The 115,343-nt window shown below is 41.1% G+C and carries 98 protein-coding genes and 1 tRNA gene (2 of these 99 cut by a window edge); 50 read left to right on the plus strand and 49 right to left on the minus strand.

The features are described 5' to 3' along the window. On the minus strand, nt 1-1,099 hold the 5' portion of the coding sequence (locus tag BUE31_RS07560; RefSeq protein WP_073401949.1) for an alpha/beta hydrolase-fold protein. It extends 104 nt beyond the left edge of the window; only the first 1,099 of its 1,203 coding nucleotides appear in the window; it begins with the start codon at nt 1,097-1,099; its stop codon lies beyond the left edge, outside the window. Nucleotides 1,100-1,401: 302 nt separating this feature from the next. Here BUE31_RS07560 and BUE31_RS07565 point away from each other — a divergent pair, with 302 nt between their 5' ends. From BUE31_RS07565 to BUE31_RS07575, 3 genes are read left to right on the plus strand one after another with little or no spacing between them, the layout of a single operon-like run. Then, nucleotides 1,402-1,935, plus strand: a complete 534-nt coding sequence (locus BUE31_RS07565; protein WP_200801904.1) for an RNA polymerase sigma factor — start codon at nt 1,402-1,404, stop codon at nt 1,933-1,935. After that, on the plus strand, nt 1,916-2,188 hold the full coding sequence (locus BUE31_RS07570) for a hypothetical protein (protein WP_073401952.1): 273 nt from the start codon (nt 1,916-1,918) through the stop codon (nt 2,186-2,188). The genes BUE31_RS07565 and BUE31_RS07570 overlap by 20 nt, the downstream gene beginning before the upstream one ends. A gap of 11 nt (nt 2,189-2,199) precedes the next feature. Further along, nucleotides 2,200-2,895 carry an ATP-dependent Clp protease proteolytic subunit gene (locus tag BUE31_RS07575; protein WP_073401954.1) on the plus strand — a complete coding sequence of 232 codons (696 nt, stop codon included), beginning with the start codon at nt 2,200-2,202 and terminating at the stop codon, nt 2,893-2,895. Between the two features lie 192 nt (nt 2,896-3,087). Here the strand turns inward: BUE31_RS07575 and BUE31_RS07580 are convergent, their stop codons facing one another. Beyond that, nucleotides 3,088-4,308 (minus strand): multidrug effflux MFS transporter, encoded by a 1,221-nt coding sequence (locus BUE31_RS07580; protein ID WP_073401956.1) that lies wholly within the window; start codon nt 4,306-4,308, stop codon nt 3,088-3,090. Nucleotides 4,309-4,529: 221 nt separating this feature from the next. Beyond that, nucleotides 4,530-4,928 (minus strand): VOC family protein, encoded by a 399-nt coding sequence (locus BUE31_RS07585; protein WP_073401958.1) that lies wholly within the window; start codon nt 4,926-4,928, stop codon nt 4,530-4,532. A gap of 143 nt (nt 4,929-5,071) precedes the next feature. On the opposite strand from BUE31_RS07585, the gene BUE31_RS07590 reads away from it, so the two are divergent. After that, nucleotides 5,072-6,388: a gluconate:H+ symporter gene (locus BUE31_RS07590; protein ID WP_073401960.1), complete on the plus strand. Its 1,317-nt coding sequence runs from the start codon at nt 5,072-5,074 to the stop codon at nt 6,386-6,388. 84 nt (nt 6,389-6,472) lie between these two features. Here BUE31_RS07590 and BUE31_RS07595 read toward each other — a convergent pair whose 3' ends face one another. Both BUE31_RS07595 and BUE31_RS07600 read right to left on the minus strand, forming a co-directional pair. Further along, nucleotides 6,473-7,507 (minus strand): sterol desaturase family protein, encoded by a 1,035-nt coding sequence (locus BUE31_RS07595; RefSeq protein ID WP_073401963.1) that lies wholly within the window; start codon nt 7,505-7,507, stop codon nt 6,473-6,475. A 69-nt stretch (nt 7,508-7,576) separates the two neighbouring features. Next, entirely contained in the window at nt 7,577-9,385 is a 1,809-nt protein-coding gene (locus BUE31_RS07600; protein WP_073401966.1) for a DNA polymerase III subunit gamma/tau, read from the minus strand. Nucleotides 9,386-9,500: 115 nt separating this feature from the next. Here BUE31_RS07600 and BUE31_RS07605 point away from each other — a divergent pair, with 115 nt between their 5' ends. The 3 genes from BUE31_RS07605 to BUE31_RS07615 all read left to right on the plus strand — a co-directional run bounded on the left by BUE31_RS07605 (nt 9,501) and on the right by BUE31_RS07615 (nt 15,648). Then, nucleotides 9,501-10,085, plus strand: coding sequence for a Uma2 family endonuclease (locus BUE31_RS07605; protein WP_073401968.1), 585 nt, complete (start codon nt 9,501-9,503; stop codon nt 10,083-10,085). 272 nt (nt 10,086-10,357) lie between these two features. Further along, nucleotides 10,358-12,901, plus strand: a complete 2,544-nt coding sequence (locus BUE31_RS07610) for an alpha-L-rhamnosidase (RefSeq protein ID WP_234997772.1) — start codon at nt 10,358-10,360, stop codon at nt 12,899-12,901. Between the two features lie 401 nt (nt 12,902-13,302). Then, on the plus strand, nt 13,303-15,648 hold the full coding sequence (locus BUE31_RS07615; RefSeq protein WP_073401973.1) for a S9 family peptidase: 2,346 nt from the start codon (nt 13,303-13,305) through the stop codon (nt 15,646-15,648). A 199-nt stretch (nt 15,649-15,847) separates the two neighbouring features. Here BUE31_RS07615 and BUE31_RS07620 read toward each other — a convergent pair whose 3' ends face one another. Both BUE31_RS07620 and BUE31_RS07625 read right to left on the minus strand, forming a co-directional pair. Beyond that, nucleotides 15,848-17,338, minus strand: coding sequence for a SusD/RagB family nutrient-binding outer membrane lipoprotein (locus BUE31_RS07620; RefSeq protein ID WP_073401976.1), 1,491 nt, complete (start codon nt 17,336-17,338; stop codon nt 15,848-15,850). Between the two features lie 24 nt (nt 17,339-17,362). Continuing rightward, a complete protein-coding gene (locus BUE31_RS07625) occupies nt 17,363-20,641 on the minus strand; it encodes a SusC/RagA family TonB-linked outer membrane protein (protein ID WP_073401979.1) in 3,279 nt (1,092 codons plus the stop codon). Between the two features lie 625 nt (nt 20,642-21,266). Here BUE31_RS07625 and BUE31_RS07630 point away from each other — a divergent pair. The 5 genes from BUE31_RS07630 to BUE31_RS07650 all read left to right on the plus strand — a co-directional run bounded on the left by BUE31_RS07630 (nt 21,267) and on the right by BUE31_RS07650 (nt 30,309). Continuing rightward, entirely contained in the window at nt 21,267-22,892 is a 1,626-nt protein-coding gene (locus tag BUE31_RS07630) for a DUF6377 domain-containing protein (RefSeq protein ID WP_073401982.1), read from the plus strand. Between the two features lie 212 nt (nt 22,893-23,104). After that, a complete protein-coding gene (locus tag BUE31_RS07635) occupies nt 23,105-26,092 on the plus strand; it encodes a SusC/RagA family TonB-linked outer membrane protein (RefSeq protein WP_073401985.1) in 2,988 nt (995 codons plus the stop codon). Nucleotides 26,093-26,102: 10 nt separating this feature from the next. Further along, nucleotides 26,103-27,698 carry a RagB/SusD family nutrient uptake outer membrane protein gene (locus BUE31_RS07640; protein ID WP_073401988.1) on the plus strand — a complete coding sequence of 532 codons (1,596 nt, stop codon included), beginning with the start codon at nt 26,103-26,105 and terminating at the stop codon, nt 27,696-27,698. A 10-nt stretch (nt 27,699-27,708) separates the two neighbouring features. Further along, a complete protein-coding gene (locus BUE31_RS07645; RefSeq protein ID WP_073401990.1) occupies nt 27,709-28,758 on the plus strand; it encodes a SusE domain-containing protein in 1,050 nt (349 codons plus the stop codon). Between the two features lie 60 nt (nt 28,759-28,818). After that, the gene (locus tag BUE31_RS07650; protein WP_143167052.1) at nt 28,819-30,309 is read left to right on the plus strand and encodes an alpha-amylase family glycosyl hydrolase; all 1,491 of its coding nucleotides are present in this window, start codon (nt 28,819-28,821) and stop codon (nt 30,307-30,309) included. A gap of 271 nt (nt 30,310-30,580) precedes the next feature. On the opposite strand, the gene BUE31_RS07655 is transcribed toward BUE31_RS07650, so the two are convergent. From BUE31_RS07655 to BUE31_RS07665, 3 genes are all read right to left on the minus strand, one after another. Continuing rightward, a complete protein-coding gene (locus BUE31_RS07655) occupies nt 30,581-32,482 on the minus strand; it encodes an AAA domain-containing protein (RefSeq protein WP_073401992.1) in 1,902 nt (633 codons plus the stop codon). 368 nt (nt 32,483-32,850) lie between these two features. Beyond that, the gene (locus BUE31_RS07660; RefSeq protein ID WP_073401995.1) at nt 32,851-33,567 is read right to left on the minus strand and encodes a DUF2490 domain-containing protein; all 717 of its coding nucleotides are present in this window, start codon (nt 33,565-33,567) and stop codon (nt 32,851-32,853) included. A 353-nt stretch (nt 33,568-33,920) separates the two neighbouring features. After that, entirely contained in the window at nt 33,921-35,657 is a 1,737-nt protein-coding gene (locus BUE31_RS07665) for a phospho-sugar mutase (RefSeq protein ID WP_073401998.1), read from the minus strand. A gap of 368 nt (nt 35,658-36,025) precedes the next feature. Between BUE31_RS07665 and BUE31_RS07670 the strand changes: the two genes are divergently transcribed. Further along, the gene (locus tag BUE31_RS07670) at nt 36,026-38,227 is read left to right on the plus strand and encodes a TonB-dependent receptor family protein (protein ID WP_073402000.1); all 2,202 of its coding nucleotides are present in this window, start codon (nt 36,026-36,028) and stop codon (nt 38,225-38,227) included. 79 nt (nt 38,228-38,306) lie between these two features. Here BUE31_RS07670 and BUE31_RS07675 read toward each other — a convergent pair whose 3' ends face one another. Together BUE31_RS07675 and BUE31_RS07680 are read right to left on the minus strand one after the other, a co-directional pair. Further along, nucleotides 38,307-39,578 (minus strand): sensor histidine kinase, encoded by a 1,272-nt coding sequence (locus BUE31_RS07675; protein ID WP_073402002.1) that lies wholly within the window; start codon nt 39,576-39,578, stop codon nt 38,307-38,309. Next, nucleotides 39,575-40,252, minus strand: a complete 678-nt coding sequence (locus tag BUE31_RS07680) for a response regulator transcription factor (RefSeq protein WP_073402005.1) — start codon at nt 40,250-40,252, stop codon at nt 39,575-39,577. The genes BUE31_RS07675 and BUE31_RS07680 overlap by 4 nt, the downstream gene beginning before the upstream one ends. A gap of 128 nt (nt 40,253-40,380) precedes the next feature. Here BUE31_RS07680 and BUE31_RS07685 point away from each other — a divergent pair, with 128 nt between their 5' ends. Continuing rightward, nucleotides 40,381-41,055 (plus strand): cytochrome b/b6 domain-containing protein, encoded by a 675-nt coding sequence (locus BUE31_RS07685; RefSeq protein WP_073402008.1) that lies wholly within the window; start codon nt 40,381-40,383, stop codon nt 41,053-41,055. Next, on the plus strand, nt 41,045-41,824 hold the full coding sequence (locus BUE31_RS07690) for a hypothetical protein (protein WP_073402011.1): 780 nt from the start codon (nt 41,045-41,047) through the stop codon (nt 41,822-41,824). Before BUE31_RS07685 ends, BUE31_RS07690 begins: the two co-directional genes overlap by 11 nt. Here BUE31_RS07690 and BUE31_RS07695 read toward each other — a convergent pair. The 9 genes from BUE31_RS07695 to BUE31_RS07735 form a co-directional block, all read right to left on the minus strand. Next, nucleotides 41,821-44,556: a S8 family peptidase gene (locus BUE31_RS07695; RefSeq protein WP_234997773.1), complete on the minus strand. Its 2,736-nt coding sequence runs from the start codon at nt 44,554-44,556 to the stop codon at nt 41,821-41,823. The two genes, BUE31_RS07690 and BUE31_RS07695, sit on opposite strands and share 4 nt — an antisense overlap. Nucleotides 44,557-44,713: 157 nt before the next feature. Beyond that, the gene (locus tag BUE31_RS07700; RefSeq protein ID WP_073403046.1) at nt 44,714-45,550 is read right to left on the minus strand and encodes a M57 family metalloprotease; all 837 of its coding nucleotides are present in this window, start codon (nt 45,548-45,550) and stop codon (nt 44,714-44,716) included. A 917-nt stretch (nt 45,551-46,467) separates the two neighbouring features. Then, a complete protein-coding gene (locus BUE31_RS07705; protein ID WP_073402015.1) occupies nt 46,468-47,157 on the minus strand; it encodes a VIT1/CCC1 transporter family protein in 690 nt (229 codons plus the stop codon). Nucleotides 47,158-47,212: 55 nt separating this feature from the next. Further along, nucleotides 47,213-48,433 (minus strand): DUF3570 domain-containing protein, encoded by a 1,221-nt coding sequence (locus BUE31_RS07710; protein WP_073402018.1) that lies wholly within the window; start codon nt 48,431-48,433, stop codon nt 47,213-47,215. A gap of 19 nt (nt 48,434-48,452) precedes the next feature. Beyond that, nucleotides 48,453-48,674 carry a DUF4266 domain-containing protein gene (locus BUE31_RS07715; protein ID WP_073402021.1) on the minus strand — a complete coding sequence of 74 codons (222 nt, stop codon included), beginning with the start codon at nt 48,672-48,674 and terminating at the stop codon, nt 48,453-48,455. A 4-nt stretch (nt 48,675-48,678) separates the two neighbouring features. Continuing rightward, nucleotides 48,679-49,647 (minus strand): FAD:protein FMN transferase, encoded by a 969-nt coding sequence (locus BUE31_RS07720; RefSeq protein ID WP_234997774.1) that lies wholly within the window; start codon nt 49,645-49,647, stop codon nt 48,679-48,681. Further along, nucleotides 49,622-50,059 (minus strand): thioredoxin family protein, encoded by a 438-nt coding sequence (locus BUE31_RS07725; RefSeq protein WP_073402023.1) that lies wholly within the window; start codon nt 50,057-50,059, stop codon nt 49,622-49,624. The genes BUE31_RS07720 and BUE31_RS07725 overlap by 26 nt, the downstream gene beginning before the upstream one ends. Nucleotides 50,060-50,074: 15 nt before the next feature. Further along, on the minus strand, nt 50,075-50,506 hold the full coding sequence (locus BUE31_RS07730) for a QcrA and Rieske domain-containing protein (protein ID WP_073402026.1): 432 nt from the start codon (nt 50,504-50,506) through the stop codon (nt 50,075-50,077). 409 nt (nt 50,507-50,915) lie between these two features. Further along, complete coding sequence (locus BUE31_RS07735) at nt 50,916-51,623, minus strand: Crp/Fnr family transcriptional regulator (protein WP_073402028.1); 708 nt, start codon at nt 51,621-51,623, stop codon at nt 50,916-50,918. A 97-nt stretch (nt 51,624-51,720) separates the two neighbouring features. On the opposite strand from BUE31_RS07735, the gene BUE31_RS07740 reads away from it, so the two are divergent. From BUE31_RS07740 to BUE31_RS07750, 3 genes are read left to right on the plus strand one after another with little or no spacing between them, the layout of a single operon-like run. Beyond that, the gene (locus tag BUE31_RS07740) at nt 51,721-52,383 is read left to right on the plus strand and encodes a methyltransferase domain-containing protein (RefSeq protein ID WP_083619480.1); all 663 of its coding nucleotides are present in this window, start codon (nt 51,721-51,723) and stop codon (nt 52,381-52,383) included. Between the two features lie 4 nt (nt 52,384-52,387). Then, a complete protein-coding gene (locus BUE31_RS07745; protein WP_083619483.1) occupies nt 52,388-53,047 on the plus strand; it encodes a methyltransferase domain-containing protein in 660 nt (219 codons plus the stop codon). Nucleotides 53,048-53,102: 55 nt separating this feature from the next. Beyond that, complete coding sequence (locus BUE31_RS07750; protein ID WP_073402030.1) at nt 53,103-54,776, plus strand: SulP family inorganic anion transporter; 1,674 nt, start codon at nt 53,103-53,105, stop codon at nt 54,774-54,776. A gap of 61 nt (nt 54,777-54,837) precedes the next feature. On the opposite strand, the gene BUE31_RS07755 is transcribed toward BUE31_RS07750, so the two are convergent. The 6 genes from BUE31_RS07755 to BUE31_RS07780 form a co-directional block, all read right to left on the minus strand. Beyond that, nucleotides 54,838-55,260: a hypothetical protein gene (locus tag BUE31_RS07755; RefSeq protein WP_073402033.1), complete on the minus strand. Its 423-nt coding sequence runs from the start codon at nt 55,258-55,260 to the stop codon at nt 54,838-54,840. A 190-nt stretch (nt 55,261-55,450) separates the two neighbouring features. Continuing rightward, on the minus strand, nt 55,451-56,503 hold the full coding sequence (locus tag BUE31_RS07760) for an alpha/beta fold hydrolase (protein ID WP_073402036.1): 1,053 nt from the start codon (nt 56,501-56,503) through the stop codon (nt 55,451-55,453). A 73-nt stretch (nt 56,504-56,576) separates the two neighbouring features. After that, entirely contained in the window at nt 56,577-57,047 is a 471-nt protein-coding gene (locus tag BUE31_RS07765) for an organic hydroperoxide resistance protein (protein WP_073402039.1), read from the minus strand. Between the two features lie 143 nt (nt 57,048-57,190). Then, a complete protein-coding gene (locus BUE31_RS07770) occupies nt 57,191-58,480 on the minus strand; it encodes an epoxide hydrolase family protein (RefSeq protein WP_073402042.1) in 1,290 nt (429 codons plus the stop codon). A gap of 50 nt (nt 58,481-58,530) precedes the next feature. Next, nucleotides 58,531-58,947, minus strand: a complete 417-nt coding sequence (locus BUE31_RS07775) for a DoxX family protein (protein WP_073402045.1) — start codon at nt 58,945-58,947, stop codon at nt 58,531-58,533. A gap of 51 nt (nt 58,948-58,998) precedes the next feature. Continuing rightward, nucleotides 58,999-59,787 carry a DUF1223 domain-containing protein gene (locus BUE31_RS07780; protein ID WP_073402048.1) on the minus strand — a complete coding sequence of 263 codons (789 nt, stop codon included), beginning with the start codon at nt 59,785-59,787 and terminating at the stop codon, nt 58,999-59,001. Nucleotides 59,788-60,349: 562 nt separating this feature from the next. Here BUE31_RS07780 and BUE31_RS07785 point away from each other — a divergent pair. From BUE31_RS07785 to BUE31_RS07820, 9 genes are all read left to right on the plus strand, one after another. Beyond that, nucleotides 60,350-61,369 carry a sensor histidine kinase gene (locus tag BUE31_RS07785; protein WP_073402051.1) on the plus strand — a complete coding sequence of 340 codons (1,020 nt, stop codon included), beginning with the start codon at nt 60,350-60,352 and terminating at the stop codon, nt 61,367-61,369. After that, nucleotides 61,350-62,111: a LytR/AlgR family response regulator transcription factor gene (locus tag BUE31_RS07790; RefSeq protein ID WP_073402054.1), complete on the plus strand. Its 762-nt coding sequence runs from the start codon at nt 61,350-61,352 to the stop codon at nt 62,109-62,111. The genes BUE31_RS07785 and BUE31_RS07790 overlap by 20 nt, the downstream gene beginning before the upstream one ends. A 693-nt stretch (nt 62,112-62,804) precedes the next feature. Further along, entirely contained in the window at nt 62,805-65,867 is a 3,063-nt protein-coding gene (locus BUE31_RS07795) for a SusC/RagA family TonB-linked outer membrane protein (RefSeq protein WP_083619486.1), read from the plus strand. Between the two features lie 36 nt (nt 65,868-65,903). Continuing rightward, nucleotides 65,904-67,430 (plus strand): RagB/SusD family nutrient uptake outer membrane protein, encoded by a 1,527-nt coding sequence (locus BUE31_RS07800; RefSeq protein WP_073402060.1) that lies wholly within the window; start codon nt 65,904-65,906, stop codon nt 67,428-67,430. A 46-nt stretch (nt 67,431-67,476) separates the two neighbouring features. Then, the gene (locus BUE31_RS07805) at nt 67,477-69,522 is read left to right on the plus strand and encodes a GSCFA domain-containing protein (RefSeq protein ID WP_073402063.1); all 2,046 of its coding nucleotides are present in this window, start codon (nt 67,477-67,479) and stop codon (nt 69,520-69,522) included. Between the two features lie 4 nt (nt 69,523-69,526). Continuing rightward, nucleotides 69,527-69,925, plus strand: coding sequence for a hypothetical protein (locus tag BUE31_RS07810; RefSeq protein ID WP_073402066.1), 399 nt, complete (start codon nt 69,527-69,529; stop codon nt 69,923-69,925). Nucleotides 69,926-69,929: 4 nt separating this feature from the next. Then, nucleotides 69,930-70,079: a DUF5989 family protein gene (locus BUE31_RS31390; protein ID WP_234997775.1), complete on the plus strand. Its 150-nt coding sequence runs from the start codon at nt 69,930-69,932 to the stop codon at nt 70,077-70,079. A gap of 2 nt (nt 70,080-70,081) precedes the next feature. Then, nucleotides 70,082-71,944, plus strand: a complete 1,863-nt coding sequence (locus BUE31_RS07815; protein WP_073402069.1) for a carbamoyltransferase family protein — start codon at nt 70,082-70,084, stop codon at nt 71,942-71,944. Between the two features lie 507 nt (nt 71,945-72,451). Further along, the gene (locus BUE31_RS07820; protein WP_200801890.1) at nt 72,452-73,717 is read left to right on the plus strand and encodes a hypothetical protein; all 1,266 of its coding nucleotides are present in this window, start codon (nt 72,452-72,454) and stop codon (nt 73,715-73,717) included. 134 nt (nt 73,718-73,851) lie between these two features. Here BUE31_RS07820 and BUE31_RS07825 read toward each other — a convergent pair. Next, nucleotides 73,852-73,924, minus strand: a tRNA-Phe gene (locus BUE31_RS07825). 229 nt (nt 73,925-74,153) lie between these two features. On the opposite strand from BUE31_RS07825, the gene BUE31_RS07830 reads away from it, so the two are divergent. The 3 genes from BUE31_RS07830 to BUE31_RS07840 are packed head-to-tail and all read left to right on the plus strand — an operon-like array spanning nt 74,154 to nt 76,719. Beyond that, complete coding sequence (locus BUE31_RS07830) at nt 74,154-75,464, plus strand: 4Fe-4S dicluster domain-containing protein (RefSeq protein WP_073402072.1); 1,311 nt, start codon at nt 74,154-74,156, stop codon at nt 75,462-75,464. Nucleotides 75,465-75,476: 12 nt separating this feature from the next. Continuing rightward, the gene (locus tag BUE31_RS07835) at nt 75,477-75,908 is read left to right on the plus strand and encodes a DUF2750 domain-containing protein (protein ID WP_073402075.1); all 432 of its coding nucleotides are present in this window, start codon (nt 75,477-75,479) and stop codon (nt 75,906-75,908) included. A 22-nt stretch (nt 75,909-75,930) separates the two neighbouring features. Continuing rightward, nucleotides 75,931-76,719 (plus strand): (Fe-S)-binding protein, encoded by a 789-nt coding sequence (locus BUE31_RS07840; protein WP_073402078.1) that lies wholly within the window; start codon nt 75,931-75,933, stop codon nt 76,717-76,719. On the opposite strand, the gene BUE31_RS07845 is transcribed toward BUE31_RS07840, so the two are convergent. After that, the gene (locus BUE31_RS07845) at nt 76,714-77,196 is read right to left on the minus strand and encodes a hypothetical protein (RefSeq protein WP_073402080.1); all 483 of its coding nucleotides are present in this window, start codon (nt 77,194-77,196) and stop codon (nt 76,714-76,716) included. The two genes, BUE31_RS07840 and BUE31_RS07845, sit on opposite strands and share 6 nt — an antisense overlap. A gap of 46 nt (nt 77,197-77,242) precedes the next feature. Here BUE31_RS07845 and BUE31_RS07850 point away from each other — a divergent pair, with 46 nt between their 5' ends. The 4 genes from BUE31_RS07850 to BUE31_RS07865 all read left to right on the plus strand — a co-directional run bounded on the left by BUE31_RS07850 (nt 77,243) and on the right by BUE31_RS07865 (nt 79,280). Then, a complete protein-coding gene (locus tag BUE31_RS07850; protein ID WP_073403056.1) occupies nt 77,243-77,728 on the plus strand; it encodes an ABC transporter ATPase in 486 nt (161 codons plus the stop codon). Between the two features lie 89 nt (nt 77,729-77,817). Then, nucleotides 77,818-78,105, plus strand: a complete 288-nt coding sequence (locus BUE31_RS07855; protein ID WP_073403058.1) for a YciI family protein — start codon at nt 77,818-77,820, stop codon at nt 78,103-78,105. A gap of 21 nt (nt 78,106-78,126) precedes the next feature. Continuing rightward, nucleotides 78,127-78,738, plus strand: coding sequence for a DUF1801 domain-containing protein (locus BUE31_RS07860; protein WP_073402082.1), 612 nt, complete (start codon nt 78,127-78,129; stop codon nt 78,736-78,738). Nucleotides 78,739-78,854: 116 nt separating this feature from the next. Continuing rightward, entirely contained in the window at nt 78,855-79,280 is a 426-nt protein-coding gene (locus BUE31_RS07865; protein WP_143167054.1) for a hypothetical protein, read from the plus strand. A 529-nt stretch (nt 79,281-79,809) separates the two neighbouring features. On the opposite strand, the gene mtgA is transcribed toward BUE31_RS07865, so the two are convergent. The 4 genes from mtgA to rpsF all read right to left on the minus strand — a co-directional run bounded on the left by mtgA (nt 79,810) and on the right by rpsF (nt 81,945). Then, nucleotides 79,810-80,571, minus strand: coding sequence for a monofunctional biosynthetic peptidoglycan transglycosylase (gene mtgA / locus BUE31_RS07870; RefSeq protein WP_083619494.1), 762 nt, complete (start codon nt 80,569-80,571; stop codon nt 79,810-79,812). Between the two features lie 289 nt (nt 80,572-80,860). After that, entirely contained in the window at nt 80,861-81,304 is a 444-nt protein-coding gene (gene rplI / locus BUE31_RS07875; protein WP_073402088.1) for a 50S ribosomal protein L9, read from the minus strand. Nucleotides 81,305-81,319: 15 nt separating this feature from the next. Then, nucleotides 81,320-81,583, minus strand: coding sequence for a 30S ribosomal protein S18 (gene rpsR, locus BUE31_RS07880; RefSeq protein WP_073402091.1), 264 nt, complete (start codon nt 81,581-81,583; stop codon nt 81,320-81,322). Further along, nucleotides 81,583-81,945 (minus strand): 30S ribosomal protein S6, encoded by a 363-nt coding sequence (gene rpsF / locus BUE31_RS07885; RefSeq protein ID WP_073402094.1) that lies wholly within the window; start codon nt 81,943-81,945, stop codon nt 81,583-81,585. The genes rpsR and rpsF overlap by 1 nt, the downstream gene beginning before the upstream one ends. Nucleotides 81,946-82,124: 179 nt before the next feature. Here rpsF and BUE31_RS07890 point away from each other — a divergent pair, with 179 nt between their 5' ends. Then, nucleotides 82,125-82,361, plus strand: a complete 237-nt coding sequence (locus BUE31_RS07890) for a hypothetical protein (RefSeq protein WP_073402097.1) — start codon at nt 82,125-82,127, stop codon at nt 82,359-82,361. Here the strand turns inward: BUE31_RS07890 and BUE31_RS07895 are convergent. Then, on the minus strand, nt 82,358-82,672 hold the full coding sequence (locus BUE31_RS07895) for a hypothetical protein (protein WP_073402099.1): 315 nt from the start codon (nt 82,670-82,672) through the stop codon (nt 82,358-82,360). The two genes, BUE31_RS07890 and BUE31_RS07895, sit on opposite strands and share 4 nt — an antisense overlap. Before the next feature lie 1,696 nt (nt 82,673-84,368). Here BUE31_RS07895 and BUE31_RS31305 point away from each other — a divergent pair. Next, complete coding sequence (locus tag BUE31_RS31305) at nt 84,369-85,730, plus strand: glycosyltransferase family 25 protein (RefSeq protein ID WP_083619497.1); 1,362 nt, start codon at nt 84,369-84,371, stop codon at nt 85,728-85,730. 53 nt (nt 85,731-85,783) lie between these two features. On the opposite strand, the gene BUE31_RS07915 is transcribed toward BUE31_RS31305, so the two are convergent. After that, nucleotides 85,784-86,557, minus strand: coding sequence for a helix-turn-helix transcriptional regulator (locus tag BUE31_RS07915; protein WP_073402108.1), 774 nt, complete (start codon nt 86,555-86,557; stop codon nt 85,784-85,786). Between the two features lie 436 nt (nt 86,558-86,993). Between BUE31_RS07915 and BUE31_RS07920 the strand changes: the two genes are divergently transcribed. Next, nucleotides 86,994-87,278 (plus strand): helix-turn-helix domain-containing protein, encoded by a 285-nt coding sequence (locus BUE31_RS07920; protein WP_073402111.1) that lies wholly within the window; start codon nt 86,994-86,996, stop codon nt 87,276-87,278. On the opposite strand, the gene BUE31_RS07925 is transcribed toward BUE31_RS07920, so the two are convergent. Both BUE31_RS07925 and BUE31_RS07930 read right to left on the minus strand, forming a co-directional pair. Continuing rightward, a complete protein-coding gene (locus BUE31_RS07925) occupies nt 87,273-88,109 on the minus strand; it encodes an aminotransferase class IV (protein WP_073402114.1) in 837 nt (278 codons plus the stop codon). The two genes, BUE31_RS07920 and BUE31_RS07925, sit on opposite strands and share 6 nt — an antisense overlap. A 132-nt stretch (nt 88,110-88,241) precedes the next feature. Then, entirely contained in the window at nt 88,242-89,294 is a 1,053-nt protein-coding gene (locus BUE31_RS07930; RefSeq protein ID WP_073402117.1) for an RluA family pseudouridine synthase, read from the minus strand. A gap of 65 nt (nt 89,295-89,359) precedes the next feature. Here BUE31_RS07930 and BUE31_RS07935 point away from each other — a divergent pair, with 65 nt between their 5' ends. The 3 genes from BUE31_RS07935 to BUE31_RS07945 all read left to right on the plus strand — a co-directional run bounded on the left by BUE31_RS07935 (nt 89,360) and on the right by BUE31_RS07945 (nt 95,250). Beyond that, nucleotides 89,360-90,247, plus strand: coding sequence for a 1-aminocyclopropane-1-carboxylate deaminase/D-cysteine desulfhydrase (locus BUE31_RS07935; protein WP_073402120.1), 888 nt, complete (start codon nt 89,360-89,362; stop codon nt 90,245-90,247). A gap of 872 nt (nt 90,248-91,119) precedes the next feature. Beyond that, nucleotides 91,120-93,090 carry an amidohydrolase family protein gene (locus BUE31_RS07940; RefSeq protein ID WP_083619500.1) on the plus strand — a complete coding sequence of 657 codons (1,971 nt, stop codon included), beginning with the start codon at nt 91,120-91,122 and terminating at the stop codon, nt 93,088-93,090. 252 nt (nt 93,091-93,342) lie between these two features. After that, the gene (locus tag BUE31_RS07945; RefSeq protein ID WP_073402123.1) at nt 93,343-95,250 is read left to right on the plus strand and encodes an amidophosphoribosyltransferase; all 1,908 of its coding nucleotides are present in this window, start codon (nt 93,343-93,345) and stop codon (nt 95,248-95,250) included. 148 nt (nt 95,251-95,398) lie between these two features. Here the strand turns inward: BUE31_RS07945 and BUE31_RS07950 are convergent, their stop codons facing one another. The 4 genes from BUE31_RS07950 to BUE31_RS07960 form a co-directional block, all read right to left on the minus strand. Next, nucleotides 95,399-95,722, minus strand: coding sequence for a hypothetical protein (locus tag BUE31_RS07950; protein ID WP_073402126.1), 324 nt, complete (start codon nt 95,720-95,722; stop codon nt 95,399-95,401). Nucleotides 95,723-95,728: 6 nt separating this feature from the next. After that, the gene (locus tag BUE31_RS31540) at nt 95,729-95,851 is read right to left on the minus strand and encodes a hypothetical protein (protein WP_255376652.1); all 123 of its coding nucleotides are present in this window, start codon (nt 95,849-95,851) and stop codon (nt 95,729-95,731) included. A 302-nt stretch (nt 95,852-96,153) separates the two neighbouring features. Continuing rightward, nucleotides 96,154-96,600 carry a DUF1569 domain-containing protein gene (locus tag BUE31_RS07955; RefSeq protein ID WP_073402129.1) on the minus strand — a complete coding sequence of 149 codons (447 nt, stop codon included), beginning with the start codon at nt 96,598-96,600 and terminating at the stop codon, nt 96,154-96,156. 117 nt (nt 96,601-96,717) lie between these two features. After that, nucleotides 96,718-97,371 carry a LysE family translocator gene (locus BUE31_RS07960; protein ID WP_073402132.1) on the minus strand — a complete coding sequence of 218 codons (654 nt, stop codon included), beginning with the start codon at nt 97,369-97,371 and terminating at the stop codon, nt 96,718-96,720. 175 nt (nt 97,372-97,546) lie between these two features. Here BUE31_RS07960 and BUE31_RS07965 point away from each other — a divergent pair, with 175 nt between their 5' ends. Together BUE31_RS07965 and BUE31_RS07970 are read left to right on the plus strand one after the other, a co-directional pair. Then, entirely contained in the window at nt 97,547-99,316 is a 1,770-nt protein-coding gene (locus BUE31_RS07965) for an MFS transporter (RefSeq protein ID WP_073402134.1), read from the plus strand. 112 nt (nt 99,317-99,428) lie between these two features. Continuing rightward, nucleotides 99,429-99,890: a deoxycytidylate deaminase gene (locus BUE31_RS07970; RefSeq protein WP_073402137.1), complete on the plus strand. Its 462-nt coding sequence runs from the start codon at nt 99,429-99,431 to the stop codon at nt 99,888-99,890. A gap of 97 nt (nt 99,891-99,987) precedes the next feature. On the opposite strand, the gene cmk is transcribed toward BUE31_RS07970, so the two are convergent. After that, nucleotides 99,988-100,665: a (d)CMP kinase gene (gene cmk, locus BUE31_RS07975; protein WP_073402140.1), complete on the minus strand. Its 678-nt coding sequence runs from the start codon at nt 100,663-100,665 to the stop codon at nt 99,988-99,990. A 112-nt stretch (nt 100,666-100,777) separates the two neighbouring features. Here cmk and arfB point away from each other — a divergent pair, with 112 nt between their 5' ends. Continuing rightward, a complete protein-coding gene (arfB, locus tag BUE31_RS07980) occupies nt 100,778-101,188 on the plus strand; it encodes an alternative ribosome rescue aminoacyl-tRNA hydrolase ArfB (protein WP_073402143.1) in 411 nt (136 codons plus the stop codon). A gap of 70 nt (nt 101,189-101,258) precedes the next feature. Here arfB and BUE31_RS07985 read toward each other — a convergent pair whose 3' ends face one another. The 3 genes from BUE31_RS07985 to lon all read right to left on the minus strand — a co-directional run bounded on the left by BUE31_RS07985 (nt 101,259) and on the right by lon (nt 105,534). Then, nucleotides 101,259-102,236 carry a lipid A deacylase LpxR family protein gene (locus tag BUE31_RS07985; protein WP_073402147.1) on the minus strand — a complete coding sequence of 326 codons (978 nt, stop codon included), beginning with the start codon at nt 102,234-102,236 and terminating at the stop codon, nt 101,259-101,261. 81 nt (nt 102,237-102,317) lie between these two features. Then, nucleotides 102,318-102,869, minus strand: a complete 552-nt coding sequence (locus tag BUE31_RS07990; RefSeq protein WP_143167056.1) for a hypothetical protein — start codon at nt 102,867-102,869, stop codon at nt 102,318-102,320. A 190-nt stretch (nt 102,870-103,059) separates the two neighbouring features. Next, on the minus strand, nt 103,060-105,534 hold the full coding sequence (gene lon, locus BUE31_RS07995; protein ID WP_073402152.1) for an endopeptidase La: 2,475 nt from the start codon (nt 105,532-105,534) through the stop codon (nt 103,060-103,062). 368 nt (nt 105,535-105,902) lie between these two features. On the opposite strand from lon, the gene BUE31_RS08000 reads away from it, so the two are divergent. The 3 genes from BUE31_RS08000 (at nt 105,903) to BUE31_RS08005 (ending at nt 108,261) form a co-directional block, all read left to right on the plus strand. After that, a complete protein-coding gene (locus BUE31_RS08000; RefSeq protein ID WP_073402154.1) occupies nt 105,903-106,532 on the plus strand; it encodes a tetratricopeptide repeat protein in 630 nt (209 codons plus the stop codon). 473 nt (nt 106,533-107,005) lie between these two features. Continuing rightward, nucleotides 107,006-107,236 carry a hypothetical protein gene (locus tag BUE31_RS30655; protein ID WP_143167057.1) on the plus strand — a complete coding sequence of 77 codons (231 nt, stop codon included), beginning with the start codon at nt 107,006-107,008 and terminating at the stop codon, nt 107,234-107,236. A gap of 245 nt (nt 107,237-107,481) precedes the next feature. Further along, entirely contained in the window at nt 107,482-108,261 is a 780-nt protein-coding gene (locus BUE31_RS08005) for a TlpA family protein disulfide reductase (RefSeq protein WP_073402157.1), read from the plus strand. 72 nt (nt 108,262-108,333) lie between these two features. Here BUE31_RS08005 and BUE31_RS08010 read toward each other — a convergent pair whose 3' ends face one another. Together BUE31_RS08010 and gpmI are read right to left on the minus strand one after the other, a co-directional pair. Continuing rightward, on the minus strand, nt 108,334-108,888 hold the full coding sequence (locus BUE31_RS08010) for a hypothetical protein (protein WP_073402160.1): 555 nt from the start codon (nt 108,886-108,888) through the stop codon (nt 108,334-108,336). Next, on the minus strand, nt 108,875-110,398 hold the full coding sequence (gene gpmI, locus BUE31_RS08015; RefSeq protein WP_073402163.1) for a 2,3-bisphosphoglycerate-independent phosphoglycerate mutase: 1,524 nt from the start codon (nt 110,396-110,398) through the stop codon (nt 108,875-108,877). The genes BUE31_RS08010 and gpmI overlap by 14 nt, the downstream gene beginning before the upstream one ends. 209 nt (nt 110,399-110,607) lie before the next feature. Here gpmI and BUE31_RS08020 point away from each other — a divergent pair, with 209 nt between their 5' ends. From BUE31_RS08020 to BUE31_RS08035, 4 genes are all read left to right on the plus strand, one after another. Further along, entirely contained in the window at nt 110,608-111,003 is a 396-nt protein-coding gene (locus BUE31_RS08020; protein WP_073402166.1) for a DUF4783 domain-containing protein, read from the plus strand. A 227-nt stretch (nt 111,004-111,230) separates the two neighbouring features. Beyond that, nucleotides 111,231-112,076: a carboxylating nicotinate-nucleotide diphosphorylase gene (gene nadC / locus BUE31_RS08025; protein ID WP_073402168.1), complete on the plus strand. Its 846-nt coding sequence runs from the start codon at nt 111,231-111,233 to the stop codon at nt 112,074-112,076. Nucleotides 112,077-112,230: 154 nt separating this feature from the next. Then, complete coding sequence (gene plsY, locus BUE31_RS08030) at nt 112,231-112,881, plus strand: glycerol-3-phosphate 1-O-acyltransferase PlsY (RefSeq protein ID WP_073402171.1); 651 nt, start codon at nt 112,231-112,233, stop codon at nt 112,879-112,881. Next, nucleotides 112,878-113,675 (plus strand): M48 family metallopeptidase, encoded by a 798-nt coding sequence (locus BUE31_RS08035; RefSeq protein WP_073402174.1) that lies wholly within the window; start codon nt 112,878-112,880, stop codon nt 113,673-113,675. Before plsY ends, BUE31_RS08035 begins: the two co-directional genes overlap by 4 nt. A 273-nt stretch (nt 113,676-113,948) precedes the next feature. Here BUE31_RS08035 and BUE31_RS08040 read toward each other — a convergent pair whose 3' ends face one another. Together BUE31_RS08040 and BUE31_RS08045 are read right to left on the minus strand one after the other, a co-directional pair. Beyond that, nucleotides 113,949-115,223: an anthranilate synthase component I family protein gene (locus tag BUE31_RS08040; protein ID WP_234997776.1), complete on the minus strand. Its 1,275-nt coding sequence runs from the start codon at nt 115,221-115,223 to the stop codon at nt 113,949-113,951. Nucleotides 115,224-115,300: 77 nt separating this feature from the next. Next, nucleotides 115,301-115,343, minus strand: partial view of an adenylosuccinate synthase gene (locus tag BUE31_RS08045; RefSeq protein ID WP_073402177.1) — the 3' portion only. The gene runs 1,235 nt beyond the window's last position; only the last 43 of its 1,278 coding nucleotides appear in the window; its start codon lies off the right edge, out of view; the stop codon is at nt 115,301-115,303.

Genomic DNA, 115,343 nt, shown 5'->3' on the forward strand with positions numbered 1-115,343 from the left:
CCTTTTTTACATAAGCATCACCCAGGCTATCGTAAGTATTGTATGATGAAGGGTACTCGGATACTGCCAGTTTAAACATCTCAATGGCATCATCAATCTTTTTCGGATTTTCAAGCAGGTCATATGCCCTGTTAATCAATAGGTCTTCCGATGGTTTGATAGTATATTGATATCTGTCAGATAATCGTTTATAAAATTGCATAGTAAGGTTCGCTGTTGAATCCTGGTTATTATCTATCCAAACAGGATACAAAAATTTCAGCGCATCGTATATGGCTTTTGCCGGACCACTCCCATGTGATTCATCTTTATAATAATTATATTTATAAGTTAACCCCGATGAATTATCCTGCTGCAACAGGGTATGAAAGTTTTGCAAGTCCTGGTAAAATTGCCCACCCTCCCCTGAAATACTCATGACCAAATATTTGGTTTTTAATGTCTCCGATTTTAACTTATCAGCAGCATGCTGGATCAAATATTCATCATCCCACCATAAAGATGGACTGATTGCAAAATACGCATTAAACATATCAGGATGGTTCAATAAACAATGAACAGTAAGCAAGCCTCCAAGTGAATGCCCTGAAAATATTTTAAAAGGAGCTGTTTTGTAATGCTGCTCAACATAAGGCATTACTTCATCATTAATAAACTGCAAAAACTTCTCCCCGCCTCCTGAGGTCCTTGTAAAGGCCGTTGCACTTGTATCCGGCTTGCTTACAGGATCAGCCTTATCAGAATGCGTGGGTGTAAGGTCCCTTTCGCGGTCGTAGTGATTATTGTCAATACCCACAACTATCATTCCCGGCATCATTGCCTGTGCTTTGGAAAGATAATCAATCAGTCCGGCGGTCATCGTCAGTTGGTATTCAGCATCCAGCATGTACATTACAGGGCATGCTACTTTTGCATTTTCAGACCCCTTGTTGAGGTAAGGTGTGTATATGTAAATTTTCCGGTTTTCATTTAGTATTTTAGAGTGGATGGTTACAACGTCCGCTATTTTAACATAAGAGCTATCCGCCTGCTGTGCCCGGGAACTTAGCACAAAAATTCCGTTAATAATAATTATCAATATGAAACGGGTAGTTGTCATCACTTGCATTTTATTTACTTTGTAATAGCAATTGTATATCCATTATTATTCCAAACATATAAAAATCTTATTATCAAATAATTAATGTTAAAAAGGCAGCAATAAATGTATCAAAATCGCACATTTCACCGTTCGCTTTTATTAAGGCCGGTGCAAGTTATATTTCAGGTTTGATTGGTAGAGACCCGGTGTTTTCTAAATCAGCAAAAGCAAAAATTGATAATCTCTATAAAAACAACAAAAAATGGTGATACATTATTAATAATTTGCACTTATCATTAAACAACAAAATTATGCCGGAGATGAATATTTTGATTCGGACTGCAGCAGAAAGGGAAACTCTTTTTATAGCCTTATATAAAAGCGTGTTTCCGTCTGTAGCACGATACATCAACAAAATGGGCGGCTCTTTTGATGAGGCGAAGGACATTTTCCAGGATGCATTGGTGATCTATTATGAAAAAACGGCAGCTTCTGCTGTTTCGGTTAACAGTAATGAGAAAGTATATTTAATAGGCATCAGCAAACATTTATGGCTCAGGAAGTTTAAGGATAATAACCACACGACCCCAATTGATGGTTTTGATATCACAATTGCTGCCGATGAAGATCAGCCATCAGAATCAAAGCTGATGCATTTTTTAGAAACTGCCGGTAAAAAGTGTATGGAACTGCTCCGCTCTTTTTATTACGACCAGCTTCCGCTTGCAGATGCGGCTAAACTGTTTGGCTTTTCGGGAGTACGATCAGCCACCGTACAGAAATACAAGTGTTTGGAAAAAGTAAGAGAAACCATTAAAGAAAGATCATTGACCTATGAGGACTTCCTTAATTGAGACCGAACAGATAGAAGCACACCTGCTGCAGCTTTCGAATCCCGGCGATGCGCTGGTATTTGAAGCAAAGCTATTGCTTGACGATGAACTGAGCGATAAGCTGTACTGGCAAAAGTCAACCTATAACATGGTGAAGTTATATGGCCGCAACCAGCTAAAAAAAGAAATCGAAGCCGTACATCAAACGCTTTTCAGGGAAACAGCACATAAAAGCTTTAGTGAAAAAATAAGGCAGATCTTTTCGAAACGATAACCCAATAAATTATGAATATCGATAAAAATGAATTCCGCAAATTTGCGGCAGGGCATTGCCATGTCAAAACCCAGCCGCTTGATAATTACATTGCCGCAGTTTCAAGCAGCGGTCCGTTAATGGCCCAAACCCCCTATATTACCGAAGAGCGTGAGCTGCGTGTTGCCCAAATGGATGTTTTTTCGCGCCTGATGATGGACAGGATCATATTTTTAGGCAATGCAGTGGATGATAATGTAGCCAATATCATCCAGGCGCAGTTGCTGTTCCTGCAATCAACAGATCCTAAAAAAGATATCCAGATGTATATCAACTCGCCCGGCGGATCGGTTTATGCCGGATATGGGATTTATGATACCATGCAATTGATCAGCCCTGATGTTGCCACCATTTGTACAGGCCTTGCGGCATCAATGGCATCGGTGTTACTATGCGCAGGTGCGAAAGGTAAACGCGCAGCCCTGAATCACTCAAGAGTGATGCTTCACCAGCCGCTTGGCGGCGTGCAGGGCCCGGCATCTGATATTGAAATAACCGCCCGCGAAGTACTAAAGGTTAAAAAAGAGCTGTACACCATCCTCGCCAAACACAGCGGCCAGGAATACCAAAAGATCCACGACGTATCAGACCGCGACTTCTGGATGGACGGCGCCGAAGCAAAAGAGTTTGGATTAATTGATGAGGTACTGGGGGGAGTTCATAGTTGACGAACGTTCATAGCTGATGGTTCATGGTTCATAGCCGGAAAAGAGTAGCAGCAATGGCAAGGAGCAGTAAAGATAAATGGAACTACTCGCCGCATTGCAATTACTATGCCCCATTAACCAATTGCAGCTACCATGAACTATGAACCATCAGCTATGAACTTTTTCCATGATCTATGAACCATCAACTATGAACTAATGAGCGCCAACCTGATCAATCGCTTCAACCGGTTGTTTAATATTTCTTCTGCCTATTATCAACAATAACAACGCTAATACTGCCGCAGTTGCCATTAACCCGGCCATAGGGATGGTGCTGCGGCTTTTAAACATACTTACTACTATAGATGTAAGCGTACCCATTGCCATTTGGAGCGCACCCATCAAGGCTGCAGCAGTACCAGCATTTTTTGCAAATGGCGCAAGCGACAATGCCGCCGTGTTTGGATAAGTAATGCCTACACAGCATAAAAAGGCAAATACAGTAACGATAGTTCCATAAATCCCCAGCCAGTTGCCGGTTGATCCGATTACGAAGATAATACCGATAATTACCATCGCAGGCAGGGTTACATTTACTATTTGCTCACTTTTATATCTGTTGGTCAGCATGCCATTGAGTTGGCTGGAGCCGATAAAGCCAATTGAAAGCAATGCAAAGATCCACCCATAAACTTTACTGCTAACCCCATAAACGTCCATAAAAACAAATGGCGATGCAGCCAGGTAAGCAAACAAACCTGAGAAACCTATTGCCCCGCAAACCGCATAAGTATAAAATTGCGGATGTTTCATTACCGACCAAAAACTGGTAATAATTGGAACTGGCCTTAGTGAATACGAAGGATCAGGCTGGTAGCTTTCTGGTAAAATAAAAATCACTGCTAAAAGAATAAAAAAGGCAATCCCAGCCAGTATTAAAAATATCAATTGCCAGCCAAATGCCGCAGTAATATAGCCGCCAACTGTTGGTGCAAGCATGGGCGATACGCCTAATATCAGTATCAGCAGGGCAAATACTTTGGCATTGTCTTCTACCGGAAAAATGTCGCGTACCATGGCCATTGCGGCTACTGTTGCCGCACAGCTGCCTATTGCCTGGATAAAGCGCAACACGATCAATTGTTCTATCGACCCAACAAAAAAACAACCGATAGATGCCACAATGTAAAGCACCATACCGATATACAAGGGCTTCTTGCGGCCAAACCTGTCAAGCAGCGGACCATACAACAGTTGCCCCGCCGAGATCCCGATAAAGAAACCGGATAATGACAGTGAAACCTGGGCAGTGGTAGTATGTAATGATTTTGCTATAGCGGGAAAACCCGGTAAATACATATCAATTGAAAAAGGCGCAATTGCTGTAAGCGCGCCTAATATAAGCACGAGTAAAAAATAACGTTTTGAAGTCATAGAAAATCATGTTACCCAACCATACTTGTTTGGGCTTACGAAGATAGAAATGCTTTTTCATGATGGTGTTCATATTGCAATATGAACCACTAAACATGACCTGGAAATTACTTTGTCCGCGCACCGGCCATTTTATCATAGCTGACTGTGAAGACACAGCTTTTAGAAAGATTGATATTTGTAGCTACCATGAACCATAAACTATGAACCATAAACTTAACTCACAACTCACAATTAATCATCCAGCTCACACCGTAGCTATCGGTAACCTGCCCGAATAATGCGCCCCAAAACTGTTTTTCCAGCGGCATGGTGACTTTCCCGCCCGCGCTCAACTGATCAAATATGGAACGCGCCTGTGCTTCATCTGTGAGGCCTATACTCAGGTAAATGCCGTTGCCATGATCCACGGGCTGGCCGGGCATCCCGTCGGAGAACATCAGCATGTTATCACCAAATTCCAGGCGGGCATGCATAATTTTATCCTGGTAGTTGGCCTCTGCAGGAAACATTTCGCCAAAACGGTTCAGATCACTGATGGCGCCATTGAAAATTTTCTGGTAATAGTTCAGTGCTTCCTCAGTATTACCGGGGAAGTTTAAATATGGAATTAGTTTCATTGTAGGTTTGTTTTTACTAAAGTACAAAGATTTTTATCTCCAAAAATTTCAAACCCGAATAATGTTATTATTTTAGACCTCAACAGGTAAGGGATCTTTTCCCATTATTTAAAAACACCTATTAAACCCATCATTAACAAACAATGACGCTATTAATTATCCTCTTTTGCATTATCCTGCTCATCTTATTAGTAAGCTGGGCCAAAGTAAATCCATTTGTAGCATTCCTCTTAGTTTCAATAACAGCAGGGTTGCTATTGGGTATTCCTTTAGAGAAGGTTACCAAATCAGTACAACATGGATTGGGGGATACCCTGGGGGCTATCTCAATAATTATTTGTTTGGGCGCAATGATAGGTAAACTGGTTGCTACCAGTGGTGCCGCCCAAAAAATTGCCGAAGTTTTGGTTAATGCCTTCGGGATAAAATATATCCAATGGGCGCTGGTATTGGCAGGATTTATTATCGGCATCCCCTTGTTTTATGAAACCGGCTTCGTATTAATGGTGCCGCTTATTTTTTCTGTAGTATATAAGTATAAGCTGCACCCTGTATTTATAGGCTTGCCTATGCTGGCTGCCTTATCAGTAACCCATGGCTTTTTGCCTCCTCACCCCTCGCCTTCTGCCCTGGTTATAACATTCCATGCTGATATGGGTAAAACGTTAAAATACGGGCTTATCCTGGCTATCCCGGCCATTATTTTAGCCGGACCGGTATTTGCACGAACCCTAAAAAAGATCCAATCAAACCCGTTAAAAACCTTTATGGCCGATGAAATACCATCTAACCAGTTGCCAAGTGCCTTTATAAGTTTTTTTACCGCCTTATTACCGGTGATACTGATAATGAGTACTACGCTGTACTTAAATACCGATCACAGTACAACATCTATTCATAAGCTGATAGCATTTATAGGTGAAACACCTATTGTTATGCTGATATCCCTTATTGTTGCCACCTTTACTTTAGGCATAAAACAAGGGAAAGACATGAAGTTTTTGGGTGGAATATATACCCATGCCGTAAAAGATGTTTCTATGATCCTGCTTATTGTAGCCGGATCAGGTGCTTTCAAGGCGGTACTTACCGATAGCGGCGCAAACAATAACATAGCAAGTTTATTGCAAAGCTTTCATTTACAACCGCTTGTTTTAGGCTGGTTAATTGCAGCTATTATCCGGGTAAGTTTAGGCTCTGCAACAGTTGCAGGCTTAACAGCAGCGGGGATAATTTCAACCTTAGTATTACATGATCCATCAATAAACCCAAACCTGATGGTGCTGGCAATAGGCGCTGGCAGCCTTGCTTTTTCTCACCTGAATGATGGCGGTTTCTGGTTGTTTAAAGAGTATTTTAATCTTTCTATAAAAGACACCATCCGCTCATGGACGGTTATGGAAACAATGGTCTCGTTTATTGGATTGATAGGGGTTTTGGTGTTGAACCAAATTGTGTAAATGGGTTAGGAGCGAAAAACAGGGGCCTCGTGCGATTCCCTCCTTGGGTAGGGAATCGCACAAGGCCATCGCTTTTTAAATTGCTTACCCTCGAACCAATTCTTCCGATTTATTCTCTTCTATCCCCTGCCTCTTCTCCAACTCCTCAAAATATTTCTTCCTTACCACACTCGACATTTTATGATCGCCTGTGTGGCTCCAGCCGGGTGGCATAAAAATGTATAATACCTTGTTCTTAATACCGGGGGCTTTTGCAACATCTTTTCCAAGAGCCACTATCTCCCCAAAATAGGCATCTAAAAAGCTATGCGGTTTCATCGGCCTGGAAATACCGTATTCAATTGGCATATTGCGATCCTCGGGTTCATAGGTACCAAATACTTTGTCCCAAATGTTTAGCAGGTTACAAAAATTAGTATCCATGTACCTTGGGTTTTTAGCGTGATGCACCCGGTGATGTGATGGTGTAAGAATGATCTTATTTAAAAACCCGAACCGCGCATCCTGCACTAAATTTTCGCCGATATGGATAAAAGCGCCCCAGGTGCCGTCAACAAACATAATTACAAACAGCATGGCGGGATTAACACCCAGTAAAATACATATAGTAGTACGTATCACATCTGCATACGGGCCTTCTAAAAAGAAATGGGCATAAGTTACTGATAAATTCATGCTCGCAGGCGCATGATGGGTGGAGTGCAGGCACCATAAGATCCGTACTTTATGCGCCAGAAAGTGATAAATAAAATGCGAAAATTCCCAAACAATATATCCGTAAATAAACCAATACCAAGTAAAGGTAAGTTGCAAAATGGCATATTTGGCAAACAGGCCTATACAAAGGCCAACCATAGCAAAAGAGATCAGCCTGCCAACAAATGCATTTAACACATAGGTAAAGAACGATATTTTATAATCTATCACTTTAAACCGCTTATAAAAAGCAGCCCTAATAATTTCAATAACCAATAAAAACGGGATAAGCGGGCCTAAAACCGAAGTTATACCATGATAGGTTAACAGCTCTGTGTAATTACCGGTTTTTATAATATCAATCAAATTACCAAAGCCAAAAAAGCCGGTAATTTCACCCCATACTGCTTTTAAAAAATCCATATTTTAATAAATATTACGTATCAGTCAATCGCAATGTACAAATAACCCGATATAAAAAAAATGGGGGTTTTAATCAAAATCGAGGTTAAACTTAGCTTTCAGCTCCGCAAGTGCAGGGTTTTTGGCTGCCATATGCTGAAATTTTTCTGATGCCGTGTAGGGTCGTTTTACAACGGCTACTTCATCAACCCGCACATTAATTTCAATATCAAAGTTCTTTAACGTGGTGCGCAGGTAGTTTAGCAAACTGGGCCGTTCATCCCTGAAAAGGTTTTCCTGCACCTTGTTCTCTACCAAAACTTCGTATATATTGGAGCCAAGTGGTTTTGGAGGGTTGGATATAAAAATGGTGAGCAAATTCTTCTTCCCATCAGCTTTCATCCTGGCTGCATAATCGCTCCAGCACTTTAAAAGTTGGTCAGGTGTATAATCGTTTTTGGCGTCACCTTTAATATAAGGATCTTCCTCCTCCAGCATGGCTTCCTTGGTTTTACCAACATCTTTTAATGATGGTATTTTCACCGAGCCTGTGGCCGATTGTAAATTAGGGATAAATATTTTGGGCTTTTCCGCAACAGCTTCTTCTTTAACAGTTTCTTTTACCTGAGTCTGCATAACAGGCTGTTCAACAACAACATGGCTTGGTTGAACATTGTTTGCTGCTGGTATTCCCGCCGCTGTTTTTTGCTCTGTTTCGGGTGTTATTACTGCGGAATCAGGTTTTTTTTTTAATTGCCCCTCTGCTGCGGGCATTGCATTTAGCGGCGTAACCGCCAAATTAAAGACGGAGAGCAGGTTGCACATCTTTAGCAAAGCCAGCTCAACCTGCAACCGCTGGTTCTTGCTTAGCTTATAGCTCAGATCGCACTGGTTGGCAATGTTCATTGCCGAAAGCAGGAACGACACCGATGATGCCTGCGATTGCTGCAAATACTTATTCTTTATCCCATCGCTTACTTCCAGCAGCTTTAGGGTGGCCTGGTCTTTACTTACCAGCAGGTTCCGGAAATGTTCAGACAGTCCCGAAATAAAATGCGCTCCATCAAATCCGCGTGAAAGGATCTCATCAAACAGCAATAATGTTTTGGCATTATCCTCGTTCAGCAGGCGGTCGGTTATATTAAAATAATAATCGTAATCAAGTATGTTAAGGTTATCAATTACTGATCGATAGGTAACATTACCACCCGAAAAACTAACTATCTGGTCGAACATTGATAAAGCATCACGCAAACCGCCATCAGCTTTTTGGGCAATGATGTGCAAGCCATCAGGCTCATAGCTGATGTTTTCTTTTTGTGCGATAGATGCCAGGTGGGCAGCCATATCCTCTACACGGATGCGGTTAAAATCAAAGATCTGGCAGCGCGAAAGGATGGTTGGTAAGATCTTATGCTTCTCTGTAGTAGCCAATATAAAAATGGCGTAGTGAGGTGGCTCTTCCAGCGTTTTTAAAAACGCATTAAAAGCTGCCTGCGACAGCATGTGAACCTCATCAATAATGTATATCTTATACCTTACGGCCTGTGGCGGAATGCGAACCTGTTCAATCAAACTACGGATATCATCAACCGAGTTATTGGATGCCGCATCAAGCTCGTGAACGTTAAAAGAATTACCGTTTTGGAACGACAGGCAGGAGTTACAAACACCGCAAGCCTCGCCGTTTGGCTGCAAATTTTCGCAGTTTATGGTTTTAGCAAGGATGCGCGCACAGGTAGTTTTGCCCACGCCACGCGGACCGCAGAACAAAAACGCCTGCGCCAACTGATTATTTTTAATGGCGTTTTTTAACGTGTTGGTTATATGTTGCTGACCAACAACGCTTTCAAAAGTAACCGGGCGATATTTGCGTGCCGAAACAATAAAATTATCCACAGCTACTAAGGTAGTAACAATAATGTTATGTTAAAAGGCGTGTTGGCAATTTGCAGAACGTGTTATGTGCCGATTACTTTTATTTTAGTAAATTTGTGATAAACGAGGAAAACTCATGCAGCTTTCAGACCTGGATATAAATAAAACTTATACTTACGCCGACTATCTTAAATGGACGTTTGATGAGCGCCTGGAATTAATTAAGGGTAAAATTTTTAAGATGAGCCCGGCACCCGGCTCGGTGCATCAAATAATTTCGGCAGCGCTCTCCAGTGAATTGTATTATTATTTAAAAGGGAAGCAGTGCAGAGTTTTTTCCGCGCCGTTTGATGTGCGATTAATAAGACGCTCTGCTAACGATCAGGATGTTACCACAGTTGTGCAGCCTGATATTTGTGTAATATGCGACCCCAAAAAGGTAGATGTAAAGGGTTGTATTGGCTCGCCGGACATTGTAGTGGAAATATTATCGCCTGGAAATAACAAAAAGGAACTCCGAAATAAGTTTGAAGTTTATGAAGAGGCCGGAGTGCTTGAATATTGGATTATTAATCCCACAGAAAAAAATCTTTTGCAATACATTCTTATAGGGGGGCGTTTTCAAGCTGCAAGGCCATTTACAATTGATGATGAACTAACTACTTCTATCCTCCCCGGATTCACGTTAAGTATCGACGAGCTTTTTACTGATCAGATTTAAGTTTCAACATTAGTCCATTTTCTCAAATTCAACTTACAGACGGTACAGGACGGTCGTTTATTTTAATTCCATAATTTTGACAATCCAGTTATTCAACCTTACTGATTTAAAAACATTTTTATCAACAGCTATTGATGACCGCTACATTACCAAAAAACTCGTCTTTCAACAAAATCCTGGTTTGTATAATTTTAATCTTAAGTTCTGCACATGCTAACGCGTCAGCAAAGGTCACTGGTTTAAAATGCGAATATCTTATCAATCCAATAGGCATGGATTCTCCTCACCCCCGTTTAATGTGGATAATGGATGATGCAAGGCAGGGTGCCAAACAAATTGCTTACCAATTAGCAGTAAGTACAGATTCCGTTGAGCTTAGTAAAGGCACTGCTAACATATGGCAAACGGTGAAAATTGTGTCTGATAATAACAGGGTAAACTATAATAGGAAAGGCTTACAGCCTTATACGAAGTACTACTGGCGGGTTTCGGTTTGGGATCAAAACAGTAAAATTAATACATCAGCCATAGCCAGCTTTGAAACCGGTTTAATGGATAAAAGTAACTGGAAAGGCACCTGGATCAGCGACAATAATGATATGAATGCCAAACCTGCGCCATACTTCCGCCATGCTTTTGATCTTACAAAAAAAATAAGGTCAGCCAGAGCCTACATTGCCGTTGCAGGTTTATATGAACTTTATATCAACGGTGAAAAAATTGGCAACCACCGGCTTGATCCAATGTACACCCGATTCGACAGGCGAACCCTATATGTCACCTATGATGTTACCTCTCAACTACAAAATGGTAAAAATGCAATTGGTGTATTGTTAGGCAATGGCTGGTACAATCACCAGAGCACGGCAGTTTGGTTTTTTGACAAATCGCCCTGGCGCAACCGCCCAGCTTTTTGCCTGGATCTACGGGTAACTTATGAGGATGGCACTACAGAAACCATTTCATCAAATAAAAAATGGAAAACAGCGCTTAGTCCAATCATTTTTAACAGCATTTATACTGCCGAACATTATGATGCCCGTTTAGAGCAACCCGGATGGAGCACTGCTAAATTTATTGATACAGCCTGGAAAAGCGTTATTAACCGCCAGGCCCCTTCACTCAATATAGTTGCCCAAACTATGCAGCCTATCCGCGCGGTTGAAAAGATCCCGGCGCAAAGCATTAAAAAACTAGATGGCAAAACCTACCTGTTTGATCTTGGCCGAAATATCTCGGGTGTAAGCAGTATCACCGTAAAAGGCGAAGCCGGCACCATCATCCGGCTGAAACATTCCGAAAAACTGGGCAAAAATGGTTATGCCGATCAATCAAACATTGATATTCACTATCGCCCTACTGATGATAAAGACCCTTTTCAAACCGATATATTTATTTTAAGCGGCAAAGGCGAAGAAACCTTTATGCCAAGATTTAATTACAAAGGCTTTCAATATGTAGAGGTAAGCAGCGATAAACCAATCGACCTAAAAAAAGAAAGCTTAACCGGCTATTTTATGCATAGCGATGTTGAGCCGGTTGGCACAATAAACTCATCTAACAATACCCTTAATAAGATCTGGCAGGCAACCAATAATTCTTACCTGTCAAACTTTTTTGGCTACCCTACTGATTGCCCGCAGCGTGAAAAGAACGGCTGGACAGGCGATGCCCATATTGCCAGCGAAACCGGCCTGTATAATTTCGACGGCATCACCATCTACGAAAAATGGATGGCAGATCACCGCGATGAGCAGCAGCCAAACGGCGTGCTGCCATCTATAATCCCTTCAAACGGCTGGGGTTATGAGTGGGGTAACGGCCCCGACTGGACCAGCACCGTTGCCATTATTCCATGGAACCTATACATGTTTTATGGCGATAGTAAAACCCTTGGCGATAATTATGAAGCGATTAAACGCTATGTGAACCACATAAACGATCTATATCCTACCGGCCTTACCACCTGGGGCCTTGGCGATTGGGTGCCTGTTAAGTCAGTGTCACCCGTGGAGTTTACTTCGTCCGCTTATTATTTTACTGATGTAAACATATTGGCAAAAGCGGCAAAATTATTTGGCAAAGCCGATGATCAGCAAAAATATGAAGCACTGGCTTTAAAGATCAGGACCGCTATCAATGCCAAATATTTAAACACTACAACAGGTATTTATGATAAAGGTTACCAAACCGAACTTAGTGTGCCATTATATTGGGGCATAGTTCCGGATAGCTTAAAGCACAAAGTAGCCACAAGGCTTGCCGAACGGGTAAAACAGGATAATAACCACCTTGATGCCGGCATTTTAGGCGCCAAAGCCATCCTAAGCGCATTAAGCGATAATGGTTATGCCGATGTAGCTTATTCTATCGCATCGCAGGAAACTTTCCCTTCGTGGGGCTGGTGGATAGTGAATGGTGCTACCACCCTTTATGAAAATTGGAACATCCAGGCTGATGATGCGCTATCATTAAATCACATTATGTTTGGCGAAATTGGCGCATGGTATTATAAAGGCATCGGCGGCATTAAGGTTGATCCGCAATCGCCCGGATTTAAAAATGTATTGTTAACCCCCAATTTTATTGAGAAGCTCGATCACTTTGAGTCAGAACACACCGGCCCTTATGGTAAGATCAAATCTTCATGGAAAAGAGAGAGTGGTGTTGTTGAATATTCGGTAACTATTCCGGCTAATTCAACGGCCACGGTGTTTTTCCCGACTGGTAAAAAGGTGTCTGCAAATGGACAGGTTGTAAGTGCTGGGAACGGCCTGAAGGTTGTGGCGGGGAGTTATATTTATTTGGTTAAGTAATTTCTGAACCGGGATTTGTTGGATTTAGGGATGGGTTGGATGAATTGTAGAATCACCCCACGTCATGCCGAATTTATTTCGGCACCCCATTATAAAGGTCGCCACACAAAAAGTTTGCGCCTTGCTCATGGAGATGCGTATCGATTACTTAGCGAGTGGGGTGCTGAAATGAATTCAGCATGACGTGGGGTGAGATTTTTGTCCCGCAGATTCTGTGATAACATCCTGCAAATCCGAAATCGAAAACGGCAACGCCCTCAATGGAGTTAATCCGAATTCCGAAATTATTCCCCCTTCTCACTTTATTATTTTGCCACAATGATATTACACAAGCATTCAAATTTGTGAAATCTGTTAATTTGGTGTAGCTTGGTTTCTTCTAACGTAACTGACTTATAGCAATGAATAAATTTTTACTCACGGTAATACCTTGCGCGTTGGTATTATCTGTACATGCCCAGCAGGGCCCTCCCTTAACAGCCAAAGATTATGAACGCGCCGAAAGTCGTCTAAGCTATGGCACTGAACCGTTTATTGACAATAACAATGTACGCCCTGAATGGCTTGCAGCTGATCGTTTTTGGTACCGTAACTTAACAGCGCAGGGCAGCGAATTTATTTTGGTCGATCCTGCAAAACACAGCCGTGTTGCAGCCTTTGATCAGCAAAAGCTGGCGGCAGCGCTTTCTACTGCAACAGGTAAGCAATATACCGCTGCAATCCTGCCATTTACAAGTTTCACTTTTTCAGCTGATGGCAAATCAATAATTTTTGAGGCTGACGGCAAGCAATGGAGCGCCGACCTGGGCACCTATAAAGTTGCCGAAAGCAATTCTGCAGCGGCAAGCACAAACGCAGGCCGTGGCGGAAGACGCGGAGGCAGAGGCAGTATTTATAATACTTCGCCCGACGGAAAAAAAGAAGCCTTTATAAAAGACTGGAACTTATGGATCCGCGATGCGGATACCAAAAAAGAAACCCAGCTTACTACCGATGGCGTAAAAGATTATGGCTATGCTACAGATAACGCAGGCTGGAAACATAGCGATAACGCTATCCTGATCTGGTCGTCTGATTCAAAAAAGATCGCCACTTTTAAACAGGACCAGCGCAATGTGAGCGATATGTACCTGGTTACCACCAACGTGGGCAAACCAAATCTTAAAACATGGAAATATCCGCTACCCGGCGATAAAGATGTACCCATGATCCAACGGGTTATTATTGATGCTGACAATGTAAAAGTAGTAGTTACTAAAGTTGCTCCCGATCCGCACAGGGCTACACTTAGTGATGATATCTCAAGCAGCGGAACTTTGGATGATGTGTACTTTAGCTCTGATAATTCAAAGGTTGCTTTTGTATCAACCTCCCGCGATCATAAAAACGAAAAGGTACGTATTGCCGATGCTGCGACCGGTGACGTGCGCGAAGTTTTTGAAGAAACAGTACCTACCCAATTTGAATCGGGCCAGGGCGCAATTAACTGGAGATACCTGGATAAAACCAACGAAATTATCTGGTACTCTGAACGCGACAACTGGGGGCACCTTTATTTATATGATGCAAACACAGGCAAGGTTAAAAACCAGATAACCAAAGGTGATTTTGTAGTAACGCGTTTGCTTAAAGTTGACGAAAAGAACCGGATGCTGTATTTTATTGCTGATGGCCGCCAGGCAGAGAACCCTTATTTTAGTCAGCTGTGCAAAGTAGGCTTTGATGGCAAACACTTTGCTACACTTACACCCGAAGCAGGCAATCACCAGGTTACCTTATCACCTTCAGGCGCTTATTTTATTGACAGCTATTCAAAACCTGATGTTCCGGCTGTTACTGTTTTACGCGATATGAGCGGAAAACTGATCACCAATTTAGAGAAAACTGATATTTCAAGACTGGAAGCTACCGGCTGGAAACCAGTTACCACATTCTCTGTAAAGGCACATGATGGCAAAACAGACATCTATGGCTTAATGATCACACCTACCAAACTTGATCCTAATAAAAAATACCCGGTAATTGATTATATCTATCCGGGACCACAAGGTGGCAGCGTTGGCAGTTGGTCGTTTGCCGCTTCAAGGGGCGATGGCCAGGCACTTGCCGAATTAGGTTTTATTGTAGTTGAAATTGAAGGCACCAGCAATCCCTTGCGTTCAAAAAGCTTTCACGATATGAGCTACGGCAACATGGGCGAAAACACCCTGCCCGACCAGGTAACCGGCATCCGCCAGCTTGCTGCCAAATACGGTTATTTAGATACAACCCGCGTAGGTATCTGGGGCCATTCAGGCGGTGGCTTCGCAACTGCAGGCGCTATGTTCCGCTACCCTGATTTCTTTAAAGTAGGCATCTCTGAATCAGGCAATCATGAAAATTTGAACTACGAGGATGATTGGGGCGAACGCTACAATGGTTTGGCGGCCAATTCAAATTATGCAGCACAGGCCAATCAAAACCTGGCTAAAAACCTCAAAGGTAAACTGATGCTTGCACATGGTTTGCTTGACGATAATGTTCCGCCATACAATACCTTGCTGGTTATAGAGGCATTGGAAAAAGCCAATAAAGATTATGACCTGGTAGTATTCCCTAACAGCCCGCATGGCTATGGCCCTTATTCGCCGTATATGATGCGCCGCCGCTGGGATTATTTTGTAAAGAACCTTTTAGGTGTTGAGCCCCCGCATGAATATGTGCTTAAATCTAAAACCGACCCACGCAATGGCGGCGGAATGAAGTAATATTTTATTTATGATTTTTAAGAAGCCTGTTCTCTTTGGGTGAACAGGCTTTTTTGAGTTTAATCACCTGTACCAACAACTTGTCATTGCAGCAGCGTGGCAAAATGTAAGGATTTCGATTATAATATTAATCCATAAATAAAAGAAGCCCCAGCCGTTTTCACTGCCAGGGCTCCTTTTATTCATATTCTTTTATTAATTATTTCTTATCAAACCATAATTTGGTAGTAACAACATCACCACCAATTGCTGTAGAAGCAGCCTGGTAATTACTTGAATTTATCTGTTGTTCTTTATTAGGATAAGTAAAACGAACAGGAAAATCGCTGATAGCACTCGGTGGTGGGATTAAAACAGGATAATCCAATCTCCTGTTTACTGTCCAAGCGTCATATCCCCTGTTGTAAAGGGCAAGATATTGCTGCGCTGCTATAGCCTGCAGCTGAGCTGCCTGGCCGCTGCCAATTGGGTTAGCTGTATAGATATCATTGGCGCCTGCATCTGATCCAGTCCAGTAAACAAATGATGCGGTGATACCATTTTTATAATAGGCTGCCGCATCTCCGGTTATAAATCCTCTTGCAACAGCTTCCGCCAAATAGAATTGTGTTTCTGAGTAGTCTAACAAATCACCTGGAGTGTCTGCATTCGCCAGGTTGCCGATTGAAGCCGCCTGACCGGTTGAATTTCCCTTGGTTAGCTCCGAGCCGGAAGGCAGCGAATAATTGGAGAACAGGATAGTTCCCACGGCATTCGGCGCGCCTACATAGTTACCCAGTTTGTTTTGAGCAAAATAATAAGGTGTTCTTTTATCCCATATAGTTGCATCGGTCGCGTTTTGTGAACCCAGCAAGGTCATATAAGTATCTGTCGCCACATAATCAAACCTGCCGCCTTGTACCAGGCCTACCCATGCCGCGTTAGTATATGGCGGCGAACTTGAAAATTTATATAAAGCATTGTCGCTGTTTGATGTAAATATGCCTCCTGAAATGGCTGATGTAATAGTGGCTTTGGCAGTCACAGGGTCTGAATCGGCCAGTAAGATCCCCATTTTAAGTTTAAAAGTGTTGGCAAACTTTTTCCACGAAGCAGCGCTTCCCCCATAAATCATATCTGCCGAACCAAAACTGCTGGCTGACGGATCAAGGTTAGCAATATCAGCATCCAGGCGTTTTAACAGATCTGTATAGATTGTTGAAGCATCATCATACTTAGGAAACAATGTTGTGTTTATACTAAATGCTTCTGAATAGGGTATATTCCCAAAAGTAGTTACTAAATAATAAAAACAATAAACTTCACCGATATCTGTAATAGCCAGTTCGTTTTTTAATTTTCCGGCATCAGTTACGTCTATTTTCATTGCGCTTTTGGCTTTTTCGAAATTCGCTAACGGCCCGGTATAAAATTCATCCCAAACATTATCGGCGATAGAACGGCCGGGGATATTATACTGCGATTCTGTTAAGTATTGTACTTCAGTCCATTGCTGTTCAATCAAACGGAATATATTGTCGTTTTCACTTACTGAAGTCATATTAATAGCCATCTGGTTTTGAGCTTGCGTAAACAACGCATATGAAGGCACGGTAACAGGATGCTTTGGGTCAATATTTAGCTTTGTTATATCTTTTGTGCAGGCCGTTAATAACGCCGCTGCAGCAAAAATTAATATTCTCTTTTTCATGTCTTTAATTTTAAATTCTTTTACTTAAAACTTTAGTTTTAAATTAAACGCAATGGTGCGTACTGTTGGATACGATCCTTCCTGTATTCCCTGTATATTACCTGAGCTTAAACCATCTTCAGGATCTGAGTACGGGATATTTTTATGGATGATCCACAAATTACGGCCGATAAGCTGGAAAGTAACACCTTTTACAGGCCCTAGTTTACTGAGCACGCTTGAAGGAAGATCATAACCTATAAGTGCTTCTCTTAATTTAATAAAGCTTCCGTCATATACAAATGCTTTAAGCGGTAATAACCCTGCGCCGTTACCCCATTCTCCGTATGCGCTACCATCAACCCTTACCGTGTTTGGTGCTCCCGTAGCTGTTACTCCCGGGCGAATAAAGCCGCCGCTTTTTGAATCATTAGTAAGCGGGGCACGAACCGAGTTACCCAAATCATTGGTATAGGTAGTTAACTGGTATAAGCCGTCATCCAAACCGTAAGCGAGGTCATTTGAGAATATATCACCACCGTGACGGAAATCGATCAGGAATTGAACGGTAAAATTCTTAAATAACCTGAATTCGTTATTAATACCGCCTATCCATTTTGCATTGGTATTACCGATATTATTGTTTGATGATTCATTTATAACATATTCGCCATTTGCGTTAACAATTTTTTGGCCTTTACTATTGTAAGTATAATCTGTACCTCTTAAAATGCCATATGGCTGGTTAAGTGGTGCGTTGAGAGATTCGCCGTTTTGGAAGCTGGCTATCAGCAAATCTTTTGCTTCATTGCCGCTGCCATCTTTATACAGCGTAAGTACTTTGTTCCGGTTTGCCGACCAGTTAACGGTAATTTTCCAGTTAAAATTGGGGGTGGCAACAGGTGTACCGCTCAGGCTAAGTTCAATACCTTTGTTTTGTACCGTACCCGCATTTTGAAAGTAGCTGGTATAACCGGTTGCTGTAGAAACGTTTACAGGAATCAGCTGATCAACCGTTTTTGTAACATAATAGCTGCCATCAAAATGCAACCTGCTTTTAAAGAAGTCTAATTCCAAACCGGCTTCTGCAGAACGTGTACGCTCCGGTTTTAAATTAATGTTGTTTTTTAACAAATTTTCAGTCGCTACCGGGTTGCCGTTAAAAGGCGGGCTAATAATATAAGTATCCAAAACTCTGTAAGCAGGCGCATCTGAACCTACCTCCGCATAATTGGCCCGTAATTTACCGTATGAAAGCCAATCAAGGTTCTTAAGTAATTCCGAGAAAATAAAACCGCCGGATACCGATGGATACCAATAGGCATTATGTCCTTCAGGAAGCGTTGAAGAAACATCCCTGCGGATGGTACCTTCCACGCTAAATAATTTTTTCCAGGTAAGCGTTGCATCTGCAAACACCCCGTCAACTTCCGATTTTTGAAGCGCTTCAATAGCCGGAAGCGGAGAACTTACGGTGTTTGATAAAGCATAAATACCGGGAATAACCAGGCCGTTGTTGGTTTCGGCCTCAATGCTGCTTAAGTAATCTTTCCTGATATTGGTACCAAGCAAGCCTTTTAAGCTAAAATCTGAACCGAAATTTTTATCAACGTTGGCATACAGGTCAAAGTTGGTTTCATGAAAATCTTTGTTATACCTTGAGTAATAGGGTACACCAATACTGCCTTTGTCATAACGTTCTTCGTCAAAATCAGCGTAAGAATCCAATGACACCCTTCCGGTGAAGCTTAACCACGGTGTTGCTTTATAGGTAGCATTAACGTTACCAAGGTAACGATTGCGGCTAGCCGTATTATAATTGTGTAAAACCACAAAATAAGGGTTATTCCAGTAAGCAGGGCCGGTTTTTCCGCTTGCAGGGTCGGCCATGTTCCAGGTAGTATTTAAGTTAGGGTGAAGGTCATAAGCTTGCTTTAACTCCTTGATGTCGTTGTTTAAGCCCCACCATTGCCTGAAACCGGTCATTACGTTCCTGTTATCAGAGTTGGTGCCATCATAACCTGTACCTTCGCCTGATTTACTATTTTGGTTAGTGTAATTTACGCTGGCGCCAACTGATAATTTTGAGTTAATATTATATGTGGCCCCGAAATCTACTTTGTTTTTTATGTAGTAGGTGCCCGGCACATCGTCACGGTCATCGTTCCTGGTGTAACCTAACTTAAATGATCCGTTATCACCTCCGTTAGTTATCATAACACTGTTATCAGTTGAAAAAGAATTAATGAAAAACGAATTAGGATTGTTTTTAGCAGCAACCCAAGGGGTAGCTTTACCATAATTAGCTAAGCCAGGAACAAAAGCGTCCCATTGATAAATTTTTAAATTTGGATCAAAGGCCGAACCGTTCGAGGCATCGTCACCGGTGGGGGCAACCTGTGCGTTAGGGTCGTTAAAAAGACCGGGCGCCGAAATAAAGCCTGTACCATAGCCTTCGCCATATTGTGTCTGATATTTAGGTAAGGTAGATTTATCGGCCGAGTTATGAGTTACGGTTGAATTGATATCTATACCCAGGCCTTTTTTAGCCTTTTTAGTAGTTACCAAAATAACACCATTGCTACCGCGTGAACCATATAAAGCAGTTGCACCGGCACCTTTTAATACTGTAATGCTTTCAATATCATCCGGGTTAATATCGGCAGCCGGCGTACCATAATCATAACCGCCGCCGCCTGAGCTTTGGGCTGCCATAACACCGCCTAAACCTGCGCCATGGCTACTGTTGGTATTTGTGTTATCAACCGGTACACCATCAATTACAAACAATGCCTGGTTGTTTCCGTAAATGGATTTAACACCACGAATTACAACGTTTGTTGAGCCACCCAGCGTATTATTCTGCTTAATATCCAAGCCTGCCACTTTGCCCGATAATCCGTTAATAAAGTTACTCGAACGCTGTTTGCTAACTTCATCGCCCGACACTTGTTGTGCCGCATAACTTTGCTGGTTTCGCGTCCTCGTTAAACCCAATGCACCCGTTACCACAACTTCGCCAAGTTGCTGGCTGCTGGCTACCAACACCACGTTAAGCGTATTTCCGTTTACTGCTAAAGTTTGTACAGAATAGCCTAAAAAACTAAATGAAAGCTGAGCGCCATCAGGTACGGTTAATGAGTATTTACCGTTAACATCGGTTTGTGTACCGTTGGTTGTTCCTTTTATGCTTACCGATACCCCGGGGAGTGGTAAGCCATCTTCCTTAGCCGTAACCTTCCCGGTTACGGTGTGATTTTGCGCAAATAGCTGTGTTGTAGCTAGAAGGAACAAGCACAAATTCAAGAGTAGAATTTTTTTCATGAATAAAATATAAGTTTAATAGTTAATAATATTTACGTTTTTTGATCACGCAATTAAGGTAATAAACGTACGGCAAGTTTTCGTTTAACTAAAATATATTTCTGTAACTTCTCTTTTACAAATATACAATTAATTGTAACGAATTATTTACAATAAATTTATAAAACATTCTTGGTTCTTTGCCGTTTCAAAATCACTACTACCTGAGTTATCGAGATAACTACATTGATAATAATAGGGCAGTTAATAAGTTAATTGTGGCCGGAAAATACGCGAGGTATTTTCCGGCTTCTTTTTTAATAAACAACTGATATTTAAGATATTCTACTTTATATTTTCATATATTATCAAATATTTTATAATATATTATAAAATATCCATTTACTTATTATTTATTATTTAGCCGGTGCCAAGGCTTTATGAGCATTGTTTTCCCCCTGTCCCCTGCTATAATTCAGCGTCATTGCGTTGTGTATTAACTAAATACATTGATGCTTTTTACCGGTTGTAAATCCCCGTACGTTCGAAAAATGTCTCAAACAATAAAAATATTCCACTCCAATAAATCCCGTTACTTTAATATTAATATGTTTTATACCTTTAAAAGTTATTGTACAGCGCTGAAATGAGGCTAAGGTTAAACCTGTTTGTTTTCTTTTTATTTGGGATCTGGTCATCGGGCAATGCGCAGGCATCGACAGATAGTCTTTTGAATAAATTAAATGCTGCATTAGCTGATAAAGAGCATTTTGTTAAACAAAAGCAGCATCGCATTGAAAATTTAAGTCACAAGGTATCCAACACCCGCGATCTTCCCTTAAAGTATATCCTTTATCAAAAGCTTTTTGATGAGTACAAAACCTTCAGCTACGATTCGGCTTATAACTATGCTAAAAAACTGCAGGTAACAGCCAAACAGTTAAACGATCCGGTTAAGCAGGCCTTAGCTAAAATGGACCTGGGCTTTACGCTCATCTCCTCGGGCATGTTTAAGGAAACCCTGGAAACCTTAAACCAGATAGATGTTAAACTATTTACTGACAGCAATAAAATAGAATATTATTTTTTGAAAGGCCGTAGCTATTTTGATCTTTCAGACTTTGACCGAAATTCTGACTATTCAGCTATTTATAACCCCAAAGGCATTCAATGCATTGATTCGGCCTTAAGCCTAAGCAAGCCAGGCTCCTATAATTTTTTGGCTTTAAGCGGATTGAAGGACCTGCGAACAAGCAATTATGTATCCGGCATAAAAGATTATACCATATTACTTAACCTTCCCAACTTAACGCCACATCAATACGCAATTAACGCCTGCAGCCTGAGTTATATTTATGAAGTACAGGGCAAGCAGGATGAATCAATAGCGTTACTGATAAAAGCAGCAATTGCCGATATCCAATCGGCCACTAAAGAAACTGTCGCCATGTATAAGCTGGCCGACTATCTATATAAAAAAGGAGACCTTAAAAACGCCTATACTTATATTAACCAGGCAATGGACGAAGCTATTTTTTATGGCGCCCGGCACCGGCAGGTTACCATCAGCAGTATATTGCCTATTATCGAGTCGCAACGGATCAGCATAGTTGAACAGCAACGGAAGTCGTTATTCATTTATTCATCCATTATTACCCTGCTGGTAATTTTTGTGGTTGTATTTGCCGTTATCATATTCAGGCAATTGAAAAAGCTACGCATTGCCGATGATATTATTAAGGCAGCCAATACAACCCTGCAGGAAAACAATAAGGCTCTTGAAGAACTGAACCGGAATTTAAGCACAGCCAATAAGATCAAGAATGAATATATAGGTTATTATTTCAATATTAATTCCATCTATATTGAAAAACTGGAGAGCTTTCAAAAATCTCTTGAGAAAAAACTAAGCAGCAAACGGTACGAGGATGCCCAGGCCGCTGTTAAAAACCTGAACCTCGAAAATGAAAGACAGCAGCTTTTCCATACGTTCGATAAAGTTTTCCTTCGCCTTTTCCCTGATTTTATAAAGGAGTTTAATTCCCTGTTTAATGATGGCGAAGAAATCCTGATCACCGAAGGGCAATTGCTCAGCACCGAGCACCGTATTTTTGCCCTCATCAGGATGGGCATTCATGATAACGATCGCATTGCAAAACTGCTGGGTTATTCTGTTAATACCATTTACTCTTACAAAAACCGCATTAAAAACAGATCGTTCATTGCTAACGATGAGTTTGAAGACCGCATAATGCAGATAGAAGCCGTATAAACGGGCCTTCCCAAAAATCTTAAATCTATATTGACCACCTAAAAACCAATCACAAACATTTGATAATAAGATATTTATATATATTAACGACTTATACTTTCTATATTGGCCCCGTGCTGTATTGTCAAAGCTGATCTGGCTTCTTTCCTTTGAATTGTAATCCGGCCGCATGCCGGGTACCAATTAACCAAACTTAAATTAAAACCCAATTAATGAAAAAGATCTACTTTTTAAGGTACATTTTTCCGTTGCTTTTTATTTGCTTGTCCAACTGGGTAATGGCCCAAACAGGCACAATAACCGGCCGGATAATTGACGAAAGTAACCAGCCGCTCCCAGGCGCTACTGTTAAATTAAAGGGCACAACCAACAGTGCCGCAACTGATTTAAATGGTTACTTCAAATTAAACGCGCCGGCAGGTCAACAAGTGCTTACGGCAAGTTTTGTTGGCTACAAAACACTGGAGCAAACCGTAAATGTTAATGGTTCAGTAACCGTTAATCTACAACTACAGCCTGCTTCGGTGTTAATTAATGAGATAGCCGTTATAGGCTACGGCGTTGTGCGCAAAAGCGATGCAACCGGTTCGGTTGATGTGGTTACCTCCAAAGATTTCAACAAAGGGGCAGTAAACTCAATACAGGACGCCGTTAACGGTAAGCTGCCAGGCGTGGTTATTACCTCAAACAGCGGTGCACCGGGCAACACCTCCACTATCCGCATCCGTGGTATAACTTCAATCAATGCAAGCAGCGATCCATTGATCGTAATTGATAACGTTCCGTTAAGCAATGTGCCCGTTGGCGGTACTGCAAATATTTTAACCAGCATAAACCCTAACGACATTGAAAATATTACGGTATTAAAAGATGCGTCGGCCACTGCAATTTACGGTTCGCGTGGCTCAAGCGGAGTAATTTTAATTACTACCAAACGTGGCAGTAAAAAGTTCACCATTGGCTATAATGCAACTGCATCATTATCTGTAATCCCTAAAGAAGTTAATGTTTATACCGGCGATGAGTTCCGCGCTTTGGTAAATAATGTTTATGCTGGGCAAACTGCAATAACCTCCTTACTGGGAAAAGCCAACACCAATTGGCAGGACCAGATCTATAAAAAAGCATTTGGCCAGGATCATAACCTCAGCTTTTCAGGCTCGGCTAAAAACATGCCTTACCGGGTATCCTTAGGGTACAACAATTCTGATGGGATCTTAAAAACCTATAATTTCCAGCGCACCACGGCAGCAATTGGGTTGGATCCCAGCTTGCTCAAAAACTCGCTTAACATCCATATCAATCTGAAAGGATTATACAACACCAATAATTTTGCCGATCAAACAGCTATTGCCAACGCGGTTAACTACGACCCTACTCAACCGGTTTATAACGGCAATACACGCTGGCGCGGTTATACCACATGGACCACCAACGGCAATGCCGATATAAACGGTGCACCGGTTACCCTGGCGCCGGCCAACCCGGTTGCCCGCTTAAACGAAACTGATAATACTTCAACCTCAAGAAGAAGTATCGGTAACGTGCAGTTTGATTACAAGCTTCCCTTTTTACCTGATCTGCATGCAAATGTTAACTTAGGCTATGATTATGCCCAGGCGTTTGGCCATAACAATGTGCGTGACAGTACACAATGGGTTTATGTGCCGGTAGCTTCAGGCGGTCAAAAATCAGTTTATAATACGGTTAACAGGAATCAATTAGCTGAATTTTTTCTAAACTATAAAAAGAACATTAAATCCATTAACAGCGTAATTGACGCAACAGGCGGTTACTCTTATTCACATTTTTATACCGAAGGCAGTTCATCATCGTATGATTATAAACAAACAACGCTTAATGCGGCATCGGCCTACAAAACAGAATATTACCTGATCTCGTTTTTTGGCCGGCTAAATTATACGTTTGATGATAAGTACATCTTAACCTTTACAATAAGGGATGATGGCACTTCAAAGTTCGCTCCTAAAAATCGCTTTGGCTTGTTCCCGGCAGCAGCATTTGCCTGGAGAATTAAGGATGAGGATTTCTTAAAAGGCAGCAATACCATCTCTGACCTGAAATTACGTTTGGGCTATGGCACAACCGGTCAGCAGGATCTGAACAATAACAACAACTACCCATACCAGGCGCGTTTTAGCCGGAGCGATAACTCATCGCGCTACCAGTTTGGCGATCAATTTTATTATACACAGCGCCCCGAAGGTTACGATGCCGGTATAAAGTGGGAGTCAACCACTACCAGCAATGCCGGTATTGATTTCGGTTTCTTTAATAATCGTTTAACAGGCAGCATTGATGTTTATTATAAAAAGACATCAAACCTGCTGAACATAATCAACGTACCTGTATTGAGTAACTTCTCATCAACGCTGTTGCAAAACGTTGGCGATATGCAAAATAAAGGCGCCGAGCTAAGCATTAACGCAGTTGCTGTTGATACCAAAGATGTAAACTGGCAAATTGGCTACAACATATCATACAACAAAAACAAAGTAACCAACCTGAATGGCAACAGCGATCCTAATTTTATTTCAACGAATCCATTTTCAGGCATAGCCGGCACCACATCAGGCCTCATCCAGGCTAACAAGGTTGGCTATCCAATTAATTCCTTTTATGTTTTCCAGCAGATCTACGATACTAACGGAAAGCCTATTGAAGGTGGTTATGTAGACAGGAATAAGGACGGGCAAATAAACAGCGCCGACCAGTACTTGTACAAAAAGCCAGACCCAACGGTTGTAATGGGCATTAATTCAAGCGTACGATACAGGAAATTTGATTTCAGCTTTTCAGGGCGGGTAAGCCTGGGCAATTATAATTATAACAACGTAGCCTCAGGCAGTACCTATCGCGGCTTGTACTCATCATTGGGATATTTGGCTAATCAAACAAAATTTGCCGACGACACCAAGTTTACCAACGCGCTACAAACCAATCTTTCAGACTATTACATCCAAAGCGCGTCATTCTTCAGGATGGATAACATGAGCGTTGGTTATACTTTCCCAACTTATGCTAATAACAGGTTGAAACTGCATATAAGCGCAGGTGTACAAAATGTATTTGTAATAACCGGTTACAAAGGGCTTGACCCTGAAATAAGCGGCGGCCTTGATAACAATTTCTTCCCTAGGCCGCGCATCTATCAGCTTGGTTTAAACGCTAATTTTTAATTATAACATCATGAAAGCATATAAAATATTTACCATACAGGCAGTCATGATAGTCATGCTTGCCACCTCATGTACAAAAAAGCTGGATACCAAGCCAATTGATCCTTTGGTAACCACTTCGGCAACAGTTTTTGATAACCCGGCATCCTACAAACAATTCCTGGCCAAACTTTACGGATCATTAGCCCTGTCAGGCCAAAAAGGACAATTCGGCGCTCCTGAGATCCAGGCAAGTGATGAAGGTACCACCTGCTTTTTACGCGAATACTGGGCAGCACAGGAAGTAACAACAGACGAATGTATAAATGCCTGGGGCGATGGCGGCCTGGTTGAATACCACGGCGGCAATTGGTCTGACGGTAACCTTTACGTGCAATTAATGTACGAAAGGCTGTTTATCAATATAGCGTATTGTAACGAGTACATAAGAGATGTGAATGCCAAACTTGGCGGCCTTACCGGCTCATTAAAAACTGACGCCACACAATTTGTGGCCGAAGCGCGGTTTTTAAGATCATATTTTTATTACATAGGAATGGACCTTTACGGCAACGTACCGTTTGCTGATGAAACCCAGCTACCGGGTACATTTATTCCAAAGCAAATTTCAAGAGCCGACTTATTTAAATATGTTGAATCTGAATTAATTGCTATCCAGCCATTACTTGCCGACCCGGGCGCAAACGAATACGCACGGGCTGATAAAGCTGCTGATTGGGCACTATTAAGCAGGCTTTACCTTAATGCAAAAGTATTTTCCGGTACCGATAGGTATACCGATTGTATTACTTACTGTAATAAGATCATTACTTCGGGTAAATATGCATTGCATAACAATTACCCTAATTTGTTTTTGGCTGATAATAATAGTTATCGCGATGAGATAATTATGCCCATTGCAGAAGACGGCGCCAACACCCAAAGCTATGGTGACATGACCTTTGTTATTCATGCCGGTGTAGGCGGTTCTGAAGATGCTGCAAATGGATTTGGTATCGCATCTGGCGGATGGGGCGGTAACAGGTTAACCACCTCTTTTGTAAATAAGGTATTCGCTGATCCTTCAGGAAATACGGATAAAAGAGCAATATTTTACACCAACGGGCAAACACTAACCATTACCAACCCAACTATTTTTACACAGGGCTATTTAAGTGCAAAATTTAAAAACATCACTTCAACAGGCGCAAGAGGCTCAAACGACACTTTCGTTGATACGGACTTTCCGCTGTTCAGGTTTTCTGAGATTTACCTGAACTATGCGGAGGCCGTAGTGCGCGGCGGATCAGGCGGCGACCAGGCCACAGCACTTGCTTATATCAATAAAATAAGAACGCGTGCTTATGGAGACGCCTCCGGAAATATCAACGCAGGCCAGCTTAATTTAAGCTTTTTGATTGATGAGCGCGGCCGTGAATTATATTGGGAAGCTTTCAGAAGAACCGACCTGATCCGTTTTGGATTATTCACCGGCGGCGATTATCTGTGGGATTTTAAAGGCAATGTACAAGCCGGACAGGCCACAGATGCCCACCTGAATGTGTTCCCAATCCCTGCATCAGACAGGTTGCTGAACAGTAACTTAAAACAAAACCCTGGCTATTAAAATCAACATCATGAAAAAAATATTTTTTATTATACTGGCATTAACCTTTGGGCTGCTGTCTGCATGCAAAAAAGAACCGCATGTTACAGTTTCATCAAACATTGCAGCCCCGCTATTGACAAACCCGGCAGATGGATCATCAATAACTGTAACACCCCAGGATTCATTGCAATTAATGAGTGCTAAATGGCATAAGGCCAATTATGGAGTGGATGCCGTTGTAAGCTACTTTGTACAGGTTGATTTGGCTGGAAATAACTTTTCAAAACATATTGTTATTGGTACTACCAACCAAGACTCGCTGTCATTAACCTACGGCAATTTAAATAACATGCTGATCAACCATCTGCACGCGCCTGCAAACGCTGCCTCAACCATTGAGGTTCGCACCGTTGCGGCTATTTACGGTAAAGATTCTGTGTACTCAAAACCGGTTAAAATAACCTTTACAACTTATAAAGAGCTGGCTCCCGATAAGCTGTATGTACCCGGCGCATACCAGGGTTGGAACCCGGGTGGTGCTTTAACTATTCCGGCAGTTACCACCTACACTTACGAAGGCTATATCTACATGGGTACTGCTGATTATTTCAAATTTACCAGCGCACCAGATTGGGGCCATATTAATTTTGGTGATGCAGGCGGCGGCAAACTAAGTACCGACGGACAGGCAGGCGGCTTAAAAGTTGATGCAGCAGGTGTTTACAAACTGAATGCCGATATTAAAGGTTTAACCTATTCTGCCGCATTAATAAGCACTTTCGGTATTATTGGTACCGCTACCCCGCAAGCATGGAATGCTTCAACAGCTATGACCTATGATGTGGCCAAAAATGTATGGAGCATAAAATTAGCGCTGGTACCCGGCGCTCTGAAATTCCGCGCAAATGATGCATGGGATATTAACTACGGTCCTGCAGATGCCAATGCGTTAACAGGCAAGCTTATTTTTAATGATCCGGGCGCAATTACCATCACTGATGCCGGTACTTATACCGTTACTCTTGATATGAGCCAGACTGCACAAAAAAATTACGCTTATACCATAGTCAAAAACTAATTTATAAAAAAGGGCCCCGGCTGCTATAAAATGCCGGTGGTTCTTTTTTAAGCCATCTAAATGAAAAAGTATAGTTTGGCTGGTTACCGGTTTATCCCGGATTACATTCATTATTACAATAGGAACGTGAGCATGAGCATTTACAATTTAAAACAACAAATGAACAGTTTAATAATTATTCTATTAACGGCTTTTTTGGGTACCGGCTGCGGCAAAAAGGACGTAACGCCAACCCAAACGGGCCCGGTTATAACAAAACCTACAGACACCTATAAAGACCCTGACGCCTACGGAACCCCTTTTACCGGGGTACCTGATACCAAAGACATTATCATGTACGAAGTTAACCTGCGGTCATTCAGCACCGCACATAGCTTTAAAGGTGTTCAGGATAGGCTCGATTCTATTAAAGCGCTTGGCGTTAATACCATTTGGCTGATGCCTACATATCCTGTTGGTCAGCTAAAATCTGCGGGCGGTCTTGGCTCGCCATATGCAGTTAAAGATTACAATGGCGTTAACACAGAGTTTGGAAACCTTGATGACCTGCGCACATTGATTGCCAATGCCCACAGCCGTAACATGGCTGTGATACTGGATTGGGTTGCAGACCATACCTCGTGGGATAATGCATGGATCAACAACAAAGCCTGGTATAAGCAGGATGGGGCAGGTAATATTATTAGTCCGCCGGGCACGGGCTGGAATGATGTGGCAGCATTGGATTATACAAACAATGAAATGCGTACAGCCATGATCCGCGCTATGAAATACTGGGTGCTAACCGCCAATGTTGACGGTTACCGTTGTGACGCTACTGATTTTGTGCCAGACGACTTTTGGAAACAAACGCTGGATACCCTGCACAAATTCACCAACCGCAAGCTTATATTATTAGCCGAAGGCGTAAAAAAAGAAATGTTTACCAGTGGCTTTCAAATAACCTACGCTTTTGATTTTTACAGTTCATTGAAAGGTGTTTTTGCAGGCACAGCAGCCCCAAGCTCCTTATTTACCACCAATGCTAACGAGAATAGCACCCTTGCAAACGGAGGCTCTAAATTAAGATACAGCACCAATCATGATGTTACATCCAGCGATGGTGCTACCGTTACTATTTATAATGGCAAACAGGGTGCCCTGGCGGCTTTTGTACTGGCTGCTTATATGAATGGGGTGCCGTTAATTTATACCGGCCAGGAAGTTGGCAGCCCCAAACAGATCAGCATTTTTAATGATGACCCTATTGACTGGAGCACCAACCCGGATATGACGGCGGCATACAAAAAGATCATTGCATTCCGTACGGCACATGAGGCTGTAAAAATAGGCTCATTAACAACTTACAACGATAGTAACGTAATAGCTTTCGAAAAGAAATCAGGTGCTGATGATGTATTGGTACTGGTAAATGCAAAAAACAGTCCGGTTGATTTTACAGTGCCTGCTGCCGTACAGGGCGCATGGACAAACGGATTAACAAATAACAGTTTAACGCTTTCAGGCAAGGTAACCATGCAGCCGTATGCGTACCTGGTTTTGAAAAAGTGATGTGCGGATGCGTGGATATGCAGATGTGCGGATGAATGAATTTGCAAAGATGTAATTGGTTAATGAATAATAAACATAAACGTCATGCCGTCCGCCAACTGGTCGGATCGGCACCCCACAGGACAGGCCGCATGCAAGGTGTACACTTTTCAGATGAGGTGCTGATCCGACCAGTTGGCGGACAGCATGACGATATTTTATAATAGAATTTAAGACTTTTCTCTCCGTACAATTGGTTTACAAGGGGCGGGAGCCCTCCCGCTTCCTTGTATTAATTCATATACTCCCATGCACTCACGTACCCATTAACCCCTTCGGCATAGGCAATAAAATCCGCATAAAAAGGGAAGTTACCAAGGGTTGAACTATCGCCTATTACCACCAATTTTTTTCTGGCCCTTGTCATAGCTACATTCATCCGGCGGATATCCGACAGGAAACCTATCTCTCCCGTGGTATTGCTGCGCACCATGCTGATATAAACCACATCCCGCTCCTGCCCCTGGAAACTATCTATCGTGTTAACAGAAATTTTATCGGCATAAGGTTGCAATATGTCCGAACTTAACAACAGCTCCTTTAAAATACGGATCTGCTCTTTATAGGGTGATATAATAGCTACCGCCGGAAAGGTATCAAAAGTATATTCGGTATCTTCATGTGTGGTCAATTGCGTTAAATGCTTGATTAAAAATGCAGCTTCTTCTGGGTTAGTTGAACTGGTGCCTTCCAGCTTTTCATCAAAACCACAACCTGCGGTATCAACAAAAGTCAAAGGCAGATCTCCCGCAAATAACAATTGATATGCTACAGCATCATTAGCCTTTAACCTGTTCCCATAAAATTCTTTTGATGAAAACCCCATAATGGTTTCGTTCATCCGATATTGTTCATCCAGCAATGTCACCGCTTCGGGATGCAGGGCAACACATTTTTCGAGCAGGGTTGTGCTTAGCCCTCCCCTGGCTGCCTCGTTTGATTTTATAGTGGGTGCAAGCTGAAAATGATCGCCCGCCATAATAACCTTTTGAGCTTTTAAAATAGGAATCCAGCAGGCCGGTTCAAGTGCCTGTCCGGCTTCGTCAATTACTACTGTGCCAAACTTAACATTACGTACCGTGTAATGGCTTGAACCTACCAGCGTAGCGGCAATAACCTGTGCCTTTGCAACCAGGTCATCAATAATAAATTGTTCCGTTTTATCAACCTCCCGCATTATTTTGTGTGCCTCATCAAACAGCGCCTTGCGCTGGTCGCGTTCGGCTTTGCCAAAGCTGCGCTTGTATTTGTGCGCCATGTTTTTGTATTCAGATGCCTGTTTTTTCAGCTTCTTAACATCCTTCACGTAACTATGCTCGGCCATTTTACTATCTAAAGTAAGTGACATCAATTTGTCCGACACCCTGGCCGGGTTACCTATCCGCAAAACGTTCAGGCCTTCATTGCTCAGCTTCTCGCTCAGCAAATCAACAGCGGTATTACTGGGGGCAACTACCAATACCTGCTCTTTATTTTGTGCGATGAGCGCCCTGATTGCCTGCACCAGCGTAGTAGTTTTCCCCGTTCCCGGCGGACCATGAACCACAGCCACATCCTCTGCAGAAAGGATCTTCTGCACCGCTGATCGCTGCGATAAATTCAACCCGTTTAAAGCAGGGGATTCTTTTATGTCTGCAAACGATGGCACATTTTCGCCAGTCAAAATATTAATTAAACGTCCTTCAGGTTTTTCTTTTAACAGCGATGCCTGTTTAATGGCATTCTGCATTTCATCATAGCTGTTGTTATCAAAAAGCAGTTCAACACCCAGCTTACCGTCATGTGCCCAATCGGGCAGCTCCTCGGTAAACAAGGTTATTTTAAGCCGGTTACCGCCCTGGTAGGATACCGTTCCTTCCAACCTGTCCTTTTTAGGATCGTGGTTAGAAAACAATACTGCCGATGCTCCAAACCTAAACTGGTGACTAACATCCTGGTGCGTGGTACGCTCAACCTCAACGGATAAATAATCGCCACGGCTTGGCTCCGTGCCTCTTATGGCTATCGGGTACCAGGTTAATCCGTTGGCCCTGCGATCGGCCACGGATGATGTTTCAGTGAGTTTTAAATAGGCATTACGGTCTTCATCCCGTTCTATCTTTAACAGATCAAGCAGCTTTTTAAAATAAGGCATGTGCAAAGATGGAATTTTTAAACAGCAGCGTAAATAAGTTTATGGCTTCTTATCTACTTTTTATAGTCGGCAATACCTATAACACCCTTTTTGAGCTGTGACCATAGGGTCTATGTCATTGGGTTAAGGGATATCACAAACGTGATGCTCCCCACAAACCTTTTAGCCCCCTCTAAATCGCCTCCGCTGGTTAGCGGAGAGACTTTAGCTTCGCCCGCGTCTATTTTTTTCAAGTCCTCCCTACCGGGGAGGATTTAGGTGGGGCTATTGTACATTGCTATGTGGTTAGTTTATAGCCAATGTTAACTTAATGGCATGACCCATAGAGCATTCTTTATTTTATAGGATTACTAACCTCTAAAAACCTATTAATTTCCAAACCGGGTGTAAACAGCAAACTGCACCACATGATTAATGGTATAAGCCTCGGCCTGCTTAATATACTGGTTAAGGTAACCGGCTTCTACATCAACCATTTTATTTAGGCGATATCCAAAAGCGGCATAGGCCCGGTTCTGATCAAACGTGTGCTTGTTTAGCTTATTCTTATTTTGAACATTGGCAAAAATCTCATTCTGCAAAGCCAGGAATGCCCCTTTGGTGAAAACAGCATCGTTGTTAAGCGGCATTACTCCTCTTGCAAAATACCTGAAACGCTGGGCAAAGAAATCCGGCTGCGTGTTTGTTTGCCCTAAAAAGCGCTGCTCTAAGCGGAACCGATGTGTTATGGTTGTATTGGTACCCACTTTGTTGGTAACAACAAACTGCTGAAAGATCCGGCTTTCCGGCCTAAAAGTTTTAACATCGTTCACCCTGCCATTGGTAGCCACATAAGCATAGCCCAATGCGGCACTCTTATTTTTATCAAAATAATAATTTACCGAGGGCCTTACTAAAATATGCTTTAAAAAATCGACATGATGTGCCGAGCGGAATTGTGCATCAAACGATGCTCCCCAATGATCAGAAAACTTTTGTGTGTGAAACCATGCCCCCCAGGTTGAAAATTCATTTGTTTGGGCCGATGCGATGCCTGAGATAATTAACTGAACAAAAATTAAGCATGATAACGCTTTTAATTTCATAATTTCCTTTTAGTGTATAGTCGAATTTTAACGGACTAAACTGAAATTAATTATCATGATTATATGCTTTTAGTTCTTTTTAGAAAAGTTTCTATGTGATGTACCATCAACATTTCTCTTTGTTATTCTCAAGTACAAACTCCTGGGAAAACTAAAAAAAAAAAATATGTCATTGCGATCCGCTGGCTAGCGGAGGGCAACCGCGCGCCATACACAACCGCCAGTGCAAGTTCTACACCTTTCTGTTCACTCTGTATAGCATGCGATTGCTTCGTTCCTCGCAATGACATGGTGGTTAATTAGTTTTAAAAAGAATCTGCAAAAGTAGCGCGAAAGCAGAATGACAAAGGTTTTTAAACACCCAGATCCTTCATTATAGCGCTAATCTTTTCATCCAGTTGCTTATCAGTATCATAATAAGCAGCTTTATTGGCAAGCTTACCATTAACACTGCAATAGAATTTAATCTTAGGTTCGGTACCTGACGGCCGTGCCGATATAATGCTGCCATCCTCGGTTATAAACTGCAGCACATCGCTTGTAGGCAGCTCCAGCTTTTTAGTGGTATTGGTTAGCAGATCAGTTTCCACACCTTTCTCATAATCTTTGAGCGTAGCAACTTTCGATCCCCCTAAAGTAGCCGGCGGATTGGTGCGGAATTTCTCCATCATTTCCTTGATCTCTTCGGCGCCTGTCTTTCCTTTTTTGGTTAGTGAGATCAATTTTTCTTTATAGAAACCGTACTGCACATAAGTATCAATCAAGGCTTCAAATAAGCTGCTGCCTTTGTCTTTATAGTAAGCCGTCATTTCAGCAATAAATGCGCTGCTTACTACCGCATCCTTATCCCGCACCAGCTCGCCAATCAGGTAGCCGTAGCTTTCTTCGCCGCCGCCTATAAAGGTTTGCTTGCCTTCAAATTTGGTCATCAGTTCGCCAATGTATTTAAAGCCGGTTAAGGTGTTGTAAAAAGTAACGTTCCTGGCTTTGGCAATTTGCTCAATCAGGTTGGTGGTAACAATGGTTTTAACAATATACTCTTTGCCGGTAAGCTTGCCTTTTTCTTCCCAGGCAGTTAACAGGTAGTTGATCAGCATGGCGCCGGTTTGGTTACCATTCAGCAATATGAATTCGTTTTCAGTGTTCTTTACGGCAATCCCCACACGGTCGGCATCCGGGTCGGTGGCCAGTACCAGGTCGGCATCTGTTTCCTGCGCCTTTTTAAGGGCAAGCGTTAAAGCTTCTTTCTCTTCAGGGTTTGGATAAACCACCGTAGGGAAATTACCATCCGGCGTAGTTTGTTCATCAACCAATATCACATTCTCAAATCCAAAAAGCTTCAATGCCTGTGGTACCAAAGTTATCCCGGTTCCATGAATAGGCGAATAAACAATCTTAAGATCCTTCTGGCGCTTTATGGCTTCTGGCGATACTGAAAGCTTTGTTATCTCATTAAGATATTGCGCATCAATCTCCTCGCCTATCTCTTCAATATTGGCATCAACCCGGTTAAATTTTATCTCATCAACACTGCTGATGGCTGCTACCTCATCCATCACCGCTTTATCCTCCGGCGATACAAACTGCCCGCCGTCTGCACCGTAAGCTTTGTAGCCATTGTATTCTTTCGGGTTGTGCGATGCGGTAAGCATCACCCCGCTTTTACAACCTAATACCCGCACCGCGAAAGAAAGCTCGGGCGTTGGGCGCAATGCCTTAAAAAAGTACACATAAATATCATTGGCAGAAAACACCTCGGCAGTAATGCGCGAAAACAGGTCGGCATTATTCCGGCTGTCATGCGCTATAGCAACTTTAATTTTCTCGCCGGGATAGCTTTTTTTAAGGTGATTGGCCAGGCCCTGTGTAGCAGCACCAATAGTATATTTATTAATGCGGTTACTGCCGGGCCCCATAATTCCGCGCAAGCCACCGGTACCAAACTCAAGGTCGCGGTAAAATGAATCGGTTAGCTCCGTATATGATTTATTATCCAATAAAGTCTGGATCTGTTGCTTAACGTCAGCGTCATAATTTCCCTTCAGCCATGCATTAGCTTTCTGAAGAATGGTGGGATCTAATTCCTGCATATCAATATTTATATTTTCGGTTAATCGTTTTTTGGTGACAATTCAAATATGATAATAAAAAAGTATTTTAAACAGATGTTGTTTGCGGTAAGTGGAATTTATTCTTCAGGGCATTAGTAGTTGTTGTAATATCATTATTGAGCGATTCGGGAAATATCTCAAAATATTTTCAAACCCATCGTAAGGTTTCCTCTTAAACCCCGACTAACTTCAAAAGCAACTAAAAACCTTTTGATCTTGTATAGTATTTAATTACTTATGCTAACATTGCACTAACAAATACATTTCATTTTATCGGCATACTTAAAAATTAGTCTCTAAAGCTTTAAATATCGTTATACTTTTAAAAACATAATCAAAAACAACATATGACAAAACCCCGCCATTTAAACCTTGTTATTTTATTTTTACTTACCACCTTTTCCGTTTTTGAGGCAAAGGCGCAAACCCCTGTACATTCACCGGCAAAAGACACGCTTGCACTTGATAGCGTGACAATAAGAGACAGCCGCTCAAAACATTTACCTGATGTAGTTGGCACAAGCGTATTTGCCGGTAAAAAAACTTACGTAATATATCCTGATGCCGGTAGGGCTAACACGGCAGCCAGTAACATCCGCACCATTTTTGGGAGTATCCCGGGCGTTAATGTGTGGGAAATGAGCGGCAACGGTTTCCAGGTAAATATTGGCACCCGCGGTACCGATACCCATCGCAGTAATGAAACCAATGTGCGTCAAAATGGCTATAACACTAATTCTGACCTCTTTGGCTATCCGGAGGCGCATTATGTGCCCCAGTTTGATGCCGTAAGCGAGATCCAGGTAGTTCGTGGCTCGGCGGCCCTGCAGTTTGGCAGCCAGTTTGGCGGCATGGTAAATTATAAAATAAAGGATGGCGATACCAGCAAGGCGTTTAGCATTGAAAGCAACCAAACGGCAGGATCAAATAAATACTTTAACTCGTTTAACGCAATTAGCGGTAAAAGCGGTAAATGGAGCTACTACGCTTATTACGCAAGCCGTAGCGGCGATGGCTGGCGCAATAATGCACGCTTTAACGGGCAATGGTTTTATGGCAACTTAAAGTACCAGTTTAATAATAAGGGTAGCATTGCGCTGCAGTTTTCGCGTGTTAACTTTTTTGAGCAGGATGCCGGCGGCTTAACCGATGCGCAGTTCAATGCCAATAACCGCCAGGCCACGCGCACCCGTAACTATTTCGACCCTGAGATAAACATACCGGCCCTGTTGTTTAATTATAAGCTGGGCGATAATACCAAACTGGAGGTAACATCGCACGGCATAATCGGGCAGCGTAACAGCGTACAATTTTTAAATAACCCCAATGTTGCCGATACCGTTAATAAAAAACTAAATACCTATAACCCACGCCAGGTAGACCGTGATTACTACTACGGCTTTACTACCGAAGCCCGCTTGCTTACCCGTTATAAACTGGGCAGCCTTACCAGCACCTTTACCAGCGGACTGCGCTATTTTACTGAGCTTACCAACCGCAGGCAAAAGGCTACCGGTACCACCGGGTCAGACTATGACCTTACCGTTTTAAAACCCTATGGTATTGACCTGCACCTGCACACCCATAATTATGCTGCATTTGCCGAAAACGTTTTTCAGATAACGCCAAAGTTCACCATAACACCGGGAGCAAGGTATGAAATTATCAATACAAGCCTTGAGGGAGTTATTGATAATGCAGTTGACCATGTTGCTTACCAAAATAAACGCCATTTCCCGCTGTTTGGCACCGGGCTGCAATACCAGCTTACCGCAAACAGCCAGTTTTACGGTAATATTTCGCAAGCTTACAGGCCGTTTAGCTACGCCAATATTATTCCGGGGAATGACCTTGCTGTGGTTAACCCCAACTTAAGAGATAGTCGCGGCTACGACGCTGACCTTGGCTACCGTGGCAACATTGGCAGCATATTCAACTACGACTTTAACCTGTATTATGTTTACTATGGCGACAGAATAGGTAACCTTACCGAGCTTAACTCATCCAACCAAACCTATATTTATACCACAAACATAGGTAACGGCGCAGCTAAGGGGGCTGAGCTTTACACAGAAATATCCTTATGGCGTACCTTTAACAAAAATGCGGTGAGCGATATCCGCCTGTTTAACTCATTAGGGTATGATCATGCCCGCTACACCAGTGGTTCGCTGGCCAATGGAGCTACCAATATAAGCCTTGCCGGTAAATGGCTGGAAGGCACACCGGAGTGGATAAACCGCACGGGCCTAACCTACCTTAACAAACATGTAAGCACAACCCTGCAATACAGCTATGTAGGTAAAAATTATACCGACGCCAATAACACAGTATTTAACCCAACAGGACTAAGCGGCATTGTGCCTGCCTATCACGTTTTTGATTGGTCGTTTAACTACAGCTTTTTTAAAAACTATCACATCTTCAGTAATATCAGCAACGTATTTAATGCCAAATACTTTAGTCGCCGCATAACCATATTGCCCGGTCCCGGCATATTACCGGCCGACGGCAGGACATTTAACGTAGGGTTTGGAGTGAAAATATAACGATGTTTACGCAGGGCGTTTTATAGGTTGAATAAATTTATAAGATGCCTTGCGAAAATATTATTATACCGTTGATGTACTATTTTGGACCTTCTAGTAAATTGAAATTTATTTCAAAAGTATGCAGCAATCCGTTATGACGATATGTAATATCCCAGTTATATAATTGGCAAATATTTTTAACAATGGTTAGGCCCAAGCCTGTCCCGTCTGATTTTTGCCCTTTGTGAAAGCGTTCAAATAACATATGTTCATCCAGCGGTTTTTCAGCACCCTGATTTTGAAAGATCAGCTTTTTATCGGTTAAGGTAATAAGTATTTTCCCGTTGTTTATATTATGCCTTATGGCATTGCTGAACAAATTGTTCAGCAAAATATCTAAAAGAAACTTACTGGCACAAACTTGTTTATCATGCAGATCCTCAGTAACAGTTATGTTTTTTGATAATGATAACTCCTGGAATTGATGTACCTTTTGAATGATTACAGATTGCAGGCTTATTGTTTCTGCATCGTTGATTAAATTATTTTCAATCTTCACTAACAAAAGCATTGATTGGTTTAACCTCGATAGCTTACCTGTTGCCAGGTAAATATCATTTATCTGTTCATATTGTTCAAGTCTTAAGGTTTCATCCTGTATAAGTGTATCAAGTTTGGAAGTAATAACAGCCAGCGGCGTCATCATTTCATGCGATGCATTTTCGGTAAAATGTTTTAAATGCTGATAGTCATTTTTTACCCGTGAATACATTATCTGAACTGCTTTATTCAATTCATTAAACTCGTCCACTTTATTGGGTTTAATTGAAAAACCATCCGGATCAGCAATATTAAAAGCTTTTAATTCATTAAGCGTACTATAAAACGGTCGCCATAAACCATTCAGCATATATTTATTAGTAATAAAAATTGTAAATAATAGTACAACCATCAGCACAAGCGTGATAATAGTAATTAGCTGAATCAAATACTTAGTGGTTTCGTATGATTCTGTAATGGTAACTATGTAATGTTCACCCTTTAATGATATCAACCCTGATATGGCCCGGCCGTCTTCGGCTTTCTTTTCGCGCGGGTTACTATAAATAGTATCAAAAAATCTGGTTTCAATTTTGGTATTGTTCGTTTTTACAAAAACAGTTTGGTCCTCATCAAAATCAACCTGCTTGGGCAGCTTTGCATTACGGTTTACATAATCAATAACTTCACCAATTTCTTCAGACAGATCACGGTCAAGCTGGTTCCGGGCAATTTGATTAATAGCAAAGTAATAGATCACCGCACCGGCAATCAGAACAGTTATAGTAATAATTATACTGGCTTTATTATAATGGGCCGATAACTTCATTCTGTCATAAATTTATAGCCTATACCGTAAATTGATTTCAGGTAATCTTTGCAGTTGGCATCAAGGAGTTTTTTCCTCAGGTTTTTAATATGGGTATAGATAAAATCGAAATTATCATGCATATCCATTTCATCTCCCCACATATGTTCTGCAATAGCAGTTTTTGAAATAACTTTCCCTTTGTTAGCTATAAAATACAACAGCATGTCATATTCTTTCCTGGTTAAAACAATACGGATCTGGTTAACTTCAACTGTTCGCCCAAGCAGGTTTATGGCTATTTCATTAAATATAAGTTTATTATTGGTATTAAAAGTCTTGCGCCTGTAAGTGGCTACTACTCTTGCTTTAAGTTCAGCAAGGTGAAAAGGCTTGGTAAGATAATCGTCTGCGCCAATATTTAAGCCTTTTATTTTGTCATCAAGAGAATTTCTGGCTGATATTATTACTACGGCTTCGTTCCTGTTTTTCTCTCTCAGGTAATCCAAAACAGCAAACCCTTCGCCATCAGGCAGCCCTATATCCAGTAAAATACAATCGTATTCATAAGCAGATAATTTTTCGATTGCTGTATTTAAGCAGCCACAGCTTTCACAAATATCACTTTCTTCATTAAAGTAGTTGGTAATATTATCGCGAAGGCCTTGTTCATCTTCTATTATCAGGAGTTTCAAATGGTCTTTTTATCAAATATAATAAAGCATGTTGAAGAAATTCTGAAGATGAAGATCATTTACGCCGCAACTACAGAATTACTTCAAATTATGATTATATTTTTAAAAAATCATGCAATGATTAAAATATGACTGTTATTGAACCGGTAAAAATGGATGTGATCCATCCTCAAAAAAATAAAAAATATTCGCCTTCATTGCGCCTGTGGCATTGGGTTAACCTGGTTGTTATAAGCGGATCGCTGATAACCGTTTTGATCAATTCAACCATTACCGATGATCACACAACTTCATCATTAATAAAAACCGAATTACAAAAATCAGGTGTAAACGCAAGTGAAGATCAGGCCAGGTCGGCAGCGCATGCATTAAGCGACAGTGTTTGGGATATTCATGTGTATTTTGGGTATTGCCTTGCCGGCCTGTTAGTATTCAGGCTGATATTGGAATTTTTTCAATTAGCCGATCAGAAATTTATAAGGCAGATGAAAAGCGCTTACGCAAAATTTAATGCCATTAAAAAGAATAGGGAAATTGCCGGGCGTGAGCTTACGGTAAAACTCATATATGCTGCATTTTACCTTTTATTGGTAATTCTGGTTATAACCGGTTTATTTTTGGCTTTTGAAGATGCTTTAGCCGCATACAAATCCATAAGGCACAGTGTTAAAGAAGTACATAGTTTTTGCATGTACCTGGTTTTAGCTTTTATAGCAGTGCATTTAGCAGGTGTATTTCTTGCCGAAAGAAAAGACTCAAAAGGAATAGTTTCTGATATGATAAATGGCGGCAATGAAAATTAGTAATACGCATAAAACGTTATTGATATTTATAAGCTTATCGCTTATTTGCTGCATTGTTAAAGCTCAGGATAATTACGAGATCCAGGTTTATGGTTCAGAAACCGTAGAAAAAGGCCGCACCATGGTTGAGCTGCACAGTAATTACACGGCAAATGGATTTACAACCGGTGCAAATGGCGAATTGCCTGACAATCATGTTGTTCATGAAACCATTGAAATTACTCACGGCTGGACCCCATGGTTCGAAACCGGCTTTTATATTTTTAACTCAATAGGCGGCCAGGGCCGAACAGCTTATGTTGGTTCACACATTCGCCCACGTTTTGCAGCGCCTGCCGAATGGAAATGGCCGGTAGGTGTAAGTTTGTCAACAGAGTTTGGTTTTCAAAAACGGGCCTTTTCCGCAAATACCAGCACCTTAGAAATAAGGCCAATAGTTGATAAAAAATGGAACAAGCTGTACATCTCAGTTAACCCCACACTTGATAAAAGCTTTGCCGGACCAGACGAAAACAGGGGCTTCATATTTTCGCCTAATGTGAAAGGCAGCTATGATGTAAGTAAAATTGTTGCGCTGGGCCTTGAATATTATGGAAGCACAGGGCCATTTTTTCATTACGACCCTTTGCAGCAGCAACAGCAACAATTGTTTGTAGCCACAGATTTAAATTATAACGCCGACTGGGAGTTTAATGGCGGTATTGGCTATGGTTTTACAAAGGGCACCGATAAAGCTATTTTTAAAATAATAATTGGCAGAAGGTTTTAAATTTTAATCAGTTTACCCTGATAAACAATTTTCCCTTTTAGCATTATTACATAAACATATACCCCGGGATTAAGGTTTAGCTGGAAAGTATTCTGCAATTCATTAATGGCCTTATCCAGGCTTAACCTTCCGCCGGCATCATATAGCTTAAACTCGTAATCATTAATATCGCCGCTCAATATGTTCACCTGGGTGCTTACCGGGTTAGGGTATATGGTAAACTGACTATTTTGTAAAAATGTGGCGTCGGCAAGGTCAGAGTAAGTGATCTTGCCATCTTCGGTAATGAGTTTTGCCCGATAATACTGAATTCCTTTTTTAGGATTGACATCTATAAACTGATAGGCTAATGCCGAATTAACTGTGGTTGTACCCAGCGTTGCATAAGTATTTGTACCGGTCTGTTTTTCCCAGGTGATGGATTTGAGGTTTACTACACTGCCTATTTGCAGGTTAAGCGCTATGGTATTATTTATTACATTGGCCAATAAGGTTTTAATATAACAACCCACACCCTGGGCGGTAGCATCAATAGTAAGGCTTTTTATTCCTTCAAAACCATCGCCCTGCGCACTCACCGCAAAATATGATGTTGCCTGTTGCTGGGCTGGTATAATAATGGCAGTATCCATTACGGTAGTAAATTGTTGTAGTAAATTATCTTTGATGGTGTAAATAACATAACCTTTACTCCCCAGCTGGGCTTTCCAGTGAAGTAAAGTACCGTCGGTACAATTATACCCCACTTCCAGGTTCAAAGGTTTTGAAATTACAAACTCTTTGCTGGTAAATACCTGCCCGTTAATATCCATTTTAAGCATACCTGTTGTAAAGGCATCGGGCGCAGTCCAGTCATAATATTTATCTTTCAGGGTGATGTTGCCAATAGCGTTCCAGGTGGCTCCATGGTCATAACTTACGCTCAATTGGCCAGATGCGGTGCTGAATGAGCTTTGCCAGCGCAGGTAGTTTTCCGCTGTCGCAAAAAGCTGGTCGCGGCCTGCGGGATAGGTCCACTCAAAGCGGTTTGCCGTTACAGCCTGGTGCGCAATATAAAAGGCTTGTGAGCCAGATGCTACTTTAGCGCCCTTTATATGAATAATATAATTACCTGCAGCAGGGTTTTGTAAAGTTACCTGCTCCGTGTTATTCAGGGTATCCCTTTTACGCACAGCCAGTTTCAATAATGAATCTAACGAGGGGTACGAACTCAGGGTCCATGGCAATAGGGTTTGGCCATTGGGTGTGGTTATTGACAGATCAAGATCATTGACCAGGGCAGTAGGCGCATTGAGTAACGCAGGCGGATCGTTCCAGGCTAATGACACTTTAAATTCGCTGTTACCTGCCGGAACGTTTATGATATAATCAGTTTGTTGTCCGCTACTTACTGATCCTTTTTTAAAACGGCCTTCGTTAATAGTTCGCAACGCTTCAAGGGCATTAAGCTGCCCGTAGCCTGTTTTATGGTCTACACCCGGCAAACCAATATCATCTGCCGAATTAATAAGCACGCTTTTGATCAACGCTGCTGATGGTAATTGCCCCGTTTGCATTTTATAAGCCTGCTGTAACAGCACCACCGTACCCGAAACTAATGCCGCTGCCCCCGATGTGCCGTCTTCTCCATTAGCCACAAGTTCAGGCTTAATCCGGCCATCATACGCCGGGCCTGCCGAACTCAAATCTTCAGGTGCACCCGTACGATCGGTACCACCAACAACCAACACATTTTTCGCTTGTTTAAAGGTGCCCGATAGGTTGGCTACTCCTGTAATGCCGTTGTATACCCCTGTTGCAGATGCCGATGTGCCTATATTTCCTGACGAGAATACATGGGTTATTGAATCATTCTCCATCACCTGCTGGTCATAAGCCACAGCTTCGGCCCCGTAATAATTTTCGATCCCGGTGCCGTAGGAGTGATTTTGTACTCCAATATCAAAAGCTTTAAAAATGGCTGTGCTATCTGGCAGTAACCGGGCAAAGTCTGACGAGGTGAACCTTACCTTGGGCGCCGCCCCAAGCCCCAGGATATATGAATTGCCGTTGCCTCCAATTAAGGTAGCCATAATAGTGGCATGCCCCGAAGTAACATCAGCCGCCTTGAACGAGTTGAATGAGCGGCCGAGCAGGTCAAGGTCATTATCATAACGCTGTTCTTTAATGCCAATGTTTATACCGCTGCCATTAATAGCCGGATAATTATCGGCAATAGCCGAGACTTGGTTTATACCCAGGTCAATATCATTAATTACCAACTCGGCATGAGCTTTCCGGGTAACATTTGCAAAAACAACATATGGCTGCTGTAACAGATCGGGCAGCTGCTGTAATGTTATATTCAGCGTTACTATATTTGCGGTTTGAGCGGTTATTTCACCGTATTTTTTGATAGCTGTTAATACCGAATCGTTGCAGGAGGTAACTGATAAGTCTACAGACTGATTTCTGGACGGATGTTTTTGTAAAAGCAGCAGCAAATTATCTGTAGCTTTCCATAATGAGCTTACATGTGTGGCTTCCTGTATATTTTTATCGCCTGATAAATCAGCGGCTGACGCTACCACATAAAAGTTATAAGATACTCTTTTTACCAGGCGGAGTTTTTTAATATCAGCCTTAGCCGGATCCTTAAATTTAACCAGGTAATAGTTAATGTTATTATTTGTGTTCAACAACCCGGCAACAGGTGCACCCTTATAAAGCCCGGCAATGGCTTTATCGCTCATTGGCTTTTGTGCCCGGGACAGTTTAAAGCATAAAAATATCAGTAAAAAACAAAGCGATTTTTTAACCATACTGTATATTAAACTAAAGGGGAGTTACACTCCCCTTTAGTTAGTAAAACTACTTTGTTGATCAATAAGAAGCAATACGATAAAGTTTTTAGTACAAATAGTTTAACGCTATTACGTCATTTGCGTTAAATGAACGGTCGGTTCCGCTTGAGCAGGCCAGCATAAATGAAGCCGCATCAAATGTTTTGGTTGGTGTACCAGGGATGTGAACAGCTCCGATACCTGCACTACCTTCATTAACTGCAGATCCTCCGCAGCTTAAAGAACGGTTAAAGTAATCCGTATGACGGAAACCTATGCAATGCCCCATTTCGTGCTGAATTACCGAAGTAACATACCCCACATCAGGATTAGTTCCATAAGCTTGCGCATTGGTATTAAGCTGGATCTGATTGTAAGGGTTGCCCGATGAAGTTGGGAAGCCCGAAGAACCTAAAGTGATGTAACCACCGCTTGGACCCTGGTTAAAACCAATGATCTGGATGCTGCCACCACTACTTACCACCTGGAATTTAAGCGTAAGGTTTAACGCATTATAGCGTGATACAGCGTTAGCTGTAGCAGTAGCGTAAACTGTAGGTAAATTTGAAACTGATACAGTAATTGTTCTTGGAAGATTTTTAACCAGGTTGGTCGTCCGGTACTGTTCTGTTTCAGCAATTCTAAGGTTTGGGCTAGTGCTTACCTCCGAAAGGTTGGCCGGGGTTAGCATAATATCACCTTCTACCAGGTAATTATCGCCCACTTTGCGCACATTATCTGTGCTAAAACCCAGATCGGAGATCTTTTGGGTAGCATCGGCTGAAATTTGTGTAGCAGGATCAACCTTTTTTTCGGTGCTTTGATTGTTTTTTGTACAAGCGGTTAGTAATGAAGTTGCACATACCATGCATACCCCAATTTTAAATAAGAGTTGTTTTTTCATTTGTTGGTACTGTAATTTGTTAATAGTTAAATAATACTTAAAACAATCATCAGCTGGCCAGCCCATTGTTCCCACGATAAATATATTAAATCGCGTCAACATTAATTTAATATTTAATAAATATTTTAATCATAAATGCAATCATATTGCTCATAAGATAAAAAAATCACGTGCCATGTGTAATAATTACACGTGTAATACCAATTAATAAATAAGTACAAACATTTGTATTAGATAAATTAAACCGTGTTTTTTTTACATTTATAAATTATTTTACAATAAATACCAGGAATGAACGGATCAAATCGAATCCAAAAAAAATCTTGAAAAAAAATTCAACAAACCTTGTTTTATTGAGATTTTCATCTGCCGGAAACCCATTTTTGAGCACCAAATCTGCGACAGATCAGCTCATTGGAGAGCAGATTCTGCCTGATAAATGCCTGCGGTCATAAATTTTACAATAAATAACTTTGGATCTGGCTTGCTGATTTCAAGCTAAAATGACAATTGAAAATTTACCGATAGCATTGGTTATGGCTTTATATAAGGCACAGATAAAGCTCTTTTTAAGATAATAACAGCCGGAAGATTTTAGAAACAAATGTATTTAGAACGCTGATTTTCAATACCAGTCATTCCCCAAAGCAGATGTATTAAAATAAATCATTTTTCTTATGGCCCGCTAAGCAAATTTGCAGGAGGCTCCGATGGAGCCTTGCTAGCTTAGCAAAATGGCTATAAACAGGCTGCTCCTCCGAAGCTCTTAAATGGTTTAACATTTGTTTTTCACTCCGGAGGAGTATCCTGTTTATAGAAAATCGCAATATTCCTGTTTGGGCTCTATAGGAGCCTCCTTTTAATGCGTTTGCCTTGAGTCGTTCCCTCTTAGTCAATATGAAAAGGCAAACTAATTACTATTTGATGTTTATTAATTTTGATATTCCAAAAGCTGCACCAGCAGCCAGGGCCCCTATAAAAACAACTTTTAAGGCACCGACCAGTGCCGGCTGTCCTGTAAATTTGCTTTTAAAATAGCCAAAAACAAAAAGGCAAATTAAGGTTACAGCGCACGAGTAATAAAGCGCCACCTGTGAGTTGCTAACAATAAAGTATGGCGATAAAGGGATTATACCGCCTACTATATACGAAACACCAATTGTAATAGCGCTTTTTGTGGCCCGGTTTGGATGAGGTTTTTCTAAGCCTAGCTCATAACGCATCATAAAATCAACCCATTTATCTTCATCTTTCGCCATTTCATCAGCAATTTGCTGTTGCAGGGATGCTGATAGCCCAAAGCCGGCAAAAACTTCTTTAACTTCTGCTTTTTCCTGCTCAGGCACACGCTTTACCTCTTCATATTCGCGTTGCAGTTCAGAGTTATAATGATCTAACTCGGTTCTGCCGGCTAAAAACCCACCAAGCCCCATAGCAATTGATCCGGCAACTATTTCAGCAATGCCTGCCGTTACAACAAGGGTTGACGAGCTTACGGCGCCGCTTAATCCGGCGGCCAATGCAAAAGGAACTGTTAACCCGTCAGACATCCCTATAACAATGTCTCTTATCGTTTCTGAGCTGTTTACATGGTGTTCATGATGCATAAATTAAACTGTTTTAATATCAATACTTAAACCTGCATTTTATTATACTGTATTATTACTTAAACTTTAAAGCCAGTGTTAAAATATCTGAATTTAACCCGGTTGAGCGCATATAATGCCCGTACCTTAACTCAAGCGTATTTAAGTGCTGCCAGCCAAATACCCCATTAGGCGGAGAAAGGCGGAAATTAGCTCCTATAAAATTACTGTGCAAAGTTGACAAATCATAGTCGCTGGTATAATAAACATCAGTGGGGCTATGCTGCCCGTAAGGGGTAAAATAACGGGTGCCAACCTGGCTGTTATACCTGTAAAAAGGGCTTACAGACATAAATGATGAAAACTTTACAGGCACTTCAATCTCAGCTGTATGCGCCCTGATGCCCCAGTTATCCATATAATACCTGTAGAAAGTACGGACAATAAAATGATCATCAATAAAATAATTGAAACGCACGGCAATGGGCAATTTATACCGCCCGTCGGGCAGGTTCTCAACTCTTTCTGAGCCATCTGTAAAATAGTCACGTTGATATTTAGTAGCCAGCAGCCCTTTTTGGTAAGAAGGTTCTATAACAAACAATGCCTGCAGCCGTGTAGTTAATACTTGCGATAGTGAGAACGAGGTACTAAATGAGTTTCTCGGTTTGGTAGGTACAGGAGTTCTGTCATCACGATTTGAGCCTGAACCATAACCCGGCGGTCGCAGTTCAACAGGTAATATTACTTTCCAGGTATCTAAAAAGGCCTGCAGCTTAAAATCAAACTGCGTGTTTTTATCTTTCGAAACCCTGGTCAAATTAAATCCCAACCCCTTCGACTGATAATCAAACTCATGCGAAATTGATGCTGTAAAGCCAAAAGCATTCCCCGTTTTTTCATTCGAATTTGTCCAGTTTAATGATGGATAGATCCTTGTATCCTGCCTTGAAGCAGATGAGATACTGTATGGATCGATCTTATCAGACGAAGCAGAAGTATAATGATCAATCCCTAATTCAAATGTATACGTGTTTTTATGCCCGTTACCGGTAAGCTTTGAAAGCTGTATATCCAGCGTATTGGCAAAATCGGTTAGGTTTTCGGTGCCAATACCACCTGTAACGGCAGAGTTATTGCCGTTTTGATGATAATAAGACGATACAAAATTCACTTCATCAACCTTCAATTTGCGTGCCTCGTAATTGGTGCTATCCTTAACAGGTTGTTTTATTTGGGCGTGCGACGACAGGATGCCAAGGTAAAGGGCCAGTACGCCCAGGTATATTTTTCTCATTTACAGCAAGTCTTTAATATTAATTACAACCGCAGCCACCGCCGCTTTTACCACCATTGGCTCCTGAACCACCTTCGCGGTATAATTGAAAGCTTTGCTCAAATTTTTGCGATTTACGTGCAGAAAGCTCCATTTCCGAATCGTTTATCTGGTTTTTCTGGTAAGCTTTTACTGAACTGCACGATGACATGCTGCATGCAATAATTGCAATTGACAATATTAAAAGGGGTATTTTTCGCATCGGATTAATTTTTAATATTTATATTATTTGAACAGTGAATTTTATTGTTGTCGTCAACTATAATACAGGCTATCTGTTTTAGTTGGTTGATAAGATCAAGCCCGACCTTCACCCCCATTACCATAACCGGGGTGGCCATAGCGTCGGCCAGTTCGGCGCTTGGGCTTATAATGCTCACGCTTTTTATCCCGGTAACAGGCAGGCCAGTTTTTGGATCGATGGTGTGTGAATATTTTTTACCGTTTATTACCACAAATTTTTCATAATTGCCTGATGTAGCAATTGCATTATTACTGATATTAAGCGTGCTGAAAGGCCTCATGCTTTGATCAGGATCGGCAATGGCAATTGTCCAGGGCTTGCCGTTTGGCTGGGTACCCCAGGTAATTAAATCACCCGCCGCATTCACTATCCCGCTTTTAACACCTAGTTCCTGTAAAAGATGTTTGGCCTTATCCGCCGCATAACCTTTACCAATACCGCCAAAACCAATCCGCATCCCCTCCTCTTTTAAAAATATAGTGCAGTTGGCTTCATCAAGTATTACGTTGTTATAATTGATAAGCCTCACCGAGTAATGCGCAACTTCCGGATCGGGCAGCGAGGTCATGTTCAGATCAAAATTCCATAAGCTTTTATCAATTGAGCCATAGCTGATATCAAACGCTCCCTGGGTTAAACCTGATATTTTTAATGAACGCTCAACCAGGTCAAAAACTTCCTGATCAACCTTTACAGGCTTTATGCCAGCATTGCGGTTTATTTCGTTGGTTTGGCTGTCATCGCTAAAAGTCGTCAGCAGTTTTTCTATCCTGCTTATTTCGGCTACGGCAGCATCTATATGCCTATTTGCCAGGTACTCGTCATCGCCAACTAAACTTATTTCAAAACGGTTGCCCATTAAGCGCAATACACGCTTATGAACAGTAGTAATGCCTAACATTGTATCAGTTTGCGGCGTTTGTAATTTCATTTATCTGTGCAACAAATTTCTCGGGCGATTCATTTGGGAAACCATCCCAGTATTTTAACACCTTACCATGTTCGTCAATCAATAATGTATAAGGAAATTTGCCATCCGGGTTATATTTATCAGCCAGTTGTTCATTAAGTTTGGTTTGCTCCTTGCTCAAAAGATTTTTCTTTTGACGGGGAAAATCGGCCCTAACCAATACCAAATGGTCTGATGCAAAGTTTTCAAATGTTGCAGTTTCAAGTATTTCCTTACGCTCCCTTATACAGGGGCCGCACCAATCTGATCCCGAAAAGTTCACCAGGATGTATTTATGTGTTTTGGCTGCCTCTGCTGTTGCATCATTAAAATTGCCTAACCAGGTAACTGACGAAAACAAACCGGTTATAAAAAGTATGAACAATAGTTTCATGGTACAAATTATCATTTATGAATACACCCTTAACGAGTTGTTAGTTAATGTGGTATGATAAACTGTAAGGTTGCGGCTTGCTGGCGAATTTTTAACCACACCTGCTTCAGTAAATGCCGAGCCATGATTATTACAGTAAAATTGCTGGCTTGATCCCTGATATGTTAATGGATAACTTTCATGCGTGCATGATTGCTGAACAGCTATATAAGCGCCGGCGGTTGTTTTGGCTACTATTACACCGCTTGTTGCCATGTATCCACCATCAGTAAGCAAAGCGGCATTTGCTGTAGCGGTAAGATCAAGCGTAAAATCAACACCGGTAGGGCCGCTTACTGAATTGCCTGACGAAGAACCATCCGAACTTTTTGAGCACGCCAGGCAGTTCATCACCGTAAATGCCGCGGCACTTACCCCAATTGCCGAAAGAAATTCTTTTCTATCCATTTTACTTTATTAATTATAATAGCTCTTTAACCTTATCAAATATATTTTAACCTGTTATTTACAAAGTATAAGTATGGATGAAAGCCGGATTTGTATCGATAAGCCGGATCTGGCATAAATCTTTAAGTATTGCAAGCTATTAGTTGCAATAGTAAAGCCCAAATCTGTAGTTGAAATGAAATTGTGTTGGTTTAACACTTTTTAACCTTTTAAACTGTTAAATTCCTTTACTAAGAAACCAACACCAGGCAGGAGAAGCGCCGGATAACTTTATAAAAGATTATAAATCCCGGTTTAACGGGAAAACAAACTCATTTTAAGATGTTGTGTGATGTGTGATGGAATAAAACCCGGACAATATCATTAAGCCAATGAATCATCTTCTCTCCTTATGCGCAGGAGCAGGCCATTACCTGTAATTTGATTTTTTTATCAGCCGCTTAATATCCTTGATCAGGATCTTCCGGCCATCTGATTCCAGGATCCCCTCCGCTTTAAACTCTTTCAACAAGCGGATCACATTTTCCTGTGCAATTCCCGCCATACCGGCAAGGTCCATTCTGGAGACATTTAATATGATGTCTTTTTCACCTGATTCCTCGTCTTTATATTTTTCCCGGAGTACGATTAAAGCTATAGCGAGCCGTTCGGGCGCGGTACGTTGGGCAATTACAGAAATTGTATTGGCCAATACCGTAAATTCATGGCTTAAAGCTTTTAAGAGCCGTTGGGTAAAAACTGGTGAGCGGTGTAAAATGCTTATAAAATCTTCTTTGGGTATAAAACTTATTAAGCTGTCCTCTATGGCTGCTGCTGAGTCAGGGTATCGCTCTTCTGATAAAACCGCGTGGTAACCGATCAGTTCTCCGTGGTTAGCCACGTAAATAATCTGCTCTTTTGCAAGGTTGTCAACCTTGTATTTTTTTACTTTACCGCTTCTTATCAAAAAAATACCAGCAGGAACAGAACCTTCCCTGAAAATAACATCGCCCTTCAAATATTTCTGGTCGCTTTGATTGGCAACCAGTTCCGCATATTCTTCCTCCGAAAGCGTATTAAGTATTGATTGCGTGGTAAAATTCCACCTGTCGATTGGAAAAATTCCTGACAAACTCATGCTGTAAAGCTACGCATTTAAAAAACTGATAAATATCAGCTTCTGCGTTGATTTCTTACGGCAAATCAGCCTTCTGCCTTATATAAATTTGCAGGTCATGAAGGTTTATCCATTTTCTTATTTTCCGCCTCCTCCGGGCGACCAGCAGGAAGGCGCTGTTATAAAACTAAAAAAAGATAATTTAAACCCGTCCCTGTTTGTAAATGATGCCGCATTTGACTGGATGTACCCTGAGCATTTTCAACTGCTGTCACTCAAACACTGGACACCCTTAGCTATTGCCCTTAAAGCGGCAGAGTTTTTAATGGAGCCGGGCGCGCGGGTGCTTGATATCGGCAGCGGTATTGGTAAATTTTGCCTCGCCGGGGCGTATCATTTTCCGGAAACATATTTCTACGGGGTTGAACAAAGGCTTGATCTGATTCACCTGGCCCAGGATGCAAAAGCGTACACGCAATTAACCAACGCAAATTTTATTCACGCTAACGTAACACAGGTTAATTTTAAGGAATTTGATCATTTCTATTTTTATAACTCCTTTTATGAGAATATTGATGGGGTAAACCAGATTGACGACACCATTGAATTATCTGCAAACCTTTATACCTATTATACGCAATATCTCTTTACAGCCCTTAATGAAAAGCCTCCGGGAACCCGCCTGGTTACTTATCACAGTTTAGAACAGGAGATCCCGCCTGATTACAGGCTGGCAGATGCTTCATGTAATACCTTACTTAAAATGTGGATTAAAGTATAACCAAATGGAAATATTCAGGCTTTTATATACCTCATTTAAAAATTTTAATACGCTTAGAAAAAATAGAAAAATGCTTAATGAGATTTTAAACCCCTCTCTTTTCCGCCATGATACCGCTTTTGATGACCTGTACCCCAAGCATATTCGTGACTTATCTCCTATGCACTGGACGCCCGTTGATATTGCCAAAAAAGCTGCTGCTTTTCTGGCCTTGCCTAACGCCAGGGTGCTTGACATTGGGAGCGGCGTAGGCAAGTTTTGCATCACTGCGGGATTTTTTCATCCGGAAACTACATTTTATGGAATAGAGCAGCGGAGCGAGTTATTCACTTTTGCAGAAATAGCCAGGGAAGAAGTTGACTTGCCAAATGTAAATTTTATTCATGGGAACCTGACAGAACTGGACTTTGATAATTACGATCATTTTTATTTCTATAACTCCTTTTATGAAAACATTGAGCCTGATAGCCGTATAGATTACGCGGTAAGAACTTCTTTTGAATTATATGAATTGTATAGTCGCTTTGTTTACAAAATGCTGGATGAAAAACCTCCGGAAACAAGGCTGGTAACCTTTCATGCTTCGTACACACAGGTTCCTCCCGCTTATCGGGTGGTTAATAATTCCTATAGCAAGGTATTGAAAATGTGGATAAAAGAATGAGGCGGGGTGGTTTCATGCCCTGCTATAGGCATTATCATCTGTTAAAAAATAAATCATGTTTAAACCGAAGTTAATAGATACTTTAAAAAATTACACCAGGGATCAGTTTATTAAAGATCTGATTGCCGGGGTGATTGTTGGGATTGTAGCCCTCCCTTTGGCTATTGCATTTGCCATTGCCTCGGGCGTTTCACCTGAAAAAGGCATTTTTACAGCCATTATCGCGGGCCTTATCATATCGGTTTTAGGAGGCAGCCGTGTACAGATAGGCGGCCCAACCGGGGCATTTATAGTGGTTGTTTATGGAATTGTACAGCAATTTGGTATTAATGGCTTGATCATCGCCACATTTATTGCCGGTGTATTGCTGATCATAATGGGATTAACTAAATTAGGGAATGCCATCAAGTACATTCCCTATCCCTTAATTATTGGCTTTACCACAGGAATTGCCGTAATCATCTTTTCATCAGAAGTGAAGGACTTTTTGGGGCTGAAAATGGGAAGCGTCCCGGCCGATTTTATCAGTAAATGGCTGGCTTACGGCCAGCACCTGTCATCCGTAAATATTTATGCCCTGGCTATCGGGATCTTTACTTTACTGGTGGTTTTTCTATGGCCAAAAATTACGCACAAGGTTCCGGGTTCTCTTATCGCTATTATCATTACAACGCTTGCCGTTTGGTTTTTCCATCTCCCGGTTGAAACTATCGGCAGTCGTTTTGGAGCCATCCCCTCTTCCCTGCCCCGCCCTGTAATTCCGGGAGTAAGCTTTGTCACTTTACAACAACTTATCAGGCCAGCCTTTACCATTGCACTGCTCGGCAGTATTGAATCTTTATTATCCGCAGTGGTGGCGGATGGCATGATCGGTGGGAACCACCGTTCCAATACGGAACTCATTGCCCAGGGATTTGCCAATATCTGTTCGTCCCTTTTCGGCGGCATTCCCGCAACCGGGGCCATTGCCAGAACGGCTACGAATATAAAAAACGGGGGCCGGACACCGATTGCAGGGATCATCCATGCGGTTACCCTACTAATCATTATGCTGTTTGTTGGCAAATGGGCCGCGCTGATCCCAATGGCAACATTGGCAGGGATCCTGATAGTGGTAGCCTGGAACATGAGTGAGCTTGAAAATTTTATCGATGTATTTAAAGGGTCAAAAAGTGATGCCGCTGTTTTAATAACCACCTTTGCCCTTACGGTATTGGTAGACCTGACGGTAGCCATTGAAATAGGGATGATCCTGGCTGCATTCCTGTTTATGCGAAAAATGATGCAAATAAGTTCTGTAGAACAGGCAGTATTCCCGGCTCATCAGGCCGATGAAATGTTTAACCCGGAAGATCTTCCAAAAGGGGTGGATGTTTTTGAGATCAATGGTCCTTTATTTTTCGGCGCCGCCTATAAATTTAAGGATGCGATGAAAGTATTGGAAAACCCTGCAAGGGTATTGATCATCCGGATGAGGAATGTACCGGTTATTGACGCTACAGGCATTAGGGTATTAAGAGACGTAGATAAGGAAATAAAAAAGAAAGGGACCAAACTGATTCTTGCTGAAGTGAATAGTATTCAAGTGACAGGTGAATTAAAAAAAGCGCGGTTATTATTTCAAATCGGGAAAGGAAACGTTAAGGATACTTTTGAAAATGCAATAAAGCGGGCCAATGACATTTTATCGGAAGCAGCTATTGTCCATATACCTAAAAATAACAACTGATAATTATTATACTATTCCGCTTCTATACCGGCATCAGCAGGTTGCTAACAACCCTAAATATTTATAAGGATGTGTGCGCTTTGTTTCTTAACAGGCAGCGCCATGCTATTTTTAAATAACTATACATCATGGTTATTTGCTTGTTAAAAAAAGCAACCAGGTTGCTTTTCCCGGGCTGTTTATAATTCAAAGCCTCAGCCTGTTGTATTTTATATTGTAGTTTAGTGATATCGGGCTTGGCCGCTGTTACGGCTTCTGTATCTTTTATGCTTGTCATCACTTTTGCAAATAGCCAGTAATTCTCTTCATCTTCCAGCTCACTTAAAACCCCGCCATCATCCCACCATTCAAACATCAATTTCAGGACATGATAAAACTTCGGATTTTCCCAAAGAAGGGTATCAAGCCGCCGCAGCTCCTCCTTTGAGGCTTCTTTGGTGAGCTTTTTAGCCACAAGCTCCCAGATCTGATCCTCAATATTCATAAGGCGCTATCAATTAATGACCTGTTGCACATAACGTTCCGAATAATAATTATGAACTATTATTTAAAATCCGTGCCACTCATTTAAACAATTGAAAATCAATTATTTAAATTACAATTTCAATGATCACCGTTCGAAAACGTTACAATAGCTGTCCGGTTTTAATTCCGGACAACCAGGCAAATTATTATCAGTAACTATCAGCTTCAATTATAGCATCTGCAAACGCCTGCGGTGCTTCCTGGGGCAGATTATGGCCAATACCGCCCGTAATGGTCCGGTGCGCATACTTGCCTGTGAATTTGTTACGATAAGATGCGGGATCCGGGTGTGGCGCACCATTGGCATCGCCTTCAAGGGTAATTGTGGGCACATTGATCGCCGGGCCTGCCGCAAGCCGCTTTTCCAGGTCGTCATATTGCGGTTCGCCTTCAGCCAGGCTCAGCCGCCAACGGTAATTATGGATCACAATGCTTACATGATCGGCATTATCAAAGGCCGCAGTGCTTCGATCGAACGTAGCATCATCAAAGTTCCATTTCGGCGATGCGGTTTTCCAGATGAGCTTGTTAAATTCATTCCTGTTTTCGCTATAGCCAATCTTGCCGCGTTCTGTGGCGAAATAATACTGGTACCACCAGGCTAGCTCTGCCTTTGGCGGCAGCGGACGTTTGCCGGCTTCAAGGTTGGTCACCAGGTAACCGCTCACGGAGACAAGGGCCTTGCAACGTTCCGGCCAAAGCGCCGCGATGATGCCGGCCGTGCGAGCTCCCCAGTCAAAACCACCGATGATCGCCTTTTGAATCTTGAGGGCATCCATTAAAGCAATGATATCTAGCGCAACCACCGACTGCTGCCCATTCCGGGGTGTGCCCGCTGAAAGAAATTGCGTGGTGCCGTGGCCCCGCAGATACGGTACAATCACCCTGTAGCCCTTAGCTGCAAGCAAAGGTGCAACATCGGCAAAGCTGTGGATATCATAAGGCCAGCCGTGCAGCAAAATTACCGGTTTACCATCAGCAGGGCCGGCTTCAGCGTACCCAATATTCAGCGCACCTGCATTGATCTGCTTCAATGGGCCGAATGATGCATTTGTTCCCCGTTCAGTTGTGGCAACTTCTGCGGGCTTTATCCCTGAGGATTGTGCATCTGCCGAACTGATCATAACGAGAGGACCGGCAGCTATGGTGATGGCCGCAGTGCTCAAAAAGCGGCGGCGATCATATTTAAGTTGTTCTGACATTTTATTTCTGTTTAGTATTTGTTAGAAAGCCTGCCCGAGGTTACCAGGCAGGCCAGATCTGTTAAAGGATTATTTAAACCAGGTTGATCACTACATCAATGTTGCCACGGGTGGCTTTTGAATACGGACAGGTCTGGTGAGCAGCATCGGCAAGGGCCTGGGCCACTTCGCGCTCTAAACCCGGCAGACTGATGTTAAGGCGGGCCTGCAAAGCGTAAGCGTCACCGGTTAAGGCCAGGTCAACTTCGGTGTCAACGGCTCCGTCATTCGGGAACCTTACTTTCATTTTGCCGGCCGCAATTTTCATAGCACCGATAAAACAAGCTGACCAGCCTGCAGCAAACAACTGCTCAGGATTAGTGCCGCTGCCTTCGGTACCCGGAATTGAAAGCTTAATATCAAGGTTACCGTCAGAACTGCGCGACGAGCCACCATCGCGACCACCTGTGGTATGGGTTTTGCCAGTGTATAGTACTTTTTTAATCAGGGTTGTGGTTTCTTTTGATGGATTCACTTGTGAATCTGCAATTGTGTTATTTTCCATTGTTTTAATTTTTAAACTGTTTTGATTTGTTGAGTCAAAAATACCTGTACACCAGGCATCTTACGACCATAAAACAGGGAGGTGGACAAATTGGATCGTGGGTTAGACATTTTTAACTCCGACTTATCCGCCTCCCCTTCCAATTACCTTAATGATTTGAATGCTGCGCGCAGCTCTTCAGCAAAAAGCTGTGGCTGTTCCCATTGTGCAAAGTGACCACCCTTGTCTACTTCATGGAAATAGATCAGGTTGTGATAACTGCGCTCTGTCCAGCTTTTTGGCGCCTGGTAGATCTCGCCGGGAAACACGGTTACAGCAACAGGGATCGAGATCTCTGCTGTCTTTTGCTCTATAACATTGAAATTGTTGGTATTGTTTTCCCAGTAAAGTTGTGCTGAAGAAGCCGCAGTATTGGTAAGCCAATAAAGTGTGATATCGTCCAGGATCTCATCTTTGGTGAGTACTTTCTCTGCATTCCCGCCGCTATAGGTCCAGTCATTAAACTTGTCTAAGAAAAAGGAAGCAAGGCCCACCGGCGAATCCGACAACCCATAACCCAATGTTTGCGGGCGGGTTACCATTATGCCAGCATAACCGCCACCCTTTGAGTATAGGTAATTCAATGATTTGAACGCAGCTTTCTCCTTGGCCGACAGTCCGGCTGGTTCAGGATCGCCGTTTTTAAGCGCTGTCGCTACGTCAGCAGGCACCGTTGCGGGCATATTGACATGAATGCCCAACAAACCCACAGGTTTTTGACGCGCCATAGCATCTGCTACTACTGAACCCCAGTCGCCACCCTGTGAAACATAATGAGTATATCCAAGGCGTTTCATCAGCATATCCCAGGCTTTAGCAATGCGGTCAGGGCCCCAGCCTGTACCCTTTGGTTTTTCAGAAAAGCCATAACCAGGCATCGAAGGAATCACCACATCAAAGGCATCTTCTGCACGGCCGCCAAAAGCAACCGGATCGGTAAGCGGACCAATGATCTTCAGAAGTTCAAATACTGAACCTGGCCAGCCGTGGGTAATTATCAGTGGCAACGCGTTTGGATTTTTAGAGCGGACGTGCACGAACTGAATATCAAGCCCATCAATATTAGTTACAAATTGCGGTAAAGCATTCAGTTTCGCCTCGGCCTTACGCCAGTCATAATCCGTACCCCAATATTTTACAAGATTTTGGATCTGCTCCAGCTTTACGCCCTGGGTGCGGTCGGTTACAGTTTCCTTATCGGGCCACCTTGTTGCCAGCACACGTTGGCGAAGGTCAGTTAATGCCGCTTCCGGAACATTAATATGGAAGGGGCGGATTTGTTCGGAGGTCGGGGTGCCGGCAACGGGAATGGTCTGGGTAAAGCCGGGCGCAGCCAGCAATATAAGTGCACCGGTAATGATCTTACCGGCAAGCGTAATTTTGTTCTTTTTCATTTTTTTTATTGATTTTGAACTATCATTAATAGTTCGTTTATGTTGATTATTTATATTTCGTTTGCAACCAATTTGTGTTCCTGGTGCAGATGATTAAGCTTGTGGAATTGCAGGTAAGTAATAACGACTACCACAAATGCGATACCTGATCTAACCAGGTCACCATTGTTGTTTATGGCATATCCGGAGGCGAACGCAAAGATCAGGTCAAAAACAAGTCCGGCAAAAACCCAATCCCTGAGCCAATGCAGTTTGTGAGGCACCAGGAGTGCAATTATGCCCGCAATTTTTGAAATTCCTAATAGGGTGATAAAATATGGGGGATACCCCATTTTTAAGGTTTTGATATAAGTAAGAGGGTTTTTAGTGATCTCGAAATAACCGCTTGCTAAAAAAAGCAGGGAAATCAATGTAACACCCACCCAATAGATAATTTTTGTTGTTTTTGTTCCGCTTAAATTGTTCATGATAATTTTTGTTTGATTTGTAAAAATTTAGTTTGAAGAGCTTCATTATTCTTAATTGGCGTTCAAAGCGGCTTTAGCTACTGCCAAAATCTCGCCTGTGTCTTGATCCTGTACCAGCCCAAGTACTTCCCAGTTTTGAGCATTAAAATCTTTGGGCAAAACAACTGTAGCATTTCCATTTCCATCGGCACTTAAGGGTTTGGCCTGCAGCTTACGAACGATCTGCACGTGTGCAAGAGAGCGTCCGGCGTTTTCTCCACGCGCCACTTTACTTTGAGCAGCTTTTTGCACAATGGCTATCAGTAAGCTGCTACCGTTTGCAACCTGTGTTGCCTGGTATTGTACCTTGAGCCCTTCACCATCCTGCTGAGCCTGAAGTGTGAGGGTTGCGCCTGGCTTTATTGCCAGCTGTTCAGTGATCGCGTTGCGGAGAGCCGGTTCGTCTGACCCCACATATTCAGCCTTTCCATTTACAATAACCTGCGGGGTATAAATTTCAGGTGCATTAAGCCAGTGTCCGTACTGTACCTGCCTTTTTGAATAATCGGCACTGCTGAATAGATCTTTCCAGCCTTGCCTGTCCCAGTAGTCAACATGGTAAGCCAATAAATAAACAGCTTTGCCTCGTGCCTCCTGTTGTATTTTTGCCAGCAGTTCCTCTGCAGGCGGGCAGCTTGAGCATCCTTCGGATGTAAATAGCTCTAATACGGCAAAACCTTTTCCATCAGCTTTTGCGATGCTTTTTTTAACTGTCACCTTATCCCGGCCAATAAAGGCGGCAAGAGATAAAACAGTGATAATAAAGCCGGTAGTTAGTCCTAAAATTTTAATAGTTTTCATATTTTTTTCTTGTTTGTTGCTCAAAACTATTTCAAAAGCAGGCTGTCGGTTAGTTCAAACTGGTCGGGGTGGACATAGTATTAGGGGAGTTAGACAAATAGCGTATTGAATTAGGCAGGCAGGTTGATCATACTTCATTAAGTTTGATCAACACATACTTTCCCCCTCTTTGCGGAGCAGAGCGTTCCATGCGTTCCATTTTTACTCACGGAACACCCGGAACATTATGAAACACGCTGACTATCAATTATTTAGATACTTATCAAGAATTAAACTAGTGCAAATATCTGACAATCAATATGTTCCACCTATCTTTATATCAAACTCACTCTAACTTAGGGAAGAGTTAGGTGAGCTCAGGAATGACATCCAATAACGAGCTCACTTAACAGGAATCAATCCGGTAAAGATATAACAGGGTTCAAAATGCCAACTCCAGGTTTAATATTGTCTATTCCAACTATTAAGCGCGTGGGATAACCCCTTCCATACCATAATTTAGTGATGGCATCGGGATCTGATAAGCTATCCTATCTTTGAATGCTATATTTGACCGGGCAATATGAACAACAAAACATTTAAGATCTCGAATAAAATAATCTGGATAAGCTCTTTTTTCCTGGGCGTGCTTATGTCTGTCCCCAAAATTGCCGAGCATCATTTTAACCCTTACGAAGCGCTTGTAGATTCCACAGTAACGTTTTTATTTGCGCTTTTTATGTGGTATTATAATATCAAAACGCTTCCCGCATACTCTTCAAAAGATGTTGCCAATGGTTTTTCAGTTATCCGTTTAGTTAAAGGTTTGTTTTTGGGGATAACCGTGATGTTTATTTTAGCCTGTATCCAGCAGTTTTTACTATCGCACCTGAATTTTGGTCCCGTAATGCTGATGTTTGAGGTTAGGGGTATCCTGGTCAACGTTATGTTTTATATGTTTATTCACCTGTTATACCAGAGTTCCCGGAATCAGCAGGTAGGCATTGAGTTGGAACGTACCAAGTCAGACAATCTGGCCGCACAGTATGAGTTGCTTAAGCAGCAGGTAAATCCGCACTTCCTGTTTAATAGTTTAAATACTTTAAAATATATGGTGGAGAGCGATGATGCCCACAGTGTGGATTTTATTTTAAAGCTTTCGGATTTTTACCGGTTCACCCTTGAAAGCCGGAAACTCGACCTGATCAAACTTTCTGAAGAACTGGAGATCCTTAATGCTTATGTATTCCTGTTAAAGGCACGTTTTGAGGATGGCATCGATCTTTCTATCAATATCAACCAGGACCATTACCGGTCTCTTATTCCTCCTTTTACCTTACAACTACTGGTTGAAAATTGTATCAAGCATAATATCGTATCGTTGGATCATCCATTACAGATCAGGCTATATTCGGAAAAAGATTTCATTGTAGTTGAAAACCGGCTTCAGCTAAAAAGAACTCCGGAAGCTTCTACCGGAATGGGTCTCGAAAATATCAACCAGCGCTATATTCATTTTTTAGATAAAAAGATTGAAATACTGGCGAGTGAAACATTATTCACTATAAAACTTCCCATCATCCATGAAGATCATCATAATTGAAGACGAGCTTAAAGCAGCAAAGTCACTGGCAAACCTGGTTTTAAAACTAAGGCCAACCGCTAAAATTGTGGCACAGTTACAGAGTATTGAAAATTCGGTTGATTATCTCTCCCAAAACGAAGAACCCGACCTGATCTTTATGGATATCCAGCTTTCTGATGGTTTATCCTTCGAGATCTTTAAGTCGGTTAAAATTCAGTGCCCGGTAATATTTTGTACCGCATATGGTGAATATGCAATGGACGCTATAAAGGCTAATGGCATTGATTATTTACTAAAACCTTTTTCTGAAGAAGATTTACGGGTAGCTTTTGAAAAGGTTGAAAGCTTTAAAAATTTCTTCCAGCAAAATACCCAGCCCGATTTGGATGGATTATTAAAAAGAATGGGGCTGGATGAAGGAAAGAAAAGCTTTTTAGTTTTTAAGAACAATAAATACACCACTGTACAAACAGACCAGATAGCCTTTATCTACATCAGGAATGAGTCGGCTACCATCATGACTTTCCAGGAGCAGGAGTATGCCATTGACCAGTCGCTCGACCAGGTACAAAGTTTGCTATCAGCCAAACAATTTTTCAGGCTGAACAGGCAATACCTGGTTAACTTTAGCGCGATTAAAGAAGTGGAGCATTATTTTTCCCGGAAGTTATTTGTTAAGCTTGTTATCCCCAGCCCTGACAAGTTATTGATCGGGAAAGAAAAAACAAGCGGTTTTTTAAGCTGGCTTGAAGGCAGGTAGTTACTTCCGCAGTTTGCGATCAATAGCAAATTTGGAGACAGGCACTTTAAGGCTTGTAGTGGTTGCGGTATCAGCTGGGATCGAACCATCGGCACAAGGATGAACGGTCTGCAGATCATTTATAAGGATGGCAGTTCCAAAACCATTCAAAAGGATAAGTAAAAAACCAACAGCCAAAATGGTGACAACAGGCTTTCCAATAAAATAGAGGTAGGTTTTTGTACCTTCTTGATTGGTAACCTTCAGTTGATTTAATAAATATACCCTATTGAATAAATCACAATAAAATCTCTTATCACTTCAAAAGCTTTGCTGGATCTATATTTATTAATAAACCTATTGTAAATGTGATTTTATAAAAAGCAATCAACAATATTTAAAATAAAAAGATTTAGCGGCCTGAATGTCTCAGCTGTGGTATTTGGGAATTGATTCTACTAAAATTCATTTTTTAGCACTAACTGAATCGATTACAGTAACAAGGACTAATAAATTAATAGGATATAGGATGCTTTTTGCACTCTTCATTCCACTGCCATAGATACTGTTTGTGCTAACTTATAACTAGTAACGAAAACTAAAGTATTCCTCTTAAGTCCTGAAATTAATCATTTATTAAGTTTTTTTTAATTGATGACACTTAATTTACCCTAAGATTATCCTAATCTCAAACCAATTTTAAACCTAACGTAAATGAAAAGAATTTTATTCGCCTTTCTTTTTATGTTCGCTGTAACTATAAATAGTTACGCAACATATTTTAAAAGCACCGTAAAAAACCTGCCGCCTGTTACCGTTACCGGACAGGTAAAAGATGTGCAAGGCCTGCCAATGGCTGGTGTAAATGTTAAAATAAAAGGAACCAGTACCGGTACACAAACCGATGTTAACGGAAAGTTCCAATTACAAGCCCCTGATGACGCCACACTTGTATTTAGTTTTTTGGGCTACGCCGAGCAAAGCGTATCCTTAAAGGGACAAACAGTATTAAACATCACTTTAGTTGAAAACGCAATTACCCTGCAAGAAGTAGTGGCTGTTGGTTACGGTACTCAAAAAAGAAGTGAAATTACCGGATCGAGCGGTACAGTAAGTGCTAAAGAAATTGCCAAGCGGCCAATTACACAATTATCACAGGCTTTACAAGGTACAATCTCTGGTGTTTCTGTTACCGGTGCAAATGGTCAGCCGGGTTCAGGGCCCCGCGTATATATAAGGGGTGCTAACTCTATTACCGGGAACACCGAGCCATTATATGTTACCGATGGCAACATTGGCGCTGCTCCGGATGATCCGAATGACGTTGCGACAATTGAAGTTTTAAAGGATGCAGCTTCTACAGCCATATATGGTTCAAGAGGTTCAAATGGCGTTATATTAGTTACTACCAAATCCGGCCGTTCAGGCAAAACGCATATTGATTTTAATAGCTGGGTTCAAAACGATCAAATGCCAAAAATGCTGGACCTGATGGGCGCTTATGATTTTGCAAGATCAGTTAATAACCAATTTGAATCAACCAACCAGGCTGATGCTTTTACACAGGAACAGCTTACCAGCTTTAAAAACAATGGAGGTGGTACTGATTGGCAAAAGGCCCTTTTCAGAAAACCCTGGGTGCAGTATTACGACCTTGCCGTTTCTGGTGGTAATGACAATGTAACATACCGGGTATCATTAGGTTACCTTGATCAGCCGGGGACTATACTTAATACCCATTATAAAAGAACAACGTTTAAATCAAACACAGATATTACCCTGAATAAGAAAATGGATTTGAGGGTTATCTTATCTGCATCCCTTCCTCAAAATCACAATAATAGTTATGGCGGTGGTTTGGGCGATCCGTTTAACCAGGCTGTTGAATGGGACCCCACATCCCCAATAAGAGACGCTTCGGGTGCATATATCAATCACTCAAAATATGCATCTATCCAGTTTAATCCTGTTGCGCAGGCTTTAAGCCAGGCTGATGACGGATCTGCTACGAACCTTAACGGAACGGGAACATTTACTTATCATATAATAAACGACCTTACATTTACTTCAACAGACGTTTACTCCATCGGCCAAAACTACCTGCAAAGGTTATATGGGCCCGGAACAAGTCAGTATGACTCCGGCGCAGGTTACATTAATAATGAAACAACTAAGTCTCATAGTTATTTAAGCAGTAATTTCCTTACTTACAAACACAAGTTTGGCGATCATTCAATAACTGCTACCGGTTTATATGAAGTACAATCAGGTACAAGCAGTGGTTTTATAGCTACATCCAAAGGCCTGTCAACTTACGGATTGGGTTATTATAACTTAGGTCTGGGTAACTCTCAGCAAACCAGTTCCGGTTATACTGCAGATGCCCTGGTATCCTATTTAGCGAGGGTTAACTATTCTTATAAAGATAAATATTTCCTTACAGCAAGTGTTCGTACAGACGGATCTTCACATTTGATCCAAAAGTACAGTACATTCCCTTCTGTTGGGTTAAGCTGGAATGCAACTAACGAAGACTTTTTAAAAGATTCAAAAGTAATTTCTGACTTAAAAATTCGTGCAACTTATGGGCAAACCGGTAATCAAAACGTAGGCGCATATTCAACTATAGCGCAAATTGGTACCGCACCGGGACAATCGCCGGGTGCTCAGCCTGCTTATTATTACAATGGGGGTTCACCCGGTGCTGCAGGAACTCCAAGTGTAGCTACCCCATTAGGATCCGGGGTGTCAACATCGCTTAAATGGGAGGTTAAAACAGCCTATGATCTGGGTGTTGATGTTGCCTTTTTAAAGGGAAGGTTAACTTTTACGGCTGATGCCTATAAAAATAAAATCACCAATTTGTTATATGCCTACCCTGCCCCTTATTATGATGGTGGTGGTAGCTATCAGCGTAATATTGGCAGCCTTTCAAACAATGGGGTTGAATTTTCTTTGGGAGGAACTCCGGTTTCATCGCCAAATTTCAAATGGACCACTAATTTAAATGTATCCATTAACCGTAATAAAGTAACCAACCTTGGTGGACTGGATAACCAGGTAGTAAGTGGTGGAAATAATACAGTTAACGCAATTTTAAAGGTTGGCCAGCCATTAGGCGAATTTTACGGGTATAAATTTTTAGGTACCTGGAAAACCATCGAAGCGGCAGAAGCTGCCCTATTTCACATGAAACCAGGCGATGCGAAATATGCCGACTTAAATGGCGATCATGTTTATAACTCATCTGATTATGAAACATTAGGTAATGCAACACCGAAGTTTACCTATGGGTTTATTAATGATGTATCCTATAAAAATTTCACCTTAAGCGTTATGATCCAGGGGCAGCAGGGCAGCCAGATCTTTTCTCAAACGCAGGCGTACCTGTGGGGTGGATTAGGTGATATGAAAAATGCCACAACCATACAGGCCGTACCTGAAAATTTGTGGACTCCAAATCATCAGACAGATAACCCCGCATGGAGCTCTTCAAACGTTAATTTCAACAATAGCAGCCGTTATGTGTATAATTCCAGTTATGCAAAATTAAAAAACCTGTCGCTTACTTACCGTGTACCAGCTGAATGGTTAAAGAGAGTAAAAGTTAACAGCCTTGAGGTTTATGTAAGCGGGCAAAACCTGTTTACCATTACGCCTTATAAAGGATATGACCCTGAAATTGATAATGCAACAAACGCCATTACCCAGGGACAGGAATTTGGTGTAATCCCCAACCCTAAGACATATACATTTGGTATAAGACTGGGTTTGTAAATTAAATTGATAACAACAACTATTAAAATATTTGAGATGAAAACTAAATATTCACTACTATTTGCCTTGCTTGCTTTATTTGCGATTACGGGCTGTGTGAAACTTAAAGAGGACCCAAAAGCTACCTTAACACCGGCATCCTATTTTCAAACGCAAAACGATCTTGACGCGTCAGTTAATGCCATGTATATTCAACTTGCCAGGGATGGCGCATGGGGATTTACCAGTAAGGAAACCTCTTATTTTGGCTCGGATGACCTAACAACCGATCCGGCCTTAAATAAGGCTGATATGCGTGATTTTGATAAATTATCAGGCAATAGCGCAAATCAAAGTATGCTAAACCAATGGCAGGGGCCCTGGGCGGCAGTTTACCAGGCAAATAATATTATTGCCAACTATGCTAAAGTTAATTCAACAGATGCTTTAAAAAGCGAAGCGGCAGGTCAGTGTTATTTTATAAGGGGATTATGTTATTATTACCTGGTAAGAACATTTGGCCCTTTGCCACTTGTGTTAGCTCCTCAAAGCCTGGATGCACGGCCCCCAAGAGCTGATGTTGCTTCGGTTTATGCACAAATAATAAGCGATTTACAAACCGCCAAAAAAATGTTGGGTTCAACGCCAACCCAGGGAAGGCCAACCAGTTATTCTGCAAGTGCTTGCTTAGCTGATGTTTACTTAACCATGGCCGGCTGGCCGTTAAATCAAACCAGCAATTATGCCCTGGCGGCTGCAGAAGCCAATGTAGTTATGCAGGCAGGTGCATATAATTTAAATACACCTTACGACCAGGTTTTTACTACTAACAATTGTTCTGAATCTATTTTTGAATTGGAATACAGTGTTGTTGGCAACTTACCTAACCGTAGTTTTGGATCTTCAAATGTCCCACTGGACGAGGTTGCCCTTAACGGAAATAGCGGGTGGGATGATGTTTACCCTGAGATAAACTTCTTTAAAAATGCGCCGGTGTGTTCAAGAACCGATCTTACTTTTTATACTACACTTAAGTTAAGAAATGCAGATAAAGTAACCTTTACGCTTACTCCGTGGGATTCGCCGACAACACATGCGCGACACCCCTATTACAAAAAATTCAGGGCAGGGCTTAACGGCGACGGTGTTAAAGAAACAGCTACCCAGATCATTGATATGCAGCCGAGCACTAATAAAGCGACGATTATTATTCGTTATCCGCAGGTTTTGTTAGATTATGCGGAAGCGACTGATATGACTGGCGGCGGCCCTACCGGAGCTGGCTATGCCGCTATTAATATGGTACGTGCGCGTGCGGGCGAGACTCCGTTAACACCCGGGCTTTCCCAAACAGCATTCCGTGATGCTGTAGTAAATGAAAGAGCATATGAGTTTGCCGGCGAATTTGGCATGCGCTGGTTTGATATTGTTCGTTTGCAATTGCTTCCGGCTGTTATTGCTGCAAGGAATCCTGTAGAAAATGCAATTCCGGGGGGAATAAATGTCGCCGATAAATACCTGGCGCCTATTCCTTTTACTGAAATGACGCTTAATCCGCAATGGAAGCAAAATGCGGGTTATTAATTTGTACTTTAGATGTACCCGTTTTGAACCAATGATGAGCTAATTCATGTCAAAAAAATCATCACAGCCCTTAACAAAGGGGGCATCTAAAAAAAGGATAATTTTATTTAAAGGGATCAGTATTATACTGGTCCCTTTGCTTATTTTGTTTTTATTGGAGCTGCTTTTACGAATATTCAATTACGGCAATAACTACAGCCTTTTTATTGAATATAAAGGCGATAAAGATTACCTGGTATTTAATCCGGATGCGTCAAAAAAGTTTTTTACCGAGCAGCAAATTGCCACAAAAGGAAACAGCGAGGTATTTAAAAAGAAAAAAGACAGCAATACGGTACGAATATTTGTACTTGGGGAATCAACCACCATTGGCTATCCTTATTTTCATAATGGATCTTTCCACAGGTGGCTGCAGTATAGGCTGATACATACCTATCCCGATAAAAATTTCGAAATAATTAACCTCTCTTTAACTGCGGTAAACTCATATACTGTACTGGATTTTGCTAAAGAAATTGTAAATTATGAACCGGATGCTGTATTGATCTATACGGGTCATAACGAATTTTATGGTGCCTTGGGAGCTGCGTCAACCCAAACCCTGGGTAGTAATCCCGGCGTTATAAATTTTGTACTTGGACTGCGCGATTTGCGGCTGGCGCAACTGGTCATTAACCTTTACGGTGGAATAAAAAATACTTTTGGACCAGGCGGCGTAAGGCCCAGCGGCGATAGAATGCAGCTTATGGTTGCCAAACAGGAAATTCCTTATCGTTCTGATCTGTATAAAAAAGGCATCACCCAGTTTAGCGATAACATGGGCGAAATAATGGATCTGTTTGGTAAAAAACACATTCCGCTTTTTGTAAGCAACCTGGTAAGTAATGAAAAGGATCTGAAGCCTTTTATAAGCTTTGACCCCGGGAGTAAATCGCCTGAATTTAAGGTTAGCTTAACAGCCGGGATTAATGCTTTTGCAAAAAACGATTTAAACTCAGCCATAACCTGGTTAAAAAAAGCAGATCAATTATATAGCTCAAGCGCAGTTTGCAATTACTATTTAGGGCAAATTGCCTATAAACAAAGCGATTTTGCGAACGCTAAAAGGTACTATTTAAAAGCCAAAGATCTGGATGGTTTAAGGTTCAGAGCACCTGAACAGTTTAATGAAATATTGGCGGGTTTATGTAATAAATATCCCGGAACACACCTTGTTGATACCAAGGCTGCTTTTGAGAACGTTGCTGGCAATCATATTATAGGCGATGAGTTAACGGTAGACCACGTTCATCCCAATTTAAAAGGGTTTGCAATAATGTCTGATGTGTTTTATGAAGCCATTAAACAATCCCGGGTTATCCCGGCGACTAATGGAAACGGGATGACATTTAAACAGTTATTACAAAAAATGCCAAAAAACTTGGTTGATTCATTAGCAGGTGTTTACAGGGTGCTCAACCTTAAAAAGAGGTGGCCATACAATGATCTGCATGCTTTGGATGCTGTCAAAATTGAATCTAAAGAAGAAACACTTGCCTATAAGCTTGTTTTTGAGAATATAAGATGGGACAATGTAATGAACAATTTATATGAATTCTATTTAAGCAGCCATGAACTGTTGAAGGCAAGAGGTGTGCTTGAAAGTTTATCGCTGGAATATCCCGCAGATCCTGGTATTTATGAACGCATTGCCATGTTAAGCGGAGAGCTCAGGGACGATGAAAATACTTTGTTTTATTTCAAAAAATCATTTAACCTGGCGCCTACTTTTAACAAAGCGCGTTATTTGTTTGTTAACTATTTAAAGATGGGGAAACCAGCTGACGCTATTAGCTATATTGACTATGCTATAAGCAATAATTCTTCCGGCTTTAACCTGGCCCCGGTTAAAAACAACACGGAACAAATTATACAATTGCAAAAGCAATATTTAAGAGATACCACAAACACTGCTGTTTTATTGCAGATAGCAAACTCATGGGCAGGCATGGGTAATAAGGATTACGCAGTAAAGTATGCACAAAAGGTATTGAAGGCCGATCCTGAAAATAAGACAGCCTTGTTACTTCTCACACAAAATAAAAGCCAATAAATAAATGAAAATAGCTAAAAAGTTTTCATCCAGAATCTCCAAAAAGCAATGCATGGAGTTTGGCCAGGTTGCAACCCTGCTCGTTTTAATTTTTGCGCTGCATTATAAAAATGATCATTGGGTTGCTGCAGCATTTGTGCTGATACTGGTTACTATTATTTTACCGATCGTTTTTTATCCATTTGCTGTTGTTTGGTTTGGCTTGTCTGAATTATTAAGTATAGTGAGCCCGGCAATAATATTGACACTTATATTTTTTTTAATTGTAACCCCTGTAGGGTTAATCAGAAGACTTTTAGGAAAGGATAATATGCAACTAAAGCAATTCAAAAAAAACAGGCAATCTGTTATGATTGACAGGAATCATTTATACACAAAATCTGATCTTTTACATACATTTTAAGACGATGGAATTTTTTAAAGAACTATTACTTTTTTTAAAGACCCGGAAAAAATTCTGGTTAATTCCGCTTGTGGTAATATTGCTGCTGTTTTCTATCCTCATCGTGTTAGCAAGTGTGCCTGCTTTAGGGCCCTTGATTTACAGCATATTTTAACAATGGCTGCTATCGCAATACTTGGCATTTCGGCATTTTATCATGATAGCGCAGCAGCGCTTATTATTGATGGCGAAATAATTGCCGCCGCCCAGGAAGAACGGTTTACCCGGGTAAAACACGATGCAAGCTTCCCGGTTAATGCCATAAAATACGTTTTGGAAGAGGCAGGGATGAATTATAACGAACTATCGGCTGTGGTGTTTTATGATAAACCAATGCTTAAGTTTGAGCGCCTGCTTGAAACTTATCATGCCTTTGCGCCAAAAGGTTTGCTGAGCTTTATTAAGGCCATGCCCGTGTGGCTTAACGAAAAGCTTTTTATAAAAAAACTGATCCGTAAAAATATGGCGCAATTTGGAAGTGCCAGCGTGCCGCTGTTATTTCCTGAACATCATTTATCGCATGCGGCCAGTGCTTATTACCCTTCTCCATTTGATGATGCTGCCATTTTAACTATTGATGGTGTTGGTGAATGGGCAACCACTACCATAAGCCATGGAAAGAATAATCAGATAACTATATTAAAAGAACTTCATTTCCCGCATTCTGTGGGGTTATTATATTCGGCGTTTACGTATTACCTGGGTTTCAAAGTAAACAGCGGCGAGTACAAACTGATGGGATTGGCCCCCTATGGTAATCCGGATTCTGCTCAAACAGCTGAATTTAAGCAAAAGATATTGGCTGAATTGGTTGATGTAAAAGAAGATGGTTCCATAATTCTTAACATGCAATATTTTGATTTTGTTACAAAATTAAGAATGGCAAATGATAAGAGATGGGAAAACTTATTTGGGATCCCAAGGCGGCAGCCGGAATCTGAGATCAGCCAGGCGCACATGAACTTTGCATTAGCTGCTCAGGAAGTAACCGAGCTGATAATAGTAGCATTGGCTGGTACGGCGCAAAAGATTACCGGTAGTAAAAACCTGGTTATGGCTGGCGGAGTTGCTTTAAATTGCGTAGCAAACAGTAAAATAGCCAAGGCGGGACTGTTTGATCAGACCTGGATCCAGCCTGCGGCAGGTGATGCTGGTGGTGCGTTAGGGGCTGCTTATGTTGCTTATCATATTTGGGCCGGGGGCGATAAAAAATCAGTTGGTTCTTCCGATGCTATGAAAGGCGTTTACCTGGGTCCGCAACATGAGGATAAGGATATCCTGAATATGATCCGTAAATATGAAGCGGACTATTTGCATTTTGAAAATTTTGAGGAATTAACAGATATAGTGAGCCAAAAAGTTGCAGATGGGAATGTAGTCGGCTGGTTCCAGGGCAGGATGGAGTTTGGTCCGCGGGCACTGGGTAACCGGAGCATTCTTGGCGATCCAAGGAATCCGGCGATGCAAAAGATCATCAACGTAAAAATAAAGGCGCGGGAGGAATTCAGGCCATTTGCACCCAGTGTTTTACTGGAAGACGTGAGCCGCTATTTTAAAACAAATTTAAGTTCTCCCTATATGCTCTTTGTCGAATCAGTAAATGATGAACTTCGAAAAGATAAACCCGGGAACTATTACGAGCTTGAATTGTATGATCGCTTATATCAGATCCGTTCAGAAATTCAGTCCGTTACCCACGTTGATTATTCAGCCAGGATCCAAACCGTTAGCAAAGAGGATAATCCGAAATTTTGGCAACTGCTCAATAGTTTTAAAAAACTAACAGGTTGCAGCCTATTAATCAATACCTCCTTTAATTTGAGGGGCGAACCAATTGTATGTACGCCTCTGGATGCTTATCTGGGTTTTATGCATACGGATATGAATTACCTGGTAATAGGAAATTATCTGTTCGATAAAACCGCGCAAAAGCCACTGCCTCAAAAAGAAACAGGAAAAATGAGGTTCTCTTTAGATTAACTACCACCAGCAAAAGGATCAATGTCATTAAGTTAAGAGAACGTGGACTATAACTAACCACATGACAACATCCAATAGCCCCACCTAAACGGCATAGCCCTCATGAACGCCCATAAAAAATAAACAACCGTGAATAATCCTCCCCGGTAGGGAGTACTTGAAAAAAATAAACGCGGGCGAAGCTAAAGTCTCCCCTACCGGGGGAGATTTAGAGGGGGCAATCAAGCTTTTGGGGAGAATCACGTTTGTGTTATCTCTTAACTTAATGACATTGGGCTAACGATAGCATTTTTGGCAGTAAGCCCCATTCAAACCACAAATCAGGATTTATTTTTAAACATTGATGGAATATTTAATGTTTTATTAATTCTTAATTAAGGATTAAACATTCTTTTGAAAGAAAGATCACAAGCCATATTAACCAGGCTTATAACCAAATTTAGTACCTATATGCATATTTCTAAGCAAACTCCCTTAACCAGGGCTTGGTCATTCTACATAATATCAATGGAATTTTTTATCCTTGTTTTAACGAACTTTTGCCTTGCTGGATCTGCACAGGCAAGTTCATTATCCCACAAAACAAGCATAGCTATTAATGCCCGTTCGGAAAAGAAAGACTATAAATTCAATACTACTATCTCCCGCTACGTATTAGAAAATTACCTCGACAGGTCAATTACCATGCAAAGTCTTCTTGTTGGAAAAGGCGATTTTGACGACAACCTTCGGATGATTAAAAATATAGGAGCTAAGTTTATTGGAAGAAGTGTATGCCAGTGGGGTGAAGAAGCTGATATTCCGAAAAACCTGCAAAAGGAAAAAGAGCTTGCTGAAAAAGTACATGAAAGCGATCCGGATATTATTTTACAGGCCTGCATTTTTGAAATTGTAACTAACCAGGTTGATCAGCTTGCTATCCCCGACTGGGCATTTACTGCCCTGGGAGTGCCGGTAGAAAAGCGGAATTTCAAATATGCGAATATGTTATACCCCGACGGGAAATTTAAAAACCAATGGGGAAAGGGATCTGTACCTGATGTAAGCCAGTTGGAAACTAAACTTTATTTCTATTACCTCGCTGTATCCTATATTAATATTGGCATTGAAGGCATTCACTTTGGGCAGGTGGAGCTCATGAATAAAAACGACCCTGATCTTGATAATTATAACCAGGTGTTAACTTTAATACGAAGTTATGCGGCTAAACATGCCCGCAGGCATATTATAATCTGCGATTCGCATGTTCCCAGTGGTGGCTTTGTACGCAATGGGAAATTGTTAATGGATTTTCACGCCTTTCCGTTAAGAATAATGGAAACACCCGGCCAACCGGAGGAAGCAACATTAAAAGTTGGGCATACAGATGCCCTTTATGGAAGAAGTAAAGGTGGCATTACTCCAAGCGGATGGTCATGTAAACACCTTCCATACTTAGTAGAGTTTGATAATTATGGGGTTAGTAAATCCCCCGGAAAGGAAAAAGCCGGTGACATTCCGTTTTGGGTTTGGGGTTATGATGAAATAAGCTGGTTTGCACATCAAAATAAACAATACCGTACCCAATGGCTCATCTATGCTTACAATTGGGTTAGGAAAACAGATATTAACGGGCACCTGGAAATGCCGGGTGGGCGTCAAACCACATCACCATTGGATCATAAAAAATGGTATTACGCCAATAAACCAAGCGCAGCGGTTCCGGATGGGCAGGGTGATGAGGATACGATTCGCGAAATTTGGGCAACCGGTTTGACTGCTCGGCGATTTTAGGAAAATCTCGCATGATTCGAGAAACGTTAAATAGCTAAATTACTCGATTGAGCATTCATAGAAGAGTAAGGCAAAAATCCCTCTTTAAACAACAAAAAAGCCTATTTTCGTTAGAAAATAGGCTTTTGTTTTTGTGGTATCAGCTGGGATCGAACCAGCGACACAAGGATTTTCAGTCCTTTGCTCTACCGACTGAGCTATGATACCGACCGTTTAAGGACTGCAAATGTAGCGTTTTTTTTATTTTATGATATTTTTTTTTGAAAAAACTTATAAAGCGCTGATTTGTTGGGCAATTAAGTTTACAAAGGCAGATTAAACTTAAGAAAACAGATCCAAACCACTCACTTAATCAACTAATTCAACTCAATCGACTAAATTGATTTGCCTTTTTCAACTTAAAAACTAACTTTGAAAAAATTACTATGCACGCATAATGATTGCACATATCCTGTTTATCATCATCCTGGCTGCCGCTGTTTACCTGTTTAGCAAAAACGTGGCTAAAATAAGGCGCAACATATTGTTAGGCCGCCCTGCCGACCGTTCAGACAACCCGGCCCTGCGCTGGAAAACGATGGCTAAGATCGCACTGGGGCAAACCAAAATGGTAAAACGTCCATTAGCTGCGGTGATGCACTTTTTTATCTATGTGGGCTTCGTCATCATCAACCTCGAGGTGCTGGAGATCATGATAGATGGTATTTTCGGTTCGCACCGCATCTTTTCAAAACCATTGGGAGGCTTATATGGCTTGCTTATCGGAGGCTTCGAGATATTGGCCTTTTTAGTGCTTACCGCCTGTGTGGTTTTCCTTGCCAGGCGTAACATTGCCCATCTGAAGCGTTTTAACGGCACAGAGATGACCAAATGGCCAAAATCTGATGCAAACTATATCCTCATCATCGAAATACTGTTAATGACCGCCTTTTTAACCATGAACGCTGCCGACTATAAATTGCAGCTGTTAAATTTTGGTCACTATATAAAAGCGGGGAGCTTCCCTGTTAGTTCAATCATCGGCCCCTTATTACCGGATAGTGCCGGAGGGCTTGAGCTTATTGAGCGTGGCTGCTGGTGGTTCCACATTATTGGGATCCTGGCATTTTTAAATTACCTGCCCTATTCAAAGCATTTCCATATCCTGCTGGCATTCCCCAATACCTATTATTCAAATCTGCAGGCTAAGGGCGAATTCACCAATATGGCTTCAGTAACCGGGGAGGTAAAGGCCATGCTCGATCCTTCTTTCGTTCCAGAAACCACAGGCGAACCGCAACGTTTTGGGGCAAGGGATGTAACCGACCTTACCTGGAAAAACCTGATGGAGGCTTATACCTGTACTGAATGCGGCAGGTGTACATCGGTTTGTCCGGCCAACATAACCGGCAAACTTTTATCGCCCCGCAAAATAATGATGGATACCCGCGACCGTATTACCGAAGTGGGTAACAATATTGATAAGCATGGCAAAGATTACAGCGATGATAAAACATTGCTTGATAACTATATCACCCGCGAAGAACTTTGGGCCTGTACTACCTGCAATGCCTGTGTGGATGCCTGCCCGGTAAACATTAACCCGCTTGAAATTATAACCGAAATGCGACGATATCTGGTGATGGAAGAATCACAAGCTCCTGCAAGTCTGAACAATATGTTTAGCAATGTTGAAAACAACGGCGCACCGTGGAAGTATAGTCCGGCTGATAGGTTTAACTGGGCTGATACAGCTAATGAAAAATAAGAAAAAAGAAGAATGTTACAGGATACAGCAGCAGAATACAAAAAATTTATTGAAAGCGTAGCCGCATCAAAGCTTGTATGGGGGTTAAAAAACAAGCAGGGGTTCGCAAATTCAAATTCCAGCGATGATGATGGAGTTAGCGTGATCCCGTTTTGGTCGGAAAGAGCTTATGCCAAATCCTGTGCCAGCGGCGAGTGGAAAGGCTACGTACCCACAGAGATCCCGTTATCGGAGTTTTTAGAAAGCTGGTGTATGGAAATGGCTGAAGAAGAAATTGTGGCCGGGATTAACTGGGATGCCAACCTGTATGGAACAGAAAGCGAAGCCTTAAATTTGGCGCTCGACATTCTTAACCGATTAGCCGCAATAAATTCGGCAATCACTTTTTCAAATTACAAAAGTATAAACGAGTATATAACCGGGATCAAAGAATCGGTTGATTAAGTTACAAACAAAAGCATAAACAATGAGCCAAAATATTCCTGTCATGGCCGAAATGGCTGCCGAAGGCAAACAACCCGAGATCTTGTTTTGGGTAGGTTGTGCAGGCAGTTTTGATGAAAGGGCGCAAAAGATAACAAGAGATATCTGTAAGATCCTGAATCATGTAGGGATCAGCTTTGCCGTGTTAGGCACCGAAGAAAGCTGCACTGGCGACCCGGCAAAGCGTGCGGGGAATGAGTTTTTGTTCCAGATGCAGGCGATGGCTAATATCCAGGTGCTTGATGCCTATCAAATTAAAAAGATAGTAACCGGCTGCCCCCATTGTTTCAATACCATAAAAAATGAATATCCAGGACTTGGCGGCAATTACGAGGTGATCCACCATTCGCAACTTATCCAGCAATTAATTGATGAAGGCAAACTAAAGGCTGAGGGAGGGGAAAGCTTTAAAGGTAAAAAGATAACCTATCATGACCCTTGTTATCTTGGGCGCGGTAATAACGTTTATGAAGCTCCACGCAAGGCATTGGAGATCCTTGATGCCGAATTGGTTGAGATGAAACGCTGCAAAAGCAATGGCCTCTGCTGTGGTGCAGGAGGCGCCCAAATGTTTAAAGAACCTGAAAAAGGAAATAAAGATATTAATGTTGAGCGCATGACCGACATTTTGGAAAGCAAGGCCACGGTGGTTGCTGCCGCCTGCCCATTTTGCATGACCATGCTGCGCGATGGCGTTAAGCATGAAAACAAGGAAGAAGAGATCCAGGTACTGGATATTGCGGAGATAACAGTAAGGGCGAATGGGTTATAACCCCTTCCCCTTAAAATAATTAAAGGCTTCCCTTAGGCTATCCAAACGTTCCGGTTCCATATTCTTTACAGGGATATTTAATACTGTAGTCATGCTGTCAACATCGCCTCTGCGATCGTTTTTAGTTTGACAGATAATATCATCGGCTATGGTTTTTATTTCCAGCGTGCCTGCGGTAGTATTGCCGCTATAATCCATATCCTTTAAATTATGAAGGTTAAAAGAATAAAATTCCTCTTTACCCTTAGCATAGATCTTGCGTAACCGAATGAATGCATCCGCGGTTACTGTAAACTCAAATTTCTTAAGTTTTGGGTCGGTTGATGTGTTGTACGATTGTGTAAGACACTTGTAGGTCCATAGTTGCCAGTCTTCGGCAGTAGCACCGGGCTTAAAGCAGTAGCTTACGCTAATGGCAATAAAAATAGCCGCCAGCAGTAAGCATTTCTTTATTCTGTACAGATCTGATCGTAACATGACAACAAAATTAAATCCGAAGTTAATAAATTGCATAGCTTTGTGCATGCAATTTTCAGAAAATTCACGGGTTTGGGTTTATCAGGTAAACAGGAAACTATCTGATAACGAAGTTGGAGAACTAAAAGTATTGTTAAATAGCTTTACTACCGGCTGGACAGCCCACAACAATCAGCTTAAAGCAATGGCCGAAATAAGGTATAACCGCTTTTTGATATTGATTGTGGATGAAAGCCAGGCAGGCGCCAGCGGTTGCTCTATTGATAAATCTGTCCACTTTATGCAGCAGGTAGAAACAAAGTTTAACATTAACCTGTTCGACCGCTTTAACCTGGCTTACAGGGAAGGCAACGAAATACTTTCAGCCCCACGCCATGAATTTGAAGAATTGCTTAAACAAGGCAACATTAATACCAATACTATTGTGTTTAACAACATGGTTCAAAACCTGGCAGAACTGAACAGCAAATGGGAAGTACCATTTAAAGATAGCTGGCATATTCAATTGTTCAGGGATTTGGTAACGGTATAACCGTCATTGGTCATTGTGTCATTAGTCATTATTTGGCTGATGATCGATAATACAAATGACCAATGACACAATGACTAATGACTAAAACCATGTTCATCATCAACCTCACCTACATTGTCCCCTTCGAAGAACTAGATCAGCACATGGCTGAGCACGTAAAACACCTGGATAAGTATTATGACAAAAAAATCTTTGTAGCATCGGGCCGGAAAGTGCCACGTACAGGCGGCGTTATATTAGCCCTGGCAGATAGTAAAACTGTTGTAGAAGAAATAATTAAAGAAGATCCTTTCTATAAGCATAAGCTTGCTGATTTTGATATCACCGAGTTTTTAACTTCCAAATACCATCCTGATCTAAAAAATTTGCTGGGTTAATTTTTGTAATTAACTTTAGCTATGGAACAATACGATGCCCGGGTTGACGCCTACATTGCCAAGGCTGCCCCATTTGCAAAACCTATTCTTGAACATATCCGCGAAGTGGTACATAAAGCCTCACCGCTAATAACTGAAACCGTTAAATGGGGAATGCCTTTTTTTGATTATAAAGGCCCTGTTTGTATGATGGCTTCATTTAAACAGCACCTTGGTTTCGGTTTTTGGAAAGCATCGCGACTAAACGACCCTGCTGGCTTACTAAAAGGCAGTGACGAAGAAGCCGCCGCCGGGAGTTTTGGCCGTATTGAAAAAATGGAAGACCTCCCGCCTGCCGAAGCACTGGCAGATTTTGTACGGCAGATGATTGCCATAAACGAATCAGGCGTCAAAGAAGCAAAAAAGCCTGCCGCCCCAAAAGCCGAAATCGCCATGCCTGATGATTTTAACGACCTGTTGAGCGGCAATCCGAAGGCCCTGGAAAACTTCTTCAATTTCAGCCCGTCAAAAAAGAAGGAGTACCTGGAATGGATTGTTGAATCAAAAAGCGATACAACCCGCCAAAAACGCATGGAACAAGCGCTGGAATGGATAAATGAAGGAAAGTCGAGGAACTGGAAATATCAGCGATAGTGAGTGGTTGATTGGGTTGGATTAGGTTGATTGAGTTCGATAATTAGTTAAAACTTATTTTATTTTAACTATTAAAATAATTATATTAGACCTATTAACCTTAATCAATAAAAAATATGAAAAAACTTATTTTACTATGCAGTATTATGCTGATGTATTGCATTGCAGTTAAAGCGCAAACCATTACAGCAGATGCCAAGGCCAAAAATGATGCAATAACCGATGTGAAAGCACCTGTTAATGCAGCCACTGCTACTATGCCAACCGTATCTGTAGCTTTGCAAAACAATACTGGTTGTTGTACTTATCAAATACAGTTTATTCCATTAGATCCTGGTGGAACTTCTGCTTCTTATAACTTCTCGTCGCCACAAAATGTAAACATAGTAGCCGGCCATTATAATGTAGGTATGCGTGGCCCGGGTGGAACGCTACATTTTTCTTATTCAACATGCGCAACGTCAGGAAGTGCTACCGGGCCAAATGCACTGTTTTCTAACGTGTACATTTGTTCAAACGGCACTTTTTCCGTAAACCCATAATGCTGCGATGTTATTTTTGGAATCAATAAGTATTGGCTATCACCGTACTATGCTTCTTTGATAAATGGCACCGGTGTTTAAACCCAATAATATTAATTACGTCCCCGCAAGATCTTTTAAAAGATATATGCGGGGACGTATTGTAAAAACAGGTTTTGTAACTAATTATTTGAAATAAAGTTACTTCATATAACTCCAAATAATAATTTCCCCTTTAGGCTACCGTGTACCCACATCTTTATAAATAGGATAGAAAGCCATTTGACTGACCCATAGGGTCTGCCCCTTTGTAGAATATGCACGAACACGATTTTTACCTCGTAGAGGTTACCCTTCTACGCCATAAAATTAATCAGCACAAGTAAACGCGGACTAAGGGTAGCCTCGATGAGGCAATATATTTGGTATTCTATCTTCCTACAAAGGGGTAGACCCTATGGGTCAAGCCTTTGTAAATACTATATCATTCTCTACAACGATGCACCAACATCATAAAAAACTTGTGGGTACACGGTAGCCCGGTAGGGGGCTAAAACTCCAGCGGCCCCAGCCTTCGCATATTCTTCATTATCAAATACTGCCTGTGCCTTAAATACCGTGTGGGGTGTGTTGCCGACCATTTTAGCGGACTTGGAAATATCACCGCAATAGCAGCTGCTTCATGATTGGTTAATTGAGATGCCGGTTTATTAAAGTATGCCTGCGATGCTGCCTCAACGCCATAAATACCATCGCCCATTTCAATTACATTAAGGTAAACTTCCATAATGCGCTTTTTACCCCAAAAAATTTCCATCAGCAACGTAAACCATGCTTCAAATCCTTTACGGATAATTGACCGGCCCGGCCAAAGGAAAACGTTCTTGGCGGTTTGTTGCGATATAGTGCTCCCCCCTATCAGTTTTTTACTGTTTGCATTTTTCTTAATGGCTTTTTCAATCGACTTAAAATCAAATCCGTGATTCTCTAAAAACGACTGATCTTCAGCAGCCACAGCAGCACGTTTCATGGATGGTGCAATATTATCAAAGCTTTTCCATTGCTTATCTATTTTCCATTCCTTACCGTCAGCTTTACGCTCAAAACCACGCTGGATCATAAGCCAGGTAACAGGCGGATTAACAAATCGGAATAGTATCACAAAGAAAAGGCTCCCTGCAACAAAAGCTATAAATACCAGTTTTACAACCCGAAAGATCAGCCGCCACAGGCCGCCTTTAAAAAATCCTTTTGACCCTCCACTGGCTGATTTATTATTTGAAACGGACTTTTTGCTCCGGGTAGTTTTCATTCTTTAAAAATAGAATTTTGATTTCGGAATTCGGATGTTCGATTTCGGAATTATTTAGCAGGTATTATATTCATTATGTCATTGCGATCCGCTGATTAGCGGAGGCAACCGCGAACTATACAGAGCAAATTGAAAGGTATAGAACTTGCATAGCGGTTGTGTAAAGTTCGCGGTTGCTTCGTTCCTCGCAATGACAAGATTTTTATCAACAAAAAAGGTGTCAAGCTTTCACTTAACACCTTTAAATTATATTTTTCTAAATCCGAAATCGAAATTCCGAAATCCGAAATTACTCAGCTACCACTTCAAAAGGAACCTGAACTTTAACCTCTTTGTGCAGGTTAACGTTAGCGATGTATTCGCCAACAAATTTTGGTTCTGTTTCAAAAGTAATGCGGCGGCGATCTACTTCAAAGCCTTCTTTCTTCAATGCATCAGCTACCTGGATGGTATTGATAGCACCAAATATTTTACCGGTTTCGCCAGCTTTAGCGCCGATAGTAAGTTTAACACCTTCTAAACGGGCAGCAATAGCATCAGCATCCTTACGGATCTTGTCTTGTTTAAACTGAGCCTGTTTAAGGTTTTCAGCTAAAACTTTACGGGCGCTTACTGTAGCTTGTATAGCATAACCTTTTGGGATAAGGTAGTTACGGCCATAACCTGGCTTTACTTTCACTACATCGTCTTTATCACCTAAGTGTTTTACGTCTTGTTTTAAAATAACTTCCATTTTTCTACCTCCTGATTATTTTAATGAATCTGTAACATAAGGTAATAAACCGATATGGCGAGCACGCTTAACAGCCTGAGCCACTTTACGCTGAAACTTTAATGAAGTTCCGGTTAAACGGCGTGGTAATACTTTACCCTGGTCGTTAACAAACTTTAATAAAAAGTTAGCGTCTTTGTAATCAATATACTTGATCCCGTTCTTTTTAAAACGGCAGTATTTTTTACGTGTGTCCTCTACTTTAGGGGCAGTAACGTATTTAATCTGGTCATTTGCCATTAGTGTGCTGCCTCCTCTGTTTTAGGTTTTTTGTTGAAAGCACCACTGCGTTTCTTGTCATTGTAAGCAATGGCATGTTTATCTAAAGCAATGGTAAGGAAACGTAACACGCGCTCGTCACGACGTAGTTCAACTTCCAATTTGTTAATTAAATCACCTGGAGCCTTAAATTCAGTTAAGTGATAGTACCCTGTAGTCTTCTTTTGAATAGGGTACGCTAATTTTCTCAAACCCCAATTATCCTCCTGGACAATTTCGGCTCCGTTATCAGTAAGAATTTTGCTGTATTTGGCAATAGCCTCTGCAGCAACATCTACTGTTAACAACGGGGTTAGAACGATCACAATTTCGTACTGTTGCATTGTTATACTTTGATTTTAAATAATTTACCCGCTATTACGGGGCTGCAAATGTACACATTATTACACATCTTTTCACACAAATTTCACATTTTTTCACACCGGCGACAGAAAATACAATGACCAGGTTAAAAGGCGCGGTATTTACTGGCAGATCAGCAATTTATACTTAATTTTGAGCCATGATATTACCAGGAACTGAAAAAGAAAAAATTGTTCATACCATTAGTACCGATGATACCTATACAGAATTTTCACCCGGTGGGGATGATGATTCAGATGGGGATGATTGGGATGACGAAGACGATGAAAATTTTGACGACATGGCCGATGATGAAAATAACCTGCACGATATTATTGTTGAGGAGGATCTTGAAGATCCTAATGATGATGATCACCTGCCTGACGATGATTTTTAAGCTGCGAGATCATTATAAATATCCCGCTCCATTGTAATATTTAATTTAGTAAGCAGTTCAGCAGGATTGAAGCCAATACGCTGATATTCTGCCTGTACAGCTGCTTTAGCCCTGGCAAGCACTTCGGCGTTTTGCCATATGGCAATGGTTATTAGCACAGTGTTTCCGGTTTCATCTGTCCGCTGATAAATTGAATCTTCAATAAAGCCTTCAAGTTTTTTTATAAAGTTCCTGTTATAATTGAGCCTGTCTGTGAATTCTGTCCCTGTATTTGCAGGGATCAGGAATTTATCAATAAATATTTGTTTCATGATTTTTTGTGTTAGATCCTGTTGAAATTTATTTCTCAAAATTCCGGATAAACACGGTTCAATGCTTGTAAAAAATCATTGATTTAATTTTTCGGTCTTCATCTTAAACCCAAAAAAATTAGCGCATAAAATACTTGTATCATTGACATATATTTATTTATATTGCAATACCAATTATATTGCAACTTAATATAAGTACTAACTGTACAACAAAACCTTATCATGAAAAATAGTCTCTCGCAGGTTTTAACCCGTTTTGCAAGCAAAATTGATCTACTTATTACCAGTAATGGTATCAATGATGGATTAGATACACATCCTGATCATCTCAAAGCGCAGCACTTTATTACCGGGTGCAACCTCCCAAAAACTATAAACCGGAAGATATAAAATATTTATATAAAGCAAAGAAATTGTCTCGAGAACAATAAGTTGCCTGCCTTCGGTAAAACAGGATAGGGAAAAGCCGCAACCCGATAATAGAGGCGAATTTAAACATATTATCATGAAAAAATTAAAGCTCGAAGCGCTCCAAATGAGCGCTGGAGGAAAGCTTACGAGGGAACAGCTCAGGAATGTGGTTGGAGGAAGCGTAGGAATTTATTGTCTAATTGACCTTGATTGTGGAGCTGGTGCTCCTACATTGTACAAATGCGTGAATAATTTGTGTGCTGCGACTGGTACCGGTCCGGGTCATTGTTACAGCGACAGTGATTGTACACGAATTGGCTCCTGGTGCAACCAATACGGTGTTTGTACTTAATTTATAATTAACTATTTCGTGCCATCCAGGCCGGCATTTAACAAACTGCTGCGTTCTGGTTTAAATTAATGGTTCTGTTACCAATGTCATTAACTTAAGCGGCGGACGAAATGAACAAAGCTTCGTATTGATCAGTGGCAGTCGTTCTTTTATTTCGTTTATTTCTCTTAACGCTAAAGTTAATGACATTTATTTTCTCTTTATGGTTATTCAGTTCATCTGGTACGAGTTAGATCGGTACAACCCGGTGTTGTCACCGATATACAATACGAAAAAAATTAGTTGCAGCGCAATCCAGGCGGTTAAAATAGCAAAGAAATTGTCTCGAGAACAATAAGTTGCCTGTCTTCGGTAAAACAGGATAGGGAAAAGCCGCAACCCGATAATAGAGGCACAATTTAAACATATTATTATGAAAAAATTAAAGCTCGAAGTGCTCCCAATCAGCGCTGGAGGAAGGCTTACAAGAGCACAGCTCAGAAATGTGATTGGGGGAAGCATAGGCACCCATTGCAGTTATGACATTGATTGCGGTAATACTCAATTTTACTATTGTAACAATCAAATATGTGCCTCTACCGGTACCCAGGTTCAATGCTACAGTAATAGTGATTGCACACGGCCCGGCTCATATTGCACAATATATAGAACTTGTTCTTAATGCCAATTTTAACCGTTTTATTATCCTGACACGCGTTCTGAAAATGCATAAGTCAAGCTAATTAATGGTTTTGTTACGAATGTCGTTAACTTGGGTGGACAGGGATATGGGCAAAGTTTTGTATTGATCAGCAATTATTGATTTTTAATTTTTGTTTATCTCGCTTAAAACTACGGTTAATGACATTTATTTCTTCGCTAGTATCATTGGCTATTTTAATTTAAATAGCCTAATGCAATCATTTTTTAAGTTATTAATGCTAAACCCATAAAATGACCAGTCAGATACCTATCCCCACTTTTATTATTAACCTGAAAAGCAGACCCGACCGTAAAGAACATATACAATATGAATTTGCAGGAAGAGATGAATTTGTGATACAGGTTATTGAACCTATTACACATCAGTATCCAGTTATTAGTTTATGGAATACGATTAAATATGTCGTTTCAGCGGCAACAAATAACAATGACGATTATGTACTAATCTGTGAAGACGACCACATTTTTACACCACAATATTCCTCCGAAGCGCTGAGGGATGCGATTACCGAAGCTGATGAACTGCAGGCGGATGTACTCTCGGGTGGGATCAGTTCGTTAAAAGGCGGTCTGCAGATGTCGGAAAAATTGTTCTGGATGGAGGAATTTTCCGGAACCCAGTTTATAGTTATATTCAGGAGATTCTTTCAAAAGATTTTGGATGCCGATTTTAATGTAAGTGATACCGCAGACTATAAAATTGCGGCGCTGACGGACAATAAATACTTTGTTTTTCCTTTTTTTTCAACCCAGAAAAGCTTTGGTTATTCAGACGTAACACCCAGGAATAATACCCAGGTTAAAGTAGAAAACTTATTCAGGGATACCGCAGTCAACGTACGCATATTAAAAGAGACAGCCACGTTTTATGAATTTAGAAATAAGGAAACGCAATTATTAGCTCCTGTTGAACTGGCTGAAAATATCAGCATTCCTACCTATGTAATTAACCTTCCGGAACGAACTGAACGAAAAGCACACATCATAAGCCAGTTTAAAGGCAGGCCTGAGTTTGATGTAACAATTGTAGAAGCCTGCAAGCATGAAATCGGGGCTGTCGGCTTGTGGCATAGTGTTAGAAAAGTAGTTCAAATGGCTATTGACAACGACGATGACGTAATTATTATTTGTGAAGATGACCATTGCTTTACTGCTGATTATTCAAAAGATTATTTGTTAAAAAATATTTTGGAAGCGCACCGGCAGGATGTTGAATATATGTCGGGCGGTACCAGTTATTTCAACTTTGCTATACCCGTTAGTTCAAACCGTTTTTGGGTGGATACCTGCCTGGCCACGCAATTTGTGGTACTTTATAAAAAAACATTCGAAAGTGTTCTTAGGGAACCATTTGACGATAGTGTTGTTGCTGATATTTTACTATCCCGGATAATCTCAAATAAAATGATCTTGTCGCCTCCAGTTTCGGTACAGCAAAATTTCGGCTATTCAGATGTAAGCGCCATCCATAATAAAAACACTAACCTGGTTGATGAAATGTTTTCCCGGTGTAATGCACGGCTTGCCCAATTGAAAGAGGTAATGGCAAAGCGCCGGTTGGGTGACAAAAAAATAGTAGGAGTATGTAAATAGCCGGTAATATGATGTCCTTTTCAAACGCCCGGTGATATTAACATTCATTTGATTTACCAGAAGGATGGCGACTTGAAAAAGTCTGATGGGGTTTGCCCGGTAAACAGCCTGAAATCTTTATTAAAATGAGATTGATCAAAATAGCCTGCATCATAAGCAAGTTCTGTAAAGTTTTGCTGTTGTTTACCGGCGCTCACTATATTTCTTAACCTGATAACAGATGAGAAGTGTTTTGGCGATGCTCCTGTTGTCTTCCTGAATTTTTTTTCAAAGGCATCCTGGCTTATGTATAAAGAGTTAGCCAAATCCTTTATTTTATAAAAACCTTTGGCGGCATGCAGCTTTTCAATAGCAGCTAAAACTAATTTATCCCCGCCTGTGCTTATAATTTGAGCGGACAGAAACTGATCGATCAAATTTATCCTTTCAAAATTATTTTTTGCGGCTGATAGCTGATCTTCAATCTCAGCTAGCTTTTGGCTGCTGATAAAGTTATAAAGCGGCACACTGTCTTCAAACAATTCGTGAAGCGGTACTTTGAAAAAGGTGCTTGCAGCGGCAGGCTTAAATATAACCAGGATAGTTGCTGCCCCTGCCGAATAGCTTATTAACCGCGAAGATTTTCTTAAACCTGACAGTACAGAAACCGGTGCAACTGTTTCAATGCCTTCGGTTATGTAATTCACATTCCCCTTATACCTGAAAGCCAGCACCAGCGAAGTATCAGGTAATACCTGATTTACATCCCCGTAATTACTTTCAATAACCAGGTAGTTTTTGATGAAAGGCTTTAAAACGTTTGCAGGTATGTAAGTGTTAACGGTCATTTTTATTAAAATACGAAGCAAGTTAAATAGCTTTTACATTCAATCTGCCCTTTTTATGTCATTTTATTCGGCAGAATCAATATGCCTATCTTGAATAAACTAAACACACTGAACAACTTGCAGGGCAAATGCGTTAAAATAAAGCATTTTCTTATGGCTCACTAAGCAAATTTGCAGGAGGCTCCGATGGAGCCTTACAAATTTTTAGAAATTGTCTATAAACAGGCTGCTCCTATGGAGCTTGTTAGATGACTTGAGACTGGTTTTTCACTCCAGAGGAGTGTCCTGTTTGTAGAAAACTACAATACTCCTGTTTGGGCTCCATCGGAGCCTCCTTTGAATGCGTTTGCCCAGAACAACTTGCCTGCCAGTTAATTCACATTAAAAAAAACCGTATACGCCTTTACTTCGTTTATTATGTTTATAACCGTACTTTATGAGGTCAATAAGCGATTTAAAAACCAAACAGATAGTTTCCAACATCAGGAAGATCAGGGAATTCAGAAATTACACCCAAGACTATCTTGCGGCAAAGCTTCTGATCTCGCAAAATGCATACAGTAAAATAGAGTTGGGTTACAGCAGCGTCACCTTAAACCGGCTGATTGAAATTACAGAAATACTGGAAGTTGAGCTTTCAGATCTGATCTGCCTGGATGGTGAAGAAATTATCATGTTAAATCTGTCAGGCAAAAAATTAAAACAGGGCAGCACTTTATAGCTTATTCAGTTCTTCTATCAGTATTTTACTTAGCCCGTTAAAATAACGCCTCACACCAAACCCTATTACACTTTGTATCCCGCGGGCGGCATTTGTTATAAATACTTCATCGGCCTCATATAATATATCCGGACTTATCTGCGCTTCGGTTACCGGGATGTTATTGTTTTTGGCGATATTGATGATTACCTGCCGCATAACTCCTTCAACGCAGCCCTCGCTTAATGCAGGCGTATACAAATGTTTCTGGTACCATACAAATACATTCGAGCTGCTTGCCTCGCATAAATTACCACCCTGATTTAGCAAAAACACATCGTCGAGCTTGTTTTGAGTTTTGTAGATGCCTGCCATTACGTAGATCAATGAGTTGCAGGTTTTTATGTTCGACAGGTAGTTGGTAGGCTTGGGCAGCTCTGTATACAGGTCTACAATAAGGCCCTTTTCATTTAAAAAATAACGTGGTTCGTCCATCGGCTGGATCTCCAGGCAATAACCCATTTTATTTTGCGACGGCGTGTATAAACCATCGGCATCGCGGTAAACTGTAAGGCGCAAACGGCCATGTTTTATCTTATTTCTTCGGGCCAGGTCGGCAGCTTTTTCCTTCAAAAACCAGGTATCCATTTGCGAGTACCCATCTATTTTCAGCGCTTTCATCCCCCGTTGTAAGCGCTCGGCGTGCAGCTCCGGAAATTTAAGCTGGCCCTTCATCAACCGCATACTCTCAAACAAGCCATCGCCATACTTAAATGCACGGTTATTCAGTGCAACCAGTTTGGTATCAGCCGGAAGTATTTCGCCGTTAAAATTGATGAATATTGGGACCATATGTTAGAGGTTAGAGGTTAGAGACCAGAGATTAGTTGCTTTTGTTTACACTAATCACTCGTCCGCTATCTCTTATTGTTACGTTTTTTATTGATAGATTTATTTTATTCTTTTTCTTTCTGGTTTTCTCAACTAATCTCTGATCTCTAACCTCTGATCACTACTCCCAACATACTTCCTCCACTTCTCCAAACCTGCCGCAAAATCGTCAGGAAGCGGGGCTTCAAAGTATAATTGTTTTTTTAGGGTTGGATGCAAAAATCCTAATGATTGTGCATGCAAGGCCTGCCTTGGTAATAGTTCAAAGCAATTTTCAACAAATTGTTTGTATTTACTAAAAACTGTACCCTTTAAAATTTTGTCGCCCCCATAAGTAGCATCGCTAAATAAAGGGTGCCCAATGTGTTTCATGTGCGCACGGATCTGGTGCGTGCGCCCTGTTTCCAGCTGGCACTCAATCAGGGTTACATAATCCATCCGTTCTAAAACCCGGTAATGCGTAACAGACCATTTCCCTTTTTCCGGGTCGTCATAAATGCTCATTACCCTTCTGTCGTTTACACTGCGGCCAATATAACCGGTTACCGTGCCGTCCTCAGACAGGTCGCCCCAAACCAGGGCAATATATTTACGGGCAATGGTATGATCAAAAAATTGCTTGGCCAGCCAGGTCATGGAGCGCTCGTTTTTGCTGATCAGCAGCAGGCCCGATGTATCTTTATCTATCCGGTGTACAAGTCCCGGCCGCCCATCATTACCCGGCAGAGTAGGCAATTGTTGAAAATGATAAACCAGCCCGTTAACCAGCGTACCGGTATAATTGTTATAACCGGGATGCACTACCAGCCCTGCCGGTTTGTTAACCACCAGCACATCATCATCTTCATAAATAATATTAAGCGGGATGTTTTCCGGGTAAACTTCCGTATCACGCGGCGGGTGCGGCAATACTACCGAGATTACATCCAGCGGTTTTACCCTATAGCTTGATTTGATGGCTTTATCGTTAACCAGCACATTGCCGAGCTCTATAGCGTTTTGAATGCGGTTGCGCGATGCATTTTCAACCCGGTACATTAAAAACTTATCAATCCGCAATAGCGACTGCCCTTTATCAACAACTATGCGCAAGTGTTCATAAAGGTCCTGTTCTTCCTGCTCAATAAAACCGTTGTCTTCAGTCATCCGGGCAAAAGTACTCGTTTTTTCAGATATTGATTAATTGTAAATTTGTAATACTTTTAACGGCCATGCAGCTTAACCTTGAAATTTTCAGCCCCGTCCATCAAATCAAAAACCAACTGTTTGATGAACAGGGAATAAAGGTTTTTTTAAAGCGGGATGATTTGATCCACCCTATCATCTCCGGCAATAAATGGCGCAAATTAAAATACATTTTAAAGCAGGCACAAATTGAAAATAAAACCCACCTGGTAACTTTTGGAGGGGCATACTCCAACCATTTGCTTGCAACTGCTGCGGCGGCGGCCAAATTCGGTTTTAAAGCCACAGGGATTGTGAGGGGTGAAGAAGTAAATAACGATACCCTTTTTCTTTGCCGCCTGCATGGAATGAACCTGCTGTTTACCGACCGTGAAAGCTATCGCGATAAACCTACACTGTTTAATAAATACTTTTGCAATGATAATAATGCCTTTTTTATTGATGAAGGCGGTTCATCTGCCGAAGGCGCCAAAGGATGCAGCGAACTGATAGATGAACTAACCGACACCTACGACCATATTTTTTGCGCCTGCGGAACAGGTACTACCGCAGCGGGTATTATCAACGGCATTCAGCAGCATAAACTTAATACACAATTTAATGCCGTGCCGGTATTTAAAAATGGCGATTTCATCAGGGAGGAGATAGATAAGTTTTTAACCACCTCTGTAGATTATCAGCTCCATACCGATTATCATTTTGGCGGATATGGTAAAACTGATGAGCGGCTCATAAAATTCATTAAACAGTTTGTAGCTGATACAGGGATCTTGATAGAGCCTGTTTATACGGGCAAAATGCTGTACGCCATTTATGATTTGGCAGCTAAAAATTACTTTAAGCCCGACAGTAAAGTATTGGCTATCCACAGCGGAGGGATTTGGGGCTTGCTGGGGATGAAGGATAAGTTTTGAAGATTTCTCCTAATGCTGTTGTCCGAACCATGATTCGCTTGATTTTATGATTTCTTGATCCTGTATCGAAGCGAAAGGCATCAGGTCAATCTTTTAATCCTATAATCATGGTTCAAAAAAAGAAGAAAATCAATAACTTCCGTCCGTCCGTTCTTTTACCCATAGCCCCCCGGACGGACGGACGCTTTTCTTATTTCTTTCTAAAGGCTTTACGCCACTTTCAATCACCTGGAAAACTATACCCATTTCATTGTTGGTTGTTAATGTTTCCCGTTTCCGCAGGTTCTCTCATAGAGGAACTTGCGATGGATAGCGCTTTAAGACGGTAATAGCCGCATTCTATTCCATTGAAATATTTTTTATTGATAACAACAAACACTGCACAGGGCCCTCAATGAGATCCCCAGGAAGACATTATTGAATTATTATTACAAGCTGGTTATTTTCCAGGTGATAAGTTATGCGGCTGCTTTTTTACTGGAAAATAAATGAGATTTTAGATAATATCCCCTCCTATAACCCTTTTATAAAGGACCTTATCTTCCATTTAATAAGAAGACCTGAATGCTATGGTTGTTGGGTGTCCGTCCGTCCGGGGAGCAGGGGGTCAGCGAACGAACGGACGCTTTTTGAAGCTTAAAATAGCTGTGGAGCTAATGTCTAATACAAATATAAAGAATTTTATTTAATAATAAAGAATAATCTTTGATATTTATTATATAGATGATTACGGGTGATATTAGTTTACCTGCGAAGTATAACGGATGCAGTCGCATTATTGAACATCGTTGGGATAACCGCGCTACAAATTGTATTATTAATTTCACCCCAAAACTTATAACTTTAGCCATCCGAAACTTTAAATACTTCTTATGAAAAAACATATTCTTCTTTTAACTTTCTCATTGATAATATTCGCGGCCACTGCACAAACAAAACCTGATAGCATTACCTTCTTCCTGCATAAGTTTGAGCAGCATATTGGTAAAGAAACCTATCGCGTTAGCAAAACCGATAAAGAAATTATTTACACCTCTGATTTTAAATTTGTCGACCGCGGCTCGCCAGTACCATTAAAGGCCGAGCTTAAATTAACACCTGCTTTTGAACCGCTGAGCCTGAAAATAAAAGGCAATACCGCCCGTTCAGCAACCATTAACGATACGATAACTATATCCGGAAACCAGGCGCATGTAAAAGTTAACGATTCCGCCTATACGCAAAAGATCACGCCCTTAACTTTCCCAATAGCAAGCTATGCACCGGGTGAGGTACAACAGGAATTGATCAGGTACTGGAAGAATCACAAACAACCTGCCACTATAAATACCCTGCCAAACGGAACGGTACAAATTAAAAAGGATGGCGAGGATTCCTTTACTTTCAATGGCAAATCCTTACTGCTTGACCGGTATACTGTAGGGGGATTGATCTGGGGCAATGAGATCTTGTGGACCGATAAGGCCGGGCAATTAATTTGCCTGATAACAAACGATGCCGAAGCTGATAAGCTTGAAATGATGCTGGAACCTTACGAAGGCCTGCTGCCAATGTTTATAGCCAAAGCTGCTACCTACGGTATGGAATTGTTTACCAAAAACACACCTAAAGCAATTGCTGCTAATAAAGTAATTGCCATAACCGGCGGAACTGTAATTGATGTGATAAACTCAAAACCTATACCCAATGCTGTAGTGGTTATTGAAAATGGCATTATTAAAAAGGTGGGCAAAGTTGGCGAAGTAACCATCCCTGCAGGCGCCAAAATCATTGATGCCAAGGGAAAGACCATATTACCCGGCTTATGGGATATGCATGCTCACTTTGAACAGGTGGAGTGGGGACCCGCATATCTTGCTGCAGGCGTAACTACCGTGCGCGACTGCGGCAACGAGTTTGCCTTTATAAACTCCGTACAAGGCGCCATTGATAATGGCCAGGGCATTGGCCCTAAAATATTAAAGGCCGGCATTATTGATGGTAAAGGCCCTATGGCGCTCGGAATTATCCAGGCCGATACAAAGGAGGAAGCAATAAAAGAGGTTGACCGCTATAAGGACAATGGTTTTATCCAGATAAAAATTTACAGCTCGGTAAAGCCGGCTATTGTAAAAGCTATTTGTGATGAAGCACACCGCCTGAACCTTACCGTAACCGGCCATATTCCCAATGGAATGACCTTGCAGGCAGGGGTAGATTCAGGTATGGATATGGTTAACCATGTGCAATACGTTTACTCCATTATGAAACGCAATAAGGACCGTTCCATAAACTTCGAGGATTCAACCAGTATTGCGGCTATAAAATTCATAAAACAACATAATGTAGTTATTGATCCTACGGTAGGCGTATTTGAAATGTTTTTCCGGTCTACTAAAGATGATATTACTATTATGGAGCCTGCCTTTTATTCGTTGCCTTTACCTTTACAGGCTATTTTTAAAAATACAGGCAGCGAGCCGGCAAATGCTGAAAAGTTGAAACCAATTTGGGACAGCTTTCAAAAAATAGTGAAAGTACTTTACGATAATGGCGTGACCATTGTTGCAGGCACCGACCAGGGTTTCCCCGGCTACAGCCTCGATCGCGAGCTGGAATTATATGTGCAGGCAGGCTTAACGCCTATGCAGGCAATTGGTACAGCAACTATCACTCCTGCCGTTGTTATGAAAATGGATAAACAAAGCGGATCAATTGAAGCCGGTAAAAATGCCGACCTGGTAATAATTGATGGTGATCCGCTAACCAATATCCGGGAGATCCGTAAGGTAACCACTGTAATAAGGGCTGGAAGGATTTATGATCCGGTAGCTTTGCATAAATTGGTGGGGTTTGGGAAGTAGGGTTATACACTTGTCATTGCGAGGCACGAAGCAATCGCGAACTATACATGGCGAGCAGAAAGGCGCAAACTTACATAGCGGACCTACGTAGCGTGCGATTGCTTCGTACCTCGCAATGACAAGTTTTCAAACCACTCACTTAATCAACCCAATCCAACTTAATTAACCTCCTTAAATATTAATGCAATTTAATGACACTGTTAATTAAAAGTTTTAACATTTAAATTTTAACTTTGCCGCTCATTAACAATCATGAGTGATTCGATTAAACATGAATGCGGGGTTGCATTCATTCGACTGTTAAAGCCTCTTTCTTTTTACCAGGAAAAATACGGCACGGCCCTTTACGGCCTAAACAAACTTTACCTCTTAATGGAAAAACAACATAACCGCGGCCAGGATGGCGCCGGTGTTGCTACCATTAAGCTGGATATTGAACCTGGCAAGCGCTATATAAGCCGACATCGATCGATGGCTTCGAATGCGGTTGCTGATATCTTTGAATATATTCAGAAGAAGTTTGCCGACATTCAAAAGGAGATGCCTGAAAAAATGGCGGATGCAGAATGGCTCAAAGAGCACGTAAGCTTTACCGGCGAAGTGTTATTGGGCCATTTGCGTTATGGTACCCACGGCAAAAACAGCATTGAGAACTGCCACCCCTTTTTAAGGCAAAACAACTGGATGACCCGTAACCTGGTTATTGCCGGTAACTTTAACATGACCAATGTTGACGAGCTGCTTCAGCAACTTTACGACCTTGGCCAGCATCCTAAAGAAAAAGCCGATACCATAACCGTTCTTGAAAAAATAGGCCACTTTATTGATACCGAGAACCAGGGCTTGTTTGATCAGTACAAACGCGAAGGCCTGGATGATAACATCAAGATCAGCAAGCTGATTGCCAATGATATGGATGTTGCCAAAATCCTCCGGAAATCTGCAAAGAACTGGGATGGTGGTTATACTATTGCCGGGATACTTGGCCATGGTGATGCATTTGTAATGCGCGACCCGGTTGGCATCCGGCCTGCTTACTATTATTACAATGATGAAATTGTGGTAGCAGCGTCTGAGCGCCCGGCTATACAAACCGCCTTTAATATCCCGATGGAGGAGATTAAGGAAATCAGGCCCGGCCATGCACTTATTGTAAAAAAGAACGGTAAAATAACGGAGGATATGTTTAGCGAGCCTGCTGAGAAAAAAGCATGTTCATTTGAACGCATCTATTTCTCTCGTGGCAGCGATGCTTCCATTTACCGTGAACGTAAGCAATTGGGCCGTTTACTTTGCGAGCAGATCCTGGAGAATGTTAATTACGATGTTAAAAACACCGTTTTCTCTTATATCCCAAACACTGCCGAAGTTGCCTTTTATGGCATGGTTGAGGGCGTACACAAATACATTAAAAAATATCAGCGCGATAAATTATTAAACCGCGACGATAAGATAAGTGAAGAAGAATTAACCGAAGTGCTATCAATGGCGCCTCGGGTTGAGAAAATAGCTATTAAAGATGTTAAGCTGCGCACCTTTATTACGCAGGATGCGGACCGCAGCGAAATGGTGGCCCACGTTTATGATACTACTTACGGATTGATAAAAAGGGACACCGATACGCTGGTTGTGCTGGATGATTCAATAGTTCGCGGTACAACGCTTAAACAAAGCATCCTGAAGATCCTTGACAGGCTGGGCCCTAAAAAAATAGTGGTGGTTTCATCAGCACCGCAAATTCGTTTCCCTGATTGCTATGGCATTGATATGTCGCGCATGGGCGAGTTTGTTGCTTTTGAAGCGGCAATCAGTTTACTGAAGGATGCAGGCAAAGATGATGTAATATTAAAAGTATATCAGCAATGCAAGGATAGCGCGTCATTGCCTAAAGAAGAAGTTGAAAACTATGTAAAAGCCATTTATGAGCCATTTACAGACCAGGAAATTTCTGACCGTATTGCACAGATCATTACCCCTAAAGAAATAAAAGCCGAAATAAAGGTATTGTATCAAACCCTTGATAATTTACACAAGGCTTGTCCTGATCATGAAGGCGATTGGTATTTCTCAGGCAACTACCCAACACCAGGCGGCAATAAGGTTGTTAACAAAGCCTTTGCAAACTGGATGGAAGGTAAAAATGCAAGAGGGTATAATTGAGTCGGGAAAGTCCGGAAGTCGGAAAAGTCAGTAAAGTCCGAAAGTAAAATATAAAGCAGCCCGGTAGAATTATCTTCTACCGGGCTTTATTTTTGACTCTTTATCTGCCCAAGCCTTTCAGACTTTCGGACTTTCGGACTTCCCCCCTCTACCCTCTCATTCTTTTCGGGTTAATAGCAACCAGGAAGTTGATATTATCTGTTATAATACTTTTTTCATCAGGCTGGTGCCCTTCGTTATTAAATGATTGTTTTAATCCTGAGCGGGCAGAGTTAAATACCTGCAAAACTATTTCAGGAGCTATTTTTACTGCAATAGCCGGATAATAATCCTTCTGAAGCTTTGATCTTCCGCTATCGTTAACCATGCTTAACTCCCAGCTGTCGTCCGCTTTAAAGCCGTGCTCTTTGGCAGCGTTCATTAAATCGTACAGGTACATCCGGGTTTGTGTTTCTATTGCTTGTTCGTTCATGCTACGTTATTTTTTACCGTTTGATTCGGATTTTGATCCTTTTTCCGACTGGTATGATGATACCTTTTTGTTTCCGTTTACGGCAGGCGCCTTTTTAACCTCTTTAACCGTTTTTCTGTCTTTGCTCATAGTGGTAATGATTTAGTAATTTATTTTTTAATAGATCCGGGTAACGGCAGAATGATAATCAGATCATCGTTATACTGATGAAATCCTGGTTTAACATGCAAGTACTTAACGTTACCTGTGTTATAACGTAAATACTGTTATATTATTAGCTAACTTTTAGAAAATGCTCCAAAATAAATAAGCAAAGTCAAATACAGATATAGCCTGTAAAACAGAATTTCTTAAAGATAACTTTTATTCCCGAAATGGGGAGTTTTAAAAATACTTTATCACAGCCGGAAGCCATCCTTCCGATAAATTAACTATACACCAAATTGCCTTAAATGATGATCCAGGTGTTTGTACTGAAGCGCATTCCATTCATCAACAGTTAGCGGACCGAAAAAAGGGTGGGGCTTTTTTGTTAATACATCCGGTCCTGTGGTGAACCGTTTAACCAATTCAATTAAAGAGGTCTTTTCTGTATCAAAACCCCTGTCATTTTTAATTTTGGCTTCCCGCATTGTTGGCAGGTTACGTTCAAATGGTTCTTCATTTATCACCTTTTTCTTAGCCATGCGGCCAAAAAGCAGGGCAATTAACCCGCCTTTGGTATTTAATTCGCCAAAAGCTATCTGTATTGGCACCTGGCAATGGGCCAGCATTTGCGATACATTCATTTTACCCCATAAGGCAGGGGTTGATGGCGTGAGTTTATTTATACGCTCAATAAATGCAGGGTTAATGGTCGGGGAGAAAATACTTTCCATAATAAGGTTAATAACGGTTTAAATATAATAAAAACTGACTCCTATCCCTTCTCCACCCAATGCCTAATGACTAATGACTAATGACTAATGACTAATGACTAATGACTAATTCCCCCCTCACGCACCCGGAGGTGAAAAAACAAAGTTAGTTACCAATTTATCAAGCAGCACAAGCGAGGCTATAATTAGCGCTATACCTGCAAGCTGGTTAAGGCGATGTACAAACTTTACGGAGATCCTGTCGCGCAGCTTATCGGCATAAAAAGCTTTGGTAGTATCAAGGCCAAACTGCACTATAAGAATGGTTAAAAACATTATAGCAATTTTAGCCGACCGGTGAGGAACGCCTTCATGATAAACCGTGCTTGCCGCGCCTATCACAATAGTCCAATGAAATAAAATTGTGGGGTTGAAAATACACATCACAAAGCCCTTCAAAAAATAGCCAGCGCGATGGAGGTTAGTGGGGACAGTGTTTTTATAATTGATCTCGGATTTTTTAAACATGTAATAGATGCCTATTGCAAACAAAATGGCGCTGCCAAATACGCCCGCGTAGGTTTTATCATGAGCCGTAATATCAAAGTATTGCGAACCGAACAAAATAGCGCCCACAAATACCATATCGCTGCAAACCACTCCCAAAGCAAGTGCAACACCTGCATGGAAGCCTTTTTCGATACTGGTTTTTATTAAAGCAAAAAAAACCGGGCCAGTTAAAAACGTTAACACTAATCCAAACCCAATACCCGAAATAACAGCTTCTATCATTAATTAAGGCTTACGTGCCGGTTAAAATAAAAAAATGCAGCACGAATATGCAATTTTATATGGTAAACAACCAAACTTAAATTTGTGATTTAATTAATTAAAAATATAGCAGAATTGCAAAAAATAGTTATGTTTAGTGTTTCAAATACACAGTTTGTATAAACCTAATTAAACAATGGAACAAAATAAAACAAAAAGTTACGGTACAGCATTGTACACAATCATTACTGTATTTTTCTTTTGGGGCTTTCATGCTGCATCAAATGGCATTTTTATACCTTTTTGCAAAGCACACTTCAGTCTTTCTCAATTTGAATCACAATTAATTGACTACACTTTTTATGGAGGGTATTTCATCGGCTCACTAGTGCTGTATCTTGCTTCTCAAATTAAGAAAGTTGATATAATGAATAAGCTGGGCTACAAAAATGGCATTATTGTAGGTCTTGTACTTTCGGCATTTGGCGCTGTATTAATGGTTCCAGCTGTAAACTCAGGGGCTTTTGGTTTTATTTTAATTGCCGATTTTGTTATTGCCCTTGGCTTCTCTTTACAGCAAACCGCTGCAAATCCATTCGTAATTGTTTTAGGCACGCCAGAAACCGGCACACACCGTTTAAACCTTGCCGGAGGAGTGAACAACTTTGGAAGTATTTTGGGTCCGGTTGCTATAAGTCTTATATTATTTGGTAGCGCAAGCAATCATTTACCTGCTGCTGATGTTAAAATAACTTCAATTAACAATGCTTATTTAATACTTGCAGCACTGTTTATTGCTGTGGCTATTTTCTTTTGGTTCTCAAAATTACCAAAGGTTACCAGTGATGAGCAGATAGAAACAAGTAAAAAAACCTACGGACCGCTTACTTTTATTTTCGTAGCCTTTGTGCTAATATTTATTGCCCCACCGATAAGCGATTTTGTAGCGACCTCGATGACGCATAATCAGGCGGTTTTGAGCATTCCGCATTTAAATGATATTACTTCAGAAAATATTGATCATACAAAATTTGCCACTCCGGGGTTGAAAGCTGGAGTAATGGAATATGTTCACTCTGCTGGATTAATTAAATCATACATCGTATATTTTGCATTGATCGTAATTTTATCTGCATTGTTTGTTTCATTAAAATCATCCGGTAAAAATAAAGAAGGCTGGGGCGCAATGCAATATCCACAGTTAATTTATGGTATGATAGCCATATTTACTTATGTAGGTGTTGAGGTAACTATTCAAAGTAATCTTGGCGCATTGGTTAAAACACCTGAGTTTGGTGGCTATGATACCGATCATATTGCTCCTTTTATCTCATTATATTGGGGTAGTTTAATGATAGGCAGGTGGACGGGTGCTCTTGCAGCCTTTAAAATGTCAAAAATGACTAAAAATATTTTGACTATAGTTGTACCATTTGTAGCATTTGGAATAGTGTTATTTGTAAACCACATAAGCGGTCAGGATGTTAGTAAATTATATATTTATGGTATTTGTGTAGCAGTACTGATAGTAGGATTCCTTGTCGGTCAGCAAAAGCCAGTACTTACACTTACTATTTTTGGTTTATTGGGCGTACTTTGCATGATAGTAGGCTTATTAAATACCGGCATGGTTGGTTTGCTTGCTTTTCTTAGCGGAGGCCTTTGCTGTTCAATTATGTGGCCTTCAATATTTGCGCTATCTATTACCGGCCTGGGCAAATATACCAGCCAGGGTTCATCCTTCTTAATTATGATGATCCTGGGAGGTTCTATCATTCCACCATTACAAGGGATCTTAGCTGATACAGCACAACATGCTGTGAGTGGTATGAGCGGTATTCACATATCATACATAGTTCCGGTATTTTGTTTTGCTTACCTGGCATTCTTTGCATGGAAAGCCGGCTCTGAGCTTAAAAAACAAGGTATTGATATTGATCACGTGCAAGCTTCAGGCGGGCACTAACTGATCATTAGTCATTATGTCATTGGTCATTTGTACTATCGGGATCCGAAGCAAATGATCAATGACATTTTACTTAATGACAACCACTTCAATGACTAATGACAACTGACCAATGACCAAACTAAGTTTCAACCATATTTTCATGAACCTGGCAACCGACCTGGCTAAGCGCTCACACTGCGTTAAAGCCCAGGTCGGTGCCGTTTTAGCCAAGGATACAAGGATTATCTCTATAGGATATAACGGCCCCCCAGCGCACACCCACAACTGCGATGAAGAATGGCCCGGCACAGGCTGCCCGCGCGATTCAAAAGGTAGCTGCTCTCTTGCTTTGCATGCCGAAGAAAACGCCATACTTTATGCTGTAAAAAACGGCGCGAATCTGGAAGGTGCAACACTGTACACTACACTATCGCCATGCCTGCCATGTGCAAGGCTAATTTATTCGGCGGGGGTTAAAAAGGTATTTTTTGATAAATCATATGCAGCCTACAAAGGCCTCGCAAGTGATGAAGGTGTCGACTTTTTAAATAAATTTGGAGTAAGCGCGGTAAAATTCTCTGAGGGTGATTAGAGATTGGAGGCTGGAGATTAGTTATTTCCAGCGTAAAGATTTTGCATCATTTTAATTGCCAGTCTCCAATCACTAACCTCTAATAATCCTGTTAATCCTAATAATTCCCTAAATCGTGTACCTTTTCCAACGCAAAATCTAATTGCTGTTCAGGGGTAAGGTTTGTATTATCCAATATTATAGCATCTTCAGCTCTTACCAGCGGGCTTTCTGTACGGGTGGTGTCCTGGTAATCCCGATGGGCTATGTTCTCAAAAACCTCTTCTAAAGTAATATCTGGGTTTTTAGGCAGCATCTCTTTATAACGCCTTTCAGCTCTTACTTTAGGGTCGGCTGTCATAAAAATTTTAAGCGGTGCATCAGGAAAAACGGCGGTACCTATATCTCGCCCGTCCATTACAATATTTTTCGATTTGCCCATCCGCTGCTGCTGCTTCACCATCTCTTTGCGTACCTCGCGGATAGCCGACACAGCGCTTACCGTTTCGGAAACAGGCATCAGCCTGATCTCATCAGATACCTCTTCATCATTTAAGGTGATGTGCGTTTGGTAATCGCGCGAATGAAAATTTAAATGGATCTTTTCCAGCGCTTCGGCAATCTGTTCGTGATTATTAAGGTCTACATTATTCCTTAAAAAGTATAATGCTACCGCACGATACATTGCACCGCTATCAACATAAATAAAATGAAGTTTTTTGGCTAAAGCCTTTGCCAGGGTGCTTTTTCCGCACGATGAATAGCCATCAATGGCAACTATGATGTTGTTACTCATGAGCAGCTAAAATAGGGAAAAGTTGGCAGTTGACAGTAAACAGTGGGCAGTTTTTTATTTGCCTTACTGCAAACTACTCACCGCAAACTGCAAACTTTCACTAAATTCGCCCATGAATTTTACTAAAGCCGACCTGCAAAAAGAAACTACTTACAAAGCATCCCGCAGCGGCGGAAAAGGCGGTCAGAATGTTAATAAGGTATCCAGCAAGGTTGAATTGCTTTTTTCAGTAAATAACTCGTTGTTGTTTACTGATGAAGAGAAGGTGCTATTGAATGAAAAACTGCAATCACGTTTAAATAAGGACGGACTGGTACAAGTAATTTGCGATGAAGAACGCAGCCAGTACTTAAACAAAGAGAAGGCTATTGAAAGGCTAACCGTATTATTAACCAAAGCGCTTCATAAACCCAAAGTACGCAAAGCAACCAAAGTAAGTAAAGCTTCTAAAGCCGCCCGCCTCGAATCAAAAAAAATAAATTCCGCTAAAAAAGAAAACAGGAAGAAGAGTTTCGAGGATTAGTTCATGGTTGATGGTTCATAGTTCATGGCAGCTTCGCTCCTTTTACTATGAACTATGAACCATGAACCAATTACTTAAACCTATACAACGCCGTTACACTCCCCCATTGTTCAGAGCGTACCATTTCTTTAACTTCTTTGGTATGAAATATAGCTGCTGCGTCAATTACAAAACGGCCTGTGGTAAATGCAACGCCAAATTGATTACTAAAAATAAAAGGCTCTTTATTGCGCGTTATTTCCTGGCTGTTAGGATCATCGTGCTTATTAAACAGGCCGCCCTGTATAGTAGCATCATAGGCTACGTAATTAAATAGCGGTTTGTAATAAAAAAATATTTCGTGCGCATGAAGCGGAGTTACTGTTTGGTTCCTGATAGCTGTACTTTGCGTACTTACCGAGTTAAATAACTGGTTAAATGATCCTAACCGCACCATGGGGCCAACACCAAGGCCGCTAAAACCATTGCCTAAATTCAAATAGCTTGCTAAAGAAACGTCAATCCATCCCCCTCTTGCTAACAGCCTGTTATATTCAGCAGATAGATTTAGCTGTGCTTCATTTTGAATTTGGAACTGCCAGCCGGTTGGGTGATAAAAACCAAAATTATCGTGTACATAATCCTGTACCTCTTTACCAAAAGCACCTGGCCCTATGATACCTAACTGGACGCCAATTTTTAAATTACTCTCGTCTTTATATAAAAAATTCAGTGTTGCTCCTGCATATAAATAAGCGGCAAACGGGCGGTCGACCAAATTGGGCTGATCAGCGCCCTGGAAAAAAACACTGCCGCTTTGCGGATTATATATTTTTTGCCCAATCTCAAAACCAAGTACTTTGTTAATCAGCCTGGTGCTATCACCGCCTTTAACTTTTAAGGCATGCCTGTAATGAATATATATGCCATCGGTATAATACCTGTCTGATCCCTGGCCCAAATACGAGTCGTTATCAGTCTGGATCCCTATTTCATTATTATGTGATTGTGCAAAAACGTTTACAGCGCAAAAAAGGCTGATAAGGAAAGTAAATAGTTTAATTCTCATCCGGTTGGTTTTGGGGATTAACCGTCTAAAATAGCAAAAGCCCCGACAATTCAGGGCTTTTTAAAATATTTTATCTTATTGTTAAAAGGTATAACCAATGCTAAAACCACCTTCGGCTATAACCCCGTCATCATACAATATGGGTACAAATGCTATCCTGAAATTGATCCCGCCATTATCTTGCTGAAAACGGTAACCAATAGTACCTGTGCCGATAAAGCCTGTAATGTTATCAAATTCAAATGTCACCCCTTTTGGGCTTCCATGCGAACGAACAAAAGTGGTACCTGCGCCAAACTCCACAAAGCTATTACCACCTTGCTTGCCTAAGCCATATAAATAATTTAACTGTAGCGGAACAGATGCAACCCAGTTAGCACCAGTGTTGTAATAACCTGCGCCAACCCTATATCCCCATTTATCTCTATGATCACCAAAGCGGGTATCATAATTTATGGTAAGGGCAAGGCCGGGGCCACCTGCCTCAAGAAATACTGTTCTGGGTTTTTTGAATTCTACAACGGTCGAATCCCTTTTTATCGGGTTCTCTTCAAGATTTTGAGCCTTCAGGTAAAACGATGATGTGATAAGGAGTAATAAAAAAACAGCTTTTAATGTAAAAGTTTTCTTCACTTTTTTAGATTTTGGGTTATTAACTATTCCCATAATTACTTTATAATTATGACAATGAGTAATACGCTATCGCCGGTTAAAAAGTTTCAGTTTATGCACTTTGAACGCTTTTGATGGCCTAAAACATCAAAAAAGAATTCAAACTGCATATTTAAAGCCGGCAGCTAACAATATTAAAAAAAAGTAAAAATTAATTTACGGCAGCGGCAACATCTGCCTTAATTGTAAGATCGAGCGCATCGTTTACCTTATCGTTTAAAAGAGCCAGGTCAATTACTTCGCGCATCTGGGTTACATAGTGAAATTTAAGGTCTTTTATGTAATCTTCCTTAATTTCTAATATATCTTTTCTGTTTGATGCGCACAAAATTATCTCTTTTATATTGGCACGTTTAGCAGCCAGTATTTTTTCCTTTATACCGCCAACAGGTAATACACGGCCCCTTAAAGTTATTTCGCCGGTCATTGCCAGGTGTGGTTTAATTTTACGCTGTGTAAATGCCGATGTTAAGGCAGTAAGCATAGTTACACCAGCCGATGGGCCATCCTTTGGTGTAGCGCCAGCGGGCACGTGCACATGGATATCCCACTGATCGAACAATTTGGGATCTATATCAAAATAGGAAGAATGTGCCCGTAAATAAGCCAAAGCTATAGTTACCGATTCTTTCATTACATCGCCAAGGCTACCGGTTAAAGTTAACCGGCCCTTGCCAGGGCTTAAACTTGCTTCAATAAATAAGATATCTCCCCCTACTGATGTCCAGGCTAAACCGGTAACTACACCGGCCACATCATTGCCTTCGTAAAGGTCTTTATCAAATATAGGTGCGCCTAATATCTTCTCTACTTCCTTTTTGCTTACAGTAGGGTTATAAGGCTCTTCCATAGCAATATTTTTTGCTACGCCACGTACCAGTGAGCCAATTTTTTTCTCAAGCGAACGTACGCCCGACTCGCGGGTGTAATCAACAATCAGTTTCTCTATAATATCTGGTTTTACAACTACATCCTTAGCCTTTAAGCCGTGTGCTTCACGTTGTTTTGGTACTAAATGCTGTTTGGCTATTTCAACCTTTTCTTCAATAGTATAGCCGTTTACTTCTATTATCTCCATCCGGTCAAGTAAAGCCGGCTGTATAGTGCTCAGCGAGTTTGCTGTTGCGATGAACATTACGTTTGAAAGATCGAAATCCATTTCAACATAATGATCATAAAAAGTACTGTTCTGTTCAGGATCAAGCACTTCCAGCAATGCCGATGATGGATCGCCCCTAAAATCGTTACCTACCTTATCAATCTCATCCAGTATAAATACAGGGTTTGCCGCCCCCGCTTTTTTAACGGATTGAATGATACGGCCCGGCATTGCACCTATATAGGTTTTACGGTGCCCCCTTATTTCGGCTTCATCCCTGATGCCGCCTAAGGCCATACGTACATATTTACGCCCCAAAGCTTTAGCGATTGATTTACCGAGGGATGTTTTACCAACTCCCGGAGGGCCAACCAAACAAAGTATCGGCGCCTTCATATCGTGCTTTAATTTAAGCACAGCAAGGTATTCAATAATGCGCTGTTTTACTTTATCCAAACCAAAATGGTCTTTATCCAAAACCTTTTGAGCTCTTTTTAAATCAAAGTTATCCTTTGTAAACTCGTTCCACGGTAAATCAAGCAATAACTCAAGGTAGTTTATCTGTACCGAGTAATCGGCAGCTGCAGGATTGGTACGTACCAGCTTTTCAAGTTCTTTATTAAAATGGTCTTTAACATCTTTTGCCCATTTCTTTTTTGCCGCACGCAGCTTCAAACTATCAATTTCCAGGTCGGGCGATGAACCGCCCAACTCTTCCTGGATAGTTTTTAATTGCTGATTTAAAAAATAGTCGCGTTGTTGTTTATCCAGGTCTACACGTACCTTGCTTTGGATCTGGTTTTTAAGTTCCAGCATCTGCAGGTCAAGGGTTAAATGCTCAAGTACCAGGTTTGCCCTGCTGCGCAGGTTGGGCTCTTCAAGCAATTGTTGCTTGGCAAGCATATCGGCATTCATGTTTGATGATATAAAATTGATCAAAAATGAAGTGCTTTCAATATTGCGGATGGCAATGCCAGCCTCGCTTGGAATATTTGGCGAAAGCTGGATAATGCTCATGGCCATATCCTTAATGGACGAAACCATCGCCTTAAATTCTTTATCTTCTTTGTGCTTTACTTCTTTAAAAGGCTCAATGGTAGCTTTTATATAAGGCACACTTTGTACTTCGTCTTTTAAAATAAAGCGCTTTTTGCCCTGCAATATAACGGTTGTGTTACCATCGGGCATTTGCAGCATTTTAACAATAAGCGCAATGGTGCCAATTTTGTTTAACTGGGCAAATGAAGGGTCTTCAATCCCCACATCCTGTTGAGAAACTACCCCGATCATGCGGCTCCCCTTGTTTGCATCGCGGATAAGCTTTATTGACTTATCGCGGCCAACTGTAATAGGAATAACCACTCCCGGAAATAACACCGTATTACGCAATGGTAGTATAGATAAGATATCCGGTAAAGCCTCGTTATTCATTTCCTCCTCGTCTTCTGTTGACATCAGTGGAAAAAATTCAGAATCTTCGTTTATTACCGGTAAAGCACTTTTAAAATCAAATGGATCAAAATTCATCAACTACCTTTTATGTTTTATAAAAAACGTCATATTGTCAGCCTGCAAAGTTACAGGCATTCCTGAACAGGATAAATAATAATTTTTCCCGCTGCAATACTATGTTTCAAGACATGTGCCAAGATAAGACAATAATCACCAACAATTACATTTGCTTCGTAATGACCTGATTATATGTAAATTATAAATTTACCTGTTTTTTATTGAAAAAATAAAAAATGTTGATAAAGATGAAAAAAAGTCATATCATCGTATCCGGTTTGATAATTTATTGAAAATATCCCGACAAAAAAGTGTCGCTGGCATAATATTTTCTTACAATATAAGTTTATAGTATACTGTTTTGATAAAACACTAGTAGCTCCTTGATGAAGATTTCGGTAATTATATCTTTTCTGATCATTTCTTCTTTTGAAAATTCCGCTGCCCAAAACTCATATGTAAAGTTGGGGCAACAGGCTTTAATGGATGGAGATTTTAAAGTTGCAGTAGCTCAGCTTGAAAAAGCATGTCTTATTGATTCAACCAATTCTACTGCCTTGCTTATGTTGGGCTATTCCTATTATCATAGCGAAAACTACAAAAAATCAATCGCAGCTTACACCAAAGAAATAGCAATAAACCCTACCGATGCTACCGCCTATTATTATAGGGCAAGGGCAAAAAGTTATTTGGGGAAAGATAATCAGCTTTCGCAGGCAGATAAGGAAAAATTTTTATTAGGGTCGATATTTGATTTAACCAAAGCAATAGCTATTGATCCGGATGATACCAAAAATAAATATTACCAGGTTAGGGGCATTGCCTACCGCGAATACGGTGTATTTAAATTGCAGGCTACCGGCCATTCTTATGATAAGGCAAGAGCTATAAACTCTTTAAAAGCATCTATAGCCGACCTGGAAAAAGTTTTAGCAGATAACCCGGGAAGACCTGATATATCCGCACTTATTGATCTTTCAAAACAAAAACTTGACGAGGCTATAGCACACAGGTAGCTGCGTTAACTAAAATTTAAATTGCGTTTTGACTTTATAACAGATTGCCTGACCTATTCTATGCACATCCCTTATTAAGTTAGCATATCTATAATCAAAAGAGCGCCACAACGGAGCCGTTTTATTTATTTCCTCAACTACCCATACAAATCTATTCCACGATTCATTTCTTTGATTTTATTATAATTTTAATTTTGAAATCAAAAAATTCTGCTTTACCTTTAATTGCCTATGGAGGGTTGTGATGCCAAACTTTTTCTCCAAACTTCTTGAACAAAAAGCTAACAGACTCGAAACTAATATGGTGCCGGGAAAATTGCTGCATGTTAAAATCTCGCGAACAACACTAAAAAAATGAAATAGAAAGGCATTCCAACTATCTAAAGTGTTTAAGTATCAGCGATGTATTTAACACATGTTCAACACATATAATTGAATAAATAAATTAAGTGTTTTATTAAATTTAAACAGAAATGAAAAAACCGCAATTAAACGCGCCGCAACCCGAAACTAAGGTAGCACTCACAAGGGAGCAAATGAAAAACGTGCGGGGTGGGTATGCCCTGCCCCCTAATGGTGGTGTTGATGATGCTGCCACATATAATATGTGTTGCTGGGACAATCAGCCATCCAACTGTAGCTATTGTGCCGTAGGAACTGTGTGTCAGGCAAATTCCCATTTAGTTGCATGTTCTACTTATTAAATTGTTTACACAATGTGAAAAAAGCAGTTGAACACTATATGTATTTCAACTGCTTTTTTATTATAATTATACTCGAATATAATTATATCTGGTATGCATATAAAAATCAAAACATTCTGAATCTTTATTAGTTTTTTGTATGAATTATGAGCGTGATCACTATTAGGTGAGGGCAACCCATACATCTTCAAAACTACCTTTCGATATAAAGCGTTGAACAAGGTATAAAGCAGGGCTGATTGTTTATGATAAAAATAATATTATGCAGTTTATTCCTTTTATCTTTCAGTAATACCCAGGCAAGGGTCCAAAATCAATCTACTTCGGTTAAATCCCCATCCGAGATTTTAAAAAATACCTGGAGCTTACTTTATTACAAACGAGACTTTTTGAGATTATCGGAAGATTTAAATGCTTATGATCAAACCCACCATAAAATTAGTAAAGCTGAATTTTTAAAAAAGCTGATGACGGGAAATTATCTTCCCCTAAGGCTCACCGAAGAAAATAACAATTTACACTCTTATAAATTATTTAAATTGAATCATTCAATAAATAATGATATAAGATATATAATAAAAAACTGGGGTTCAGGCTACTACAAAAATTATCGTTATGAAGGGCAAAGGTTACCCGCCTTTAGTTTCGCAGATCTTAATAATAAAATATACAACACAGGTACAACGTCAGGAAAAATATTCGTAGTAAAATGCTGGTTTATTAATTGCCACGAATGTATAAAAGAAATACCTGCATTAAATAACTTGGTCAGGATCTATAGAAAAAGGATGGACATTGTTTTTTTAAGCTTAGCATTCGACCCTGAAAATGATTTACGAAGATTTTTAAAAACAACAAGATTTGATTATGCGATAGCTCATGTCTCCGAAAATTACATGGAGAACAATCTGAAAGTTGCAGTATTTCCCACGCATTTTATTATCGATAAAAAAGGGATAATAAAAAAAGCGGTTAATGACCCTGAAGAACTTATTGCAGCTTTAAACAAAGAAGCATTAAAATAAGGAGCAAAAATATATATTTTCTACAACACAGTTAGAAAAAGCCCCCACCCGAAATTACTTCAAATAACCACTTCAACGCTCAATTACTCCCTGTATTTTATATCGGTTTCTTCCCATCAGCCTTACCCGCTGATCCTTTTCTATCAAATACAATGAATCGGGAAAATAGCTTAATTTCTCTGTGGTTTGGTATAGGATGTTTTTGGTACGGGTGTATATTACTATCCACTTTACTTTTTCTCCATCCTTTTTGATAATGATCTCGCGTACTTTAAGATCATCTTCTTTTGCCTTGTATAATACCAGGTTATCGCCGGTAGCAATGGTATAACTGTTTTTCCAGGCAGGCCGGTTTATATCAGCACCGGCAAACATATCAAGTTCCTGCCCCCAGTTATCAATTTTTACCTTTTTAGTATCGGTAACACCATTATGTGTTACCGTTTTAATAACAAACTTACCCAGCTTGTTAAGCGTTGCCGTATCAGCAGTAAAATATCCTTTAATATCAAAGTATTTTAAGGCTGTACCGGTTTCCTTAACATCCGGTTTGCAGGCCAAACCGCTTACCATTATACTGCAAATTAAAGCAATAGTTGTAAATGGCTTTAATTTACACCAATACATTACCGCTCATTTTCTCAGGAATTGCTACCCCTAAAATTTTCAATACTGTTGGAGCTATATCGCCTAATTTGCCATCTTTAACCTGCTTAACATCATCATCAATAATAATACACGGAACCAGGTTGGTTGTATGCGCTGTATTTGGCGAACCATCATCATTTATCATATAATCAGCATTGCCATGGTCGGCAATTATTATAAACGAATATCCATTTGCCAAGCCAGTTTCTACAACGGCTTTTGTGCAGCTATCGGCAGTTTCGGCAGCTTTAATAACCGCACTGAATACGCCGGTGTGGCCAACCATATCTGTATTGGCAAAGTTTAAAACAATAAAATCGGCCCATCCGCTTTTCAACTCGGGGATAATAGCATCACGTATCCCCTCAGCGCTCATCTCGGGTTGAAGATCATAAGTTGCCACTTTGGGCGATGGTACCAATAAGCGTTTTTCATTAGCAAACTCCTTTTCGCGACCGCCCGAAAAGAAAAAGGTAACATGCGGATACTTTTCTGTTTCGGCAATGCGGATCTGGTTTTTACCTGCCTCCTGCAAAACTTCGCCCAGGGTTTCTGTCAAGTCTTCTTTATTAAACACAACCTTTACATTCTTAAAGGTTTCGTCATAAGGCACCATAGTAATATAATGCAGGTTCAGCGGGTGCATATTATATTCAGGGAAAGCTTTTTGGGTTAGCGCTACCGTAATTTCACGCCCTCTGTCGGTCCTGAAGTTGAAGCAGATCACCACATCGCCTTCTTCAATTACAGCCAGTGGCTGCCCGTTAGCATCAACTTTTACAATCGGCTTAATAAATTCATCAGTAACCCCTTGCAAGTAAGATTCTTTTATAGATTGGATCACATTATCGGTTGGTTGCCCTGTGCCATTAACCATCAAATCATAAGCCAGCTTAACGCGTTCCCAACGGTTATCTCTATCCATAGCGAAATACCTGCCAATTGCCGATGCCAGCTTTACATTGGAATTTTCAATATACTCCTCAAGCTCGGTTATAAAACCTACGCCAGATTTTGGATCAGTATCACGGCCATCTAAAAAAGCATGGATAAATACGTTATTCAGCTCATAAACAGCGGCTGCATCACATAAACCCTTTACATGTTTTATGTGCGAATGTACGCCACCGTCAGATACCAGGCCTATTAAGTGTACATTCTTATTATTTTGTTTTGCATATTCAAATGCCTCTTTTAAAACAGCATTTGTTGGCAGCTCATTATCTTCAACGGCTTTATGTATCCGGCCCAACTCCTGGTAAACAACCCGGCCTGCGCCCAAATTCATATGCCCAACTTCTGAGTTACCCATTTGCCCCGCAGGTAAACCAACGGCAGTGCCTGATGCTTCCAGTTTTGAATTTGGATATTGTTTTAACATCGAATCGAAAAATGGCGTATTGGCTGCAACTATAGCGTTCGACGCATCATTACGACCGTAACCCCAGCCGTCAAGGATAATTAATGCGATTTTTTTTTGTCTTTCCACAATGCAAATATAAAGGCAACGTTGTTAAGTTATAATAAGATAAAATTTTTTATTGCTGATTAAACTGATTAGGCAGGCTATTATTTATGTTTAAACGCTCAACCATTTAATGTCTCTTCCAAAAACCTGATTAGTTTAATGTAACAAAATCAACTATTAGCTGTTGTATTCCTGTAACGTTCATTTTTAATAATTGTCCTTTAATTATTATGAAACTGCTTTACTTGCCATTTCTTATTGCTTTTTATATGGCTTCTGCCGCCACGGTGACAGACCCTATAGACAAAGTTGCCGGGCTGATACGCCAGGGGAATGTGCGCGAGCTATCAAAAATATTTGCGACAAATATTGAGATAACTATTCAAGGTGAAGAAAATGTTTATTCAAAAGTTCAGGCCGGTCTTATTTTAGATAAATTTTTCAGCCAAAATAAACCGGTGTCTGTTAAAATGCTCCATAAAGTAAATTCAAACCCTAATTACCTATTTGGCGTACTAATCCTTAATACCCAAAAGGAGCCATTCAGAATAGCCTATACTTTAAAAGAAACCGAAGGCAGCCTGATGCTGATTGAACTGCGGATAGAAACAGAGAAGGTGAAGTAGTTGATGGTTAATAGTTCATAGCCGGACAATTGCAGCTTATAAGGCGGCTATTTTATTTATCTACAAACCATACCATCCTTTTGCAGCTACCATGAACTATGAACCATCAACTATGAACTTTTTCCATTAACCATCAACTATGAACTCCCCCATGAACTTTTTCCATCAACTATGAACCACGAACCATGAACTATTCTTACTTTTGGACTTGAAAAAAGCATATAGATTTGGACAAACTACTTATTGATCAATTTATTTTAAGCTCCCTTAATGAAGATGTTGGCGATGGCGACCATACATCGCTGGCAACTATCCCCGCCGGCACAAAAGGCAAAGCAAAACTTTTAGTAAAGGATGAGGGCATTTTAGCCGGTGTTGAACTGGCTTTAGAGATCTTTCATATTGTTGATGCCAGCCTTAAAGTAACCACGTTTTTAAATGACAGCGAAAAAATAAAACCAAAAGATATTGCATTTGAGGTTGAGGGAGATGCACAAAACATTTTGAAAGCCGAGCGGCTGGTGCTTAACTGCATGCAGCGGATGAGTGGTATAGCCACAAAAACACGCGAGATTGTAGATCTTTTACAAGGCACTAATACCAAAGTTTTAGATACCCGGAAAACTACCCCCGGCATGCGCTATCTTGAAAAGTGGGCGGTTAGAATTGGTGGCGGCGTAAACCATCGTTTTGGCCTGTATGATATGATCTTGATAAAAGATAATCATGTTGATTATTCAGGCGGAATAAGGCAGGCAATAGAAAATGCACAACAATATATCGTTACTAAAAACAAAAAGCTTGCAATTGAGATTGAAGTAAGAAACTTTGATGAACTGCAACAGGTTTTGCAAACAGGAGGCATAAACCGTATATTGCTGGATAACTTTAATTTTGACGATTTGCGTGAAGCGGTTAAAATTATTAATGGAAGGTTTATTACGGAAGCATCTGGCGGTATAACTATTGATAATATCAGGGAGTATGCGTGCTGCGGTGTTGACTACATATCTGTAGGCGCTTTAACCCATTCTGTAAAAAGTTTAGATTTGAGCTTAAAAGCGGTAGGTTAGCGGTTAGAGACTGGTGATCAGAGATTAGTTGAATAACCAGGTAACTAAGAAAACATGCTAAAAAACAATAACGGATTGTATTTTCTTCCGGACTTTCGGACTTTCCTGACTTTCGGACTTAATTATGGTATCAATTTATTAATATTGCGGTGAAATGATAACTGGCTACTCAATTTCAGCGCTTATTTTGGCATATTTCTGCGGCTCTATCCCTACTGCGGTATGGATAGGCCAGGCATTTTATGGAGTTGATGTACGGGAATACGGCAGTGGCAATGCCGGGGCAACCAACACGTTCAGGGTTTTGGGTAAAAAGGCTGGCATCCCGGTTATGTTAATTGATATCTTGAAAGGATGGACAGCTACCAGTCTTGCATATTTCATTGGTGTTTCAACCACCGGCGGCCCGCACTCAAATCTTGTAAGCTACCAGTTAGCTTTAGGTATTGCTGCTGTTATGGGGCACCTGTTCCCGGTATTTGCCGGCTTTAGAGGGGGTAAGGGAATAGCAACCTTATTCGGAATGGTTTTAGCGGTTAACCTTAACGCCGCTTTATTATGCGTATCTGTATTTATAGTAGTGCTTTTAATTACCAGGTATGTATCACTAAGTTCTATTACCGCAGGCTTTGCCTACCTTATAGGAGTAACTTTTTTTTTTAATAAGTACACCACCAACCTCGTGGTTATTTTTGGGATGTTAATTTGTTTATTGATCCTTGTTACACACCAAAAAAACATTGAAAGATTACTGAAAGGTAAAGAGTCGAGGGTAAATTTGTTCAAAAAAAAAACAGCCACATGAAAAAACTACTTTCCCTTGCTACAGTATTAGTTATTATACTGTACTCGTGTTCAACAGTACCCCTAACTGGCCGTAAACAACTAAAATTAGTTGATGACACACAAATAGATCAATCGGCAGCGCAAAGCTATAGTCAGCTGCTATCTGATCCCAAAACTTCAGTTATAAATACCGGGACAGATGCCCAGCGTGTAAAAAGGGTAGGCGCCCAGCTTGCTGCGGCTATCGAGGGCTATTTAAAAACCAATGGCTTTGGCGATCAGTATAGTTTTAAATGGGAATTTAACCTGATAAAAAGCAATGAAATTAACGCATGGTGTATGCCCGGCGGAAAAGTAGCTGTGTACAGTGGCTTAATGCCCCTGGCCAAAACTGATGCTATGCTGGCGACAGTTATGGGGCACGAAATTGGCCATGCCATAGCGCGCCACTCTGCCGAAAGGATCTCGCAGCAAATGGCTGTACAGGGTATAGGTGGGGCAGTTAGCGTAGCTTCATCAACAAATAGCCAGGCTACACAGGGTATAATTAATCAATTATATGGCGTTGGCGGTAATCTGGTATTGTTAAAATATTCACGCAACCAGGAATCAGAGGCTGACAGACTGGGCCTTACATTTATGGCGTTGGCGGGATATGATCCGCACGCTGCACTCGCCTTCTGGCAGGCAATGGCGGCACAAAACAAAGGCGGCGCACCACCTGAACTTCTAAGCACACACCCTGCAGATGCAACCCGGATTGCGGATATCCAAAACCGGATTCCCGAAGCAATGAAATATTACAAACATTAAACTTTATCCCGCCCATGTGCGGGATTTTTTATTTTATGGGTAAACGTAAATTTTTAGAAGCTGACTGGAACAACCTCTTGATGCTAAACTATGAAGTTGATCCAAGGTGTGAGGATTGGCGAAAAGATAGTGATTGATGCAAAATAATTATGTCATTGCGAGCGAAGCGTGGCAATCGCACGCCATTCACAACCGCCAATGCAAGTTCTACACCTTTCTATTCGCTCTGTATAGTTCGCGATTGCTTCGTACCTCGCAACGACAAACGAGTATTTAGATTAAAGTCGAATTCCCGAGCACCTCCAATATCGCCTGCGCTTTAAGCAAGCATTCATCATATTCTTTTTCAGCATCCGCATGATAAGTAATAGCGCTGCCCGCATGGAATGACAGGTATTTATTTTCAGCATTATACAGCAACGTGCGGATCACCACATTAAAATCAAAATCATCATCCGGACTAAAATAGCCTATAGCACCCGAGTAAACTCCTCTCCTGCTTTGCTCATATTCTTCCATCAGCTGCATCGCGCTTATCTTGGGGGCACCGGTCATGCTACCCATAGGAAAAGTATTTTTAATGGCTTGTACCGCGCTTATATTATCTTCCATCTCGCACACAACGGTCGAGATCATTTGGTGTACATGCCTGAAGCTGGAAATACTGTATAACTCTTCGGCCTTAACCGTCCCCTGCTTTGCCGACCGGGTAAGATCATTCCGCACCAGGTCAACTATCATTACGTTTTCTTGCAGCTCTTTGGCGTGATTTCTTAGCTCACGGATATTGAGTTCATCTTCTGCTAAAGTATTTCCTCTTTTAGCTGTTCCTTTAATAGGTTGCGATATTAGTTTGTTGTTTCGTTTTGCCAAAAAACGCTCGGGTGTGGCGCAAAGAATATAATTATCCTTCCATTTAAAAAATGCGGAGAAGGGATTGGGAGAAACTTCATTCAGCTTTAAAAATACAGCCAACGGCTCGATAACTGCATTTTCAGCAAAAAATTCCTGGCAAAAATTGGTGACATAAATATCGCCGCGGTTTATATTTCCTTTTATCTTTTCAACCGAATCTAAATATTGTTGTTTACTTAAACGGGATTGAATATTTACAATAGAGGCCTGGTCATTTACGGAAAGAGCCTGCCGCTCAATCTTATCTAAAACAATTTGGGCATCTTCAGCAATTATTTCAACTTCATTACCCTTAATGATCATTAAGTACTGCGGAACAAAAAAATAAAGATCTGGAAATTGCAGGTGATCAGGGTTTTCAGAAGCTAAATTTTCAATCTCATTTTTCAGGTCATAAGTAAAAAACCCGGTCATCCAGCCTGGGTGCTGCCGGCGAAATTGTTCCAATTTTTCAAAAGCGGCACCTGTGTCGACTACAATATCAGCCTTAACACCCGCAGCAATCAAAGTATCAAATTTAGAGTAAGGATCGGTAAAATTATTTGAATCAAGGTAACAGCAAATATCAAATGCCGACGCCCACTGCAAGGCTTTTCTTTTAAAACTGTCCGGATCGGCTACCTGTATTATCACTGTGCAAAAATAGGTATCAAAAATCAAAAGGCCCCGTTTAGCGGGGCCTCTATTTTTCTTAAAATGTTTTTTATTAGTTAGTGCAAAACCAAAGTCTGCTTCCTGTCTGGCCCTACTGAT

This window comes from Mucilaginibacter sp. OK098 (genome assembly GCF_900142915.1).
Taxonomy (GTDB): domain Bacteria; phylum Bacteroidota; class Bacteroidia; order Sphingobacteriales; family Sphingobacteriaceae; genus Mucilaginibacter.

Excerpts from the sequence above, each read along its gene's own strand:
- BUE31_RS07605 (WP_073401968.1), top strand. The coding sequence starts at position 9,501 with ATGCAGCTTTCAGACCTGGATATAAATAAAACTTATACTTACGCCGAC.
- BUE31_RS07780 (WP_073402048.1), bottom strand. The coding sequence starts at position 59,787 with ATGAAAACTATTAAAATTTTAGGACTAACTACCGGCTTTATTATCACT.
- BUE31_RS07575 (WP_073401954.1), top strand. The coding sequence starts at position 2,200 with ATGAATATCGATAAAAATGAATTCCGCAAATTTGCGGCAGGGCATTGC.
- rplI (WP_073402088.1), bottom strand. The coding sequence starts at position 81,304 with ATGGAAGTTATTTTAAAACAAGACGTAAAACACTTAGGTGATAAAGAC.
- BUE31_RS07660 (WP_073401995.1), bottom strand. The coding sequence starts at position 33,567 with ATGAAATTAAAAGCGTTATCATGCTTAATTTTTGTTCAGTTAATTATC.
- BUE31_RS07930 (WP_073402117.1), bottom strand. The coding sequence starts at position 89,294 with ATGACTGAAGACAACGGTTTTATTGAGCAGGAAGAACAGGACCTTTAT.
- BUE31_RS07565 (WP_200801904.1), top strand. The coding sequence starts at position 1,402 with ATGAATATTTTGATTCGGACTGCAGCAGAAAGGGAAACTCTTTTTATA.
- BUE31_RS07810 (WP_073402066.1), top strand. The coding sequence starts at position 69,527 with ATGAAAATAGCTAAAAAGTTTTCATCCAGAATCTCCAAAAAGCAATGC.
- BUE31_RS07890 (WP_073402097.1), top strand. The coding sequence starts at position 82,125 with ATGATATTACCAGGAACTGAAAAAGAAAAAATTGTTCATACCATTAGT.
- BUE31_RS07670 (WP_073402000.1), top strand. The coding sequence starts at position 36,026 with ATGACAAAACCCCGCCATTTAAACCTTGTTATTTTATTTTTACTTACC.
- rpsF (WP_073402094.1), bottom strand. The coding sequence starts at position 81,945 with ATGCAACAGTACGAAATTGTGATCGTTCTAACCCCGTTGTTAACAGTA.
- BUE31_RS07765 (WP_073402039.1), bottom strand. The coding sequence starts at position 57,047 with ATGGAAAATAACACAATTGCAGATTCACAAGTGAATCCATCAAAAGAA.
- BUE31_RS07585 (WP_073401958.1), bottom strand. The coding sequence starts at position 4,928 with ATGAAACTAATTCCATATTTAAACTTCCCCGGTAATACTGAGGAAGCA.
- lon (WP_073402152.1), bottom strand. The coding sequence starts at position 105,534 with ATGAATTTTGATCCATTTGATTTTAAAAGTGCTTTACCGGTAATAAAC.
- rpsR (WP_073402091.1), bottom strand. The coding sequence starts at position 81,583 with ATGGCAAATGACCAGATTAAATACGTTACTGCCCCTAAAGTAGAGGAC.
- BUE31_RS07635 (WP_073401985.1), top strand. The coding sequence starts at position 23,105 with ATGAAAAAGATCTACTTTTTAAGGTACATTTTTCCGTTGCTTTTTATT.
- BUE31_RS07940 (WP_083619500.1), top strand. The coding sequence starts at position 91,120 with ATGAAAAAACATATTCTTCTTTTAACTTTCTCATTGATAATATTCGCG.
- mtgA (WP_083619494.1), bottom strand. The coding sequence starts at position 80,571 with ATGAAAACTACCCGGAGCAAAAAGTCCGTTTCAAATAATAAATCAGCC.
- BUE31_RS07690 (WP_073402011.1), top strand. The coding sequence starts at position 41,045 with ATGAAAATTAGTAATACGCATAAAACGTTATTGATATTTATAAGCTTA.
- BUE31_RS07935 (WP_073402120.1), top strand. The coding sequence starts at position 89,360 with ATGCAGCTTAACCTTGAAATTTTCAGCCCCGTCCATCAAATCAAAAAC.
- BUE31_RS07800 (WP_073402060.1), top strand. The coding sequence starts at position 65,904 with ATGAAAACTAAATATTCACTACTATTTGCCTTGCTTGCTTTATTTGCG.
- BUE31_RS07655 (WP_073401992.1), bottom strand. The coding sequence starts at position 32,482 with ATGCCTTATTTTAAAAAGCTGCTTGATCTGTTAAAGATAGAACGGGAT.
- BUE31_RS07805 (WP_073402063.1), top strand. The coding sequence starts at position 67,477 with ATGTCAAAAAAATCATCACAGCCCTTAACAAAGGGGGCATCTAAAAAA.
- BUE31_RS31390 (WP_234997775.1), top strand. The coding sequence starts at position 69,930 with ATGGAATTTTTTAAAGAACTATTACTTTTTTTAAAGACCCGGAAAAAA.
- BUE31_RS08020 (WP_073402166.1), top strand. The coding sequence starts at position 110,608 with ATGAAACTGCTTTACTTGCCATTTCTTATTGCTTTTTATATGGCTTCT.
- BUE31_RS07845 (WP_073402080.1), bottom strand. The coding sequence starts at position 77,196 with ATGTTACGATCAGATCTGTACAGAATAAAGAAATGCTTACTGCTGGCG.
- BUE31_RS07760 (WP_073402036.1), bottom strand. The coding sequence starts at position 56,503 with ATGTCAGAACAACTTAAATATGATCGCCGCCGCTTTTTGAGCACTGCG.
- BUE31_RS07790 (WP_073402054.1), top strand. The coding sequence starts at position 61,350 with ATGAAGATCATCATAATTGAAGACGAGCTTAAAGCAGCAAAGTCACTG.
- BUE31_RS07750 (WP_073402030.1), top strand. The coding sequence starts at position 53,103 with ATGTTTAAACCGAAGTTAATAGATACTTTAAAAAATTACACCAGGGAT.
- BUE31_RS07580 (WP_073401956.1), bottom strand. The coding sequence starts at position 4,308 with ATGACTTCAAAACGTTATTTTTTACTCGTGCTTATATTAGGCGCGCTT.
- BUE31_RS07965 (WP_073402134.1), top strand. The coding sequence starts at position 97,547 with ATGGAACAAAATAAAACAAAAAGTTACGGTACAGCATTGTACACAATC.
- BUE31_RS07815 (WP_073402069.1), top strand. The coding sequence starts at position 70,082 with ATGGCTGCTATCGCAATACTTGGCATTTCGGCATTTTATCATGATAGC.
- BUE31_RS07865 (WP_143167054.1), top strand. The coding sequence starts at position 78,855 with ATGAAAAAACTTATTTTACTATGCAGTATTATGCTGATGTATTGCATT.
- BUE31_RS07645 (WP_073401990.1), top strand. The coding sequence starts at position 27,709 with ATGAAAAAAATATTTTTTATTATACTGGCATTAACCTTTGGGCTGCTG.
- BUE31_RS31540 (WP_255376652.1), bottom strand. The coding sequence starts at position 95,851 with ATGAGCAAAGACAGAAAAACGGTTAAAGAGGTTAAAAAGGCGCCTGCC.
- BUE31_RS07985 (WP_073402147.1), bottom strand. The coding sequence starts at position 102,236 with ATGAGAATTAAACTATTTACTTTCCTTATCAGCCTTTTTTGCGCTGTA.
- BUE31_RS07740 (WP_083619480.1), top strand. The coding sequence starts at position 51,721 with ATGAAGGTTTATCCATTTTCTTATTTTCCGCCTCCTCCGGGCGACCAG.
- BUE31_RS07725 (WP_073402023.1), bottom strand. The coding sequence starts at position 50,059 with ATGAAACTATTGTTCATACTTTTTATAACCGGTTTGTTTTCGTCAGTT.
- BUE31_RS07625 (WP_073401979.1), bottom strand. The coding sequence starts at position 20,641 with ATGAAAAAAATTCTACTCTTGAATTTGTGCTTGTTCCTTCTAGCTACA.
- BUE31_RS07925 (WP_073402114.1), bottom strand. The coding sequence starts at position 88,109 with ATGGTCCCAATATTCATCAATTTTAACGGCGAAATACTTCCGGCTGAT.
- BUE31_RS08035 (WP_073402174.1), top strand. The coding sequence starts at position 112,878 with ATGAAAAAACTACTTTCCCTTGCTACAGTATTAGTTATTATACTGTAC.
- BUE31_RS07840 (WP_073402078.1), top strand. The coding sequence starts at position 75,931 with ATGAGCCAAAATATTCCTGTCATGGCCGAAATGGCTGCCGAAGGCAAA.
- BUE31_RS07735 (WP_073402028.1), bottom strand. The coding sequence starts at position 51,623 with ATGAGTTTGTCAGGAATTTTTCCAATCGACAGGTGGAATTTTACCACG.
- BUE31_RS07615 (WP_073401973.1), top strand. The coding sequence starts at position 13,303 with ATGAATAAATTTTTACTCACGGTAATACCTTGCGCGTTGGTATTATCT.
- BUE31_RS07630 (WP_073401982.1), top strand. The coding sequence starts at position 21,267 with ATGAGGCTAAGGTTAAACCTGTTTGTTTTCTTTTTATTTGGGATCTGG.
- arfB (WP_073402143.1), top strand. The coding sequence starts at position 100,778 with ATGAATTTTACTAAAGCCGACCTGCAAAAAGAAACTACTTACAAAGCA.
- BUE31_RS08005 (WP_073402157.1), top strand. The coding sequence starts at position 107,482 with ATGATAAAAATAATATTATGCAGTTTATTCCTTTTATCTTTCAGTAAT.
- BUE31_RS07700 (WP_073403046.1), bottom strand. The coding sequence starts at position 45,550 with ATGAAAAAACAACTCTTATTTAAAATTGGGGTATGCATGGTATGTGCA.
- BUE31_RS07775 (WP_073402045.1), bottom strand. The coding sequence starts at position 58,947 with ATGAACAATTTAAGCGGAACAAAAACAACAAAAATTATCTATTGGGTG.
- BUE31_RS07950 (WP_073402126.1), bottom strand. The coding sequence starts at position 95,722 with ATGAACGAACAAGCAATAGAAACACAAACCCGGATGTACCTGTACGAT.
- BUE31_RS07920 (WP_073402111.1), top strand. The coding sequence starts at position 86,994 with ATGAGGTCAATAAGCGATTTAAAAACCAAACAGATAGTTTCCAACATC.
- BUE31_RS07830 (WP_073402072.1), top strand. The coding sequence starts at position 74,154 with ATGATTGCACATATCCTGTTTATCATCATCCTGGCTGCCGCTGTTTAC.
- BUE31_RS07915 (WP_073402108.1), bottom strand. The coding sequence starts at position 86,557 with ATGACCGTTAACACTTACATACCTGCAAACGTTTTAAAGCCTTTCATC.
- BUE31_RS07795 (WP_083619486.1), top strand. The coding sequence starts at position 62,805 with ATGAAAAGAATTTTATTCGCCTTTCTTTTTATGTTCGCTGTAACTATA.
- BUE31_RS07770 (WP_073402042.1), bottom strand. The coding sequence starts at position 58,480 with ATGAAAAAGAACAAAATTACGCTTGCCGGTAAGATCATTACCGGTGCA.
- BUE31_RS30655 (WP_143167057.1), top strand. The coding sequence starts at position 107,006 with ATGAAAAAACCGCAATTAAACGCGCCGCAACCCGAAACTAAGGTAGCA.
- cmk (WP_073402140.1), bottom strand. The coding sequence starts at position 100,665 with ATGAGTAACAACATCATAGTTGCCATTGATGGCTATTCATCGTGCGGA.
- BUE31_RS07720 (WP_234997774.1), bottom strand. The coding sequence starts at position 49,647 with ATGAAATTACAAACGCCGCAAACTGATACAATGTTAGGCATTACTACT.
- BUE31_RS08010 (WP_073402160.1), bottom strand. The coding sequence starts at position 108,888 with ATGTATTGGTGTAAATTAAAGCCATTTACAACTATTGCTTTAATTTGC.
- BUE31_RS07860 (WP_073402082.1), top strand. The coding sequence starts at position 78,127 with ATGGAACAATACGATGCCCGGGTTGACGCCTACATTGCCAAGGCTGCC.
- BUE31_RS07745 (WP_083619483.1), top strand. The coding sequence starts at position 52,388 with ATGGAAATATTCAGGCTTTTATATACCTCATTTAAAAATTTTAATACG.
- BUE31_RS07650 (WP_143167052.1), top strand. The coding sequence starts at position 28,819 with ATGAAAAAGTATAGTTTGGCTGGTTACCGGTTTATCCCGGATTACATT.
- BUE31_RS07955 (WP_073402129.1), bottom strand. The coding sequence starts at position 96,600 with ATGGAAAGTATTTTCTCCCCGACCATTAACCCTGCATTTATTGAGCGT.
- BUE31_RS07595 (WP_073401963.1), bottom strand. The coding sequence starts at position 7,507 with ATGGATTTTTTAAAAGCAGTATGGGGTGAAATTACCGGCTTTTTTGGC.
- BUE31_RS07710 (WP_073402018.1), bottom strand. The coding sequence starts at position 48,433 with ATGAGAAAAATATACCTGGGCGTACTGGCCCTTTACCTTGGCATCCTG.
- BUE31_RS07855 (WP_073403058.1), top strand. The coding sequence starts at position 77,818 with ATGTTCATCATCAACCTCACCTACATTGTCCCCTTCGAAGAACTAGAT.
- BUE31_RS07730 (WP_073402026.1), bottom strand. The coding sequence starts at position 50,506 with ATGGATAGAAAAGAATTTCTTTCGGCAATTGGGGTAAGTGCCGCGGCA.
- BUE31_RS07715 (WP_073402021.1), bottom strand. The coding sequence starts at position 48,674 with ATGCGAAAAATACCCCTTTTAATATTGTCAATTGCAATTATTGCATGC.
- BUE31_RS07820 (WP_200801890.1), top strand. The coding sequence starts at position 72,452 with ATGGAATTTTTTATCCTTGTTTTAACGAACTTTTGCCTTGCTGGATCT.
- BUE31_RS07705 (WP_073402015.1), bottom strand. The coding sequence starts at position 47,157 with ATGCATCATGAACACCATGTAAACAGCTCAGAAACGATAAGAGACATT.
- plsY (WP_073402171.1), top strand. The coding sequence starts at position 112,231 with ATGATAACTGGCTACTCAATTTCAGCGCTTATTTTGGCATATTTCTGC.
- BUE31_RS07785 (WP_073402051.1), top strand. The coding sequence starts at position 60,350 with ATGAACAACAAAACATTTAAGATCTCGAATAAAATAATCTGGATAAGC.
- BUE31_RS07945 (WP_073402123.1), top strand. The coding sequence starts at position 93,343 with ATGAGTGATTCGATTAAACATGAATGCGGGGTTGCATTCATTCGACTG.
- BUE31_RS07675 (WP_073402002.1), bottom strand. The coding sequence starts at position 39,578 with ATGAAGTTATCGGCCCATTATAATAAAGCCAGTATAATTATTACTATA.
- BUE31_RS31305 (WP_083619497.1), top strand. The coding sequence starts at position 84,369 with ATGACCAGTCAGATACCTATCCCCACTTTTATTATTAACCTGAAAAGC.
- BUE31_RS07850 (WP_073403056.1), top strand. The coding sequence starts at position 77,243 with ATGCAATTTTCAGAAAATTCACGGGTTTGGGTTTATCAGGTAAACAGG.
- BUE31_RS07695 (WP_234997773.1), bottom strand. The coding sequence starts at position 44,556 with ATGAGCGATAAAGCCATTGCCGGGCTTTATAAGGGTGCACCTGTTGCC.
- BUE31_RS07685 (WP_073402008.1), top strand. The coding sequence starts at position 40,381 with ATGACTGTTATTGAACCGGTAAAAATGGATGTGATCCATCCTCAAAAA.
- BUE31_RS07620 (WP_073401976.1), bottom strand. The coding sequence starts at position 17,338 with ATGAAAAAGAGAATATTAATTTTTGCTGCAGCGGCGTTATTAACGGCC.
- BUE31_RS07590 (WP_073401960.1), top strand. The coding sequence starts at position 5,072 with ATGACGCTATTAATTATCCTCTTTTGCATTATCCTGCTCATCTTATTA.
- BUE31_RS07960 (WP_073402132.1), bottom strand. The coding sequence starts at position 97,371 with ATGATAGAAGCTGTTATTTCGGGTATTGGGTTTGGATTAGTGTTAACG.
- BUE31_RS07895 (WP_073402099.1), bottom strand. The coding sequence starts at position 82,672 with ATGAAACAAATATTTATTGATAAATTCCTGATCCCTGCAAATACAGGG.
- BUE31_RS07970 (WP_073402137.1), top strand. The coding sequence starts at position 99,429 with ATGACCAAACTAAGTTTCAACCATATTTTCATGAACCTGGCAACCGAC.
- BUE31_RS07640 (WP_073401988.1), top strand. The coding sequence starts at position 26,103 with ATGAAAGCATATAAAATATTTACCATACAGGCAGTCATGATAGTCATG.
- BUE31_RS08000 (WP_073402154.1), top strand. The coding sequence starts at position 105,903 with ATGAAGATTTCGGTAATTATATCTTTTCTGATCATTTCTTCTTTTGAA.
- BUE31_RS07835 (WP_073402075.1), top strand. The coding sequence starts at position 75,477 with ATGTTACAGGATACAGCAGCAGAATACAAAAAATTTATTGAAAGCGTA.
- BUE31_RS07570 (WP_073401952.1), top strand. The coding sequence starts at position 1,916 with ATGAGGACTTCCTTAATTGAGACCGAACAGATAGAAGCACACCTGCTG.
- BUE31_RS07610 (WP_234997772.1), top strand. The coding sequence starts at position 10,358 with ATGGATTCTCCTCACCCCCGTTTAATGTGGATAATGGATGATGCAAGG.
- BUE31_RS07755 (WP_073402033.1), bottom strand. The coding sequence starts at position 55,260 with ATGAATATTGAGGATCAGATCTGGGAGCTTGTGGCTAAAAAGCTCACC.
- BUE31_RS07665 (WP_073401998.1), bottom strand. The coding sequence starts at position 35,657 with ATGCAGGAATTAGATCCCACCATTCTTCAGAAAGCTAATGCATGGCTG.